The sequence below is a fragment of the Methylotenera sp. genome, assembly GCF_029945535.1.
Taxonomy (GTDB): domain Bacteria; phylum Pseudomonadota; class Gammaproteobacteria; order Burkholderiales; family Methylophilaceae; genus Methylotenera.
Genome location: NZ_JAQSCU010000013.1, coordinates 347,549 through 462,891, shown reverse-complemented (window position 1 = coordinate 462,891; position 115,343 = coordinate 347,549). Strand labels below are relative to the sequence as shown.

Below are 115,343 nucleotides of genomic sequence, written 5' to 3'. Positions count from 1 at the left end.
TTTGTCTGACAACCCGTCAAAACAAGCTAACAAGCTCACCAAACAGGCCGCACTGAATAGCCACGAGCTAGTTTTTGTGACTCATAATGGCCCCGCCACTTATTATCTCAATGGTGATAATGAATATGCTGGCATTGAATATGACTTAGCGACTTTGTTTGTAAAGAAGTACGCTCCAGAGTATCAAATCAAGTTTTTATTGGTCAACAGCATCAGTGAGGTCATCCCAACGCTACTTAAAGGTCAGGCAAACATTGCCGCAGCAAACCTGTCTGTGACACATCTTAGAAAAGAGCTTGTCCAGTTTGCCAAGCCCTATCAAGAAACGCAGCAACAACTCATTTACGACAATGAATCAAATGATAAGCCACGAAACTTAGCCGCCATAGTCGACAAAACCATTGCAGTGCCAGCAGGTACAAGCTTTGCAGAGCGCCTGAGTGAGATTCAAAAAGAACAACCTAAATTAAGATGGCAAGCTTTACGCCAAACCAACTCGGAACTACTGTTAGACCAAGTAGCCAATGGCGTTTTAGACTTCACAATAGCAGATAGTCATTTGGTTGCCATGATGCAAAATTATTACCCAAACTTGTCAGTGGGCATGGCTTTAGGCAAGCCAGAAAATATTGCATGGGCTTTGCCAAAAAATGCGGACCCGCAACTCGTAAAAAAGGTAAATAAATTCTTTGACCAGATTCGCAAAGATGGCACCTTGCGTAACTTGTTAGACCGTTACTACGGCAGCAGTAACCGATTGAATACACAAGACATTACAGCGTTCCTTAAGCTATCAAATAGCTTGTTACCTAAATACCAACATCTATTCAAACAAGCGCAAGAAACTACAGGTATTGATTGGCGCTTACTAGCAGCGGTGAGTTATCGTGAATCGCATTGGGATACATTTAACACTTCACCCACTGGCGTGCGGGGTTTAATGATGCTTACAGAAAGTACCGCTGACTTAATGGGCGTGACTGACAGGCTGGATCCAAAACAAAGCGTTCCAGCAGGCGCCAAATACATTGTAAAGATGATAGAAACGGTACCAGATCGCATTCCAGAGCCAGACCGCACCTATATGGCTTTAGCGGCCTATAACATTGGCTATGCCCATGTTGAAGATGCCAGAGTGCTGGCAAAACGTTTGAATTTGAACCCAGACCGTTGGGCAGACATTAAAAAGACGCTGGTCATGCTAAATGACCCTGAATATTACACCACACTCAAATACGGCTACGCTAGTGGTGGCGCACCCGTGATTTTTGTTGAATCCATCCGTAGCTATCAGCGTATTTTAGAACGCTACCAACCTAGCCATACACCTAATAGCAATACATTTAAAATTGCGCAGGCTGATTAAGTTTATTTAGTAATAGTCAGTTTTTCCAAACCGTTCATGTATGGTCTTAATACTTCCGGCACAGTCACACTACCATCTGCATTTTGATAATTCTCTAGCACTGCCACCAAGGTGCGCCCTACTGCCAAACCAGAACCATTCAGCGTATGCACTAATTCAGGTTTGCCACTTTCATTTCTGAAGCGCGCCTGTAAACGGCGCGCTTGAAATGCCTCGCAGTTTGAAACAGATGAAATCTCACGATAAGTATTTTGTGCAGGCAACCATACTTCTAAATCGTAAGTCTTAGCTGCGCCAAAACCCATATCGCCTGTGCAGAGTGAAACCACACGATATGGCAGACCTAAAGCTTTTAAGATGTTTTCCGCATGCCCTACCATCTCTTCAAGGGCGGCATAACTGGTATCAGGGTGTACTATTTGCACCATCTCGACTTTATCGAATTGATGCTGACGTATCATGCCTTTGGTATCTCTACCATAAGAACCCGCTTCAGAGCGGAAGCAAGGCGTATGCGCGGTAAGTTTGATAGGCAATGACTCTAAAGGCACGATTTCATCGCGCACTGTGTTGGTAAGCGTGACTTCTGATGTGGGGATTAAATAAAGCTTGCTATCATTGTGCTGTAAACTAAACAAATCTTCTTCAAATTTTGGTAATTGACCAGTAGCAGTAAGCGTTTCCGCATTTACTAAATACGGCGTATAGCACTCTTCGTAGCCATGTTGTTCAGTTTGAGTATTCAACATAAATTGAGCTAAAGCACGATGCATCTTTGCAATTTGACCACGCATTAAGGTAAAGCGTGTACCGGAAAGCTTAGTGCCTGTATCAAAATCTAAACCTAATGGCGTACCGACATCTGCATGATCTTTCACTTCGAAATCAAATGTACGCGGCGTTCCAATTTTACGCACTTCTACATTATCGGCTTCTGATTTGCCTTGTGGCACACTTGAATGCGGTATATTTGGTACATTTAATAGTAAGTTCTGCAAGCTAGCTTGCAACTCAATCAGTCGCGCTTCATCGGCTTTTAGTTGGTCGCCCAAGCCCGCAACCTCTGCCATGATGGCGCTAACGTCTTCACCTTTAGACTTAGCAATGCCGATTTGTTTGGACGTATTATTACGTTTAGCTTGTAATTCTTGCGTGCGAGTTTGTACGGTTTTACGCTCGTTTTCAAATGTTGTGAAACTTGCTGAATCAAATTCAAAACCACGCACTTTCAATTGGCTAACAACACCGTCTAAATCAGTTCTTAACGCTTGTATGTCTAACATTTAATTTCCTAATATCCGCTAACTTTATTATCAATATATTCTATTCGTCATTCCCGCGAAGGCGGGAATCTAGGCGAGTCAACTACCTTAACTGGATTCCCGCCTTCGCGGGAATGACAAATAAAATAGTGTTTTTATACAAGCCTGCAGCCAATTACTTTTTGGTTTTGTTGCTTAATGCTGCTTTTCTATCTAATTCTTTTAAGTGCGCCAATTTTTCCGTAATTTTACCTTCTAAGCCACGCGGTGTGGGCATATAAAATTGCGGCACAGTATTTTTATCGTGCAAATCATCTGGGAAATAGTCTACGCCGGCTGCATAAGCTTCTGGCTCATGATGAGCGTAACGGTATTCTTTGCCATAATCCAAGGCTTTCATTAGCTTGGTTGGCGCATTTCTTAAGTGCAATGGTACTGGGCGTGATTTGTCATTCGCGACAAAAGCCTTAGCCTGATTGTAAGCATTATAAGCAGCGTTGCTTTTAGGTGCAACGGCCAAGTAAATCACCACATTAGATAATGCTAACTCACCTTCTGGTGAACCAAGTCGCTCATAGATTTGGCAAGCTTCAATAGCCATGCCTTGCGCGCGAGGATCCGCTAAGCCAATATCTTCAATGGCCATACGCACGATGCGGCGTCCTAAATATAAGGGGTCAGCGCCGCCATCTATCATGCGTAAGAACCAATACAAAGCTGCGTCTGGGTTAGAGCCACGCACAGATTTATGTAAAGCTGAGATTTGATCGTAAAACGCTTCGCCACCTTTATCAAACCTGCGTAACTTGCTCGCCATGGTGGTTTGCAAAAACGCTTCATCAATGTCAGTGACGCCTGCACCTTCGGCTGCATTGAATAAACCTTCAACAAAGTTCAGTAAGCGCCTTGCATCACCATCTGCATAGGCTAATACTTGCTCGCGAACGTCATCAGCGAGTTTGACATTTTCAGCTACTAATTGCTGAGCGCGATCTAGCAACAACGATAACTCAGCTTCAGATAAAGCATTGAGTACAAACACCTGCGCACGGCTTAATAAAGCGCTGTTTACTTCAAATGAAGGGTTTTCAGTGGTCGCACCGATAAAGGTGATTAAGCCACTTTCTACAAAAGGCAAAAATGCATCTTGCTGACCTTTATTAAAGCGATGTACTTCATCCACAAACAATATCGTTTTACGACCATGTTGCTGCAAGGTAAGCTCAGCACGTTCAACAGCCTCACGGATATCTTTAATGCCCGATAACACGGCAGAAATAGGGATGAAATCAGCCTCTGCGGTATTAGCAATTAATCGGGCTAAAGTTGTTTTACCGACACCAGGCGGTCCCCACAAAATCATGGAGGGCAGCTTGCCCGATTGAAATGCTAGCCTCAGTGGCTTGTTAGCTGCCAATAAGTGCGATTGTCCGACCACTTCATCTAAGGTTTTCGGGCGTAAGCGCTCGGCAAGTGGCGCTTCTGGCTGGTTTGGGGTGAATAAGTTAGTCAAAATGCAAAGAGCCTATTCCGAACGCAGTATTCATTTGATTGCAACACGGAACTACTCACCAACAACATCAACCCCTTTAGGCGGTTGAAATAAAAAAGTTTTAGGTTCAATCACCGGATTATGCACAACGTTGCTAAACAAGATTTTTGTTTGATGGCCAAAGCTATCTATCATGTCCATCTCTTGCAGCACATCATTTTTAAACGCTAATGATATTTTGTTAAAGCCCGTATCAGAATCTTTAGGATTAGTACTCACCCAATCAAGACCATCTTTGCGATATGCATTCACTAATTTAAAGTTTTTATCTAGACTATCGTCACCTGCTAAGAGTGCCGCTGGACTGGAGCCTAGCGCTTTACTTAACTCACGCACTGAAACTTGCGCTAGCTCTGTGTCGTATAGCCACACTTGCTTGCCGTCACTGATAATTTGCTGTTCAAATGGCTTATGGTAATCCCATCTAAATTTATTTGGGCGTTTTAACTGCATTTCACCATAGACTTCTTGGATTTTTTGCCCTTGTTTATCCGTGACGATTTGATGAAAATCTGCTTTCACCGCATGTGTTTCATCATAAAACTTTTTAAGGCTAGACACGCCATCCGCTTGGGCGGCTAACGGCACTATTAGCAGACAGCTCAGTAATGCAGCTTTTAATTGATTCATTTAATTCCTTGTAATTCTTTAATTAGCTTTTTGGATGTCAGGAGTCGTGATGCGGCACTAATACTTCACGATTACCGTTGCTTTGCATGGCTGAAACTAGGCCTGCACGCTCCATATCTTCTATCAATCGCGCTGCGCGGTTATAACCGATGCGCAATTGACGCTGTACGCCTGAAATACTAGCGCGGCGAGTTTTAAGCACGATGCCAACAGCTTCATCATAGAGAGGATCAACCTCTGAACCGCCGCTTGAACTGGAGCCGCTTTCAGCAAAATCTGCACCGCCCTCTTCAGCCTCATTACTTAAGATGCCTTCAATGTAGTTTGGTTCGCCTTGCGCTTTGAGGTAATTCACGACCTTATGCACTTCTTGGTCTGACACAAACGCGCCGTGAATACGCACAGGGTAACCAGTGCCAGGTGGCATATACAACATATCACCCTGCCCCAATAAGGCTTCCGCGCCCATTTGGTCTAATATTGTGCGCGAGTCAATCTTGCTGGATACCTGAAAAGAAATTCGTGTAGGCACGTTAGCTTTAATCAAACCTGTAATCACGTCCACAGACGGCCGTTGCGTGGCAAGTACTAAGTGTATGCCTGATGCACGGGCCTTTTGCGCTAGACGGGCAATCAGCTCTTCTACCTTTTTGCCGACCACCATCATCAAGTCGGCCAACTCATCAATTACTACCACAATTAATGGCATTTCCATTAATGGTTCAGGATCATCAGGCGTTAAGCTAAATGGATGTGGTATTTTTTCACCCGCTTTTTCAGCATCTCTAATTTTTTGATTGTAGCCAGCTAGATTTCGTACACCTAAGCTAGACATCAATTTATAACGGCGCTCCATCTCGGCCACACACCAATTCAGCGCATTCGCCGCTTGGCGCATATCGGTAACCACAGGGGCTAATAAGTGCGGAATACCTTCATAGACTGAAAGCTCAAGCATTTTTGGGTCGATTAAAATCATACGCACTTGGCTAGCATCAGCCTTGTACAACCAACTCAAAATAAGCGCGTTAATTGCCACGGACTTACCTGAACCTGTAGTACCCGCAACCAACACGTGAGGCATTTTAGCCAAATCAGCCACCACAGGCTTGCCCGAAATATCTTTACCAAGTGAAATTGCCAATGGTGACTTCACATCGGCATAAGCTTGGCTGCCCATAATTTCAGATAAATAGACAATTTGGCGTTTAGGATTAGGAATCTCTAAACCCATGCAGGTTTTGCCCGGTATCGTTTCAACTAGACGCACACTCACTACAGAAAGTGCACGTGCTAAATCTTTAATTAAATTAGTGACTTGACTACCTTTTACACCAGCGGCAGGTTCTAGCTCAAATCGAGTAATCACGGGGCCAGGCTGTGCGGTGAGCACTTTAACCTCAATGCCGAAATCCATTAACTTGCGTTCAATTAAACGTGATGTAAAGTCCAGCGTTTCAGCTGATGGCAGCTCCACCATGCCAGAAGGATCATCCAGCAAATGCAAAGGTGGCAACGCGGAATCTGGCATAGATTCAAATAGTGGAGCTTGCTTCTCTTTTAGCACACGCTCACTTTTTGCGACTTCTAATACTGGCGGCTCAATAAATACGGGCTCACGGGCTTCAACACGTTTGCGCTCGGTTTGTACAAACTCAGCGCGCTCCTGCTCAACCACTTTTCCAGCTTGCCTATCTTGTCTATCTTGCCATTTGAATTTTAGGTATTCATAGCTTGAAATAATTGCGCCGCCCAATTTCTCAGTGATCATAATCCACGACCAGCCAGTAAATAAGCTAAAGCCCACTACAAACATCACCAGCAGCAACATACTAGAACCAGTGTAGCCAAACAGGCTACGCAAACCAGCATCTAAGGCGTTGCCCAGCATGCCACCGCGCGCGTCTGGCAACATGGCTGGCAGACTGATAATATGCCCAGCCTCCAAGGCGCATGAAGCTACAAACAGCAAAGTAAAGCCAATAAAATTGAATAGTAAAAATGGCCTTTCGCTTCTGGCGACCACTTCTAACTTTAAATATACCAACCACATAGCATAAAACGCTAATACCGCCCACCACCATGCCGAAAAACCAAATAGATACAACATCATGTCAGAAAGCCATGCACCAGCACTGCCACCTGCGTTTTGAATAGGCGCGTTATCTGCCGCCATGTGCGACCAAGATTGATCTTCACGATGATAAGTAAATAGAATCACCGTAATAAAAAGCCCGGCTAATACTAAAATTAGCCACCAAGCCTCTTTAATAAGCGTTGCGCCTATCACATGCGACTGGCTCACTTCTGCCTCACGGCGAGCATTGACAGGAGTTGATTTTTTGAAAAACAAGATAGTCGAACCTTACAAATTTTTAGCATCAAATTTAATTATAGCAGTATCAAAGTCGCTTGGTAGCTAATACAATACTAATCTAACTCTAAACCTACCTACACATACATTTCTACTAAGGAAACCATCATGGATATCGGCATTAAAGAAAAAGATAGAAAAGCTATTGCTAAAGGTTTATCACACCTTTTGGCAGATACCTATACCTTGTATTTAAAAACGCACTATTTTCACTGGAATGTGACAGGGCCTATGTTTAACACCCTGCATTTGATGTTTGAAGCGCAATATACCGAGCTTGCATTGGCTGTAGATTTAGTCGCTGAACGCATACGCGCATTAGACGTTTACGCACCTGGTACGTACCGCGATTTTGCAAAATTATCGTCTATTAAAGAGTCTGAATCAGTGCCAAAAGCACAAGACATGATTGCAGAATTAGTTGCAGGCCATGAGGCAGTTTGTCGCACAGCACGCAGCGTATTCCCAGCGGCAGATGCAGCTTCTGATGAAGCAACCAAGGATTTATTAACTCAACGTCTACAGTTGCATGAAAAAACAGGTTGGATGCTACGCAGCTTGCTTGAAAAATAAGCCAACAAACCCAATATAGCTCAAACAACACTTATTAAAGAAAGCAATACAACATGGCAACACGTCACGTCAAACTACTCATTTTAGGTTCTGGCCCTGCCGGTTACTCTGCAGCGGTATATGCCGCACGCGCGAATCTTAAACCTGTACTTATCACTGGTATTGCGCAAGGTGGTCAATTGATGACGACCACTGAGGTCGACAACTGGCCTGCAGATGCCGATGGCGTGCAAGGTCCTGAATTGATGGAGCGCTTTCAAAAACATGCAGAACGCTTTAACACTGAAATGATTTTTGACCATATCCACACGACGCATTTGACTGAAAAGCCAATTCGTTTAGTGGGTGATAGTGGCGAATATACTTGCGATGCACTGATTATCGCAACTGGCGCCTCAGCTAAGTATTTAGGTTTACCAAGTGAAGAGGCATTCTCTGGTAAAGGTGTTTCAGCCTGTGCGACTTGTGATGGCTTCTTCTATCGCAATCAAGAAGTTGCAGTGATTGGTGGCGGAAATACAGCTGTTGAAGAAGCTTTGTATTTGGCTAACATCGCAAGCAAAGTCACCTTGGTACATCGTCGCGATAAATTCAAAGCAGAAGCGATTCTGGTTGATAAATTAATGGCACGTGTGGCTGAAGGCAAAATCGTTCTTGAAACATTCAATACGCTAGATGAAGTGCTAGGCGACAACACTGGCGTGACTGGAATGCGCATCAAAAACGTGAATGACGGCACCACTAAAGACATCGCGCTACAAGGCGTATTTATTGCGATTGGTCACAAGCCAAACACCGACATTTTCGAAGGTCAACTCGATATGGAAGGCGGCTACATCATCACGCAAATGGGTCGCGCTGGCAATGCCACTGCAACTAGTGTTCCTGGTGTGTTTGCCGCAGGTGATGTGCAAGACCATATTTATCGCCAAGCGGTTACCAGCGCTGGTTCAGGTTGTATGGCTGCGCTAGATGCTGAACGATACCTCGACAAGTAAGCTTTTAAGCGCAAAAAAGCGTTTAAAGCAAGCAGAGGCAGCACAGAAACTCGCTGAACAAAATGCTGCAAAAAAAGTCAGCGAGCCACAAGCTAACAATCCAGCAGCTGATGAAGCCTCACTTTTTCGTGACGCGGTAAAAGACGTCAAACCTTTTACCGCGCCACCAAAAGATGAGTACAAACTAAAACCAAAGCCCATCCCACTGCAATTTATCCGCGATGAGCAACAAGCCCTTGTTGATTCATTGTCGGATCACTACATTCCAGCTCATGAAATTGAAACAGGTGAAGAGCTACTTTACCTGCGTGATGGTCACTCGCCTGACATTTTAAGTAAGCTACGCCGCGGACACTGGGTGATTCAAGCCAAAATTGACCTACATGGCTTAATTAGCGACGAAGCAAGACTTTATGTTTCCACCTTTATCAGCGATTGCAAAAAACGCGGCATCCGTTGCGTACGCATCGTCCATGGCAAAGGTTTAGGCTCTCGCAACCGCGAACCTGTGCTAAAACACAAACTACGCGGCTGGCTGATGCAAAAAGATGAAGTCATTGCCTACGCCGAAGCTAAAAAACAAGATGGCGGCAGCGGCGCGGTAATTGTGCTGCTAAAAGCTTAAACGATTACATCATGACGGCTCAAGGCGACAATTTAGACGATGAAGTTATGTGCACTTGCAGCGGCACCACGCGCGCCAAAATCAAAAAACTATTCAATGAAGGCATGGATATGGAAGCTATTTCCAATTGGTCTGGCGCCCTTTCAGGCTGTGGCGGCTGCGAATGGGATGTTGAGCAGTATTTGAAAGAACTGGCTGAACAACCAAAAGGGTGAATTGGACTTTACGTTTATTCTTTTATCAGCCAAGTAGGGTGGGTTCTTGAACCCACGCGTAGCGGAATTAGCAACACTCACCGCGCGGGGTTACAACCCTACCCTACCAAGTAACCCATCAGGATGGGTAACTGCTTGTCCATCCTGTCGTATTAATCTTCAACGGCGGTGAGCTTATCTACCAATGTATGCAAAAAGCATAGCCTAGATTGCACAGTGCTTAAAGCCACTGGATTCCGACTTTCGTCGGAATGACGGAGTTTGATAGATTTAAATACCAAATAAGCACTCGTAAAACTTCTGCGCCTTTCCATCCCCTGCTACCGCGCCTGTTCTGCTCAGTTTCATGGGAGCTTTTGGCAAGCGGCTGTTTGAACCCAAGTGATTTTATTGGGTGAGTTTCCGATTGCCGCCCATTAAACTGAGCAGAACAGGAAATAAGCGGGAGGGGGGCTCTTTTCTTTGGTTACTTTCTTTTGAGCACGCAAAAGAAAGTAACTCGCCTAGAGGCGAAAAGGAATGGTGCGTAATTCAGATTCTTCCGCGTGGGCAACAAGTTGCCCACCCTACTTCATTTACAGGCCAAGCTCACTCAAACTCGCATACTCATCTGGTCTGCGCCCTAATGGCCAAAAGAACTTACGGTCAGTTTCTTTAATCGGCAAATCGTTAATGCTGGCGTAGCGTAACTCCATTAAACCATTGGCATCAAATTGCCAGTTTTCGTTGCCGTATGAACGAAACCAATTGCCTGCATCATCATGCCACTCGTAAGCAAAGCGCACAGCAATCCGGTTCCCATCGAAAGCCCAAAGCTCTTTAATCAGTCTGTAGTCATGCTCTTTTGCCCATTTTTGAGTTAAAAACTCGACGATTTCAGCACGCCCTTTTGGAAATTCAGCACGGTTACGCCATTGCGAATCAACGGTATAGACCATTGACACACGTTGTGGATCACGGCTATTCCAGCCGTCTTCCGCCATGCGCACTTTTTGAATGGCGGTTTCACGGGTGTATGGAGGGATTGGTGGACGAGTTTCTATAGTCATTTATGGCTCCTTAATTCTGATAAAACTTCCTTAATGCTTAAATAACAACTCAACGCCTACTCGTCATTCCAGCATACGCTGGAATCCAGTGACTTTAACTACGCTGGATACCGACTTTCGTCGGCATGACGAAGTGGAGAGAATGTGTTTATATAGCCATCACTGCTCGCCTAAGAAACCACCACTCTGATGTGCCCATAGACTTGCGTAAAGACCGCCTTGCTTGAGCAGTGCTTGGTGATTGCCCTCTTCTACGATTTTGCCTTCATCTAAAACGATGAGTCTATCCATCGCTGCAATAGTTGATAGGCGGTGCGCAATCGCCACGACTGTTTTACCTTGCATCAAATTATATAGGCTGGCTTGAATCGCTTGCTCAACCTCTGAATCCAAGGCGCTGGTAGCTTCATCTAACAATAAAATCGGCGCATCTTTTAACATGACTCGCGCAATGGCAATACGCTGACGCTGGCCGCCAGAGAGTTTCACTCCACGCTCGCCAACATGCGCATCATAAGCCGTGCGCCCTTTTGAATCTTGTAGCGACAAAATAAAATCATGTGCTTCAGCACGTTTAGCAGCGCTAATCATCTCGGCTTCTGTAGCATCGGGACGGCCGTATAAAATATTGTCGCGCACGCTTCTATGTAAAAGCGACGTATCTTGCGTGACCATACCAATGTTCTCACGCAGACTATTTTGAGTGACACGATTTACATTTTGGCCATCAATCAAAATACTGCCACTTTCTACTTCATAAAAACGCAATAGTAAATTAACAATGGTAGATTTACCTGCGCCAGAACGACCGACTAGCCCCACCTTTTCGCCTGGTTTGATGTTTAAGTTAAGGTTTTTAAGCACAACTTTGCTACCACCATAGCTAAAATCCACTGAGTCGAACTTAATTTCGCCATGCTTAACTTGTATCGGTTTTGCATCAGCGGCATCGTTAATATTATTGTGCATCGTTAGTGTGTTCATGCCATCTTGCACTGTGCCGACCTGCTCATATAAAGACGTCATCTCCCACATTACCCAGTGCGAAATACCGTTTAGGCGCAGTGACATAGCGGTTGCAGCAGCTACGCCGCCTACTGAAACTTGGCCTTTGCTCCATAAATACAGCGCACTTAAACTGGTTGCAATAATCAACAACATATTCAATGCATGGTTGATGATTTCTACCATGCTCACCAGTTGCATTTGCGCATGCACGGTGCCTATAAACTCTTGCATAGCATCTTTTGCATAAGCGCCTTCGCGTCCTGCATGGCTAAACAACTTGACTGTGCTGATGTTGGTGTAGGCATCTGTAATTCGCCCTGTCATTAAGCTACGTGCATCGGCTTGCATGCGCGATGTTTTGCTTAAACGTGGCACGAAGTAACTTAAAGAAGCGACGTAAGCGACTAACCAAACTAAGAATGGAATGGCAATGAGCGAGTTAAAGTACGCCACTATGCCCACCATACTGCCAAAGTACACGACAACATACACCATAATATCTGCCACAATAAACCACACATCACGCACTGCCAGCGCAGTTTGCATGACTTTTGCAGAGACACGGCCGGCAAATTCATCTTGGTAAAAACTCATGCTTTGATTCAGCATTAAACGGTGGAAATTCCAACGCATGCGCATAGGAAAATTAGCTGCCAATGTTTGATGCTTAAACATAGTCTGCATGACGATAAAAAACGTACTCAAGATTAATACAATGGCCAAAACGCCTAAATCTGTAGTGTAGTTTTGCCATAACAAATCTTTTGGTACGTTGCTTAGCCAATCGACAATTTTGCCCATCATGGCAAACAAAGCGGCCTCAAACGCGGCGATTAAGCCTGTAAAAATTGTCATGCCCAACAGGTATGGGCGTAGACCTTGCGTACAGCTCCATGCAAACGTCCAAAAGTTTTTGGATGGCGTGGTGATGAGTGTATCGGGGAAAGGTGAAGCTAGGTTTTGAAACCATTTAAACATGTGTGTTCAATTCAAGTAAATTTGTTTCATTCATCTAAATATCTGTTTACATACTCTAACTAAAAAAGAGTAATGATAATTAAAAGCAGGTTTAGTTCTTAATAATAGTGCAAACTGCCTCAGCAGCAATACCTTCGCCACGGCCAGTAAAACCTAGTTTCTCTGTAGTAGTGGCTTTCACATTAACTTGTGTCACGTCTACAGCACAATCTGCCGCGATATTGGCGCACATTTGTGCCGTGTGGGGGGATAACTTTGGCGCTTCGCAAATAACAGTCGCGTCAATATTGTTCACCACATAGCTTTTAACTTTTAATAAGGCAACGACATGGCGCAATAATTCCCGCGAATCTATGCCTTTAAACTTATTATCACTTGGTGGAAAGTGTTTGCCTATGTCACCTAGCCCCGCTGCACCAAGCAAGGCATCGCATATTGCATGCAGCAAAACGTCAGCATCAGAATGCCCATCCAAGCCTTTTTCAAAAGGAATCTCTACCCCGCCAATAATGCACTTTCTGCCAACCACTAGTTGGTGTACATCAAACCCATGACCGATACGCATATTCATGTTCTCATTAACTCATCTATTAAAACCGTGTTCAAGACTGACCCTCTAGCAATGCTGTCAATACCACTAAATCTTGCGGGTAAGTCACTTTAAGATTCCGCAATTCACCTGTCACCAATTTAGGTTTTAAACCCAAAGCCTCAATCGCTTCCGCCTCATCTGTTGGCGTGCCGTTAAACTCAGCAAGTGCTTTCTTTAGTGTGGCATAGCGAAACATTTGCGGCGTTTGCGCCTGCCATAAATCATTGCGCGGAATAGTGGCTAAAACTCGCTGATCATCACCCGCTCGCTTCAAGGTATCCGCCAAAGGCATTGCCAATAAGCCGCCTACAGCATCATTTTCTAACGTATTTAACAAATGATTCAGCAGAAGATTACTTAAACCTGGTCGCGCGGCATCATGTACCAAAATCCAATCGTCATCTTCCACTTGGTTCTGAATAGCCTCTAAACCATTTAAAACCGTTCCTGCGCGGGTATCTGCACCGCAATAATGCACTTGCAGCTTGCTGCTGGAATGTAAATAAGTGCTACGCCAATGCTCATCTTCCTGATTAATTAGAATATGTATGGTGCTAACTCTAATTGATTGATCAAACACGTTGATGACATGCTGAATTAATGTCTTACCATGCAAATTTAAATACTGCTTAGGTGCATCTGCCCCCATGCGACTGCCATTGCCAGCCGCAGGAATAATCACATGAAAACGCGCCATATTTAAAGCTGAGATAGTTGAATTGTCATACCTAAATTTTAACATAGTGAACCCGCGTTAGACTGAAACATAATGCTAGGTGAGCAGAAGAAAAAATCGAATTTTCAACAGCAACGCTTTTAAGGCACAAATTTTGCATAGCTATTATTAATAACACTAACTTTGAGTCAATTTAAAATGTTCATGAACGCAAAAACGTCAGTCGACCACTCACTGCAACATATTAAAAATGATAATAAATATAAAAAAAATCAAAAACCTGTAACACCTAATTTATCTGAAAAAATACTTTCGATTATCGCTTCCTCATACAGCGTTAATAAACATATTGATTTTTACAACTGGCTACAAACCAATGTGGCTGAGGTTTTGCCGCATAATATGCTACTGGCTTGCTGGGGTAATTTTGACAGAAACTCGCAAAAATTTAACTTTAATTATGATGTTGCTTCCAATTTGGCGAACATCAATACACAAGCTTTATTTGATTCCCCAGAAAAAACTGAAGCTCTTATGCGGCAGTTGTACAAGACTTGGTCGGCCAATAATAACCGTTGGCTGACTGTCAATAATATTGACAAGGTCGACGAAAACGACGAAATAAAATCAAAACTACCCGACATATTTAACGAATTTAAATCGTTACTCGTCTATGGTTTAAGTGACTTGCGTGCAAGTAACGATTGTCTATACGTTTTCTTTAGTACCGATTCCACGTTTATGGTGCAAGACTCATTAATGGGGCTGCTCATGCCACATATTGATAACGTACTTAGAAAAATTCAACATATTGAACCCGTAGACATTTCAGAAGCTGAAAGAGTTTCTGCGATTAAATCGTACAATCTAAGCATGCGCGAATTAGAGATTATTGATTGGGTAAAACTAGGTAAGACCGATAGCGAAATCGCAATGATTTTGTATATCAGCCAAAATACGGTAAAAAGTCATCTAAAGCATGTTTTTGAAAAGCTGAATGTGACTAGAAGAGCGCAAGCTGTGGCTAAATTAAGCTACAGTTAAGATTACCTGTAGTCTGTAAGAATTACGGGGAAGTTCGGTGATCAAAAGTAAAATTATCCCCGTATGGCATACGGACTACGCTGGCTGATATTGATAAATACGAAGCCGCGCATCACCTAATAACCTAGGTTCAAGCCAAATCCCAATATAAAGCAATCTCAGTCAAGACACGCGTCTTGCGACACCGTATAGTTCTGTCTCATTCAGACATATGCGGTAAAAGATATGGCAAGTGCAAATACTTACACAGCTCGGTTCAATAAGGTATTAGATTATATCGAACATCACCTAGGTGAAACACTCACCGTGGAAATATTGAGTCAAGTGGCAAACTTCTCGCCATATCACTTTCATCGTCAATTTTCTGAATATGCCGGAATCAGCGTTTTTAGATATATACAGTTAATGCGACTCAAACGAGCTTCCTACCGACTTGCATTTAATAAGTTGGAAAAGATAACAGATATTGGGTTGGATGCTGGTTTCGAAAATCCTGAGTCATTTTCTCGTGCTTTTAAGCATACATTTGGGCAAACGCCCTCTGGATTTCGCCGAAAACCGGCATGGGAACCATGGAGTCAACGATACGAATTGCCAAAAAAAGAAAGGAAACAGCTGATGGAAGTACAGATTGTAAAATTTGAGGAGATCAAGGTGGCGGCGCTTGAGCATAGAGGTGCTCCCTCATTGGTTAATAACTCAGTGGGAATATTTATCGATTGGCGCAAAACTAGTGGTTTATCCCCCGTAAAAACAAGCCAGACTTATGGGGTTGCTTATGACAACCCCGATACGACAGATCCGTCACAGTTTCGATTTGATATTTGCGGATCAGTCTTAGAAAACGTGCCAGAAAACCCACAGCGTGTGATCACCAAGATGATTCCTCATGGGCGATGTGCAGTAATCCGACATTATGGCTCGCATGATAGGTTAGGTGCCTGCGCATACTATTTATATAGGGAATGGCTACCCGATAGTAGAGAGGAGCTACGTGATTTTCCGCTATATTTTCATTATTTAAACTTACTGCCAGAAACCCCAGAACATGAGCTGATTACTGATGTTTACTTGCCTCTCAAGTAAGTTTTGTGTGCTAATGATCGCCTTGGGCCGATCTTTACCCATTCATTTGAAATTGACGATAAGCGGCCCAAAGTAGCCAGTCAAGTTAATCTATTAAGATGCCCGTAAAGAATATAAGACACCTACTGTAATCGATAGCTGAAATGAATACATCAGCTATCGATTAGTCTGGACTAACCTTGCAAAGCTATTTTAATTGAAGTGCTGTATGGCTGAGTAGAGTATCCGATCAACTTACTCAGTTGATGGCTGTCATCAAACAGTGCGCCTTTAGATACCCCTACATCGGAGTCTGCAATTAACGCTGCAAATGGTTTTGGTAACCCCGCACCTTCTAGCGCTGCTGCAAACTCATCTTGAGATAGGTTGACATAGCTCACAGCCTTGCCTGATTGCTTTGCAATTTCATTTACAAATTCTGCTAAGGTATAGGTATCGTCACCTGCAAGCTCATAAATCGACCCTGATATAACGGGGTTTAATAATACTGTTGCTGCCGCGGCGGCATAATCTTTCCGCGCAGCTGAAGCAATCTTGCCATCTCCCGCACTACCTAAGAACGCGTTATGTGCCAATGCAGCAGGAATACTTGCAGTATAGTTTTCTGTATACCAGCCATTACGTAATATGACAAATGGCACACCAGAAGCTTTCAATGCTTGTTCCGTTTCCAAATGCTCACCCGCTAAAGCCAGTGGAGACGTGTCTGCCTTAAGCACGCTGGTATATGCAATAACCTTAACCTCGGCTTGTTTTGCTGCCGCAATCACCGCACTATGCTGCGCAGTTCTTTGGCCAATTTCATTAGATGAAATTAACAATATCTTTTCAGCGCCTTTAAAAGCCTGATTTAACGACGCGGGGTCATTGTAATCAGCCTGCCTGACTTGTACGCCAAGCTCTGCTAACTCTTTAGATTTTTCTGGGTTGCGTACCGCTGCGATGATTTCAGATGCAGGGATTTTTTCTAATAAAAACTGAATGACAAGTTTACCTAATTGACCTGAAGCACCTGTGACAACAATCATTTTTATCTCCTTAAATTAAATAGAAGTGATAAGATAACGCACTAACTAACAAATAGTAAGTACGTACAAAAAGGTAAGTATGAAAATAACTGACAACATTGAAAAATCTACTGCGTTATTGCCATTAACCTTGCGATTACAACGTGGTGAATTATTAGCTGCAGAATGTCCATCCAGAAGTGTGCTCAAGCATGTAACAAGTCAGTGGGGAGTACTTGTACTCATGGTGTTGCTTGAAGGCACAGCACGCTTTAGTCAGATTCGCAAAAAAGTGAACGGCGTCAGTGAGAAAATGTTAGCCCAAACTTTACAAAGCTTAGAGTCGGATGGTTTTTTAAACCGAAAATCTTTTCCGGTGGTGCCGCCACATGTTGAGTATAGCTTGACACCACTAGGTGAAGAGGTGGCTGCTCACATCAGCACACTGGCAGACTGGATTGAAAGCAACTTACCAAGAATTATGGATGCAAGAAACAGTACGGACTAAATTTAGACTAAATCAGCATATATAAAAGGCATACTAAAGACATCTTTATGCATTTCAACTGTAGATTTAACAAAGGTTTCTTTAAAAACTGAATGACTGCAATGGGCCGAATCGGACATTAGTTTTTTAATTCTTGCTATTAAAGTTTATGTTTGCATATATTAAATATACTGATATTCCAGAAATATCCAATATCCATTAATAGGATTGCGACTAAATTTTCCTAGTAGTATCAAAAAAGGCTCTCAGTAAGAGCCTTTTAGTTTCAATTTTCGACAGACTTTATTCTTTTTAATCACCTTAAGTCATGAACGTTTAATCCTCTGCACTAGATGCAATTTTGTGTATGCTCAAATCAGCGCCATCAAACTCTTCTTCCTGACTTAAGCGGATTCCAGTAATTTTTTTAAGTGTGCCGTAAACAATCACACCGCCAATCAGCGCAATCACAATACCCAAGCTCGTACCTAAAAGTTGTGATATGAAGCTGATGCCATCGGCGCCACCCCCTGTACCACCAAGCGCTTTAGCACCAAAGATACCAGCAGCAAGGCCACCCCAAGCACCACATAAGCCATGCAACGGCCACACACCTAATACATCATCAATTTTTAAACGGTTTTGCGTCAGTGTAAACGCCCAAACAAACAACATACCAGCAACGCAACCGGTCACTAATGCGCCTAGAGGATGCATGACATCTGAACCTGCGCACACCGCAACCAAGCCAGCTAACGGGCCATTATGTACAAAGCCAGGGTCATTTTTACCCATCACTAAAGCCGCCAACGTGCCACCAACCAGTGCCATGAGTGAATTAACTGCAACTAAACCAGAAATACCTTGAATGGATTGTGCTGACATCACATTAAAACCAAACCAACCAACAGTAAGTATCCAAGCGCCTAGAGCTAGAAATGGAATATTTGAAGGTGGATGTGCATGTAAACGACCGTCTTTGCTATAGCGACCTTGGCGAGCACCCAATAAAACTACAGCGGCAAGTGCAATCCAGCCACCCATCGCGTGAACAACCACTGAACCTGCGAAATCATGAAACTTAGCGCCAAATGTAATGAGAAACCAATGCTGAATGCCAAAATGGTTATTCCAAGCGATGCCCTCAAAAAACGGGTAAATAAAACCTACAATTAAAAAAGTGGCTGCAAGTTGTGGGTTGAATTTTGCGCGTTCTGCAATGCCACCAGACACAATGGCAGGAATCGCTGCAGCAAAGGTCAAAAGGAAAAAGAATTTAACTAATCCGTACCCATTTTTTGCGGCTAGCACCTCTGCACCACTGAAAAAATTGACGCCGTATGCGATGCTGTAACCAATAAAGAAGTAAGCAATGGTCGATACGGAAAAGTCCACCATGATTTTAACTAGCGCATTAACCTGATTTTTCTTACGAACGGTACCGACTTCTAAAAATGCAAAACCCGCATGCATAGCAAGCACCATAATGGCGCCTAATAATACAAACAATACGTCATTTGACGAAACTAATGCTTCCATTTTTCAATTTCCCCTAGAGTTTTCTAAAAAAATATCTAGGAAAATAAAGCAAATAGCGCGCCAATACTTAAACTGTTGATTTTAAGAGCTTATTAGTTTTAAAGGTATGGTAGTTAGCACTTAAATAGTGCCCGCATTGGTGCATTGCACTATTTAAGTGCAATATTGATAATATCGATTGATATTTACTTAGAGCAGAATGTTTCCTGAGCCATCTTTAAGCACCATACTGCTTGCATCCGGATTGCCAATCCAAAAGTGATAGAACTCGCGCACTACTACTAAAAACAAGCGCCTATTATTTTTAATGTTGAATAGTGGCAATGTCAGATCAACTGCGGTGCGATAAGATTTATGATTTTTGACAGGTGCATTTTTCAAACGTACCAAGATGATTTTTGCCAGTTTAACGCGCGTATCAACCAATGATTGCTCTGAACCCTCTTGGCGAAGCGCTTGTGCGTAGGCTTTTAATGGCCAATTTTCTGACGCATCAAATTTTTCAGTCACTAAGCTTTCCATCAACAACTTTAATGACGTTGGTAACGGCTTCCATTGTAGTGGTGTGACATCAAAACCCGGATTGATATTTAAAGCTGCAATGGCTTTAATATCTTCTTTCCAGAACGGATAAAACTCACGTGCCGCAGTCAGACAGTCATGCCAATCATCAGTAGGCACGGTTTCCATCAGCGGCTCCACCGCTTCGCGGTATTCATTCCCATCTAACTCTTTGCCTGCAAGACTCACAATGAGCTTTTCTAAAAACTGTGAGCGCCTAAGAAGTGCTGCACTGACAGCACCCTTAGTCTGCAATAGCTTTAAATAAGCCCTAACGGCTTCATTCTCACGCGTTTGATCCATTAGATTATTATTTTTCATATTGACTTCATAAAACTATATCTGATATGCGGTAGCTTTAGCTTACAATTCAACATAATAATCGACTTTATTTTAAGTACAAATAATTTAAATCATCAATAACGACTTCAGTGACTTGTAAAAAGAAAATCTTAGAAAGAACACCGCATGGAAATTGCATTATTAGCCATACTCATTAGCATGGCTTGGTTCTGGCTTGATAGCATGGACAAGCGAGAACGCGCTATTTTATTAGGCCAAGAACTCGCTTCTCGTTTTAACTTACAGCTACTTGATGAAACTGTGGCGTGTAGCAAATTGTGGCTTGGGCGTAACGGCCGCGGTCACGTACGTTTTTTACGCACATATGAGTTTGATGTTAGCGCGAACGGAGCTGATCGCTTGCATTGCCACTTGATACTGCTGGGAAATCAGTTACTAAGCTGGGACATTCCACCTTATCAGCAATAACTTAACAGCCCTATGTTAAAATAGCGGCATGAAAACACACCAAGACACACTGCAACGATTCGTATTTGAAAACACGCCCGTCCGTGGCAACCTAGTTAATCTAACGCAAACATTACAACAAGCACTGAATAAACAGCATCTACCTACAGGTTTGCGAAAAGCACTTGGCGAGCTAATGGCAGCAAGCGCTCTACTTGCAGCCACACTGAAGATGGATGGCTCTTTGGTGATGCAGATTCAAAGTAAAGGCGCGTTAAAACTCTTAGTGGTCGAATGCAACTCAGATGTTGGCAGCACTATAAAAATGCGCGCCACGGCAAAATGGGCTGACGAAGTGACCGATAATCAGAATTTGTTTGAGCTAATCGAACAAGGTCAATTTATGATTACGCTAGACCCAAAAGATGGGCAGGCGTATCAAGGCATCGTGCCAATAGAAGGTGACAGCATTAGCGCAGTATTGGAAAACTACATGATGCGCTCTGAGCAAATTGATACCAAAATATGGTTAAGTTGCGACGGTGATTCTGCTGCAGGCATGCTGATACAGAAATTACCAGAGACCATGAATCAAGAAACACAGATACATGATGAAGACATTTGGAATCGTGTAGGTTATTTAGCTGGCACCGTGACCGATGATGAGCTACTTAATTTGCCGACTGAAACACTGATCACTCGATTATTTCACGAAGAAGATGTGCGCCTATTTGAATCTAGCATCACACAATTCTTTTGTAGTTGCACGCGCGAAAGTGTCTCTAATATGTTGCGCATGCTGGGCGATGAAGAAATCAATAGCATTATTGAAGAGCAAGGGAAAATCGAAGTGAACTGTGACTTTTGTAATGCGCATTATGCTTTTGACAAGGTAGACGCAGTGCAACTCATGGTAACTGAAGCCGCCGTAATCACTAGCCCTAAAATCCATTAAACAATTAGAGGGCTGCCTACGCCGTAGCTAGTTTCACGGAGCTTATCTACACATCATAGGCAGAAACTCTGGGGCCACATTAGTTTTATTCTCGCCTTTGAGCGTCATTTTATCAGGCGCCTTCGCGTTGCCACACACCCATGTCACTGGTACGATTTGAGATTCTTCAATCACTGCAGGTCGCAGTGACAATACTTTGCCTGTAATTTTTGAATGGGCTTTATTGCCAAAAGTCATGTGAATGGCACCGTTTTTTACTTCAACTGAGCTAATCAAATTACTCACAATTTTATCTGCATCAGGCAATCCAGCTTCTTTATTATCATTGGGTAATGTTTTAGTCAACTTCCATGCAGCCGCAATAGGCTCTTTCACAATATCAGCCAATGGCAGCGCCGCGTTGACCTGCTCTTTCACAATACGGCCCAAACTTGAAGGAATGGCAATCATAGCTAGGATTGCAATAATCGCAACCACTACCATCATTTCTATAGCAGAAAAACCAGCTTGCTTAGACTTTAATTGATTACTCACAATACCTGCCTTTTGCGTTCAAATAGACAAATAGCCGCAGCAGCGCCTGCATTAAGCGACTCCACAGAACCAAACCGGCTCTCCGTCATAGGAATAGTAATGCTTTTATCCGCCGCAGCTATCGTTTGCTTTCTCAACCCGGCACCTTCATTACCAATTATGAATGCTGTTGCTTGCGTTAAATCTTGCGCATACAACGACTCGCCGTGCATGGCGGTTGCATAACTATTGCCATTAAAATTATCCAACTCAGCAATTAAATTAGCACGTTCCACAATCGGTAATACAAATTGCGCACCCTGCCCACCACGTAAGGCTTTGGGTGACCATGCGTCAGTACAACCAGCGCTTAAATAAACCGCTTCCACCCCTGCCGCTGCTGCCGTGCGCAACATGCTGCCCAAATTACCAGGGTCTTGAATATCTTCTAACATCAACGCAAATTTTGGCTGCTCTGGCGCAGCTAATTGCGGAATTTTGACCAGCGCCAAGATACCCGCTGCACTTGCTACTGGTGTCAGTTCAGCAAACATCAACGTTGGTAACATGATGGTTGAGATTTCAGTCAATGTTTGAATCAACCCAGTCGCTTCTATGCTGCTTTTGCCTTCTGGAATAATGATCATCACTGGCTCACCAAAGGTAGCCATATACGCTTCTATTAAATGCACGCCATCTAATAAGGTTTGCCCTTCATTACGGCGCTCACGTGAGTTATCAGCTAACTTTTTAAGCTGCTTAAAAACTGGGTTGTCGCGTGAAATGATGTGTTTAAATGACATTGAACAATTGTTTACATATTAAAAATGACAGTTTAACTGAAACTCACTTGTGAGCGCATAAGGATTACAGTAAATTAGCTAAGTAGCTAGGGGTTAAAATAATTATTAAGCTACATTTTAAACACTTATAAATTTCAGGAGGAAATATGTCATTAACTAAGCGCTCTGTTGCAGAATTAATTGGTACTTTTTGGTTGGTGTTAGGCGGTTGTGGCAGCGCTGTATTAGCGGCTGGCATTCCAGGTTTAGGTTTAGGTTATCTAGGTGTGTCATTCGCTTTTGGTTTAACAGTAGTGACGATGGCATATGCGATAGGTCATATTTCAGGTTGCCATCTTAACCCTGCTGTTTCAATTGGCTTGGTGGCTGGTGGAAGATTTAAAGCCAGCGAATTACCCCACTACATTATCGCGCAAGTGCTTGGTGCTATTCTGGCTGCATTGCTAATTCGCACCATTGCTAGCGGTGCTGAAGGCTTTACTGGCGGTTTAGCTTCGAACGGTTTTGGCACGCACTCACCGCATGGCTACAGCATGATGGCAGCGCTAGTGACAGAAATCGCAATGACAGCGATGTTCTTGTTCATTATTATGGGTGCAACTGACAAACGCGCACCAGCAGGTTTAGCACCACTAGCCATTGGTTTTACACTGACGCTTATCCACATGATTAGTATTCCTGTGACTAACACTTCAGTAAACCCAGCGCGAAGTACTGGCCCGGCTTTGTTAGAAGGCGGCATCGCGTTAGATCAGCTTTGGTTATTTTGGTTTGCGCCTATTATTGGTGGGGTGATTGGGGCTTTGCTATATAACTTTGTAAGCAAAGAGGATTAATTAAAAAACTATCTAATTAACATCATTCAAATACAGCCATTAAAAAGCCCACAACACGTGGGCTTTTTAATGGCTGACGTTATAATGCACGTATGGCTAAAAAATTAAAATCAAAACTTCCGCTTGAACGCATTATCTGCAACCAAGGCTTTGGCGCACGTAAGCTGTGCCGCATTCTAATTCTCAATCAAGAAGTCACCGTTAATGGTGAAATTTGCGATGACCCTGATGCAGTTTTTGATACTGAAAATCTGCAATACACAGTAAAAGACGTAGCGTGGGATTACCGCGAAAAATCTTACTTAATGCTACATAAACCTAGCGATTATGAGTGTTCACACAAAACCCAGCATCACCCTACTATCTACAGTTTATTGCCACATCCACTGGTGGTGCGCGATGTGCAATGCATAGGCAGATTAGATGAAGACACTACTGGGTTAATTCTCATTTCAGACGATGGTCAGTTTATTCATCGTATGAGTTCGCCTAAACATAAAGTGCCTAAAGTTTACGAAGTGACTTGTAAGCACCCGATGAGCGATGAGCAAATCGCCCATATTTTAAAAGGCGTGCAGTTAATCGATGAAGATGCGCCGATTGCTGCCTTGGCTTGCACACGCATTACTGAAAACATTATTCATATGACGCTAGCTGAAGGTAAATATCACCAGGTTAAACGCATGGTGGCCGCCATTAGTAACCGAGTGGAAGGCTTGAAGCGCATACAAATAGGCGAAGTAAAGTTGCCTGACGACCTAGCTGTTGGCGAATGGCGTTGGTTGACTGAGTCAGAATTAACTTCTCTGAACAACGCAGAAAAGGCTTAGACTTTCCACGTGATTATACGGACAAGGTTCAAACTTTTATGCGCTCGCTTGGATTATCACTGCAATCTCGCACATTTGAAGCTAAACTTAAAATATTTATGAAAAAACTTTTTACTTGGCTAGCAGCACTTGCACTCACTGCATGCATGGGCGCACCTGAAAATGTAAAGGTGGTTGATAGTGTTGATGCAAATCAGTACCTTGGCACTTGGTATGAAATTGCCAGACTAGACCATTCATTTGAACGTGATTTAGAAAAGGTTACAGCAACTTATAGCTTGCGTGATGATGGCGGCATTAAAGTCATCAACCGCGGCTTTAATCCCAAAACCAATGAGTGGAAAGAAGCAGAAGGCAAAGCTTATTTTGTTGACCCACCCAATGCCGATAAAACCAATACAGGCAAGCTTAAGGTATCGTTTTTTGGACCATTTTACGGCGCTTATAACATCATGGTGTTAGATAAACCATACTATAACTATGTCATGGTTTGTGGACCAGATAAATCATACTTATGGATACTTTCCAGAACTCCACAACTGACCTACCCGATTAAACAACACCTGATTGCGCAGGCCAAAGAGCTTGGGTTTGATACAGAACAGTTAATTCACGTGGTACAAAGCTCTGAAATCATCAATTACAAGGCAGGACCGCATGTGAATAAATGAGACGTAACCTATAATCACTTTCATGACTAAATGATTGTTTATTAAGCTAAGAATTACTAAGCTGGTTTTGAAGTAAGGCTTCAAACTCAATTGCAGGTATAGGTTTACTGAAGTAATAACCTTGCAGCTCATCACAACCAATCGATTGTAGATAATCATGCTGGAAACGCGTTTCTACGCCTTCTGCAATCACCTTCATGCCTAAGCTTTGTCCAAGCACTATAATGGCTTTAAGGATGGCAGTGTTCGCTGGATCATTCTCAAGATTGCTGACAAAAGCTTTATCAATTTTTAGTCTATCAATTGGAAAATCCTTTAGATAAGCCAAACTTGAATAGCCTGTGCCAAAATCATCGATGGCAAGCTTAACACCTATGGTTTTTAGGGCATGAAGTGTTTGTATAAATTTTGCAGCATCATCAATCAATGTGCTTTCAGTAATTTCCAGTTCAAGACAATCTGGATCCAGGTTGGTAAGCTCTAAAGTATTTTTGATAATCTGCGCAAGATTAGGCTGTTTAAATTGTCGAGGTGATACATTGACCGCAATGGGAATAGGTCGCCCCATTTTTTCTTTTAACTCTTTGGCTTTTTTACAAGCCTCAATAAGCACCCATTCACCGATACTCTCAATGAGTCCAGTTTCTTCCGCAATATGAATGAATTTAACAGGCGGAATCAGTTCACCTTCAGGAGTTTGCCAGCGGATTAAAGCCTCGGCACCACTAATAAGGCCGGTTGCAAAATCTACCTTAGGTTGATAATGCAGTAAGAGCTCACCGTTTTCAATTGCAAGCCTTAAGCGATACTCCATCGTCACGCGCTCAGTTACCGCTTCATTCAGTTCTTGCGTGTAAATCTGATAGTTATTACGCCCAGCCTTCTTAGCTTTATACATCGCAGAATCAGCATTTTTAAGCAGCGTATTCGGCTCGATACCATCATCCGGATAAATACTGATGCCTATGCTAGAGGTAACAACGTAATCCAGCTCATTAATGACGCAAGGCGCGGCAACGGCAGTCAGTACGCGCTGCATACTGATTAGGACGTCATTCACATTTTCGATATTAGTCAGCAGTATTACAAACTCATCGCCACCCAATCTTACTACAGTATCTATTTCACGAATACAGCTAGAGAGTCGTTTAGACATAATCAATAGCAACTGATCACCTACCTCATGCCCCATACTGTCGTTGATGAGCTTGAACTGATCGAGATCAACAAAGGCCACAGCCATTTTATTTTTGTAACGATCTGCGAAGTTGATAGATTGCTGGAGCCTATCATTTAGCATATAGCGATTAGGTAGACCAGTCAGGCTATCGTGCTTGGCTTGATGTTCTATTTTATGGTCGTAGTTTTTACGCGCGGTAATATCTTCAACCGTACCTTCGTAATAGAGCAAGTTTCCTGCTTTGTCATGCACCATGCGGGCATTTTCAGAAATCCAGATCGTACTATTATCTTTTGTATACACTAATGATTCGAAGTTATGCACACTTTGATTGGCTAACATAGCTTGCACAAACTCTTCACGACGACCAGGTGTCACATAAAGCTGTTGCTGAATATTGTTAAGAACACTAATCAGTTCTTCAGGAGAGCTGTAGCCATATATCTTGGCTAATGCAGGATTAACAATCAGATAGTGCCCGTTTGGCGATGTCTGAAAGATCCCTTCAATCGCATTCTCAAAAATAGAGCGATAGCGAAATTCTGCATCATGTAATGACTGTTCAGCAGCCTTACGCTGGGTAATGTTCTGGATAAAGCCTTCTATCGCATGAACCTTACCCTTTGCATTGTAAATCGGGTTACCTCGTTCACATACCCATATAATGTCAGTGTTTGCATGACGTATACGATACTCAACTTCGAAGCGTTTACCTTGCTTAACGGCTTCATCAATAGCATATCTAACTAACGCTCGGTCATCCTTAAAGATAATTTCTTCATAGGAAACTAGGTTATTGAAAATTAAATCATCAGGAAAGTAACCCGTTAAATCTTTGCATCCATCACTTACATAAATCATGGTCCAGTGCTGATCATAAAGATTGCAATAAACTAAACCTTCCAGATTATCCACAAGCGTATCGAGCATGCGCTGACGATCATGAACAAATGCATCAATGGAGATAAGAGATTTAGTTGTTTGTGATGGCAATTTCATTTTTTGTAGATTAGTACCATATAGAATCCATAAACTTTTACTTTAAAAAGCAATATTTATGCCACACATGATGATGAATGTAAGTGATGTCTTTATTGTTGTAACCTAAAGGTATGGCGCCAATACCTAGAGCATTCGAATTAATCAGCAAGTCAACATTTAGCGATTAAGTTCACATTAAAGGTGCGCCTATATAGCAATATGCACCAAAGTTAAGTGATTAGAATCGATTAACAATACCTGCCAATAGCCAAAACTATAGCCAATCTGCAACAACACTGCATTTTTTGTGCTGGCGTGCATTTTGCTTATCTGTATTTAAGAAATTCTATTTGTATTTACCACTACAATAATTTTACGGGTATGCGCATGAGCCAAATTACTACGATTCAGCTTGATAATTTTCTCCCTTACATGAGAGATGTCATTCGTTGTGAACAATCATTGCATGAGTTAAATCTGATGTGGCGGATGATTGAGTCTTCGGCAAAAATGAACTGTCCAACCGAAGCTAAAAGTATTCTACCTACGATGGCAGCAACTCGCGCTGGCTTTAATCGGCTAGAAAAAGAACTTGTCTTAAGCCTAGTGCAAGAAAAAGTTGCTACTGTGTTGAGTGAAATAGGAACCAAAGCGCAATATGTCATTGATATTTTGGTACGAAATCTTTATGAGCGCACTGCCGATGTAGGATTTCTAGCTACTGATAACGAGTTATGTGAGTTTGTTGCAGGTATATCAGGCAATGATGAACTTATTCGAGCACGCTTACGTGCCTACAGAAAAAAATACACCGTCTACGATGAAATCATTTTACTGGATGTCAATGGTAATGTTTTAGTACAAATTAATGATGAAACCCCTATTGAAGGCAGTTTAGACCCTCTCATTAAAGAAACATTAGCTTCAGATCAATATGTCGAAACCTATCGTGCTTCTGACCTACGCCCTAGCAAAAATAAAGCGCTGATTTACTCTAAACGTATGCGACATCCTCACACCGGCGAAGTTATTGGCGTGTTATGCCTATGCTTCGATTTTGTTGAAGAAATGGCGAGTATTTTTAAATCACATGGCGACCCTTCTGAGCGATCTGTCATGCTGCTACTTGATAGCGATAATTGCGTCATAGAATCTAGCGATAAGATATGGGTTCCTGTCGGCGCTGTAGTACCAGTCAATGATGATATGCAATCAAACTTAAAAGTATTTAGTGGTCGTAAATACTTGGTGAGCACCTTCACTTCCGATGGTTATCAAGGCTATATGGGGCCAAAAGGTTGGCAAGGCCAAGTGATGATTCCCGTAGACATTGCTTTTACTGGAAAGGAAACCAATACTTTAAAGACCTTAGACCCCGTCGTAGCTGAAGGCCTGCTTTCACATGCGCAATCTTTCTGCCCACCACTCTTTGAAGTGATGAATGCTGCCTCGACCATACGACGCGTGGTGTGGAATGGGCAGGTAATGACGGCAGGACAAAGCGGTGAGTTACTGAAATTAAAAACTGTTTTAGATCAAATTAGTGAAACGGGTACCCGTAGCAATGAACTGTTCGCTCAATCTATTAATGATCTATACGAAACCGTGCTTGCTTCAAGATTGCAAGACTCAGAATTTGTTTCCCATCTACTGGTTGATTTACTTGACCGCAATCTATATGAGCGCTCAGATGACTGCCGTTGGTGGGCTGTTACGCCAGAATTAAGGGCGGCGCTTGCTTCACAAACAATCGATAGCAAAACGGTCACTCAGATTACCGATATTCTCGAATATATCAATTCGCTATACACCGTCTATAGCCGAATATTTGTGTATGACCATACTGGTTGCATTATTGCCAGTACAAACCCAACGGAAGCTAGTGGCTCAATCCTAGGCACAAGAGTAGACGATACTACACTGGCACAAGTGATGTCACTGCGCACAGAGCAACAATATTATGTATCACCTTTTGCAACAGACGCCCTCTATGGCAACGCTCCGACATACATCTATCATGCGGCCATCATGGCGCCAAACGGTAACTCAGTGGTTGGTGGCATTGGAATTGTGTTTGACTCATCTACTGAATTTTTTGCCATGTTGCAGGGTGGTATTGCAGAAAAAGACTCTGTAAAAGCTTTTTATATCGATAGACAAGGTCAAATCATTTCAAGCACTGACCCAAATCGCCCAGTAGGTAGCATGCTGGAGATTGATACTGACTTACTTGCATTGCCTAATGGCAAAAGCACTTCTCGTATTGTGATACATGATGGACACTACTCAATACTAGGATGCAGTGCATCTAATGGATATCGCGAATTTAAAGTGAGTGACGGGTACAAAGAAGATGTTATCGCTGTCGTTTTTGATTCGTTTGGGGAAGTTAGAGGCAGTTATAGCTCTGGTAACAACTCAGCATCGATTATTGAAGCTTCGATGACTCAAACAGCAGATCCTGAATTCGCGACATTCTTTATTGATGGCGGGCTATTTGCAGTAGAAGCTGAATATATACTTGAAGCACTACCCGCATCCCAAGTCTCGCGCGTTTCTATTGGTAGCGGTTCAGAACGCGTCGGCGTGCTGGCTATACAGCATGAAAATGAAGGCAAAACCTATGCTTGGGTATTTGATCTTGGATTTTTACTAAGTGGGAAACTTACCGTAGTCGATAGCAACAGCCAAGTCATTGTGATTGAGTACTTGCAACACAAGATTGGATTGCTAGTTGGTTCATTACACTCAGTAGCTCAGTTTAATGAAAGCCAAGTAACGCCCACTCCGCTTGCAGTCAATAGAGATGGTGTATTAATCAAACAAATTATTAAAGCGAATAGTGGAAGACTTCTGATTCAAGGGATTGATATTAAATATCTACTCAACATGCTTAGCCATCCATTTGAAGCAGTCGGTGATGATAAAAAAGTTGCGTTAAGAATAGTTAACGGAAACTAGGTAATATTGAAGACAAGATAAACGCCTGTGCTGCAGATGTTCATCTTATTCTGTATCGAGAGCAAAACACATTTAAAAAATGGACACGTCGAAGGTTGGTACAGACCTTGCTTAATAAAACTATCATCAGTATTTTAAGCTCATCACAATGACCAACAATCAGAACTCCCAATCCACCACTATTCAAAATTCAAAACAAAACTCAATTTATCTAGGCTTGCAAAGCGTATTAACTGAAGCAGAAGCTAATGAGGTCATTGAAAAGTGGTCGAGCTATTTTAACGGAACAGGATCAATATTTAATGGACTTAATAGTTTTGCGAAAGAAGTTTGCCAAAGCTATGGCATAGCTGACCAACAACGAGATTTACTAAGAGCTCTACACCGTGCATTGCTCCACGGAGACAATGATGCGAATGCAAAAGGATTCAAAGACAATGCACATAACAAAACACCCATCGAATCAGCGATTGAATTCACAATTGAACCAAGCAACGAACTAGACCAAAGTGACTACACAACGATATTTACTCAACAAGCGATCAACTCTCCGGAATTTCTAACATTTCAAAGTTTACTTCTTAAAATTTTAGATTCATTAGAGAGATTTGAAAGTGGAATAAGTGAAAAGTTAACGCCCTTCTTAATAGAGTTGATTCAAAGTATGCCTTGGTCTGAAAGTCAGCAGAATCAGCTTCTATCGCTAGTTAATACTGGTAAAACCATCCAAGTACGCACTTATAAGCCCGATCAACTTAAATCATTTCTAAAACATTTACGCTCATGGGTAGAAACCGAAATAGGTAATGCTCAAGCTACACAGCTAATGAATGAGGCTATTGAGGCTGTTAAAAATCAGCCGGAAAACCTCAACTACAATGTTAAAAAGTTTCTATAAGATAATATTTAATAAGGCATATTTTTTGCTTATATTAAGCTAAATAACAATATCTAAAACTAATCTTATAGTTCAAATTGTTAATTTGAATCCAATAAAAATAGTTAATACTAAGGAATTAAAACTTATGCACTCTAAAAATAGAAGTCTATGGATATGGCTTTTTGTTTTAGCAATCAATATGCTGGCTGTGTCAGCATATTCTGAAACAACTGCTTCTGAAATAAACGCTAACCCAGAACCTATGGCTGCAAGCCCTGCTTTACCAGCGCCAACATTAGATACTCCTGAATTAGTACCTCCACCATCTTACATATCAGAGCAGACTGCTCAACCAGTCACTCCCGCAGCAGAAGTAATTCCTGTAGCCCCTGCTGCTGTAGTTTATACAAAACCTTACTTAGTTGGTTTTGATAAAATCAACTCGGGTGACACGGCATGGATGTTATCTTCCACAGCACTGGTTTTGTTAATGACAATTCCAGGACTAGTCTTGTTTTACGCAGGGATGGTGCGTAAGAGAAATGTGCTTTCTACAGCTTTGCAAAGCTTTGCAATTTGCTGCCTAGTGAGCATCATTTGGATAGTCATTGGCTACACCATTGCATTTACACCTGGAACAACGCCATTTCTCGGCGGCTTAGATCGCCTAATGTTATCTGGTCTAGGCTACATTAAAGCGACTAGCCAACTCACAGTCAGTCATTTAGCCCCGACTATTCCTGAATCGGTATTTGTCATGTTTCAGATGACATTTGCGATTATTACACCGGCGCTAATTGTTGGCGCTTTTGCCGAGCGCATGCGCTTTACAGCAATGCTACTGTTCATGACACTTTGGTCTATATTTGTTTATGCACCAGTGGCTCACTGGGTGTGGGAACCATCAGGCTTGTTTGCATCCATGGGTGTATTGGACTTTGCTGGCGGAACAGTCGTACATATTAATGCAGGCGCAGCAGGCCTTGTTTGCGCCTATGTGTTAGGCCCTAGAGTAGGTTATGGCAAAGTACCTTTCATTCCGTATAACCTAGTCTACACTCTGGTTGGCGCATCACTGCTATGGGTTGGTTGGTTTGGCTTTAATGCAGGCTCCGCATTAGCTGCGGATGGTCGTGCAGGCATGGCTATGCTGGTGACACAAGTAGCGGCAGCTATGGCGGCTTTAACCTGGATATTGATTGAATGGTTAGTCAAATCAAGAATCACTATGCTGGGGTTCGCCTCAGGGGCAGTGGCTGGTCTTGTTGCAATTACCCCAGCTTCTGGATTTGTAAATGTGAGCGGAGCTTTAGCTATTGGTGTTGCCAGCGGTGCACTTTGTTACATAGGTGCTACTAGCCTCAAACGCTTGTTAGGGGCCGATGATGCATTAGATGTATTTGGTATTCATGGTGTGGGCGGCTTAGTTGGCGCAGTCTTAACTGGCGTCTTTGCAGATAAAGCGATAAGTGGTCTGGACGCGAATGTCGCATTACAAGCCGTAGCGGCATTTAGCACCTTGGCATACAGTGCAATAGTCACTCTGATTATTTTAAAAATTGTAAATCTGTTAGTTGGGTTACGTGTTGATGCTGAAGATGAACACGATGGACTTGACCTAACACAGCATGCAGAGAGGATAATGTAATGGCAGACACTTTGCATAGCACTGAAAAAGTTTCAGTAGCCGCGCTGATTAGCGTGATACTCAGGCGTAAAATAAGTCGAACCATTGATATTAAATGGCTCGTTGAAAACGAAGCTTATGCCAAAAATATTATTGCGCTTTCACGCGATCAAGGATTAAACGACCTGAATGAATATGTCGATCATTTTGAAATCCTGATGTTCGGAAAGTTATCTACTTCGCTGGCAACAGTAGAAAACTCAAACGCCACTAAAAATGAATCGACCGCTTTCAAAAAAACACAAACGCCATCTTTCGAAGAAGACGAAGAATCGAGTGAAGTCATAGATCCGCATAAATACGTAGGCGGCATAAGGTAGAGTTTTACTGAGAAAAAACTAGTGTTAAAAAAACTGGTTTAACCAGTCAATTTTGGCAAACTAACAAGCAATTTATTGGTGCAAGCGTTATATGTTGGTGCAATTGCGATGCGCAACTTGCTCACTTTTTCGCTGCCTCAGCGGCACAAAGCGAATACCTCAAGACAACTAAGCCTTAAATACAGCATACGAAGCTTAATTGATTGGGCTTAGTTTATAACCCGCTTCTTTTAACCTAGCAATTAAACCGCCCTTACCTGCCAAGTGTGAGGCGCCAACTGCAACGAATACACTTTTGCTATTAGCCTCTTCCGCAATACGCTGCGCCATCACCACATTGCGCTCATCCAATAGCTTAGCGCGCATTTTTGCCCACAACGCGGGTGGAAGCATGCCACCTGTAATTTTTTCGTCTAGAGCGGCTACTTTATTGCTATCGCCTGCTAAATAAGCCGCTATCAGCGATTCAAAATCACGCTCTTTTTGCTCTGGGGTGCGCTTTAATACCGCGCGCAACATAGTTAGTTGCTCATCGCGACTAAAACTATCCATTACACCAAAATGTTCTTTTGTACTTTCAATCCCAATCACCTCTTTACCAACGTCTTCAGACTTAGTCATCAGTAGATTATCTTGCGCGAAGGGTGTGAGGGGTTTGGGTGAATCAAAGACTACAGCAAGTAACCATGGCTTCATGTGGATTGCAGCGTTGCGGTGCATCACGTGAAACTCAGCTAAGTCATAGACTTTATCCAGCTCAACCTCGGTTAGCATGCTTTTCAAATCACTATCCTGCATCATAAATACGCTGGGGTCATTAGGCGCTAGCGTTTCCATCATAAAGGCATCTACGGATTTTAGTGCGTTATCAACAGCAGGTGAAAAGTTAGTCACCCGATTATCATCGGTATGCATGGTGCCGAAAAGGTAATTAGTTTTACCGGCAGGCGATTCTACTTTCCAGAATAACCCCTGTTCAGCGTAAACATTAGTGATAGTAAGCGCTAAAAAACCAAACGTGACAATTGCACTGAACAGTCGTTTAAATTGCAAAATCATAAAGCCACCTTAAAGTATTAGGAGTATGAGCAATACAAATACGCCTAATACTTTAACTTAGCTAGTAAGACCGATTAGGAATATTTGCGTTTGACTTCTGACACTCGCCTTGGTCGAATGGTTCGCTCAAGCTTTTCACCACGCACGGTAGTAATTGGCTTGTTTGAAAGCGGCTGCCAAGCTGGTATCAAATGCTGCTTGCCATTACCAATTAAATCTTCACGGCCCATTTTGATTAAGGCTTCACGCAGCATAGGCCAGTTATTAGGGTCATGGTAGCGAATAAATGCTTTATGCAATTTACGCACATTACCGGCTTTTGGAATCGGCACATCGTCAGAATCTGCTGTGACTTTACGCAATGGATTTTTGCCTGAATGGTACATGGCCGTGGCCATTGCCATAGGTGTGGGCGTAAAGGTTTGTACTTGATCTAACTTAAAGTCATATTTTTTCAACCAAAGCGCTAAATTGAGCATATCCAGTTCAGTAGTGCCCGGATGAGCCGCAATAAAATATGGAATCAAATACTGCTTCTTACCTGCTTCAGCACTAAATTTTTCAAACATGGCTTTAAATTCATCATACGCATCCATGCCCGGCTTCATCATTTTGCTGAGTACATTCTCTTCAGAATGCTCAGGGGCGATTTTTAAATAGCCGCCGACGTGATGTTGCACTAACTCTTTGACGTATTCAGGCGACTTCACAGCAAGGTCATATCGCACACCACTACCGATTAAAATCTTCTTAACGCCTTTAATGGCACGTGCTTTACGATACAACTGAATTAAGGCTGTATGGTCAGTATTCAAGTTTTCACAAACACCGGGATACACACAACTCAACTTACGACAATTTTTCTCAATTGTTTCGCTCTTACAAGCAATACGATACATATTAGCTGTTGGACCGCCAAGGTCAGAAATCACACCAGTGAAACCATCAACTTTGTCGCGAATCTCTTCAACTTCTTTCAAAATTGATGCTTCACTACGGCTTTGAATAATGCGGCCTTCATGTTCAGTAATACTACAGAAAGTACAGCCGCCAAAGCAGCCGCGCATAATATTCACACTAAAACGAATCATTTCCCATGCAGGAATTTTTGCGTTGCCATAGGCTGGATGCGGCTTACGCGCATACGGCATATCGTAAACGTAGTCCATTTCTTTGGTGGTCAGTGGAATTGGCGGTGGGTTTAACCACACTTCCCTATCGCCATGTTTTTGCACCAAAGCGCGCGCGTTGCCGGGGTTGGCTTCCAAGTGCAACACACGTGAAGCATGCGCATATAACACGGGGTCTTGGGCAACAGCTTCATAATCTGGCAAACGCACCACTTGTTTAGCGCGATCGGCTTTGGGCTTACGTACTATTTCAATCGCTTTCGTACCTTCAGGTAGAGTTGGCTTGGCATTGTTTTCGTCTGTTGCACAACTTGCATCCGCCTTGCCCATTTTCATTTCATAGGGGTCAACGTGCTTTTCAACGGTACCCGGACGGTCTAGCTTTGTGCTTTCAATTTCACTCCAACCTTCTGGAATCTTTTTACGCAAAAAAGCGGTACCGCGAATATCTTGAATATCCGCGACTTTTTCGCCTTTAGCGATACGATGGCTTAATTCAATTAAAGCGCGTTCTGCATTGCCATAAAGCAAAATATCAGCTTTTGAATCGATCAATACGCTGCGACGAACTTTATCACTCCAGTAGTCGTAATGCGCAATACGGCGCAAACTGGCTTCAATACTGCCAATGACCAATGGCACATCTGAATATGCTTCGCGACAGCGTTGCGAATAAACTAGCACAGCCCTATCAGGACGCTTATTTGGCGCAGCATCTGGCGTGTAAGCATCATCACTACGGATTTTTCTATCGGCCGTGTAACGATTCACCATGCTATCCATATTGCCAGCAGTCACGCCGAAATATAGATTAGGCTTACCTAGTGACTTAAAAGCATTAGCGTTTTGCCAATCAGGTTGGGAGATAATTCCCACGCGAAAACCTTGAGCCTCTAGCAAACGTCCGACTAAAGCAATACCAAAACTTGGATGATCAATATAAGCGTCACCAGAAATCAAAATAATGTCGCAGCTATCCCAGCCAAGTTCGTCCATCTCGGCACGAGACATAGGTAAAATCGGCGCAGCACCAAACCGCTTCGCCCAATAAGGGCGGTAGCTGTGAATGGGTTTTGCGAGCATTGTGGTGTATTGTTCCAAGGTATTCGCTACAAATTTTTAAGTTCGGGCATTTTACGCGCTAATCGTATGATTAAGAAGCTTTTTTTATAACAACCTTGTTGAAATTAACCCTATCTAAATTAGGTCTATACCAAACTGTTTTACCAACAAGGCAAATAGTAAAAAAGTGACGATAGTAAATATCACGCAAGATACCAACGTCAGCACAAAACCCCATTTAGGCAGCAAGTAAGGGAAAAGTAAAAACATAGGTAAAGTTGGCAATACATACCAAAAAGTATAGTAGGCATGATTAGCAATTTTACTAGCTGGTTGATGCTCTACATACAGCCAAATCAGCGTGAGCACCGTTACTAAAGGCAGCGCAGCAATCAGACCGCCAAGCTTATCACTGCGCTTGGCAAATTCTGAAACCACGACCACTACGCCTGCAGTGATTAAATATTTAAAAATAATATATTGCATAAAAGCTCCTGATTAATGTCCAGTATGACCTGTAGGTTTGCGCACTTGTACTTCTACTTCAGCTTTTTCATCGGTCGCGGATTGCCTTGGCGGCTCTGGCGCATCGCCTACAAACTCATAAGCCAGTGAACCTTTTGGAAATTGATAATGTCCGGGGTCTTTGTAATCACCTTTTGCCAAGCCTTCACGAACTTTTAATACGGAAAACATACCGCCCATATTCACATCACCAAATTGCCCTTTACCCGTCATCATCGGCAAGGTATTTTCTGGTAATGGCATCGGCATCATAGCCGCCATGTCGCTCATTTCAGACATGCCAGTTTCGCCCATTGCCATATAATCTGGTACTAAATTACTTATTTTATCAACCAAATCTCCTTGCTGAACACCTAACAAGGTCGGTACCTGATGCCCCATCGCGTTCATGGTGTGGTGACTTTTATGACAATGGAATGCCCAATCACCCGGATTATTTGCCACAAACTCAATCGCGCGCATTTGCCCTACGCCAATATCTGTAGTCACTTCCGGCCATCTTGCTGTAGGCGGCACCCAGCCGCCATCGGTACCTGTCACTTGAAACTCGTGACCATGCAAATGAATGGGATGATTGGTCATGGTAAGATTGCCCACACGGATACGCACTCGGTCATTCTTACGCACCACAAGTGGATCTATACCTGGAAATGCACGGCTATTCCATGTCCATAAATTAAAATCTAACATCGTGTTGATTTTTGGGGTGTAACTTCCAGGGTCAATATCGTAAGCATTCAGCAAGAAGATAAAATCTCTATCTACAGGCATGAATTTAGGATTTTTAGGGTGCGTAACCCAGCTACCCATCAGCCCCATCGCCATTTGTGTCATTTCATCGGCGTGTGGGTGATACATAAAGCTGCCAGCACGTTTAGCTTCAAATTCATACACAAAAGTTTTACTGGGCGCTATTGCAGGTTGTGTTAAACCACTTACGCCGTCCATGCCATTGGGTACAGGTTGCCCATGCCAATGCACACTGGTGACTTCGGGCAATCTATTCGTCACAAAGATACGTACCCTATCGCCCTCCACCACTTCAATAGTTGGACCTGGGCTTTGGCCGTTGTAGCCCCATAAGTGCGCTTTCATGCCAGGTGCAATTTCACGCACAACTGGCTCCGCCACTAAGTGAAACTCTTTAACACCATTATTCATACGCCAAGGTAAACTCCAGCCATTCAGTGTTACAACAGGGTTATAAGGCCTCCCCGTATTAGGATGTAGCTGCGTTTGTGTATTTGCAGTTTCAGCTGAAACAATCTCCGGCAAAGCCGCCATTGCAACTTTGCTAACGGTAGATGCGGCGATACCAGCACCGGCTAATTTAAAAAAGTTACGTCTACTCAAAAAGTCGTTCATGTTCATTTTCCTTCTTTGCTGGCACTGCCAATAAGTGACATCTGCAATGCAGTTTCTGCCAACCAAAATTCATTCAATGTTGCGATATAGCTATTCACACTTGCAACTTGCGCACGGGCATTGGTAAACAGCTCAAACGGGCTGATTAACATGCCGTTATAGCGCAACTGATTCTCTTGTAATACTTTTTTACGCAGCGGCACAATTTCGTCGCGATAATGTTTAGCTACTTCATAATTTGTCTGATAGCGACTATACGCTTCACGAATTTCTGATTGCGCATTAACCGCCAATTGCGCGGTGCGATTCACAGCCTGCATGTACGTTGCCTCAGCACGAGCGACTTTTGCCCCACCCCAGTCAAACAAAGGCAACTCGAATGATATATCCACGCCTTTTTTATAAGGATCGCCACGTCTGCCTTCTAAGACTCGCGCAGGACCAATTTCTAAGACATTAATGAAACGTGTGGTTCTAGTAAGCCCTAGTTGCTTGGCTAAAGCTTGCGTTTCTAGGCGCATCGCCTGTAAATCCAACCGTTGCTCAAATGCCATTTTTTCGTAAGCATGCAATTCCTCTATATGTTGAGGCAGGTCTGGCAGACGTTTTTCTAAACTTAGCTGGTCTACAGGTAGCGCAAGCAAGCGCGACAATGCTTCATGCGCGCTGGTTTGTTGATTCTTTGCATTGGCATATTCCACAATGGCCTCGGCATAAAAACTTTGCTCTGTCGCCTGCTCAAGCGCATTCCAATTACCGGCTTTCACCATGCGACTTGCCAGCTCTGCACTGGCTTCTGCAGACTCTTTGACTTGTTCGCTATAACTCAAACGCTCATTTGCGGCTACAGCATTAAAATAAGCAAGCCGCGTTTCATTCGCTAAATTTAGAACATCAAGTGCGACGGATTGCTTGGTCTTTTCAAAGTTGCTACGCTCAATTTCCAACATTTTTGGCATGGTGACCAGCGAAAAAATGTTAAAAGTCAGCGCTTGTTCTATTTTGTAATCACCGTTATTTCTGGCATACAACATAGAAAACTTTGGATTTGGTAAGCGACCTGCTTGCACAACATCCGCTTCAGAAATACCTAGTTGGTAAAACGAAGCCTGTAAATCTTTATTATTGAGCAAAGCGAACTGCACAGCAGTATCGGCATTCAAAGGTGTTTTTAATAGCTCAGCTACTCTATCGGCTACAGCTTTGTGTTCTACCTCAGTTTTTGGCCAAACGATTTCTTGCTTAATATGCTCTGCGCTTGCTTTTTTCACCCCACCAAAACCGCCGTCTTGGGAAAATGTTGCGCAGCCGCCGAGAGCCAAGCTGGCTAATACGCAAGTGAGCATTATTCGGAAAAATCTCATATACATCCCATCTATAGAATCAGGTCTTACTGTGTAAGATCTACAATAAAACTAAAATTGATGACCTGCTCATCGCTTACAAATGCGCAAACGACGGGCAGGAAAAAGCTTATGAGCTAAGCGATGGGTGGTTTTTGAGGTTGGGCAGTGCTAGGAGAATGATAAATTTCAACAAAGAGTGCTGTTGCAATCACCGTTTTTTGTAAAGCAGGTGTACTCAAAGGCGCTTGCACCATCATTGAAAAGCATGCAAAACAATGACTGCAATCTTTACAGCTTGCATGCGCGTGTTGCTTTTTATGAGCTTGCTGAACAAGCTGCTCGTCATGGCAAGGCTCAGCCTGCATTTCTACATGGCTGGGAGTAACTTCTACAGATGCCATCATGCCGCTTGCATAGACAGTTTCACTAATAAAAACTGTCAACAAAAGCAACACGAATAATCTTAAAAGTTTATGTGATGACAAAGACATAGGATTCATTTAATCATAAAGGCTAAACAAGGTAAACTAACATTTAACTTCAATCAAATCGACCGTTAAATTCACACGAAATTTATGAGCTACGCCTATTATCAATTGCCCAGCGGACGTGTCGCTAGCCTAGAGGATGACTGCGAGTTTCCGTCTTTATCTATGGCACTCAAAGAGCCAAATGGTTTAATTGCGATTGGGGGCGATTTATCTGCAACACGTCTGCTAGAAGCTTATCAGCAAGGAATATTTCCATGGTTTAACGAGAACGAACCTGTGATGTGGTGGAGCCCAAGCCCACGCATGGTCCTTTTTCCAGATGAGCTAAAAATATCGAATTCACTAAGAAAAACACTCAAAAAACAGCCTTTCGAGGTGCGTTTTAATACAAGTTTTAGTGCAGTCATGACCGCCTGTAGCAATACACCTAGATTAGACAAAAACAATAACCCGGCAGGTACTTGGATTAGCCATGAAATGATAGCCGCTTATTGTGAACTTAACCGTTTAGGCTATGCCATAAGTATGGAAAGCTGGCTTGATAATCAATTAGTCGGCGGCTGTTATGGCATTAAGATTGGGCACATGTTTTATGGAGAAAGTATGTTTCATCATGTGACAGATGCTTCAAAAGTAGCCTTTGTACATCTGGTAAGATACTTACAAAAACAAAATGTTGGCCTGATAGATTGCCAGATGAAAACACCGTTACTCGCCAGCTTTGGTGGACGTGAGATTGAGCGAGATCTTTTTATTCAACATCTAAAATTTTTGGTAAGTGCTTAGTATGACAATTCCATCAGAACCACCCCTAAGTAAATTGCAGTTTTACGTCACTACTGGCTACACTTGCGGTTATCTGCCGAATAAACTCGCTCAAAGTTTAATTGCCACACCGCAACATTTAATTGACGCACACATATACAGTGGCCTGATTCAGCAAGGCTTTAGACGTAGTGGTAAGTTTGCCTACAGACCGCATTGCGAAAGCTGCCGAGAATGCATACCAGTAAGAGTTATGCTAAGTGATTTTGTGCCAACCCGCAGTCAGAAACGCGCGTTCAAGCAACACCAAAATCTCACTACAACCATTCTGCCGATTGCATATCATGAAGAGCATTACGAACTATACGCAGCTTATCAAGCAGCACGTCATGCGGAATCTGAACAAAATTCTGAACTAGATGCAGAACGAATTACAGAAATTGAAAAGATTGAGCAATACCAGAGTTTTTTATGCCAAACCAACGTAGAAAGCGTGATGGTAGAATTTAGAGAAAACGATCAGCTTAAAATGGTCAGCGTGATTGATATCGTGCTAGATGGCATCTCAGCTGTGTACACTTTTTACGACACCAGCGACCCGCGCGCAAGCTTAGGTACTTACAACATCCTATGGCAGGTTGAATGGGCTAAAACGCTCAACTTTCCTTACTTATACTTAGGATATTGGATTAGAGAAAGCAAAAAAATGGCTTATAAACAAAATTATAAGCCACTTGAAATGCTGATTGATGGAGAATGGCAGCTCACTTAACCGATTGATTAAATGCCTCTAATCACTTTTAGCTTTCCTAGCTCTAATTGCATGTAAGGCAAATTCAAGTAATCGCGCTCCGCCTTCACGCCCACCTCAATCGGGTTACGTCCAAGTAGTATAGGCAGCATATTTTTCGCAGGCACGTTATAGCCTTGCATTAACTCAAAGTGACCAAATGACAATGGCGTCCACACCAACAAGTCAAAAATATGGCTAAATAGTCGCACCGCAATTTTAGGCATTGCAATCTGTAAGGCGCGTGTTTTATTGGTTTGTATGCGCAACTTAGTTAAGTATTGCTCAATAGCAAAAATTTCATTCCCACCAAGCTCTATTACTTTTGGTAAGGTATCAAATTCCATTTGACATAGATTTGCCACAGCCTCACCCAAATCGGTTACTTGCAATGGTGCAATCAAACCCTTTGACTTCATCACAAACTGCACAGGCCATGTTGCCACCCTTCTGAACCATTTTGCACCATAGCCGCCAGCGTCATCCAATAATGACGGACGAACTAAAATCGCTTGCGCACCACTACTTATAATGCCTTGTTCGCCTGCAAATTTTGAACGTATAAAACGACTTTTTGCGAGATTTGTTAGTCCAATCACAGAAATATGAATTAATCGCACATTAAGCTTGGCACAAGCCTGCGCTAAGGCCGTTGGCGCTAAATTATGCACCTTGTCATAAGTTTCACGTTTTGATTGAACACGTGACAGAAGATTTCTTTCACGCAAAATTCCCACAGAGTTTACGACAATATCAATGCCTTTCAATACTGGCAGCCAATCATCCACAAGCAACATTTCTTGCATGCGTAGGTTCACCATATCGACATTCTCAGTTGGATTACGGCTACCGATTAACACATGAACGCCCTGCTGCTTAAGCTTTGCCACGATGCTGCTTCCTATAAAACCATTACCTCCCAACACGAGTACTTTCATTTTTTCACCTTATAAAACACAAACCAATAATTTCTTTAATTTCTGTATTGACAGAAATATATGACGAATGAGATACTGTGTCAAATAGTATTTTTAGAGGAGATAAAAATGAACACTGAAGCCAATATTGAATCAAACGAAAAAATACAGTTAAGTGAACTGGGCAATCAATTTATTTTGCATTGGGGTGAAATGGGCGCTCGCTGGGGAATCAACCGCACAGTGTCACAAATTCATGCATTTCTATACTTTATTGGCAAACCAGCGAATGCAGAACAAATTGCCGACACCTTACAAGTAGCGCGCTCTAACGTAAGTAACAGCCTAAAGGAATTGCAAAACTGGCACTTGGTTCGCATTACTCACATGATGGGCGATAGACGAGATTACTTTGAAACCTCGCTCGATATTTGGGAGTTATTTCGCACGGTGATTACAGAACGTAAAGCACGTGAGTTTGATCCAACCGTACAGTTTTTAGAGCGTTATTTGTCAGAAAATACATTTAATAACAATGAATTGGAAGCTAAAAAGCGTGTTCAAGATATGTTGGAGCTAATGAAAACATTATCAATTTGGGGCGACGAAATGATTAAACTTAAACCTGAAACGCTAACAAAAATCATGAAATATGGTGCAAAAATTCAGATGTTAATACGCGGTAACAGCGTATAAAAAAAACGTATAAAACATTGCATAAAGGAAGACAAAATGACACAAAGCATAAAATTTCCACTCACCATTTATTACGATGCCTCGTGCCCACTTTGCGCCAGCGAAATGCACACAATTAAAGAAACTGATTTTGAAAACAAGTTAATCTTAGTCGATTGCTCAAACCAAGCATTCAATGAACCTGAGTTTTGCCCCACCACCAAAGAGGCGATGATGGAGCGCATTCACGCGCAAGATGCTACAGGCAACTGGATTAAAGGTGTAGATGTATTTGCAGCCGCTTATGGCGCTGGTGGATTTAGCAGCCTTGCCAAAATTTGGGGAAGTAAAACACTCAGGCCCATACTTAGCCGCGCCTACCCGCTGATTGCAGACAATCGTCATTGGTTGTCAAAAACACCGCTTCCATATTTATTAAATGGTGTTTTACGGTTCTGCGCACCTTCACGCTAAGTAACTGTCGGTAAGCAAAAATGCTACAATTCAGTTTTTTAACTTGCAGCATTTCTTCTGAAAACTTTTAACTTTTGAAAAAAATCGTCATTTTTGGTGTGGGTTTGATTGGTGGTTCTTTTGCGTTGGCGCTTAAGAAAGCCAACGCAACACATATTACAGGCATTGGCCGCAGTCAGGAAAGCCTGCAAGAAGCCCTAAATCTAAGTGTGATTGATGCGTTTTCTGATACACAAGAAGTCAACATCCATGCAGCTCTTAAAGATGCTGACTTGGTAATGATTGCCGCACCAGTCGCACAAACAGCCAGCATTTTACAAAGCATAAAACCGCATTTAAGCAGCAACACCGTCATTACTGATGCGGGCAGCACAAAGAGTGATGTTTTAGCGAGCGCAAAAGAAGTATTAGGCGATCAATTTAATCAGTTTGTCGGTGGTCACCCCATCGCTGGCGCAGAGAAGAGTGGCGTAACCGCTGCTATGGCTGATTTATATGTAGGCAAAAACGTTGTTTTAACGCCCACTTCAGAAACTAATAATGATGCCATTGCCATAGTCGCTGAATTTTGGCGCACTTGCGGTGCTAATGTAAGTGAAATGTCCGCTGAAACGCACGATGGTATTTTTGCAGCAGTAAGCCATTTACCGCATTTACTGGCGTTTGCATTAGTCGATGACATCGCCTCTCGACCAAATGCCGCACAGCTATTTAGCTTCGCCGCCAGTGGATTTAGAGATTTCACTCGAATCGCAGGCAGTCACCCCGAAATGTGGCGTGACATTAGCTTGGCTAACAAAACGGCTTTATTAAGTGAATTAGAAGCTTATCAAAACGAGTTATCTCAACTCAAAAAATTACTCACCAACGAAGACGGTGCTGGCTTACAAGCACTCTTTGACCGCGCAAGCACAGCTCGAAACGCTTGGGCAAAAAATAAACAATAAAGACATAAATATGGAACAAATCACCCTACCCGCCAGCCATCAAGCTCAAGGCACTATGACGCTACCAGGCTCAAAAAGCATTTCAAATCGCACTTTATTACTAGCGGCTTTAGCCGAAAATGATACCGATATATATGAACTTTTAGTGTCAGATGACACCGAGCGAATGTTAGATGCTTTACGAATTTTGGGTATTGTGACTGAAAAAAGCCATACGCACATACATGTAAAAGGATGTAATGGAAACTTTCCCAACAAAAATGCAGATTTATTTCTAGGCAATGCTGGAACCGCATTTAGACCACTTACGGCAGCCCTAGCTTTATCCAAAGGGCATTATCATTTGCATGGTGTGCCACGCATGCACGAGCGCCCGATTGGTGATTTAGTGGATGCGCTTATACAAATTGGCGCAGATATAGAATACCTAGGTAATCAAGGTTTTCCGCCGCTAAGAATTTCACCATGTATACCTGACGTAAGCAAACCCATTAAAATTCGTGGCAATGTCTCAAGCCAATTCCTAACGGCAATGTTAATGGCGTTACCGTTAACAGGAAAGGAATCCACAGTCGAAGTTGTAGGTGATTTAATTTCTAAACCTTACATTGATATCACGTTAAACCTAATGAGAAAATTTAACGTAGAAGTTAAATGTGATAGCTATCAACGATTTATCGTCCCAGCCAATAGCAGATACTATTCACCCAAAGATGTATTCGTCGAGGGCGATGCTTCCAGTGCTTCTTATTTTCTAGCAGCGGGCGCAATTGCAGCCAAGAATGGATCGAGTGTAACGATTTATGGCGTAGATCTAGATAGCATTCAAGGTGATATAAAATTTGTTTACGAAATTGAGAAAATGGGTGCAATCCTCAATAAACAAGTTGCCGAAATCGGCCACATATCAATTTCAGCACCAACAAAACTAAAGGCCATTGATTTAGACTGCAACCACATTCCCGATGCTGCAATGACCTTGGCCATCTTAGCTCTATTCGCGGACGGCACTACAACCCTACGCAACATCGCCAGTTGGCGCGTAAAGGAAACCGACCGTATCGCAGCGATGGCAACTGAACTACGTAAAGTCGGTGCGATTGTAGAAGAAGGCGCTGACTATATTAAAATCACGCCACCTGCTCAACTAACACCAAATGCTGTGATTGATACTTATGATGACCATCGCATGGCGATGTGCTTCTCTCTTGTATCGCTGGGCGGAGTGCCGATTACGATTAATGACCCTAAATGCGTGAATAAAACATTCCCTGATTACTTTGCGCAATTTGCGAGCATCGTTAAATGAGTATAGCCAAATAAATGAATCATTCCCCTGTCATCGCTATCGATGGTCCATCTGCCTCTGGTAAAGGCACCGTAGCGCAACTCGTCGCGACCAAGCTTGGCTTTCATTACTTAGATTCTGGTGCGTTATATCGCATCGTTGCTTTTGCTGCACAACAAAGCAATATCGCCTGGAGTGACGCCTTAGCCGTTACCGCATGCGCTAAAACACTCAAGATAGAATTTAACAATGAGCAAGTGTTACTTAATAATCAAGATATTTCCAACGAGATACGTACTGAAGAAATGGGTAAAGGCGCCTCGCAAGTTGCGGTACATGCGCCATTACGTGCAGCTTTAGTCGACATGCAACATAGTTTTTGTAAAGCGCCAGGCCTAGTTGCGGATGGTCGAGACATGGGAACCGTGATATTCCCAGAGGCAGTGTTAAAAGTATTTCTCACTGCCAGCACTGAAACTCGCGCCCTGCGCCGTTACAAACAGCTACTAGGCAAGAATCAACCTGCCAATTATGAAAATATCTTACAAGACTTAACAGAACGTGACGCTAGAGATAAAAACCGCGCTAGCGCTCCATTACTCATGGCTGACGATGCTATTTTACTTGAAACAGATAATGTAGGTATTTCGGACGCAGTGGACTATATTTTGCAAAAATATCAAATTCTGCCAAATACTTAAATTTTTATACGGTTTTTAGTAGGAAATTACGAATAAATTTAGCGAATAGTCTTTTATTTTTCAATGTTTTAGTTATAATTCTATTCTTTGCAATTTTAAAGAATTTTTCGTCTGCGTTTCACATTGATTCGCAGGTTTTTTAATCACCCCACTGCTAGGTGGGATTATTTTTTAGGTAATTTTATTTAATGGCTTCTACTTCTAACTCTACTGCTTCACCGATGGAATCTTTTGCTGCGCTTTTTGAAGAAAGCTTAGCTCACCAAGAAATGCGTTCTGGTGAAGTGATTACAGCTGAGGTTATCTCAGTTGACCAAGATCACGTGATTGTTAATGCTGGTCTAAAATCAGAAAGCGTTATCGCTGCTGAAGAATTCAAAAACGCTCAAGGCGAAATCGAAGTGCAAGTTGGTGACTTCGTAAAAGTGTTAATCGAAAAATTGGAAGATGGTTTCGGTTCAACATTGCTTTCACGCGAAAAAGCAAAACGCATGGAAACATGGTTAGATTTAGAAGACGCAATGAACGAAGGCCGCATCATTAAAGGTTTCGTAAGCGGTAAAGTTAAAGGTGGTTTACGCGTTTCTGTAAACGGCATTATGGCATTCTTGCCAGGTTCATTGGTTGATGTACGTCCTGTAAAAGACACTACTCCTTTTGAAAACAAAGAATGTGACCTAAAAGTAATCAAAATCGATCGTAAACGTAACAACATCGTTGTTTCTCGTCGTGCGGTAATGGAAGTTAGCGCTGGTGCAGACCGTGATGCCTTAATGGGTACATTGGCTGAAGGCGCAGTGGTTAAAGGTATCGTTAAAAATATTACAGACTACGGTGCATTCGTTGATTTAGGCGGAATCGATGGCTTACTACACATTACTGACTTAGCATGGCGTCGTGTAAAACACCCATCTGAAGTGTTAACAGTAGGTGAAGAAGTTGAAGCAAAAATCTTGAAATTCGATCAAGAGAAAAACCGTGTTTCACTAGGTATCAAACAATTGGGCGACGATCCATGGGTTGCATTAACTCGTCGTTACCCAGTTTCAACGCGTCTATTCGGTAAAGTTTCAAACTTGACTGACTACGGTGCGTTCGTTGAAATCGAACCAGGTATCGAAGGTTTAGTTCACGTTTCAGAAATGGATTGGACTAACAAAAATATTCACCCAGGCAAAATCGCTCAATTAGGCGACGAAGTTGAAGTGATGATTCTTGAAATTGACGAAGCACGTCGTCGTCTATCATTGGGTATGAAACAATGTAAAGCTAACCCATGGGATGATTTCTCTGCAACGCATCACAAAGGTGATATCGTTTCAGGTCAAATCAAATCTATCACTGACTTTGGCGTGTTCATTGGCTTGCCAGGCGGTATCGATGGTTTAGTTCACTTGTCAGACCTATCATGGTCACAAACTGGCGAAGAAGCTATCCGCAACTTCAAAAAAGGTGACGAGTTACAAGCAGTTATCTTAGCAATCGATGTAGAAAAAGAGCGTATTTCATTAGGTGTTAAACAACTTTCTGCTGATCCTTCAGGCGCTACTGCTTCAACTGAAGAAAAAACAGATGCTAAACCTAAAGCTAAACCTAAAGCTAAAGATGCTGCACCACAAGTACCAAATGACGCAGCTTCTGCTGGTACAACCAACCTTGGTGCTTTATTAAAAGCTAAATTAGACAGCAAGAAATAAACTAAATAGTTAAGATAAAGGCACATAAAGCATGACTAAATCTGAACTAATCACCTTGCTTGCTGAGCGTTTTCCGCAGTTAGTAGTTAAAGATGCGGAACTCTCAGTGAAGGCGATTTTAGATGCAATGTCCGATAACCTCGCTACTGGCGAGCGCATCGAGATACGTGGCTTTGGTAGCTTTAGCTTAAATTATCGTCCACCACGTTTAGGTCGTAATCCTAAAACCGGCAGCAAAGTGCAAGTACCTGAAAAACACGTACCTCACTTTAAGGCTGGTAAAGAGTTACGTGAACGTGTGGACTTAGGTTAAACACCTAGCTTAAGTATCTGAATTAACTTCTAGTTTAAAGTATTAGTGTTTAAATAAAAACGGCAGCCTTTAGCTGCCGTTTTTATTGTCCATCAATTTACTGCCTGCCTGTAAACAGGCTTGAGTTAAAGCAAACCATATTCAACTATTTAAGCTAAAATTACACCTATGCAACATTAGGCAAAGCAAGCAGCATGAATCAATCAAACAACTTATATAACCAAGTACATGTAAAAGCGAAACCTCATGGAATTTGAATTTTGGTGGTTATTAGCACTTCCCCTGTTTTTTAGCTTAGGTTGGCTAGCCGCTCGCGTAGACTTGAAACAACTACTTGCTGAATCTACCGCGTTACCTGCCGCCTACTTTAAAGGCTTAAATTTTCTTATTACCAATCAACACGATAAAGCTATTGAAGCTTTTTCTGAGGCTGTACAAGCCAACACAGACTCATTAGAGCTGCACTTTGCCTTAGGAAGCCTGTTTAGGAAACGCGGTGAAGTCGACCGTGCAATTCACTTGCATTTAAGCTTGTTAGATAAAAAGGATCTAGAACCTCAACAGAAATTAGCCGTTACTGCTGAGCTTGCCCAAGATTACTTAAAAGCTGGCTTACTGGACCGTGCGGAAGAGCTTTTTGAATCACTTGATGATGACAGATACCGCCAACCTGCTCTACGTGCTTTACTAGAAATTTATGTGAGAGAACGCGAATGGGAACGCGCGATCAAAGCCGCAACTGAGCTAGAACGCTTATCTGGCGTACCATTCCGCGTTGAGGTCGCTCATTATTACTGCGAAATGGCGGTTAAATCCAAATTAGCAAATGACTTGCATACCGCCAGATTTGAATTAGAACAAGCGCTGAATGCGAATAAAAACTGTGTGCGAGCAAATGTATTATTAGGCGATATGGAAGCTGAAGCCGATGCACATAAAGAAGCGATTTCAACATGGCGTAGAATCGAATTTCAGCAACCAGAATATTTAGGCTTAATTGCCCCTAAATTACTGAGTAGCTATCGCGCGCTTAATCAAACCGCCGATGGCTTAGCACTGCTGCAAACCTACTTGCAAAACTATAAATTAGCTTCACTGATTAATGTGTTGTACGAAGCTACTTTAGCTGAAAAAGGGCCTGAAAGCGCAGCCATACTTGCACGCACCGAGTTAATTAAAATGCCTAGCTTAAGCGTGCTAGATCAACTATTGCAAGCTAGAACCATTGCCCTAAAGCAGCATAACAACAATTCAGAAAATACTACATTTAACGATATTCAGCTCATGCAGCAAACTGTGCGCCATGCCATAGGTAACAAAACAGCTTATCATTGCGTGCAATGCGGCTTTAAAGCTAAATATCACCACTGGCAATGCCCAGCATGCAATGCATGGGAAGCACTTCCAGCAGAACCAACCACCATTTAATGCAAAACTGACCCATGAATAACGACCCTAAAATTATCGTTGCGCTTGACTATCAAGACGCTGCTAGCGCACTAAAACTAGTCGAACAGTTAGATGCATCACTTTGCCGATTAAAAGTCGGTAAAGAGTTATTTACTGCGGCGGGTCCGCAATTTGTTGAGCAACTAACACGTTCGAATTTTGGAGTTTTTTTAGACCTAAAATTTCATGATATTCCTAATACAGTAGCTAAAGCATGTACTGCGGCTAGTAATTTAGGCGTATGGATGCTCAATGTGCATGCCAGTGGCGGGCTAGAAATGATGCAGGCCGCTCAGCAAGCTGTTCAACAAACTGAGTCCAAACCCCTACTAATAGCGGTTACTGTACTGACTAGCATGAACCAAGCCAGCTTAAATCAAGTCGGTATTCAAACTGACTTAGCTACGCATGTCATGAATCTAGCAACATTAACTCAGCAAGCTGGTTTAGATGGCGTTGTTTGCTCTGCGCTAGAGGCGCCAATGTTACGTGCCAAGTTAGGTGTTAAATTCTGCCTAGTAACCCCTGGTATCCGTCCAGTTAATGTCAACCAAGATGACCAATCACGCGTTGTTACGCCTGCAGATGCGCTAAAGAATGGATCTAGCTATTTAGTTATAGGTCGCCCGATTACTAAGGCTGAAAACCCTCGCAAAGCGTTAGAAGCGATTCATCAAGAATGTAGCTTGGCTTTGTAAGCTTGGCGTAAGCATCACTGTGGCATGATATATTTCATCTTGTAACTATTTGTATCATTGATAGCTTTTAAGTTATGATTGACCAAGTAATTCAATTTTTTTTGAGTAATACTTTTTACTATTAGTTTTAAACCGTGCTTTTCAAACCTTGGAGAATCAAAAATGAAAAAAATGTTATTAGCATTAGTTACCTTTTTAAGCTTTAGCCTTAGTGCGATAGCTGGCGTAAATATTAACACAGCCACTCAAGCTGAACTTGAAAGCCTAGATGGCATTGGCCCAGTAAAAGCCCAAGCGATTATTGATTACCGCAAAAAAAATGGTGGCTTCAAATCTGTTGATGAACTTGAAAAAGTTGATGGCGTAGGTCCTGTTACATTACAAAATGTGCGAAAAGAAGTTTCTGTGAGCGGCGCAACTACTGCTGTTGCAAAACCAGCTGACACAAAAGCTGCTCCAGCTAAAGAAGCAAAACCCGTGAAAGAATCAAAACCTGCGAAAGAAGCAGAAAAAGCGACTCCAGCAGCGACAGTTAAAGTAGAAGATAAAGCAGCGACTAAGAAAGCAGATAAAGCTGAGAAACCAGTTAAAGCAGATGATAAAGAAGTTGCAAAAAAAGCAAAAGCTGATGATGCTAAAGCAGCAAAAGAAGCTAAAGCAGAAGCTGCTAAAAAAGCTAAAGCTGACGAAAAAGCCGCTAAAAAAGCAGCCGCAGATGAAAAGAAAGCAGCTAAAAAAGCTGAAGCTGAGAAAAAAGCAGCTGATGCGAAAGCAAAAGCTAAGTAATTCTTAACTCTATAGGTAAGCAATTATTTAATCGTGTTAAGTTATTGCTGTTTACTTATGTGATACTGCCTAATAAAAAGCCCCGAAATTCGGGGCTTTTTATTATCTTATATTTTGATTAATCATCATGATGCTTGTTATGTCCATAAGCATGACCTTTACGATTTTTATGATGTTTTTTATACTGACGATCATGCTTAGCTGATGAACTCCCTGGCTCAGTAATCACTTTACCTACTGCTGCACCACCAGCACCGCCTAGACCTGCTCCAACAACTGCTCCAGTACCGCTACCACTAACTTTACGACCTACATAAGCGCCACCAGCGCCACCAGCAGCTCCGCCAACAATAGCGCCAGTTTGACCTTCACCTTTAGTAGTCACTCCAGCGCCAACACCGCCACCTACAGCGCCACCTAACACCTCGCCTGTGCTACCACCAACAACGCCTCCAAGCGCCGTGCCTACTGCAGCACCTAAACCGCCACCAACTGCTGTTTTAGCTGTACTGTCTGCAGCCATTGCTTGACCTGATAATAACAAAACCACCAATAAAGGTATTTTAATAAAATTCACTTTTACTCCTCCAGTTATTTAAACAAAACGCTTTCTTATACCAACAAATCATAGCAAATTACATAATAAAAAATCTGTAGATTTGTGTGCATAGATTCCCACAAAATTAATACCGACAGTTACTTAACGCGCATACCTAGCTTTGCGCCTACATCCGGACTTAAAATAAATGGGCCACCGTTTTCATCGCTTGCCGCTAATACCATACCTTCACTCATGCCGAACTTCATTTTGCGCGGCGCTAAGTTTGCTACCATCACCGTCAAGCGCCCAACTAAAGTCGCAGGGTCATAAGCAGACTTAATGCCTGCAAATACTTGGCGTGGTCTTTCTTCGCCTATATCAAGTAATAGTTTAAGTAGCTTTTCTGCCCCTTCAACATGTTCAGCATTAACGATTTTAGCGATGCGCAAATCCACTTTAGTGAAGTCATCTATGCTGATATATTCAGCTTCTGGTAAAGCTGCTGTCACTGGTGCAGCCTTACTTACAGCTGCTGCACTTACTTGCGGTGTAGCGGTTAAGTTTTCTTTATTAGCTTCAGTCATAGCGTCAATTGCCTTAGGGTCGATACGTGTAATTAAATGTTCATAGTTATTAATTTGATGCCCTGTAATGAAAGAGCTATCTACAGACGCCCATGTTAAGGGGACAATGTTTAAGAACTTCTCAACTTCACCAACTAGCTTAGGTAAAACTGGTTTAAGATACAAAGATAATAATCGGAACATTTCTAACGCAGCAGAACAGTCTAAATGTAAATCTTGTTTTGCTTCATCACCTTCCAATTTCGCCTTAACCCAAGGTGCAGCCTCAGCAACATCTGCGTTAGCATGATCTGCTAATCGCATAATTTCTCTTAGCGCTTTACCATATTCGCGCGACTCGTAACACTCAGCTATAAGTTTGGCTGAGCTTTTAATCTCCTGCACGGCGGACGGCAAAGTATTTGATATCTGTAGTTTCCCATCAAAACGTTTATTAATAAAGCCAGCCGTGCGACTCGCTATATTAATATATTTACCAACTAAGTCACTGTTCACGCGCGCGACAAAGTCATCTAAGCTCAAATCAATATCTTCCATCGTGCTGTTGATTTTTGCCGCGTAGTAATAACGCAAGTATTCTGGATTTTTAATATGCTCTAAGTAACTGCGCGCAGTAATAAATGTACCGCGTGACTTACTCATCTTCTCACCGTTAACAGTTAAAAAACCATGGGCGAAAATTTGTGTAGGCTTACGGTGTCCGCTGAACTCTAGCGTTGCAGGCCAGAATAATGCATGGAAATACAGAATATCTTTACCAATAAAATGATAAAGCTCAGTTTTACTGTCTTTAGACCAATACTCATCAAAATCCAGACCTTTGGCTTGGCAAAGGTTTTTGAAACTCGCCATATAGCCTATAGGCGCATCTAGCCACACATAGAAGTATTTACCCGGTGCATCTGGAATTTCAAAACCAAAATACGGCGCATCACGGGAGATATCCCAATCATTCAAGCCATTTTCAAACCACTCGCCCATTTTGTTCGCAGCTTCACCTTGCAGCGTGCCAGAACGTGTCCAATCTTTTAAAAACTGTTCACATTCTGAGAGTTTAAAAAAGTAATGCTCTGTTTCTTTACGAATGGGCGCTGCACCTGAAACTGCAGAATATGCATTAATCAATTCAGTTGGGTTGTAAGTCGCACCACAGACTTCACATGAATCGCCGTATTGGTCTTTTGCATGGCACTTTGGGCACTCGCCTTTAATGAAACGGTCTGGCAAGAACATGTTTTTAACTGGATCGTAAAACTGCTCGATGGTTTTAGTAGATATCTTGCCATTTGCTTTTAGTTTTTTATAAATGCTTTGTGCAAGCTCTTTATTTTCAGGTGCATTGGTTGAATAGTAATTATCAAACTCAACTAAAAACTCACTAAAATCTGCAGTATGTTCTTTGTGAACACCTTCAATCAAGGCTTCTGGTGTGATGCCTTCTTTTTCTGCACGCAACATAATCGGTGTGCCATGAGTGTCATCTGCACACACATAATGCACGGTATGCCCTTGCATTTTTTGAAAACGTACCCAAATATCAGTTTGGATATATTCCACCAAATGTCCAAGGTGAATGCTGCCATTGGCGTACGGAAGTGCTGAAGTTACAAGAATTTTACGAGGGGTGTTTGCAGTTGCCATGAGATAAATGGATCTATTAAGCTAAATCGCTATTCTAGCAAATGACGCGGGCTTCACCCAGCGCTGATTAGCTATTTTATTGAACAAAGCACACCCATGACTTAGCTATCAAACAGACATTCAATCAAACTATCAGTTAAAATACCTTATCTTTTTACTCAAGTTATTAACCCTAACTCTACAATCAGGAATTTACGCAATGGCAATTTCAGAATTACTTATCCAAAGCACCTTAAAAGTTTGCATAGATCCGAATACTGGCAAAGATTTTATCACCAGCAAATCTGCTAAAAATATCCAAATCAATGGCAATGATATTAGTGTAGACATTGTGCTTGGTTACCCATCAAAGTCAGTGATGGCAGAGGTGCAATCACTGGTAAGTAATGCGCTCAAAGCCTTACCTGATGTTGGTAATGTGAATGTGAATATAGGTAGCCGTATCGTGGCGCATAAAGCCCAGCAAGGTGTGACATTATTACCTAACGTGAAAAACATCATTGCGGTGGCTTCTGGAAAAGGTGGCGTAGGTAAATCAACCACCTCTGTGAACTTGGCTTTAGCGTTAGCCGCAGAAGGTGCTACTGTTGGCTTGCTAGACGCAGACATCTACGGCCCAAGTCAGCCACAAATGTTAGGAATTAGCGGTCGCCCTGAAAGTAAAGATGGCAAAACGATGGACCCGATGGAAGCGCACGGCATACAAGCGATGTCGATTGGATTTCTGATTGATGCAGATACACCTATGGTGTGGCGCGGTCCAATGGTAACAGGTGCGTTGGAGCAATTATTACGTGAGACAAAATGGCGTGATTTAGATTACCTTATTGTTGATTTACCACCGGGCACTGGCGACATTCAACTGACACTTGCGCAAAAAATTCCTGTCACTGGTGCAATTATCGTCACTACGCCACAAGACATTGCGTTACTTGATGCTCGCAAAGGCTTGAAGATGTTTGAAAAAGTCGGCATCCCAATTTTAGGTATTGTCGAAAATATGAGTACGCATATCTGTACAAACTGCGGTCATGAGGAGCATATTTTTGGCGCAGGCGGCGGCGCTCTAATGTGCAAAGATTACAACGTAGATTTGCTAGGCAGCTTACCTTTAGATATCACGATTCGCGAACAAGCTGATAGTGGAAAACCTACAGTAGTCGCCACACCAGACTCTAACATTGCCACTATCTACAAAGAGATTGCGCGTAAAGCCGCTATAAAAATCGCTAATACAAGTTTAGATCACAGCGGGAAATTTCCGAATATTGTCATTCAAAACTCTTAACACTTTACATGCGCTATCAAGGCAAAATCACCACATGGAAAGATGAGCAAGGCTTTGGTTTTATCACACCCAATGGTGGCGGCAAGCAAGTCTATTTGCATATAAAAGCATTTACTGGCTATCGTAAACGACCTAAAGGAGATGAGTTGGTAACATACCAACTCATCATTGACGCCAAAGGTAGAGACGCTGCCAGCGAGGTGCTTTATGTTAACAACCGTAAGCAAAAGCCACTCGGCTTAGATCAAAGCATGATACCCGTTTATTTAACTTTAGCTTATCTAAGCATTTTATGTACTGCAGTTGCTGTGAATCGCTTATCGCCAATTGTTTTACTGATTTATGCGGCTGCTAGCCTAGTTACATTGATCTTTTATTGGTTAGACAAGCGTGCTGCTAAAGGTGATTCGCAAAGAACGCCAGAAGCTACTCTACAACTGCTGAGCCTAATTGGGGGTTGGCCTGGCGCACTGCTTGCGCAAAGATTATTTAGACACAAAACTTCTAAAAAATCATTTCAGGTAATTTTTTGGATTCAGGTGTTCTTAAATATTGCTGGACTAGTTATTTTTACATCGACAACAATAAATACAATTATTGGTTTCGCATAAAGTCAGCCACTCCATATAACTGATTGGCTAACTTTTTCATGAGGTCATCTTCAAAGTTCAACTGATGCATGGCTTTAATCATGCAATACATCCATTGATCGCGCGCAGATTCATCCACTTGAAATGGCATATGACGCGCACGCAGCATAGGGTGACCATAACGCTCAATATAAAGCTGTGGGCCGCCAGTCCATCCAGTAAGGAACATAAAGAGCTTCTCGCGCGCTGAAGTTAAATCAGGCTGGTGCATCGCACGAAGAGGGGCGACTTTAGGGTCGCTATCCATAATATCGTAAAAGGTTTCTACTAAATTACGGATGCTTTCAGTGCCATTCGCTTCTCCACCCAGCAGTTCAAAAAACGTACTTTTATTGCTACCCACTTCATCAATTTTATCTAACATTTGAATTTAGCCAACCTATATTACTTTAGGTGCGATTTTAGGTTTAACTAGACTAGCCGCCAATTTTGCACGGCCTCTTGCCTCATCAGTATCTTTGCCTGTAGCAAGCGCCACACCCATACGTCTTTTAATAAAAGATTCTGGCTTACCAAATAGACGTAGATCACTACTAGGTACGGCTAATGCGGCTTCAACGCCATCGAACACTAAATTATCAGTCTCGTGTTGACCATAAATAACGGCGCTAGCTGCGGCATCACGTAAACTCACATCTACAGGTAAACCTAAAATAGCACGTGCATGCAAGTCAAACTCGCTAAAGCGCTGGCTGGCCATGGTGACCATGCCAGTGTCGTGCGGACGCGGACTGACCTCGCTGAACCACACTTTATCGCCTTTAATGAATAGCTCTACGCCAAATAAGCCAAGACCACCTAAGCTATCAGTCACAGCCTTTGCAATGCGTTTAGACTCTTGCAATGCACCTGCTGTCATTGCTTGTGGTTGCCAGCTTTCAACGTAGTCGCCCTTTTCTTGCACATGACCAATAGGTTCGCAGAAGTAAGTTTGAATTTCACCCGCTGCATTTTTAGCGCGTACCGTCAGCAAGGTAATTTCATAATCAAAATCAATTTGACCTTCAACAATCACCACACCTTGATTCACGCGACCACCTGAAGCCGCATAATCCCATGCAGTTTTCACTTCGCTCTCATTGGTAATACGTGACTGACCTTTGCCTGAAGATGACATGGTTGGTTTGATAAAGCATGGATAACCTATGCCTGCATCAATCGCGGCTTGTAACTCAGCTTCACTTCTAGCAAAAGCATAAGGTGATGTTGGCAAGCTAAGCTCTTCCGCAGCTAATCTGCGTATACCCTCACGGTTCATTGTGAGTTGCACGGCTTTAACAGTAGGAATCACAGTCGCAATCCCAGCAGACTCAATATCTGCAAGTGTATTGGTGTTTAGTGCTTCAATTTCAGGCACGATTAAATGTGGCCTCTCTTGGGCGATTAAGTCACGCAAGGCTTTATCATCAGTCATGTCGATGGTGTAAGCACGGTGTGCCACTTGATGACCAGGTGCGTTTTTATAGCGATCAACGGCAATCACTTCTACACCTAATCGCTGCAATGCAATAATCACTTCCTTACCTAATTCACCACTACCGAGCAACATTACACGAGTGGCATTAAGGCTTAATGGCGTTCCAATTTGCATGACATTTTTCCAGTTTTGATTTGCTCAAATCATACCATGCAGCGGCTTTGCCGTCATTTGAGAATGTGGCGTTATGGATAAATCTTATTGAGAAATTGCTGGGGAATCTTATGAGGAATTAATAAAAGAAGCACTTCACAATGAATAAAGTTACTCTTCTGTTTTAATGTTTAATTGATGTTTTTCTAGTCGGTAACGCATCGTCATACGGGTAATACCAAGCTTACGCGCCGCTCTAGAAACGTTGTTATCTGACTCAGCCATCACTTTTAATAAGACAGCTCGCTCAACCTCATCCAATGTGGCCTGTGAGTTAAGCATCGCGTTTGTCGCATGCTGATTAGCATCCAACAGCGCTCTATTCATGGGAAGTGCTAAATCAAGCTCAGTAATATTGCCTTGATGTGACAACAACATGGCACGACTCACCTGATGGCGCAGTTCACGCACATTACCTGGCCAGTCGTAGCTTTTAATCATGGCAATCGCATCTGTAGAAAATACTGGCGCAGCTAAACCATAACGCCTTGAAGTCTGCATGGCAAAATGTTTAGCCAACATCAGAATATCAGCAGCTCTTTCACGCAACGGTGGCATGGCAATACTCATGACGTTTAAACGGTAGTACAAATCTTGTCTAAAGCTACCTGTGAGCGACATTTCGTGCAAATCGCGATTAGTCGCGGCAATAAAGCGTGCAGGCACAGCACGTTCTTTGGTGGAACCTATCCTACGCACCATTCTGCGCTCTAGCACATTAAGCAACTTAGCTTGCAGCGCCAAAGGTAACTCACCAATTTCATCTAAAAAAAGCGTGCCATCTTCTGCGGCTTCAATCAAACCAGGGCGTGTTGCAGATGCCCCAGTAAAAGCACCCTTCTCGTGCCCAAACAGTTCGCTTTCCATTAGGTCTGGCGGCAGTGAAGCACAATCAATATGGACAAACGGCTTATCGTTATTTTGACCTTTGTCCTGACAAGATAAATGTAAAAGACGTGCAGCAACATCTTTACCAGTGCCTGTTTCACCGCTGATTAGCACTGTAGGTGGCACGGTATCAACAGCGACTAACTGAGCAATGCGCTGAATTTGTAATTTCACACTTTGCATCGCAGGGCTATCACCCAACAGCTCAACACCATCGATTGCATGCGCATTGCGTTGACGGGAGTAATCCAAACTATTGCTTTGAATGGCCGAAGCTTCAGCCTTTTGAACAGATAACAATAACTCTTCTAAATCAATTGGTTTTTTAAGGTAGTCGATTGCGCCCTGTTTAATTGCATTGACCGCATCACTAATCTCACCGTGCGCAGTCATTACAATCACAGCAACATTTTTAGCCACTAAATCAGCTAGCAAGTCTAAACCATTGCCATCGGGCAAGCGCATATCAAGCAATACAATATCTGGCGAAAACTGTTTGAATATGGTGCGCGCATCTTGCAAGCTCTCAACATGCGCACACTCATAGCCAGCTTTTTGCAATCGACGCATCACAGCCCTAGCGAACAACACTTCATCTTCAACAATCAGTAATTTAGATTGCTGCTTTAAAATGACAGAAGCTTGACCAGAGATAAGATGGGCTAATTGCAATTCAATGACCCCGATTAATCTACATCAACTGCTGATGTGCTTGATTTTGGTTTACCAAAATCATAGCGCACACCGACCCATCCAGCGCGAGGAGCGCCTGGAGCTAAAAATGTTTCATTAGCACCACTGCCTGAGGCAAACGCGCCGTTTGCATCAAACCCACTCTGGCCTAGCAAAGCACTGGTGTAGTATTCACGATCAAACACGTTGTTCACCTTAGCAAAGACCTGCCAGCCAGTGTTAGGTAATGTATAGCGTGTATCTAAATTCAGCACGCCGTAACCACCAACTTTACCTGAACCAAAGTAGTTAACGCCATCAGCTTGGTGTTGATTATTTTCATTACCACGCGCATATTGGTCTGAGAAGAACACCGCACTAGCACCAATTGTCCAAGTAGGTAAGGCACGCCATTCACCACGAAGTTTCAACTGGTGTTTTGGAATACCTGGAATATTGTCACCTGGATTAATTGTCATCACACCGCCAACATTTGATGAGTTAACATCGCTAGCAATATCGAAGCTACTTTCATAGGTTGCCTTAATGTAGCTATAACCAGCTGACCAGCGGAAATCTCCAGCCTCGCCGTTTAAACCTAAATCAATACCTTGACGGCGAGTCTTTCCTACATTATCAAAGTAACCTGCACCAGCTGTAGTTGCTGCAATAAACTGTAAATCATCATAGTTTGTTGCACGATATGCGGACAAGCTCCACTTCGCTACATCACTAAACTTACCACGAACGCCACCTTCAAAAGTTTTAGCTACGACTTGCTTCAATGGCGGGTCGCCAGCCAAGGCATTAGGCAAAAGACATGGAACGTTCGGATCTGCACAACCTAGCTCGATAATTGATGGTGCTCGGTTACCTTCATTATAGCCAGCATATACATTTAGCTCAGGCGCCATGCTATAAGTTAAACCCACAGCAGGATTAAAACGGCTATAAGTATCTGACCCAGTTAATGAACCAGTACCAGCGCCACCTACAGGAATAAGCAAGTCGTCATTATTAATACGAGTATTGTTGTAGCGACCAGAGGCAGTTAATGTCAACTTTGATGTGGCATTATAAGTATCAGTAGCAAATACACTCCATGTGCGACTGCGGCCTTTTAGCGAAACATTCAGCTCTTCATCATCAAGCGTACCGCCAACACCACGAGCGTCACTAAAGGTACTAAACTCTTGGCTAGTTTGATTAAAGCTGATGCGGGATAAATCTGCGCTCACACCGCCCGTTAACTGGTTCTTATCAGTCACCCAAGTGAGCTGAGTACCAAGACCGTAACCCTTTTGATTAACATGTCCTTGATTAATAACGCCTTCATTAAGATTAGTGGCTCCATCATAATCATCATTCAAGTCACCGTTGTAAGAACTAGTACGATTCTTTCTGTAATACGCATTAGTCGTTAACAAAAATTCATCAGACAACCACGTGCTCACTTTTGCATTAACAAAAATCAACTTATTTTTAGTAATATCTGGTTTGGTATAAATTGAATCATAACCAAAAGTTTTCATTAGGCTCTGAGCTTGATAACCATTTCCCGTCAACTCATTATCCGCACCAGTAAAGCTAATATCAACGTCTGTTTTCTCGTTGCTCCAACCTAGCTTACCAAAACCTTGTAACACATCAGATGGCGAGCTATCGCGCCAGCCACTTTCTTCAAATTTATTACCTGCAAAGAAGTAACTTACGCCGTTATCTAACTTGCCGCCGTATTCACCTTCAATTGCCCAACGACCCCACGAGCCACCGGACACTTGCACGCCTCCGCCTGGATTATGCTCACCACTTTTGGTTTGTACTGAAACTGCACCACCTAAGGTATTTAAACCAAATAATGGATTAGAGCCTGGCATCAACGCGATGCTTGAGATAGCATTTTGTGGAATCAAATCCCAGTTCACCGTATCACCAAATGGTTCATTTATGCGAACCCCATCTTGATAAACTGACAAGCCTTGAGGAGTACCCACTAAAGGTGAAGCGGTAAAACCACGGAAGTTAACATCAGGTTGATATGGGTTATTTTGAGCTTCATTAATATTCACGCCCACCATATTTTGGCTCATATAATCAGCAATACTCAAACCTTGCTGATTCTGAATGTCCTTACCTTTAGCAACCTGAACATTTGAAGGTATTTGGTCAATAGGCACACCAAGACTTGATAACGGAGTAACACCCACCACTTCAACTTTGCCAAGCTCTATCGTTTCGGCTTTATTTTCAGCCATCACCATTTGAGGCATTGCATAAGCAGCTAGAATTGCGACCAATATTAGTTTTGGCTTCATGTTTTTTTGTTGTAACGAAATTTGCATGTTATCCCCTAGGTTAGATGTATTTCACCGCGTTAAATAAGCAAAATACATTCCTAGACTCTAATTTATAAAAATATCCAATATAATCAAATAGTAAAGATTAATACTGAGATACATTAAAAATTGTACACACAAAAAGTGGTTGTATACAGCCAATTTATGGTTATTTACAGCCGATTAATGGTTGTATACAACCACATCCATTAAATACTGTTGAGCAGCTGCCTTGCAGGAACATTCAAAAATCCGCGCAAACCTAGCCAAGCAGCCAGTGGAATAATAAATGCAGCAATCAGCGTGATGCCAAATGCAAGCGTTGCATTAAACTGAAACGGAATATTTAATATCTGGGCACTGATGTAATACGCCAAAAGATTAGCGGCAATAGTGGCAATCAATGCGGACACCAAGCCAATACAGGCAAACTCAGCTACATAAGCAACGCTTACTTGACGGCGAGATGTACCGAACACACGCATGAGTGTGGCTTCGGCGATACGTTCTTCGCGCGTGGCGATTAAAGCAGCGTAAAGCACTGCTAAACCTGCAAGCAGACTAAAGGCGAACACGTACTCGATGGTACTGCTCATTTTTTGCATAATGCCACGTACTTGCTGCATAAGCGCGGCGACGTCAATTACCGTCAGATTTGAGTAGTTTCGTATCAGTTGATTCATGGCCGCATCTGCGCCGATTGGCAGGTGAAAACTGCTAATGTAATTTGCGGAATAGTTATCAAGTACACCCGGTGGCGTCACTGCAAAAAAGTTTGCACGCATCGTGTCCCAATCTACTTTTCTAAGACTAGTGACAGTGAGCGTGAGTGGATCACCTGCAACATCAAACAGCAATTTATCGCCTAACTGAATACCCAATGTTTTTGCCAAGTCCTGCTCTATCGATAAATATGGCTTGCCGTATTCTTTTGGCGTCCACCAGCGTCCTGACAGTAATTGATTATCACTTTGCATCTGCGCAGCCCATGACAAATTAAACTCACGCTCGGCAAGATGCTTGGCACGCTCATCTTGCCATTGTGTCGCGCTAATGTCTTTACCGTTTTTGCTAATCAAACGACCACGCACCATAGGGAAAATGCTTCCGCCTTTGATGTCCTGTTTCTCAAAAAACTGCTTAACGCCATTGATTTGGCTAGGCTGAATATTAATAATAAAGCGATTAGGCGCATCAATCGGCAATGATGCCTGCCAGTTGCGAATTAAATCGCCACGTATTAAGGCCAACAACATCAGTACCATTAAGCCCATGCTGAAACCTATCATTTGCACGGTAGATAAGCCAAATCGTCGCTTAAGCCCGAGTACGCCAAGTTTCATATCGTTTAATACCTGACTTTTTGGTGACAGCATAAATAAACGATTTGCCAAAGTGACCAGCACATAAGATAAGCCAACAATCGCCACACACAGCAACACTAAAGCCACTATAGTTGAAGTAGCCAATTTTACGTCGCCCGCTTGCCAAAAAATCATCGCGCACATGACTAGCGCTGCGGGTAGAAACTTGGCTTGCGCTGAAATTGGCTGAGCCAGGGTCTCGCGACGTAAAATATTCATTGCAGTTAGGTTTCGCATTTGCCAAGCATGCGGCAACACAACTGCAAACATCATGGCAATACTGGCTGCCAAGCCGATAAAGACTGGGGTGCTAGAAGCCGGCGGTAGCGTTTCTAAAAACAAACTACCTGCTAATTTAGCTAAGCCAAACTGCGCAATGAATCCCAACAAAATGCCAAGTAAGGCACTAAAAAATGCAATTAAAATGGTTTGTATGGCTAACACTTGCAACACTGTGCTTTTTGAAGCGCCAAAACAACGCATCAAGGCAAAAGTATCTAAACTCTGCTTGATATAAGGCAAGCTGGAAAGCAGCATGGCGACCATCGCCAAGATCACGCTGACCATGGCTGATAAGCCTAAAAACTGTTGCGCTTTATCTAAGGCTGATTTAATTTCTGGGCGAGCGTTTCGCACATCTTGTATTTTCTCGCCACGACTTAATGTTGGCTTAGTTTGTGCATAATACTGATTGATTTTTTGAGGGCTAGCGGCGAGTAACAACTGATACTTCACACGGCTTCCATATTGAATTAACTTGGTTGAAGGCAAATCTGCGGCATTCATCATCAAGCGCGGAGCAAAGCCAAACATATCGCCGCCACGTGATGGCTCACGTACTAATATTGCACCAACGTGCAATTTACGCTCACCCACTTCAACCACATCACCGACTTTGATATTCAGTAAATTTGCCAGTCTTGGCTCCACCCAAACTGCGCCAGATTTAGGAGCATTTTTGACTACTTTACCTTGATCAAATGTATTCTTACCTAAAGTTAAGTCACCTCTTAGTGGAAAAGCCTGCTCAACTGCTTTAATTTCAGCCAGCTGACTGGCTTCGCCAAATACCACCATGCTAGAAAACTCATAAGTTTTAGCCGTCGCTAAGCCTTGTTCTGCTGCGCGATTAAGCAAAGCATCAGGAATAGCGTGGTCAGCAATCACAGCAAGGTCGCCGCCAAGCAATAAGCCGCCTTGCTGATTTAATGCGGTTTCTACACGTTGCGTAAAAAACCCAATCGCGGAAATGGCGGTTACCGCTAACACCAATGAAAAAACCAGTACACGTAACGCACCAGAGCGCCACAAACTGATAGTTTGCGTCCAAGCTAAGCCAACACTTAAATTCATGCTGCAACCAAATCTGTTTGCTCAGTCAAAACACCATTCTCAAGTTTCAGCTGGCGCTGGCATCGGTTAGCCAAATGCACATCATGTGTGACTAAAACCAAAGTCGTACCCGCTTGCATATTCATTTTAAATAACAGCTCAATGATGATTTGCCCAGTGGCTTTGTCTAAATTACCTGTGGGTTCATCTGCAAACAAAATGGCTGGCTGTGTTGCAAATGCGCGTGCTATGGCTACACGCTGCTGCTCGCCGCCTGAAAGCTGCTTCGGATAGTGTTGCACACGTTGACTCAAACCCACTTTATTCAACGCCTCCAAGCTCAGTTCCTTTGCATTTGGGTGACTTTTTAATTGCAAAGGCAGCATGACATTTTCTAAAGCAGTCAGCGAAGGTAGCAACTGAAATGACTGAAATATAAACCCCATGCTTTTAGCGCGTACTGCCGCCCTGCCATCTTCATCTAAGCTGCTAAACGCATTGTTTTGAATTTGAACGCTACCGCTACTTGGTATGTCCAACCCTGCAAGCAAGCTCAAGAGCGTAGACTTTCCCGAGCCTGAACTACCAATAATGGCGATTTGCTCGCCTTGTAAAATAGATAAATTTAAATCCCGTAAAACCTGAATATGGTTATCATGACTGATGAATTCGTAAGTTAAGTTTTGTGCTTGGATTATTGTCGCTTGGCTTATTTTTTTTTGCATAGCAGGAGGTTGTTGCATCAATGTTTTTCCACTTATTGTTAATTCTTAAACAGCTAAATTCTAAACTTAATCGCTCAAAACTACTGCAATCTAAATTATGGTTACGGAAGTTACTTTGCATTAGTCTACTGAGTTTCAGTTTCGTTGCATGCATTTCACACGCAAATGCGGCAAATCCAAAAATATTGATTTATGGTGATAGCCTATCTGCTGCATACGGCGTTGCAAAATCACAAGGCTGGGTGGCATTTTTACAAAAGAAGCTTGCAGATCAGCATTTTCAATACGATGTCATTAATGCCAGTATTAGCGGTGAAACCACCAGCGGCGGCTTGACCAGACTAGCAACCACGCTAGCGAAAACAAAACCTAACATCATCATTTTAGAGCTGGGTGCTAACGATGGTTTACGCGGCCTACCAGTGAAAGAGATGTCAGCTAACCTTAACAATATGATTACACTAAGCAAGAAAGCCAATGCAAAAATACTGTTAATCGGCATGAAAATACCGCCGAATTATGGCCCTAAATATAGCGAGTCTTTCAGCAATACCTACCCTCAATTAAGTCAACAACATAAAGTTTCATTGGTACCATTTATGCTAGAAAATATTGCCGCCAAACCAAAGTTAATTCAAGATGATGGTCTACATCCTAACGCATTAGGGCAACCAATGATGTTGGATAACATTTGGCCTAAGCTGCAATCACTTCTTAAAAAATGAGACTACTCACTCTATATGTCTTGCCAAAGAATTTCTAAACCTTCTTCATTCTTAGTAGCCTGTAGCTCGTGCGCAATGCCAATATTAGGCACTAACGCTAAGGTATCGTGCCAATAAATCAGTGGTAAATGTTCACGTTGCCAAGGTGGAATATTCGCTTCTTGCAGTAGGTGTTTGAGCGTTCGAGTTGGTCTTAGTACATCGGGCTTAAAGCGCTCACCGCCATCTCGGTTGGTGATTCGTAGCTTAGTCACACCATGCTTTAGCGCTAACCCGGAGCCTACCACTTGCTTGAAATGTAACTGACCGCCGTTTGGTAAATTTAAATATGCCTCACCATTCCAAGTCATATCAAAAGATTCGGCAAGGCACTCTGCAAATAAGTAAGCGCGTTGTTGATAGCGTTTTAGGCTTAAATGTTGTAGCTGGATATTGATATTGGCATCTGCCTTAGCATTGAACAACTGCTGAATAATTTCATTCAAATGCTCAGAAGTAGGCATTGCGAGTTGGTTCTGTGAAAACCACCAACGCAGTAGGTTTTTAGCTCGCGGAAGGTCTAATGCTGTTAAACCTTGCAAACATAGGCTGTTGTTTTGCAATAATTTATCAGCGTCAATTTTCGCTAAAGTATCCAGTAAATCATTCGCTTCAGCTAAGTGTGAGGCTGTTCTGGCTAATACTGATTTAACAGATGGATAACGAGTTGTTAACACGGGCATCACATCATGCCGCACAAAATTGCGCTCGTATTGTGTATTGTCGTTGCTCTCGTCATTACACCACGGAATATTTTGCTGCTCTGCGTACTCTTGTAGCGTTTGGCGCGATACATCAAGCAAAGGGCGCATTAAGCGTCTAGATTCGTCTACGCCCCCCATAGAAGCCAAGCCTTTCACGCCTGCCCCTCTAAACAATTGTAGAAACAGGGTTTCTGCTTGGTCGTCTTGATGATGAGCTGTGACTATAAAATCAGGTGCGATTCCATTAAGTTTATAATCAAACAAAGCTGCATAACGCAACTGCCTAGCCGCGGCTTCTATGCCTTGTTTGGAATTTTTATCGAGCTGAACATACACGACTTCAATCGGCACATTCAAAAGCTGACATTGCTGCGTGCAAAAGTCGGCCCAAGCATCGGCATTCGGGCTTAGACCATGATGCACATGCATGGCAAGTAATTCAAAAGGGATAGTTTGTTTGGCTGCAGCAAGCAGATGCAGCAACACTGAAGAATCTAAACCGCCACTTAACGCCAACAGCACATGCTGATTTGGCTTTAAGTAGCAACTTAAAAAGTGATTGAGTTGTGAAATTAAAGGATGAGTTACAAGCTCTGTAACGTTCTTGCTATTTCTCAGCGACTTCTTTGTATTTGCCATAGCCCATTAAGCGCTCATAACGGCTAACCAGTAAAGTTTTAATTGATTTAGGCTTTAATTTGGCAAGCTCTTCTTTTAGTGCAAGGCGTAAAGTTTCCATCACTACTTCTGGCGCACGATGTGAGCCGCCTAATGGTTCAGGCACGATGCGGTCTATCAAACCTAATGTTTTAAGACGCGGTGCGGTAATGGCAAGAGATTCTGCTGCGATTGAAGCTTTATCCGCACTCTTATAGAGAATAGAAGCACAACCTTCAGGTGAAATGACTGAGTAAGTACCGTATTGCAACATCAACAACTGGTCAACCACACCCAATGCCAACGCACCGCCTGAACCGCCTTCGCCGATAATCACGCCGATAATAGGTGTTTCAAGCTCAGCCATCACATAAAGATTACGTGCAATCGCTTCTGATTGACCGCGTTCTTCTGCGCCAATACCAGGATACGCGCCGGGAGTATCAATCAAAGTAATAATAGGAATATGGAATTTCTCAGCCAAGCGGAATAAACGTAGCGCTTTGCGGTAACCCTCTGGGCGCGGCATGCCGAAGTTACGGTATTGACGCTCTTTTACATCACGACCTTTTTGGTGGCCAATCACCATCACCGGCTGACCTTCAAACCGTGCCAAACCACCTACAATCGCAGGATCGTCAGCATAAGCTCTATCGCCATGCAGTTCTTCAAAGTCAGTAAATATGCCCTTGATATAGTCTAAAGTGTAAGGGCGTTGCGGATGACGCGCCAACTGCGAAATTTGCCAAGCAGTTAAATTACCATAAATATCTTCAGATAGTTTTTTATTTTTCTTTTCTAATGCAATAAGCTCTTTAGAAATATCTAAAGCGTCATTGTCATCATGCGCAGACTGTAAACCTTCAATTCTGGCTTCAAGTTCTGCGATAGGTTGTTCAAAATCTAAATAACTTATTTTCATGCGATTAGCTTTTTCTCAAAAATCATTAGTTTAATTATATAGGATTTTTACGTTTTCACGACTCAACCAAGCAGTTAAACCTGCAATCAGCTCATCATGCAAATCCACTCGCCAGTCATTGCCTAGCATTAACTCCACTTTACTGGTTTTATTGTGATATTCAACTTTAACCGCACAACCACGCACTTCATCAGATGAGTTTTTACAATATGGCTTCAGTAAGGCTTTTAGCTTGACGGCATCAGCTTGACCATTACAAGATATTTTCAAAAAGCTGGCTTTGCTATTTCTCAAGGTAGGTAAATCGAAAATCTTTCTAGCGTTGACTCTGACGCCGCCAGAAAACTCATCATTCCTTACAGTGCCCTCTATGATGATAAGTTGATCATCTTTCAACAAGGCTTGTTGCTGATTGAGTAGCTCACTACCCACCACCACTTCTAGTCGTGTAGTGCCGTCATCTAAACCAACAATGGCCATTTTGCCACGGCCAGTCATGCGAATACGCACGCCTGAAACAATACCTGCCAATAGTTGCGGTTGCTCTTTGGGGGCTAAATTTGCCAACGTAGTCGAAATGAACTGACTTAAATCTTTTTGGTATGCCCAATAAGGATGCCCACTGAAATAAAAACCTAAGGCTGCTTTCTCCTCTTGTAAGCGCTGTTGTTCAGTCCAATCTGGCACGGTAGGCAAAATATTTGCCGCTTTATCTGCCACTTCGCCAAACAAACTATTCTGGTTACTGTTGGCGCTATTCTGTTCAGCAGCAGCCATTGCCATGGCAACGCCTGCTAACAGTGCATTACGGCTTGGCGATAGTTTATCAAACGCACCTGCACGAATTAACGATTCCACCACACGACGATTCACTTTGCGTAAATCAAGGCGATTACAAAAGTCGAACAGGTCTTTAAATGGGCCATCTTTGCGACGTGCCTGCAAAATCACTTCAATCGCAGCTTGCCCTGTACCTTTGACGGCACCTAAACCGTACAACACTTGATTTTTGCTAATCGGCGTAAACTTATACTCACTTTGATTCACATCTGGCGACAATATTTCCACCTGATTAGGCGCACAATCTTCATAGAAAATACGCACACTGTCCGTATTGTTCATATCAGCAGACATGGTTGAAGCCAAAAATGCCGCAGGATAATGCGCCTTCAAATATGCGGTTTGATACGCGACCAACGCATAGGCGGCAGCGTGAGATTTATTAAAACCATAGCCCGCAAATTTTTCGAGCAAATCAAACAACTCAGTTGCTTGACGCTCCGTCATATTGTTTTTTACAGCACCTTCAGTAAAGGTTTTACGCTGCGCATCCATTTCTTCTTGTTTTTTCTTACCCATCGCACGGCGCAGTAAATCCGCACCGCCGAGGCTGTAACCAGCAACCACTTGGGCAATCTGCATCACCTGCTCTTGATACACGGCAATACCGTAAGTCTCTTTTAAGATAGGCTCTGTGAGTGGGTGTGGGTATTCTACGCGCTGCTTACCGTGTTTGCGTCGACAGAAATCTGGAATCAAATCCATAGGACCAGGTCGATACAAGGCAACCAGCGCGATAATATCCTCAAAGCAATCAGGCAATGCTTGTTTTAGCATGTCCTTCATACCTTTGGACTCTAACTGGAACACTGCCGTTGTATTGGCGGTTTTCAGCAACTGAAACGTTGGCTTATCATTAAGCGGTAATGTTTCGAATGATAAAGGTGCTAAACCCTCAGTCGCACGCTGTTTATTCGCGTTGACCAAAGCTAACTCCAATATAGTCAGCGTACGTAAACCCAAAAAGTCAAACTTAACCAACCCTACTGCTTCAACATCATCTTTATCATATTGGCTGACTAAACTTGCGCCATCTGCCTGACAATAAACAGGTGAGAAATCAGAAATCTTACCTGGTGAAATCAGCACACCACCCGCGTGCATACCAATGTTACGCACCAATCCTTCAAGTCGTAACGCAAGCTCTAGCAGCTCTTTCAGCTCCTCTTCATTTTCACGACGTTCAGCTAATTGCGGCTCTTTTACCAAAGCGTCAGATAAAGTAATGCCTAACTCAAGCGGAATGAGTTTGCTGATGCCATCAACAAAATAAAACGGCAAATCTAGTACTCGACCCACATCGCGAATCACGGCCTTTGCCGCCATGGTACCGAAGGTGGCGATTTGTGAAACCGCATCTAAACCATATTTTTGCTTCACGTAATCAATGACGCGGTCTCGCCCTTCTTGGCAGAAGTCAATATCGAAGTCGGGCATTGAAACGCGGTCAGGATTTAGAAAACGCTCAAACAATAAATTGTATTCCAGCGGATCTAAATCAGTAATCTTTAAACTATATGCAACAACAGAACCAGCACCAGAACCACGTCCAGGACCTACTGGCACGCCATTACCTTTAGCCCATTGAATAAAGTCAGCCACAATCAAGAAGTAACCCGCGAACCCCATCTGATTAATGACTTTCGTTTCAAAGTCTAAACGCGCCTCGTAATCAGGCTTTTTCGCAGCACGTACATCTTCATTTGGGTAAAGCACTTCTAGGCGTTGAAGCAAGCCCCTATGCGCTTCTGCGATTAAATACTCATTCAAACTTTCATTGTTAGGCGTTGGAAAGTTAGGTAAATAGTTTTTACCTAAAGTCAGCATCAAATTACAGCGCTTAGCAATTTCAACGCTATTGGTCAGCGCTTCAGGAATATCTTCAAACAACGCAGCCATATCCGCTTGAGGTTTAAAGTACTGCTCAGTAGTAAAGTTTTTTGGGCGGCGAGTATCCGCTAACACATAGCCTTCAGAAATACAGGTACGTGCTTCATGAGCTCTAAAGTCATCAGGCGTAATAAACTGTATAGGGTGTGTTGCCACGATGGGCAAATTAAGACTGTGAGCGATTGAACGCACTTGCTGAATATAATGTTCTTGCTGATGTTGCAAGGCATTATTCTCTGGTGTGCTATTTTCCGAGGCAATGGCGGTGCGCTGCACTTCTAAATAAAATCGGTCTGGAAATAGGCTTTCCCAAGATTGAGCGAGTTTGGTTGCTAGCGTCAGATTATCTTGCGTACACGCCTGACCTACATCGCCAGCGATTGCACCAGAGAGCATGATAAGCCCTTCTGTTCCGCATTCAACAAACCACTCACGCTTAAACTCTGCCCGTCCGCGATATTGATTACTCAAATAGGCGCGGCTAAGTAACTGACATAACAGCAAATAACCAGCATGTGACTGGCATAGCAAAAGTAAACGTGTTGGCTGGTCACGATTGGCGGTATTTTCCAGCCAAATATCGCAGCCTAAAACTGGCTTAATACCTTTACCACGAGCGGCTTTATAGAACTTAATTGCTCCAAATAAATTGCTTAAGTCTGTTAATGCCAACGCTGGCATTTTATCGTTCAACGCCTGCTTCACATAGTCATCAATACGCACGATGCCATCGACAATAGAGTACTCACTATGGCAACGCAAGTGTACGAATGTGGGTTGTTTTATATCTGTTTGACTGGTTTGCAACATAAGGTAAATTTTACCTTATTGAGGAAGTTTTAGAGAGTAAAACTTAGTGGGATTTACTACAAAAAGTTGATGCTAACTGCATTATTATTCTTGACAATAATGCAGTTAGTTTTTTATTTTTTAAGTAAAGCGTTTACCTGTTCAATAAGTTCATCGTCCTGCACTGGTTTTCCCAAGAACGCATCAACACCCAACTCTTTAGCAACGTTACGATGTTTTTCAGCAGTACGCGAGCTGACGATGATTAATGGAATGTTAGTGGTTTTGTCGTTATCTCGCACATGGCGTGAAAACTCAAAACCATCCATGCGAGGCATCTCAATATCAGTCAAAATAATATCCGGTGTGATGAGCTGTAGCTTTTGAATCGCATCCATACCATCATTGGCGGTAATTACTTCAAAGTCTTCACGCTCAAGCACGCGAGAAAGCACTTTACGCATCGTCAGTGAATCATCTACTACCAATGCTACTTTCTTCACCGCTTCAACAATTGGCGCAAACGTCGTTACTTTAATTGCACCAATTGAAAGCGCTTCACGGTTAGCCAGTTGCACTGGGTTAATCACCAACACAATCACACCATCACCTAGTACCGTGGCGCCAATCATCCCTGGCACGCGCGCTAGCTGCGTACCAATCTGCTTCATCACAACTTCTTGGTTGCCGATAATTTCATCTACATGCAACGCAGTGCGATAGGTACCACTGCGTAACAAGACAACTGGCGTGTAAGCATGTTGTTGCGCTACATGGTCAACATCACCAATGAGCTTAGATAAATAATGTAAAGGATAGTCACGACCAGCCCAGTTCACATTGCGCGCTTGGTATGCGCTCAGCAAGTCGCCCTGTTTGAGTTTTTGTAATTGTTCCACCATCACGGATGGAATCGCAAACATCTTATTACCTACGCGCGCCATAATCACTTGCGCAACTGAAAGCGTGACTGGCAAGTAAACATTGAACATCGCGCCCATACCAGTGACATTACTTACATCAATACGACCACTTAAAGCAGCAATATCACTACGTACCGCATCTAAACCAACGCCACGACCCGCAATTTGCGAGACGCTGTCAGCGGTTGAGAATCCTGGTTCAAAAATGACCGCCATTAAGGCTTGGTCTGACACTTCTTGGTCAGCACTTAACAATCCTTTTTCAATGGCTTTTTGTTTTACTTTGGCCAGATTAACACCCGCGCCATCATCGGTCACAACGAGTGTGATTTCATCGTTCTCTAGGCTTACTTTTAATTTGATTTGACCTGCTTCTGGTTTGCCGAGCTTCTTACGCTCCTCTGTAGACTCAAGACCATGCGCCACAGCATTGCGTAACAAATGCTCTAAGGGTGCGCCCATCTTATCTAGCACGCCGCGATCTAGCTCGATATTCTCGCCCTCGATGACCATTTCAACACGTTTATTCAACTCTCTTGCTGTTTGTCGAACAATACGTTGTAAACGTTCCGATATAGTGGCGAATGGCAACATACGAACGCCCATCAAGCCTTGTTGTAGCTCACGATTCATACGGTTTTGCTGTTGCAGTGCCGCATCAGTCTGGTCTAGGTTCAACACCAATCCGTGTTGAATTGTCGCAACGTCGTTGACGCTCTCGGCCATCATACGGGTGAGTTCTTGTAGGCGCGTAAATCGGTCAAACTCTAACGGGTCGAATGTTTCATTAGCCTCTTGCAACAAGCTCATACGGGACTGCATCTGCGTTTCAGCTTCAATTTCCAGCTCACGTAAGTAAGCACGCATTCTGCTGATACTATCAGTTAAATCTGATGAAGACTGCTTGAAGCTTTGCATTTCTCGATCCATTCGAGAACGCATAATTGAAACCTCGCCAGCTTCATTAATCAATCTATCTAGCACGTCAGCACGCATACGTAAGAATTGCGACTTACGTTCGACTGAACGCGTTGGCACGGTGACTGTTGCAGCCACGTCTTCATCTTGGGCAGAAACCTTCACGTCACCGGTAATGTCTTCCAGCATGTAGCCAATATGGTCGAATTCGACAAACATTTCATCAAAGTCATCAGCCGTGGCTTTATGGCGCAAGGCGTGAATCACGCGGTCTTCCATTTTATGTACACTATCGCCAATATTGCTTTGCCCAGCCATACGCGCACTACCTTTTAAGGTGTGTAAAGCGCGTTGTAATGAGTCTGGATATTCGGCCTCATGTGGATTTGCTCGCCAGCCACGTAGATCTCTACCGACTTGCGGTACTAGTTCACGCGCTTCTTCAACAAACAAACCTAGCAACTCTTGGTCTACAGCCAACTCTTTAAGCTGATTAGCTGGAATATCAGCTAACACTGCATCATTCACTAATGATGGAATAGCCTCAGTGTGTTGCTGTAGCTCCTGTATAGCTTCAGCGATTTCGTTTTCATTGTCCACTGGTACAACAGCAGATTCAATGGGTTTTTCATCAAGCAGGATTGCTTCTTGGGGTAGAGTTTCTTTAGCTTTACGTTTTTTAGCTGATTTACCAATAGCTTCTGCTTGGTGCTCAAGTACGGCAGCTTCAGCTTGTTGGGTGGCAACTGCTTGCATTGCTGCGGTTGATTCACTTAACGCAATAATCAATGCGCGTGTTGATTTCGGATTTTTAAGCGCTTTTGCTTTTTCCAAGCCATCTGCCAAAGCTTTAACTACATTGCCATACAAACCGATATGCTGCTCAGTCCAAACTCCAGCATGCTCATCTAACCAATGCTCTAAACCGCGCGCCAAATCACCCGTTGGATTAAAACCTGCTGTCAGCGCATTGCTGCCTAAGGTATGCGCTGCACGACAGCTATCATCTGTAGGTAACTCTGTTGAATTAACAACCAAAGCTTTTTGCGCTTCAATCAAGGTTTCCAAATGTTGCTGCGCTTCAGCTAAGAATATATTAAAGAACGCTTTGCTTAATGTTCTTGTGCCGCCGATGAGCACTTCTTCTTTTTGCGGTTTTGGCTTATGCATCGCTAAATCATGCTCAAGCTCTGATTCAAGTTCAGTAGCCCGCTGTTGGAACGGAGTAGGATCTAACGTAACCACTTGGCTCTTCTGTAACTCTGCAACCCAGCCAGCAAATTCTGCACTGACATTCTCAATAAACGCCAATTGCTTAACTGTTGGAAACGCTTTGCGCTCCATCACCAAATTGAGTAACTTTTCAACCGCCCAAGCCACATCACTCATGCCGACCAAGCCCACCGTGCGGCCACTACCTTTAAGTGTGTGGTAAGCACGACGCACTTCTACTAAGGCTTCGCTTTCTGTTGGATTAACTCGCAAAGCTTGTAGATGTTGCGCTAAACTCGCTAAAACTTCTTCAGCTTCAGTTAAGAATATAACTTGAAGCTCCTCATCAACTGCTTTGTCTGTTATAGATTCATGTGGCTTAGCCTCTGAATCGACCATAGCTATTTCAGCCGCCACATTAGCTGTTTCTGAAATTTCAACGATGTCAGTTGCAGGCGCTTCGTTTTCGGCTAGTTCATTGTTATCACCCAATGGATTAAACGCCTTTGCACCTTGTTCTAAACGTATTAAGGCACCAGATAGCGCAGACTCAGACTCCGCTCTAATATTGGGTAGCTCTTCCGCATACAGCCCTAGCATACTCAAACTTTCAGCCACCAACTCGAATTGTGAATTACGGTCATCGTCGACAGAATGAGCTTTAAAATGCTCAACATAGATTGAGGCAAGTTGCGCGATTGATTTTGGTACTGGCATTTCCAGCATATCGAACGCTGCTGCAACTTGCTGTAACGGTTTTGTGGTTTCGTCCAAAATCGCTACATTGTCGAGGTTCCTAAAGTAGGTATCAAAGGCTTTCTCAGCATGTTGTAACTCACTAATGATCTGTTTGGCAACAGCTTCGGTCACATTTGCATCTAGATGTTCACTTGCGAAAGCATCCACAGCTGGTGCAAGTGCCTTACCTTTAATAATGGATTGTAAACGTGATGTCTGCGTGGTGATCTTTTGATCAGCCTCAGCATCCAGTTGTTGGTAATACTCGCCTATGTATTCAAGCAAGTTAAGTGATGCTGCCACTTCAATAAATGCACTTTCATTGATTTTAGCTTTATCTTCTTGCAGCGCTTTTACCGTTGCCTGAATTGCGTTGATCAGCTTAAGTACTTTTTGATTGTTCAGGCTTAACAACACCATAGACAGATGATTTAACTTATCGGCAAAGCTGTCAAAATCTACAACAGAATTACTACCGCTAACACTTGCCCATAAATCTTTTAGTGCGGGTAAATCCGCATTGAGCTGAGCTAACGCAGCACGCTCTGCCGCGGTTGCGGCTGTTGCACCATGTCGATTACTTGCTGGCAAGAAGTCATCTAACTCAAACAACTCTTTTACACGACCAATTTCATCCGTGCTGTTATCGCTAACCGCCACGTAATAAAGCAGATTTCGCAACAGCTGAGATGGCGTTTTCAAATCACCTAGAGACATATTGCGCAGTTGCTGATCTAACCTACTGCATAGCTTTCTTGCACCAGCTTGCTCGGCTACTGGACCCTGAGCCAAAGCATCAGTAAATGCTGTCGCAGTCCACCAAAGTGTTTTTAAGGCATTTTTTTGTTGTACCTGTTGCACATTCGAGACCGCCAAGCGCATCTGATTGAGCGATTCTGCATCTTTGCTACGAAGCCAGTCTAATAATGCTTTTTGAAAAACTGGGCGCTGTTCGGAGACAAAAATTGGAATTGCCGATTCTTCAATCGGGTTGCTAGGCAGATCTTTGGGGGCGCTATAGCTAGTATCTGGATAAAACAAATCACTAATATCTAATGACTCGCCTTGCAGCTCAACGAGCGGGTTTAAGCTTTCATAAAGCCTTATCGGCGTATCTTGCATACCGTTTAACAAGTCTTGCAAGTATCTGGTAAGTGCATCTACAGCCTGCATAAGAGCAGTCATCACAGGCTGACTGACAGCTATCTGTAGCTTTTCTAGTTTACTAGTGAGTTTTTCAATTTCAGAACAATAACGCTTACAGCCCTCAAGGCCAACCATATCTAAAGCGCCGCTCACTTGGTATAAATGTGCGGTTGTAAAACGGAGAGTTGCCACTTCGCTAGGTTTGTCCATCACTACGATAAAACTGTCTTGCACCTTTTTTAGTGACTGATCAATTTCATCTTTTACCCAAGACAAAGGGCCAATATCAAATGCTTCAGCCATTATTTGCCCCGATTTTATTTTGCGTTATTCTCATGGAGTTTATTTATATTCCATTGCTCTATATTTCACAGCCAAGTAGATACGTACTTTTTATAAAGCCCGTAACGCTTAAAGTTTAAAACCAGCTACAGAAGAGCGTAACTCTTCAGCAAGTGAGGTTAATTGACCCACAGAGTCTGCAGTCAATTGCGTACCTTCTGTCGTTTGTGTCGTAATCTCTTGAATCAGTTGCATGTTGTTCGCAACCGTTGTTGCTGATTCAGTTTGCGCATTCGTTGCAGCAGAAATTGACTGAATTAATCGCGCCAAGTTATTGGTAACCGTTTCAATTTCCGTCAGTGCCTGACCCGCAGCATCGGCAACTCGCGCACCCTCAACCACACCCTCGGTACTCTTCTCCATCGCAACAACCGCACCATGCGTATCTGTTTGAATAGTTTTCACAATTGCACTAATTTGCTTAGTCGCTTCAGATGAACGTTCCGCCAAGCGCTGAACCTCTTCTGCAACCACCGTAAAGCCTCGCCCTGCTTCACCGGCAGACGCCGCTTGAATCGCCGCGTTCAACGCTAGAATGTTGGTTTGTTCAGTAATGTCAGAAATCAATTCCACGATTTCACTAATCTCTTGTGAGCTTTCACCCAAGCGTTTAATACGTTTTGAAGTTTCCTGAATTTGTGTACGAATTTCGTTCATTCCAGAAATTGTATTCTGTACCGCTTGTGAACCTTGCGAAGCCGCTTCTAATGAGCGCTGCGCCACCTGTGAAGCCTGTGCCGCGTTGCTGGAAACTTGTAGAATAGAACGCGTCATATCAGTAACCGCATCAGTTGTTTGCATAATTTGGTCTGATTGCGTTTCTGCAGCACTCAATAATTGTGATGATGTGCCTTGCGCGACTGAGGTCGCAGAAGTCACCTGCTCCGTTGCACGGTTAATCTCCGTAACCAAATCTCGCAAGCTATCAATCGTGTAGTTAATAGAGTCGGCAATCGCACCAGTAATACTATCTCGCACTTGCGCTTTAACGGTTAAGTCACCATCCGCCAAGTCACCCATTTCATCAAGCAGCTGCAGAACGGCCGCTTGGTTATCCTGACCTTCTTTAGCTAGCTGCTCAGTCAAACCAGATGATTGTTCTACTTGTTTTTTACCGAAAAAGTACATCAAAAGTACGATAACCAAACCGATCAACAACAGTAAAAACAACACTAATTTAATAAAGCTACTTTGTGATTCAACTAAGGCCTTGTTTTCACTTTGCACTTCAGTAGTAAACGTATTACCAGTTTGCTGCGCCACCTCAAAAGCCGCTGTTAAGTCTGATAATGGCGCAGATGCCGCCACCGTTCCTAATGGTAGAGATGGAATAAAGCGGGTATGCGCTACTTGGAAGAAGTTTTCACCTGCTTTAATTGTTGCTGTTAGGGAACCCTGCAGCTTTTCATTTTGAATATTTTTTTGCCAGTAGGCAGCACGCTCTTTAAATAAAGTTTCAAATTTCGCAGCATTAGCAATCGCCTTGTCACGCTTCTCATTATTAAAATTCGTTGAAGCTACGTAAGCTTGGTTGTAGAACGCAAACGCATCCACAGGGTAAAGTGGCGGAGGTAGCGCGTCTGCCGCCAAATCTTGGTACTGTTTCAGGTTGTTGTAAACTGGACCATTCACGCGAACCTGATTAACCACCCAAAAGCTCAAAGCAGCAAACAATATAAAAGCGACAATTTGAAGATACAACTGCCTAAAACTACCACTCATACCAGTAGCACTAGATGTGCTCGAGCCAGCGCTTTTATTTTTTAGGTTATTAAAGAAACCACCTATTTGTAAAGGCAGGTTTTTTACTACCGCAAGATTTAATGCCATTTTGAACCCCAGTTCACAGAATTATTCTGCTTTATAAAAATAATCATCATGCTTTAAATATTTACTCACTAACCGCTAACTTATTGTTGGTTGAATAAATGCTTTATCCTGAACCAGTGCTTCGACATTTAGCTCAAACCATTCATTTTTATCAACGTCTTCATATGAATTTTCACTCAAGAACATTTCTTTATTTTTGTTGTTTTTGCTGACTGGCTTGCGTTTCATCGCTTCCACACTTCGCAATCCCACCAAACTATCGATCACGACTGCCACCTGTGTGGTCACTTCTGAGTTGATCAGTACAATACGGTTATTGATGGATTTTGGGGTTGGGGGCAAACCCATAAATTGCGCCAAATCTGTAATGTTGTATAAATTACCACGCACGTTAGCTACCCCTAAAAACCATGGTAGTGTTAGTGGAACATGTTGCATTGGCGGTACTGGTAGAACTTCGCTGACTTCATGTAGATTTATAAGTATTCTTTTAGAACCTACAGCAACGCCTAAACGAGAGGTCGAAACAGCACCACCTTTTGCAGTTGCTTCTTTAAGTCGCAAGAGAATTGCTTCTTGAAACTCTCGTAAATTGGAGGTTTTAGCCATAATGATGTGTCAACTTAACAATAAAACTGCTTTTATTCTAAAGTTTTAATTAAAGATAACAAATCAGCACTCACCACAGGCTTAGTTACACAAGCTTTGGCGCCCATCTTTAAAGCCCAAGCTAAATCTGTCGCCTGTGACTTACCTGTACAAAGAATCACTGGAATATGTGCAGTAGCCGCATCTTTAGTCAATGTTCGCGTTACCTGAAAACCTGTTAAGCCCGGCATCACGACATCACATAAAATCAAATCTGGGTGTTTTGCAGCTACTTTAGTTAAACACTCTTCACCACTTTCCGCACCAATCACGGTGTAACCTGCCGTCTCTAATAACTCTGTTAAGAAAAATCTATCAGTTGCTGAATCATCAACTACTAAAATTGTTTGAATTGCCATATTTATTCTGCCTCTTTTGGGTTAGCTTTACTAATTGCAGCGTAAGTTTGCACTGCATCTAACAATGTTTCTTGTGTGAAAGGTTTGGTTAAGTATTGATCAGAACCTACCATACGACCGCGCGCACGATCGAACAATCCATCTTTACTTGAAAGCATGATGACAGGTGTACTTTTGTAGCGAGCGTTTCTTTTAATGAGCGAGCAGGTTTGATAGCCATCGAGCCTAGGCATCATGATGTCTACAAAAATAATATCTGGATGTTCGTTTGAGATTTTGGCTAATGCATCAAATCCATCTTCCGCCAAAATGACTGAGCAACCTGAATTTTTAAGGAATATTTCAGCGCTACGACGTATCGTATTACTGTCATCAATGACCATGACTTTGATTGCAGACAGCTGCTCTAAAGTCAGCTTTTGCTGCAACTCCTTACCTTGCTCTTCTTGACTTGGCTTTTTTTGGCTCACCAGCAAGCTCCCTTATTTGTGCGCAGTACTAAAGTTGACTATGTTCAATTGCGCTGATTATTTCTCATTGTATCTACAGAATCATCTAATAAGCAATAGGTTTAACAAACATATGCAATATATTAACTTATATAGGTATTATCAAGTTTTCGTAAAAACAGATATATATAATAAAATTATTACAATTACCCATATGGGTAGCATATAATAATTTGTTAACAATTGTTACAAATTATAACAACTATATTAAAAGTACCATAACAGGTACTTAAAGCTTGATGTTTAAGGCTAAAACTTAAGGGATGAGCATGATAGTAAAACAAGAATCTTTGACAGCTAAAATGACATTAAAAGATCTGCCTGCAGCCTCACCGCTGCCCATGGCAAACTTAGTATTAGTGTTTGGTTCAGTAAAGCGCTTTGGCGACTCGAAGTTGGAGAGCATACTAAAAACACGCTATCCTGCAGCGCAAATTATCGGCTGTTCAACTTCAGGCGAGATTTCAGCTGATGGTGTTTTTGATGACAGCTTGCAAATTACCGCTGTGTTGTGGGAGAAAACGATACAGCGCGTGACTCACACCAAGATGACTAGCATGCAAAACTCTTATGAAACAGCGGTCGAGCTAGCGCGCCAATTGAAATCTGACGATTTAAAAGCGGTATTGGTTTACTCTGATGGATTGAACGTTAATGGCTCTGAACTTTTAGAAGGTTTTAAAAGTGTGCTGGGTGATATTCCTCTTATGGGCGGCATGGCTGGTGATGGTTTTAATTTCAGCCAAACCGTGCAAATCTTTAACGAGACCATTTCAAATGGTTTAGTCATTGCCGTTGGCTTGTATGGCAAAAATTTAGTGGCTGCCGCAGGCGTAGGTCGAGGCTGGAAGCCATATGGTCCACCACGCAAAGTGACTCGATCAGAAAAGAACGTGGTTTTAGAGCTTGATGGCAAACCTGCCCTTCCAATCTACAATATGTACATAGGCGCGCAAACTGCAAAAGGCTTACCAGGAAGCGGATTAAAATTTCCATTTGCCATTATTGAAGAAGGCAAACGTGACATTGAGAAAATCCGCACACTGTTAGCGATTGATAGCGCTAAAAATAGCCTTACTTTTGCGGGTAACGTAGACGAAGGTGAAACCGTGCGTTTCTGCCAAGCAACCCATGACAGGTTAGTTGAAGGTGCTGGTGATGCGGCACACCTAGTTACCAACCAAACCAGCACAAATCAAACAGGTTTAGCAATCTGCGTGAGCTGCGTTGGCCGTAAAGGTGTGATGGCAGAATTAGTGGTTGACGAAGTTAAACTAGTCAAACAAATTCTAGGCTCTCAAACTGCGATCACGGGCTTCTACTCTTATGGTGAGTTTGCACCGCGTCCAGATACTAGTGATAGCGTATTGCATAACCAAACGATGACAATTGGTTATTTAAGTGAAGATCTATTTGCTTAACTCATCACTTACCAACACCAAAAGACCTTATTAAAACAAGGGATTATGCATGTGATAATTATCAAACGCTCAGTGCAAACTGGGCGTTTTTGTTTTATGATAGCGGGTCTAGCATTACTATTCAAAACCCATAAAAAGAGGAAAATCATCATGACAAATACAGTCACTTTAAAAGGCGGCCCCGTTGCAATCGGCGGTAACTTTCCACAAAAAGGCCAAACAGCCCCAGATTTTCAGCTTGCTGATGCGAAACGCAATTTAGTTGGACTTGATGCATTCACTGGTAAACGTAAAGTACTCAACATATTCCCAAGTGTTGATACACCGACTTGTGCAACATCAGTACGTACTTTCAACCAAAAAGCGAGCAGCATGAATAACACAGTTGTATTGTGCATTTCTGCCGACTTACCATTCGCACAAAGCCGTTTCTGCGGTGCAGAAGGTATTGAAAATGTTGTTAGTCTTTCCACTTTCCGTGACACAGCTAAATTTGCAAAAGATTACGGCGTGCAAATTTTAGATAGTAGCCTAGCAGGCTTAACAACACGTGCTGTTGTAGTATTAGATGAAAACAATAATGTTTTGCATAGTGAATTGGTAGCAGAAATTGCAGATGAGCCTAACTACGATGTTGCATTAGCTAGCTTGTAACGAATATTGATTAAACACTAAAAAGTATTTAATCATCTGCCCTGCTAGCCTTTATTGATAAGGTTTGCAGGGCAGAAACGTTTTAGAATCCTACAAGTATTCCGTATACCTAGCGTTACTGCCACGCGCCTTTTCTACAGGATATTTTTTGGCGTTCAGTTCGATTTTGGCATTCGCTGCTTCTATCAAATCAATTTTCAACACTTCAGCAATACGTAATAAATAAACAAAAGTATCGGCCAGTTCGTGGCTTACTGCCTCACGCTTTTCAGGTGTTAACTGCTGACTTTCCTGTGGCGTATCCCATTGAAATTGCTCAACTAATTCCGCAGCCTCCACTATCATCGCCATCGCTAAGTTTTTTGGTGTATGAAACTGCGCCCAATCACGCTCTTGCACAAAAGAATCAATACGCGCTCTTAAATCGTTTAATGAATCAGCCATGGTATAGATACTCTCTATGACGTTATAACTATGTAAGATTATTTACGGTTGCTGCCAGCTACCATCTTAATTTCAAACAGTCGACACTCTAATGAGCCGTTGAATAATGGCGTACGCTTACTTGGCGTCAAACGCATGAGCTTAGGCATAGTTAAATCATTGGTTAAGAAATAAGTATTCCAGCCTGCAAATTTACGCTTTAACACTTCACCCATTTTAGGATAAAGCAGAGCCAAATCATCACCTTCGCCAATACGCACGCCATACGGAGGGTTTGCCACCATCACGCCATTATCAGCTGGTGGAACAACGGCAATCATATCAACATGTGACAATTGAACAGCCTCTAACAAACCGGCATCTTCCAGATTTTGCTTACTAATACGCACTGCGCGCAAATCAATATCTGAGCCATAAATCTTTTGAAAAGTCACTTTCTTCACTTTGCTTAAGGCTTGGTTTTTAATCTTACTCCAAACTTCCGGCACGAAAGTATTCAGTTTTTCAAAACCAAAACTTCTTTTGTAGCCGGGCGCCATGTCTAGCGCAATCATTGCAGCTTCTAGTAAAAATGTACCGCTACCACACATTGGATCTAACAAAGGCTGCCCGACTTGCCAGCCAGATAGTTTTAAAATACCTGCCGCTAAGTTCTCACGCAGAGGCGCTTCAATACTAGCGCCGCGATTACCACGTTGATACAAAGCCGCCCCAGAAGTATCTAAATAGAACTGATATTCATCAGCTGCCAAGTAGGCATGAATACGTACTGCCGGCGTTTTAGTATCAATATAAGGACGGCTACCCACCGCCATTCTAAACTTGTCACACACTGCATCTTTGATTTTTAAGGTGGCAAACTCTAGGCTTTTCAAAGGACATTTCACGCCTGTCACTTTCACCATAAAGTCATTTTTTACATCAAACCATTGCGGCCAATCAAGTTTGTAGGCGCCTTCAAAAAGGTCTTCTTCGTTTAAATATTTACCACGTGCCACTTGCCACAAAATACGTGTAGCAATACGCGAATGCAGGTTTGCCGCATAGCACACCGCCCAGTCGCCATCAAAACTCACGCCACCATCAGTCAGCTTGATGGATTTGGCTTTAACTTCTTGTAACTCATCAGCAAGTAATTGCTCTAAACCACGTGGGCAAGTTGCGAAATAACGATTGGGTATCATAATAAATATTCTTAAATTTAAGTGTTTAAATACTGCTAAGTTAACTAGCCGTTTGTTAGCTGCCTATCGAGACTATGGTAATGCTTAATTGCTACCAGCATCGCCTCTGAGCATCAGCCTTTTTTGGTACACCTGATTATCGTTGCATAGTTTATCGATGAAATCAGAAAACTCTATTTGGTGCTGCGCTTCAAGCGCTTTTGCACGCTCTTGCAGACTGGCTACATTCAAGTTGCTTGGTACTTTGTTAAAGCCAAAAACGACAATATTACCAGGCTTGCCAGTACGCATCATCAGCACTTTTTGCTCAAAACTTTGCTCTATGCGCTGCAAATAAATATCAAAGTTCTTATCGCTGCCCCATAGATTGATTACAAATATCCCGTCACCTTTTAAAGTTGCTGAACATTGATCAAAAAAATCTTGGCTGCAAAAATCTGGTGGAATACCGTTGCTATCAAACGCGTCAATCAGCAATACATCAGTGCTATGAATATGCTCAGCCAAATACTGCAAGCCATCGCCCTCAATCACATCAAAATAGTCATCATTTTCTGGCACAGAAAATTGATTACGTGCCATTTGAATGACTTTAGGATTGATCTCAACAATAGTACTTTTAATACCTTGGCAATGTTTGTGCACATACTTTGCGACAGATCCTCCACCTAAGCCGATGGTAAGCATGTCTTTAACATTATTCCTAAACAGTAAAAAGCACATAATGCCACGTGTATAGGTGAGCTCCAGCGCAAACGGGTCACGTATGCGCATGGCGCTTTGTATGGTGACTGAGCCTAAATGCAATGAGCGCACGCCATCGGCTTCACTCACATAAACCGTTTCGTCTGCAGCACTAGTATTGGTGAAATTGCGCATTAAATGTTTAGCGACACGAAACATTAAGCAGCCTCAACTTCAACCGTATCATCTGGAGTAGCTTCGCTGTTATTTGAATCAGGAGTATTCATATCGAGAGTAGCTGAATCTAAACTATCCAAAGCTTCGATATCTGCATCATCAAAATCCACAGGCGCTGCGGCCTCTTCCAGCACTTTTATAAATTTAGTACGCAAATCCAACATCAACGTATCAACCTCTTGCACTTGCAAGCTTACACGTGTGCCGGGCTTAAGTTCAGGTAAACCATAAACTTTAGTCATGTAAGGCATATGATCTAAACGTACTAAGTTCTCACGCCAAACGGTGGCGTGAATCTCTTGCTTGTTTTCCTCTAAAAAGCCTTCCTGAATCAAATACTGCAAGCACCAATAGCGCTCCATACGCGTTTGGAACTCGCTATATGCCTTGTAAGTTAGCTCAAAATTACGCATATGTGTAGTGAGCGCATCACTGTTTTGCGGATAAACAGGCTGGTTGTTTTGCACGACACTGATAATCTGGCGTTGATTAATTAAATCCACCGCACGGCGCAAAGGCGACGTGCTCCAAGCATATTGCGCTACACCTAAGCCCTGATGCGGCTCGGCCTTGGTGGTCATATACACTCGACCGCCCATTTGCGCACGATACAAACCTGGCACTTCATGCGATGCCAATAAGGCGCCCCACTGATTGTTAGCCTCTATCATTAACTCAGCTACTAACTTGTCCATAGGCGAACCACGATGGCGGCCAACGATGCTGACTTTGTCATCTGTTACATAAAAGTTATAGTCAACTTGGGGTGGTTTTGTTGGGTCGTATTTACCGCGAGATTTTTCTAATGAAACTGCTAAGTCAAATAAATACAGCAACCTAGCCCAATAGGGATGTCCGCTGTCAGCCTCTAATGTGTTTTCATTAAAAAACGGCTCTAATGTATCGTGGCGTAGATTTTCAGCTACTTTAATCAACTCAACTTTGCTATCACGTTGAATAATTTCCAGCGCCTCATTTACATGCAAGTACAAAGATAAAACAGGTTTAACCTGTCCAGCATCTAAACTAAATGGTCGAATTGCCGTTTCTGGCAGCATGGTAATTTTATTGCCGGGCATGTACACGGTAGATAAACGCTGCATCACCTCTTTATCCAGCGCGCCATCAACAGCAATACCTAAAGCGGGCGCGGCGATATGAATACCGATGCGAGTGATACCATCGGTTAATTGTTTAATTGAAAACGCATCGTCAATTTCTGTTGTGGTGCTGTCATCAATACTAAAGGCCTCGGCATCTGCCAATGGCAAATCAAAAGTTATATCGCTAGCAATCTCTGCTATTTGTTCAGGAGTGAAATCTGTACCCTTAGCAAAGTATTCGCGTAAAAAAGCACCCAAGTGATAGTCGTGCACAGATGGAATTGCGCCACAGATATGCATTAACTTGAGATGACTTAAATGCAACGCGCTCGCAGCAGCATCTAATGTTTTGTACTCAAAAGCATTTTTGTCCGGCTCATAAAGCAACATATCGCGCTTCTGCATCAGCTCTTCGGGCATTTTGTGGGATTTTAAATCTTCAACAAAAGCTGCCATCTTTTCGGCTAATAAGCGCTTTTTCTCAAGCCCAGCCAGTGCAGCTTTTAGTATTTCGGCAGGTGCTGCTCTATAGAGCCCTTTACCTTTACGATTGAAATACACTGGCGCACTGTGCAGCTTAATCGCAATCGCCGCAGCCTCAACTGGCGTCGGTTTACGTCCATAATAATCAGCGGAAAACTCTTCAAAACCAAACTCAGTTTCGCCGCAACACTCCCATAAAAAATCTAACTCTAGCGTTTCAGCTTCTGTATTAGCAGCTTCCATAAAGCCAGCTAAAGGCGTTTCAAAACGCATCAATACATTACTGGCTTTCACTTTGGTGCGCTTGCCACTGACGGATTCCACCTGCAAAGCGCCTTGCGTTTCGGTCATGATGGAGGCAATTTTAAAACTGCCGTCTTCTTCAAAAAATACGTTCATAAATGCTTATATGCGTTGTTCTAACTAAATTAGTGACATTTTACCTTGTATTAGAGATTTCGCTTTATGTATTAGCTAATTCGCTTTGTTGCATTTAAAATATGGACATGGATAAACGCATACCCGTCACTCTACTCACTGGCTTTTTAGGCAGTGGCAAAACTACCTTACTGAATAAACTACTGCATCACCCTGATATGCGCGATACCGCGATTATCATCAATGAATTAGGTGACGCAGGGCTAGACCAGATTTTTGCCAACAGTAATCTAGCGCAGAATATTGAAAATGAGCATATTGCCGATAACACTGTACTGCTTAGCTCAGGCTGCCTATGCTGCACACTAAAAAACGAGTTAGCAGATACCATGCGCGACTTGTTTTTTAAGCGCGCTCTGCAAGCTATTCCGCAATTTAATCGGCTGATTATCGAAACCACAGGCATGGCCGATCCAGGTCCGATACTTGCCAACTTAATGAATGAACCTGTAATTGAGTCTGTGTATCGCCTAGATGCAGTCGTCGTGACCATAGACAGTATTTATGGCTTACAGCAAATTGAAGAAAATACCGAAGCCTTAAAGCAAGCCGCCGTGGCAGATGTGTTAGTGCTGACTAAAACAGATTTAGCTAGCGCCGAGCAAATCAACGCGCTTAAAGAAAAACTTATCACTATCAATCCCGGAGCAACACAACATAAAATTGCGCATGGCGAGCTAGACCCAGCTTTTGTAGTGGATGTGGGTTTATTCGACTTAGCGACTAAACATCCTGAACCACAGCGTTGGCTTCGCGCGCCAATTAAACAAGCGCAACCTAAAGGCACATTGCCACAAAAAACTCACAATGATGACATCACCAGTTTCACTGTCATCATGCCCAGCCCACTTAACTGGTCGCAACTCAAACCGCATTTATTATCTTTTTGCCAAAAATACGGTAAAAATTTATTACGCCTGAAAGGTATTATCCATGCGGCTGACCAATCTGCACCGCTAGCTATTCATGCCGTGCATTTCACCCCCTACCCACCCACCTTGCTTGAAGGCTGGACCGAAGACGAACCACTTTCACGAATTGTGATTATTGGTAAGGATTTAGACGAACTGGAAATTAGAAAAGCATTAATGCAGTTTTAAGCCATCGCCTAACCTTCCATAATGAAACTTTACGAACAACTAGCTAACTCTATTGCCCTGTCAATTCAAGAGGGCGTACTTTGTAAAGGCGACAAGCTGCCGTCTGTTAGACAAGCTAGCTCTAGTCGGAATGTTAGTCCGTCAACCGTGTTTCAGGCGTACTACCTCCTGGAAGCAAGAGGTTTAATTAGCGCGCGTGAACGTTCAGGATATTTTGTTACTGGTGGCTCTGGCGGAATTCCGGCATCGCCTGAACCTGTCATGGTTAAACATGAAGAACTAACTCAAGTGGATGTAAGTGAACTAGTATTTGAAGTGCTTGAATCAACTAGAATGAAAAAGGTTGTTCCGCTTGGTTCAGCCTTCCCAAGCCCATTATTATTTCCCTTAAGCAATCTAGCACGAACGATGGCTTCAAGCATACAAGTCATGGATCCTTGGAGTAGCGTAGACAACTTGAGTCCAGGCGACGCTGATCTGAGACGGCAGATTGCCTTGCGCTACATTGTTGATGGTTTGCATGTACCATCTGACGAGATTGTGATTACCAATGGCGCTCTTGAAGCCTTAAATCTTTGCCTGATGGCGGTGACGCGGCCGGGAGATACGGTGCTGATTGAGTCGCCTACTTTTTATGCGGCTTTACAGTCCATCGAGCGCATTGGACTTAAGGCGGTTGAGGTCCCTAGCCATCCAAAAGATGGAGTAGATCTTGATGCAATGGAATGGGCACTAGAGCGCCATAAACCTAAAGCATGCTGGTTAATGACGAATTTCCAGAACCCGTTGGGCAGCTTACTGGGTAATGAGAAAAAGAAAGCACTCGTCGAGTTGTTAACTCAACACCAAGTACCATTGATTGAGGACGATGTATATGGTGAATTGTATTTCGGCGATAAGCGCCCCATGCCTGCAAAAGCATTTGATACTGATGGCTTGGTGATGCATTGCTCCTCATTCTCAAAATGCTTGGCGCCCGGCTATCGCGTAGGTTGGGTCGCACCCGGTCGATACTCTAAAATAATAGAACGGCTAAAACTAACGACGACTTTATCGGCATCAGCACCAGCGCAGCTTGCCTTAGCAAAATATCTGCAGAAAGGCGGCTACGATAAGCATTTGCGTAACCTTCGTCACACTCTTTTAGTGAATCAAATCAAATTTATAGATGCTATTCAAAGATACTTTCCAGAAGGAACGCGCTTAACCAAACCTCAAGGTGGCTACTTTTTATGGGTAAAGTTACCTGATGCTGTAAACGCACTGGATGTTCATCGTGTCGCACTAGCAAACGGCATCAGCATCGCTCCGGGGCCTATATTTTCAGCCCAAAGAGGTTTTACTGATTACATTAGATTAAATTATGGACATATTTGGGATGAAAACATCGAGTCTTCCTTAGAGAAACTTGGTAAAATAGTCTCGGATTTAATGCGATAAAATAATGCCGCGCCAGCCTCTTTTTATATGGTCAAAACATGTGTTGACATCAACTGATATGCTTTTTATTTAGCTATCTGCTTCTGTTTTAATTTACCGCAATACCTTATTCTGTACTGTAACTAAACTGGCTTCATATAAAACCTGTTTAATTCAGATAATGCATTGTTTTATTGCAGTAAGTTTAGTTAGCCATTAAATACCCCAAATTGAAATAGTTTATTGCCAGTGAGATGTAAAAATGACGGTTAGTCAAAAGACACCAAAAAAAGTAATTCCTATTGCAGTGCACACTTCCATGTTTGCAGCACAGAACAAAATCTACCCAAGAGCCACTTCTGGTTACTTTACCAATTGGCGATGGATTATGGTGTGGATTACCCAGTTAATATTTTATGGCACGCCATGGCTTGAATTTGGGCAAAGACAAGCGGTTTTGCTCGATATTGATACCCATAAATTCTACATTTTCGGCTTGATACTTTATCCGCAAGATCTAATTTATCTTGCCGTTATTTTAATTATTTCTGCATTGGCGCTCTTTCTATTTACTACGGTTGCAGGCCGGCTTTGGTGTGGATTTTCGTGTCCGCAATCTGTCTATACCAAAATATTTCTCTGGATTGAATATAGAGTTGAAGGTGACCGTGCCACACGTATCAAGCTAGACAGCAAAAAAGTCACTGTAAAAACACATTATAAAAAATGGATTAAACACGCCATCTGGATTAGTTTTTCTATTTGGACAGGGTTTACTTTTTTAGGCTATTTCACGCCGATTCGTCATCTGTTTGATGGCATATTTAATTTCAGTTTGGGCCCTTGGGAAACTTTCTGGATAAGTTTTTATGGATTAGCCACTTACGGCAATGCAGGCTTCTTGCGTGAACAAGTTTGTTTACATATGTGCCCTTATGCGCGTTTTCAAGGTGTAATGTTTGATAAAGACACCTTAATCGTCACCTACGATGAAAAGCGTGGCGAGCCGCGCAGTGGCCGTTCGCGCAATGTAGATGCAAAAGAACAAGGTTTAGGCGACTGCATTGATTGTAGCTTCTGCGTGCAGGTTTGCCCAGTGGGAATTGATATACGCGATGGCTTGCAATATGAGTGTATTAGCTGTGGTTTGTGTATTGACGCATGCGATAGCGTCATGGATAAAATGGATTATCCACGCGGTTTAATTAAATTCTCCACACTCAACAGTGCAGGTTTAAGTGAGGTAACACTCAACGATAAACATGAAACTAGCGCAACGCATGAGGTTGCTCATAAAATTCTACGCCCTAGAGTCTTAATATACGGCGGCATATTATTATTGCTATGCGTGGGCTTTGTGGTATCACTGAGCTTACGCAGCTCATTTATGGTCGATGTGATTCGTGATCGCGGTGTGATGTCACGCATCACTTCGGATGGCTCTATTGAAAATGTCTACCGTTTACAGATTACCAACGCTACCGAAGACACTCAGACGTACCGCGTTTCAGTGGCGGGCTTAGATGGCTTATCTATCTCTTCCAGTAGCGTCTTTATGGTGAATCCTGCCAGTGAGCGCATGGTACCTATCAGCATACAAATACCTGATGGCTCAGTCAGTAGCGGCTCGCATAAAATCAAGTTTCAAATTGAAGCACTTGGTCTAGATGAACAAATATCAGAAAAATCAACATTTCTGATGCCGCGTTAGTATAACTAGCGTTTAAAGTACTAGCGTGCATTAAGTGTGGTTGCAATGCGGTTTAACGCCTCTGCAATCACACTGCGTGGCGATGCAATATTAAGTCGCATAAAGCCACTGCCGCCTTTGCCAAAGGACTTACCTAAATTAAGCCCGACTTTGGCTTCTTTCACAAAAAAAGCTTCTAGTTGTAAATCTGTCATTTTTAAATCACGACAATCTAGCCATAGCAGGTATGTACCCTGAGGCTGGATTAGTCGTATAGAGGGGATATTATTTTTGAGATAGTTACTCACAAAATCACGGTTATCACGCAGATAAATCAGTAGCGCATCTAACCAAGCTTCCCCACCACGGTATGCAGCCTCAAAAGCCGCAATACTGAATGGGTTAGTATTACTTAAATGCAGGCTATCAAACACTTTCTTTAAGGCAGTTCGCTGTGCGGGGTTTGGTACAATCATCGCGGATAAACCAAGCCCAGGAATATTAAATGTTTTACTTGGCGCTACAGCCGTGATGATTTTATCGCTCTTGCTCGCTAGCATTGCTAAGGTGGTGTGCTGTTCACCAATATAATTCTCTGTAGGATTCTCAGTATGCTTTAAATCTGGATAAATTAAGTCAGCATGAATTTCATCAGATAATATAGTTATATCGTAACGGCGTGTAATGGCTAATAGCTGCTCTAGCTCGGCTTTGCTCCACACACGCCCTACTGGATTGTGTGGTGAGCAAAATATCAACATTTTTGCACCATCAGCGGCACAGCGTTCTAGGTGCTCAAAGTCTATATAGTAAACATCATCCACTAACATCAATGGGTTTTCAATCAAGTGACGCTGGTTGGTCGTCACTGCCGAAAAAAACGGTGCATAGACTGGCGGCTGAACAATGACGCCATCGCCCTGCTCTGTGAATGCCATTACACTAGCAAATAATGAAGTCACAACACCCGGCGCCATCACAATCCAGTCACGCTCTACCGTCCACCCATGTCGACTTTTCAGCCAACTAATTAAGGCGTCATACATGCTTTCTGGATAAAAAGAATATCCATAAACTGGATGCTCAGCACGCTGCGTAAGCGCATTTATGACTGCTTCTGGCGCAGAAAAATCCATATCAGCCACCCATAACGGCAAGATATCTGACGTACCAAAGTAGCCCGCACGTCCGTCTTGCTTTACCGATGCAGTATCATCTCGCGCTATGATTTTAGCGAAATCAAAACTCAAGAGACTCGCTCCCAAAGCGTCACTTCCGAAAGCGAATGCTGGAATTTTCGTTTAGTTTCGCGAATCACAAAAGGTACGTCTACAGGCTCTGCAATCAGGCGAAAGTGTGCGCTAAGTTGCTCTTTCAAACCATCAAGCGTAGTGAAATTCTCGGCGTTCTGCTTAAATCCGCCTATCCATTCTTCACGCTTGGTATGCTCTTCTAACCAGGTATAGGGTGAGGCAATCAGCAGAATTCCGCCAATATTCAAACGTTCATGTACGTGCGAAAGGAATTTCTTTGGGCTATAAAGCCTATCAATCAAGTTTGCAGCCAATATCAAGTCGTAGTTAGTTAATATCGGCTTGAGATTACAGGCATCACCTTGCGAAAACTCTACTTTGCCTTTTAAGTTACCTAACCCTAAACTTGCCAAGGTACGAGTCTTGTAACTGACCAACTGACCTTCATCGACTAATGTATAGTGCAACTCACCTTTTTCAGCCATTTGCACACCAGACTCAATCAAGCGCACAGAAAAATCAACACCCGCGACATGTTCGAAATGTCGAGCCAATTCAAATGTAGCTCGTCCCGAAGCGCAGCCCACATCTAGGGCTTTGCGTGCTGGCTTATCTTTCATCACGCTAATCGCAATATCAGCAAGGCTTTTAGTGAAATTTGCCACCCCAAAAAAGTTATCACCATAGTGAAACTCCGCGTACTCTGAGATTAATTTATCAGTTTCATAATGTGAGGCTGGCACGCTGGCTAGTGCATCGGCAACCACGTATCGAAACCCAGCATGCTGAAAGAAATGGCGTCGGAATGCATAACGCGCACTGTGTAATGCCTCGTTGCCACAAGAAATCCAAGAGCCACCTTTGATAAGATTATGTCTGCCATCAAAAGTCGGTGTAGTGAAGTCGTCATACAAAGGATGTACTTTAAAACCACTGAATGGATAAATAGGCGTTTCTGTCCATTGCCAAACATTACCAGTCACATCAAAGAGTTCACCATGACGAAAATCTGTGACTGGGCATGGCGACGCGGCATGGTCTAGATGAATATTAGAAGCGGCAACTTCACCATTTTTTACTTCAGCAACGCCTGCAAAATCATACAAACGATACCACTCATCCTCGCTAGGTAGACGCACCTGTAAGCCAGTTTTCTGTGCTTTCCAGTTGCAGAATGCTTTGGCTTCGTGATAATTGACCTCTGCTGGCCAATCCCAATGCATAGCCACTTCTTCGGTCATCAGGCGCAGCCACCACACTTCGCCTTTGCGCACCCAGAAGGTAGGATGAGCCGCCAGTGTATAGCGTCTCCACTTTAACCCCTCTTCAGCCCAAAATGCCTCTTGCGCATAGCCACCCTCAGTGACAAACTCTAAAAATTCAGCATTACTCACCAAATATCGGCTCGCCTGAAACTCGGCAACATCCGCTTCATGTAAGCCATATTCGTTATCCCAGCCATATTCAGCAGCGCTCTCTTTTTTATCGAGAGCTACCTTACCAGCTGGGATCGTAACCAAATCGTTCTGCGGTGCATCGCCAGAGCGAGTGCAAGCTTGCCAAGCAGCATGTGGTTGCACTAACTCAAGCGCTTGCTGACGAATCAGCACAGACGAGGTTTCAAGGTGAATACGTTCATGCTCAATGCCCATTATAATCACCCACCAATGGTGATTCCAATCAATCGGCAAAGTAAGTGGCGCGGTTTGAATGAGGTTTACTATCGCATCTCGGACTTGGTGGCGGTAATACTTAACTTCTGCAGAGGTTGGCCAATCATAGTTGGCATCGTTTAAGTCATCCCAACTCATCTCGTCCACACCCACTGCGAACATTGACTCAAGCTTCGGATTAACACGCTCTTTCAACAATCCTGCTAAAAGCAATTTATTTAGGAAAAAAGTCGCTGTGTGACCAAAGTAAAAAATCAGTGGGTGACGCAGTGCTATAGGCTTATTCTGATAAGAATCTTCATTTACTAAGGTTTCAAAAAGCAGCTCGTAGCGATTGAACGTTGAGAGAAAATATTCAAGAAACTCTTTACGCGTAGCGGCAACATCACTGCCGTTTAAAACTGGTGTTCTTGCAAATAAGGGTTGGGTCATGTTTATTAAAGTGATCGTTTGTAGAGAAGTTTAGATTAATTTTAACTGAGTATGCAGCTAACTAAGTAGGCCACTATTCTGGTTAGCCGTTATTTTTACACAGGCTTAGGGCGCTTTGCGCTACAAAAGTTCAAATACTAACTAGCTAAAATCTCTAAAATACAGCCTATTTAGCTTCAAAACTCAACGATGCAGAGTTAATGCAATAACGTAAACCTGTAGGAGGAGGCCCATCGTTAAATACATGACCTAGATGAGCATCGCAAACATTACAAATCACTTCAGTGCGTATCATTCCATGAGTGCTATCTTTTAGCTCACGCACGTTTGCAGGGTTGAGCGCCTTAAAGTAACTAGGCCAGCCACAACCTGCATCAAATTTGGTATCAGATTCAAAAAGCGGCGTATTGCAGCATACACAGGTATAAATGCCAGCTTCGTTATGATCTGCGTATTCGCCATTGAACGGTCTCTCAGTCGCCGCATGGCGTGTTACTTCATATTGAAGTGGTGTAAGTTGGTCTTGCCATTCTGACTCTGTTTTGATGATTTTTTTCATATCTATCCAATCTAATTTTAACGTCTAAGCATACACTCAAATACGGCAGTGCGTTAGGCGTAAGGTTCAATATCAACCATGAATTAGCATTAAGTATGCGACTAAAGATCGCTCAAACTTTTAACATGCGTCATTACACATCGCCCTAGCGCATGCAAAGCATATCCGCCTTCAAGTGCAGAGACTATGCGATTACTCGCATGACGTTTAGCTACGTCTTTTAACGCTTCTGTTACCCATAAGTAATCTTTTTCGTGCAAGCTTATATCGCCCATATCATCTTCCCAGTGTGCGTCGAAACCGGCTGAAATAAAGAGTATTTGAGGCTGAAAACGCTCTAGCGCTGGTAGCCAATGCTCTGTAACAGCGTCACGAAACTGCTCACCTGTGCTGCCTGCCGCAAGCGGTATGTTAATCATATGCTCGCTACCGCTATCGGCGCCGCTATATGGATAATACGGATGCTGAAAGGTTGAGCACATCATCACGCGTGGATCATCATGAAAAATATCTTCGGTGCCGTCGCCGTGATGCACATCAAAATCGGCAATAGCTATGCGCTCTAAGCCATGATGCTCAAGCGCGTATGTAGCCGCCACCGCCACATTGTTAAAAATGCAGAATCCAGACGCGCCGCCACGTTTAGCATGGTGACCAGGCGGGCGAATATTGCAAAATGCATTATTAACCTTACCAGCCATGACTAAATCAACACCTTGAACCACTGCACCTGTGGCGTATAAAGCTGCGTCTAAGGTGTATGGATTCATCATCGTGTCGCCATCAAGATCTATCAGTCCTGAATCTGGCGACTGGCTAAACACCCAATCGATGTATTCTTCGGTATGTGCCAAGGCCAATATCGCTTTGCTGACTTTTGATGATTCATAATGAACAAGGTAATCATACAGACCCGATGCAATCAGCTGGTCTTGAATCGCATGAATACGCGCAGGACACTCGGGATGGTCTGGCCCCATGTCATGTTTAAGAAACTCTGGATGCGTGATGTAAGCAGTATGCATAATTTATAAATCTATATATACATTCTTAATGCTGCTATCGTCAGGGTTAACTGTGGCAGTAAAGCCCAAGCGCTTCATCAGTTTTAACATACTGGCGTTATTTTTTAGCACTTCACCTTCAATTCGACTTAAGCCTTTGTTGCGGGCAATATCCATTAATGCAGTCATCAATTTATGCCCTAAACCTGTGCCGCGCATACTATCAGCGACGACTAAAGCAAATTCGCAGCTTTCACCATCTGGATTAATGGCATAGCGCGTGACGCCTAGCTCGATTTCCTTGTCATTTTCATTTCTTACCGCAATTAACGCCATCTCACGACTGTAGTCGATTTGCGTAAATCGAACTAACAATGTCTCACTGAGCTGCTCTACGCTTTTCATAAACCTAAAGTACCGCGCCTCTTCCGATAGATTCTTCACGAAATCTTGCACTAGCCATACGTCTTCTGGGCGTATAGGACGAATCACCACGTCGGTGCCATCTGCAAGCTGCCAGTTGGTGACTAAATGAGTCGGGTAAGGATAAATCGCCATATGTGTATAACGATCGGCGCTTGGTGGACGGACTTCTACCATAATGCGAGCATCGGCAGCCAACACGCCATTTTCATCTAATATCAACGGATTGATGTCCATTTCCATTAACATTGGCAGCTCACACACCATTTCAGAAACGCGCAGCATCACGCTTTCAAGCGCCTCCATATTGACTGGTGGCATATTTCTGAATGCACCTAACATTTTTGCCACGTGCGTATTATTAATCAGGTCTTTCACCAAGAAGTTATTCAATGGCGGAAGCGCTACCGAGCGATCAGCAATAATCTCAACAGTCGTACCACCCGCGCCAAAGGTAATAATAGGGCCAAATACAGGGTCATTAGTCACACCGACCATCAGCTCACGACCATTTGGTTTGACGATCATAGGCTGAATGGAGATGCCGTTAATATGTGCATTTGGACGTTTACTTTTAACGCTCTCGATAATGGAGTGATAGGCAGAGCGAATTTCTTGCGCATTGGCCAAATTTAGCACCACCCCACCCACATCCGACTTATGCGTAATATCGGGCGAGTTGATTTTCATCGCCACAGGGAAACCTAATTGTTGCGCAATCAATAATGCTTCATTCGGCGAGCGCGCCACCATGGTATGCGCAACAGGAATATGAAATGCCGACAATAAGGCTTTAGATTCCATTTCACCCAGAATCTTACGTTTTTCTTGCAGAGCACCTTCAATAATCATGCGCGCACTCTCAACATCTGGCGCCAAATGGTGAGAGATTGGCCCTGGCATTTGCATTAAAAGCTTCTGGTTTTTATGGTAAGCAGAGAGAAAAGAGAATACATCTACGGCTGACTCAGGGTTACGGAAACTAGGCATCTTAGTGCGATTAAATGCAGCGCGCGACTCGCTCACCTGCGCTTCGCCCATCCACGACGCTAACAATGGTTTTTTATATTTGTGACTCAAGGCAATCATGGCATTCGCCACTTCTAGCGGCTTAGTCATGGCTTGCGGCGTCAAAATGGTGAGGACGCCATCCACATTCGGATCTTCTAAACAAGCTTTGACCGCACATTCATACCTATCGACTTGCGCATCACCAATAATATCAATCGGATTGCCGTGCGACCATGTTGTTGGCAGTGCCTGATTAAGCGCTTGAATGGTCACGTCTGATAACGCGGCAATCTCTAAGCCTAAATCAATTGCGTAATCGGTTGCCATCACGCCAGGGCCGCCGCCATTGGTGACAATTGCCAAGCGGTTACCTGTTGGATCAAAGCCGCATGAAAGTGCCTTAGCCGCGGCAAATAACTGTGTAATAGTTTGCACACGCACCACACCCGCGCGACGAACTGCCGCATCAAATGCATCATCAGAACCAACAATCGCAGAAGTATGTGAAATAGCTGCTTTGGAAGCTGCTGGGTGACGCCCTACTTTTACCAAAATCACCGGTTTAATACGTGCAGCAGCTCGAATCGAACTCATAAATCCGCGTGCATCGTGTATACCTTCGATATACAATAAAATGCTACGCGTTTTAGTATCTGAAATTAAATAATCGAGGATTTCGCCAAAATCCACATCAACTGAGGCGCCCATAGAAACTACGTTAGAAAAGCCAACATCATTTGCATTTGCCCAATCTAAAATCGCTGTACACAGCGCGCCAGATTGAGAGATAAAGGCGATATTACCTGCAATGGCGTTACCTTTATTAAAGGTCGCATTCAAGCCAATATCAGGGCACATCACACCAAGGCAATTTGGACCTATTAGACGAATACCATAGTAATGAGCCTTTTCGAGTACAGATTCTTCCAACTGCTTACCAGCTGCACCTGCTTCGCCAAATCCCGCACTAATAATAATGGCAACCTTCACCTTATTTAGGCCGCAAGCTTCGATAATATCTGGTACAGCATCTGCTGGAGTAGCAATCACTACCAATTCTACTGGCTCATTAATTTCAGTGATGGAGGCATAAGCCTTATAGCCCTGCACAGTGCTATGCTTGGGATTGATTGCGTAGAGCTTACCTTGGTAACCACTTTGCAACATATTCTGAAACACCACTTGCCCCACAGAATCAACGCGGTCACTAGCCCCAAACACGGCTACCGATTTAGGAGCAAACAAGGGCTTGAGATGATGCTGACTCATGGTTTTACTTTGCAGTTAATGGCTTGGTTATTATGTTAGCGCATTGCAAACAGTTTAATATGATATAGCTCAATAAACACTAGATGTAAAATATGTAACGCACCTTTATGTAAAAAGCGCTAATAAGGTGTGTTCTTGTAGTTAGTGCCAAAAAACTCCATCATCATAAACTCTTCCAGTTCTGCACTATCTTCTGGGCGAGCTGACTTCACTACCTCACGACCTAGTCGTTGAGACTCCCAGTTAAAATCGCCATCATAATGTCGGCGAATCAAAGAGATCATTTTCTTAATCATCACTAATCTAACGTCCTGCCCAGTGCCCGCTTCAACTTCAAATGATTCACGCTTTGCACTGCTGTAATCATTAGTCCAACCTTTAAATGCAAAGGCTGCATGCCGCCCACTTAAGTTAGTAATTTCAAAAATGCCATTCGTACCAACTTTTAAATTACTTTTAATTCTGTCGTCTCTAACCTTTTCTTGGCTAGGGCCAACTTCACGCGCGACGGCTTCTGCATTTTGTCTTGCCGCGTCCGCTTCCATAGCGTTACGCTTGGCTTGCTGCGCCTTAACGTAAGAAGCCATATCAGTTGGCGCGTCATTTGGCTTAACCTCTTTAGGTGGCGTTGGTTCTGGCGTTGGTTGTTTTGTCGCAATCACGTCTGGCACGGAGAACGTGGATGGTTTTGTATTTTTACTGGGTTTTCGTGTAATGACTTTTGGTAGCGGCTTTGTGACTTCAGGCTCTGGTTTTACAGGAGTTGGTTCAGGAATTTCAACTTTAGGCGGAGTTGGTGGCGCCAAACTCACTTCCAATGCCGTTGGCTGTGGAGAAGCCGCGTTATCAAAATCAATTTTTGGCAACATAACGATTAAAAGCAGCCCATGCACCAGTAGCGAAAAGATAATCGCAATCAGCGTGTTACGACTAATATTGATACGAATCAGCTTATCGCCACGCGGCTTAAGCAAGAATTCGTCAAACTGATTTACAGCTTTATCGAGTGGAGTAGTTTGATTAATTTCCATGGTTGACTACAGGCAAACGCTAATTAGCGCATGTCCGCCCATGTTTTTTCTAAGCGCTTAATCGACACTGGAAATGGCGTTTTAAGTTCTTGCGCAAATAAGGAAACGCGTAATTCTTCAATCAACCAGCGGTAATCCTGCAAGTCTTGTGGAATATCCTGATTAGCCTGATGCAGCGCACTGACTTTATCTTGCCATTTCTGCCACAAAATACCCACGCTTCCTGCATTTTTGCCATCTCGATCTGGATTCGCAGGATGCTTTTCAATGCGCAACCTTAAAGCCTTCAAATAACGTGGCACATGCTGCAAGTGCTCCCACGGCGTTTGACTAAAACAACCTTTATAAACCAGCTGCCCAACTTGTTGATCCAAGTCGCGTTTTAATCGATTGGCTGTTGTTGCCATTTGACCTTGCTTCACTGTGAGCAGTTGATATTCAGTGGCAATCGCTTGCGCTTGCCTTGCAATCGCTTCGCTAACGGCTGGCAGACGTGTTCTGGCGCGTTGTTTCAACTTCATAAATTCAGCATTAGTACGTGGCAAATCGTCCTCACCAATAAAGGCGCGATCGGCAATGGCAGTAATCATATCTTCACGTAAATCTTCTGGCGACATTATGTTTCTGAGCGTTAAGGCGTATTGATTAAAATTTGGCAGGCTTTTTTCCAACTGCTTCATTTGTTCTTTTAACTCAAATCGAATTAATCGGCAAATACCTTTACGTAGATTTACAGCCGCCTCGCGCTCGGTATCAAAAAGCTTCACAGAAACGCTATCGATTTCATCTTCTAATGCAGGATAACCCACCACTTTTAAGCCATCGCGCTCAAAACTCAAGGTTTGCGGTAAATCACCAAAATTCCATTGTTTTAGACCCGTCTTTTCAATATCTGGCGAGGTGTTTCTAAAGGTGAGTTGCGCGGCTGAACCTAATTGTTTTTTAAGTGCATTCCAATCGCGCCCCATGGCAAGCTCACGGCCTGCATCATCAAGAACGCTAAAGTTCATCAGCAAGTGAGCTGGCGTTTCTTCAGTCCAATCTTCAACTGAGATTTTTAGCGTAGTCACACGTTGAATATGCGCTGCAAGAACCTGTTTAATTACACCTTCACCCACCTTATTTTGATCTAAAAAAACCGTGACAAACTCAGGCACAGGCACGCAAACGCGGCGGAAAGTTTTAGGCAATGCTTTAATTAAATAAGTCAGCTTTTCACGTAGCATGCCGGGGACTAACCATTCGGTTTGTGTTGGATTAAGCTGATTCAATAAGGCCAACGGAATAGTCGCCGTGACGCCATCCAAAACATGGCCTGGCTCGAAGCGATATTTCAGATGCGTTTCAACGCCATCCAACATAATCATTTCTGGAAACTGCACGGCAGTAATGGCATCTGCACCATGACGCATCAAGTCATCACGAGTCAGATACAGCAACCTTGGGTTTTCTTTTTCAGCGGTTTCACGCCACTTTTCAAAAGTTGCTGCCTGGAAAATATCAGCAGGAATCTTTGCGTCATAAAAGGCAAACAACTGATGTTCATCTACTAGCACATCTTGCCGACGCGCCTTATGTTCCAACTCTTCAACTTCGGCAATTAAGCGTTCATTTGCAGTGAAAAATGCAGCTCGGGTATCGAACTCACCGCTAGCTAACGCCTCACGTATGAATATCTCGCGAGCTTCTTTAGGGTTGATTGGCCCATAATGCACACGACGCTTAGGAATAATAGTTAAGCCATAGAGAGAAACACGCTCCCACGCATTGACCATACCCATTTTCCTATCCCAACGCGGGTCAGAATATTGGCTTTCTGTTAAACCTCGCGCTAACGGCTCAATCCAATCAGGCTCTATCTTTGCCACGCAACGCGCATAAAGCTTAGAGGTATCGACCAACTCCGCAGCAATCACCCATTTTGGACGAGTCTTTTTGAGGCATGAACCTGGTGCCACATAAAAACGAATACCACGTGCACCTGAATAAGCGTCGTTATCACCATCTTTAAAACCAATATTACCCAGTAAACCAGCTAATAATGCTTTATGGATTTGCTCAAAAGTAGCTTCTTTTTCGTTGTATTTAAATTCCATTTCATCGGTAATTTGCTTGATTTGGCTATGCAACTCACGCCATTCTTTTAAGCGCAAAAATGATAAGAAGTTGCTATGGCACTGATTCAGCAAATCTTTGTTCGATTTTTTGGTTTTAAGTGCGTTATCAAAAAAGTCCCAAAGCTTGAGGTAGCTCATGAAATCTGAACCCTCTCCTGCAAATTTTGCATGTGCATTATCTGCCGCCTCGCGCTTGTCCATTGGGCGTTCACGTGGGTCTTGTATGCTCAACACGCTGGCGATAATCAATATCTCGTTTAAACAGCCTTCACGCTTAGCCGCTAAAATCATGCGACCTACTCGCGGGTCTAAAGGCAAGCGTGCAAGCTGCAAGCCAATTTCAGTAATTTGGCGCTTAGCATCCACCGCGCCTAATTCTTGTAGCAACAAATAACCATCGCTTACCAACCGAGATGATGGCGCTTCGATAAACGGAAACTCTGTTACATCACCCAATCGCAATGCCGCCATGCGCAAAATCACGCTGGCTAGCGAACTGCGCAGAATTTCAGGTTCGGTAAATTCTGGACGACCGTTAAAATCTTCCTCTGAATACAAACGTACACATATACCACTTGAAACACGTCCACAACGACCTGCCCGCTGTTTGGCTGCGGCTTGGCTAATCTTTTCTATCTGCAATTGCTCAACTTTGGCACGTGTGCTGTAACGGTTCATCCGCGCTAGCCCAGCATCAATCACATACTTAATACCTGGAACAGTAAGCGACGTTTCTGCCACGTTAGTCGCCAACACAATGCGACGTGAACTATGGCTTTTGAATATTTTTTGCTGATCTTCTATGCTTAAACGTGCAAATAAAGGCAGCACTTCAATATGCTTTAACTTCGCCGAACGTCCTTGATATTTGCGTAAATGGTCAGCAACATCGCGAATTTCGCGTTCGCCGGGCAGAAACACTAAAATATCACCATCGCCTTGACGTAGCAAGTCATCCGCGGCGTCTAAAATCGCTTCTTCTATGGCTTCCTCTTCGTCATCTTCTTCCAGCCAACGTGCTTCTGTTTTGGCTTTTCTAGCGATACCAAAGATAGTTTCATCTTCTAAATCAAACTGAGAATTTTCAGTTTCCGCAATTTCTCTAGCGCGAAATCCAGCTTTACCTAATGGGCGATAACGAATCTCAACAGGGTAAGTACGACCTGACACCTCAATGATAGGCGCGCCTACAAAGTGATTTGAAAAACGCTCTGCATCAATCGTTGCTGAAGTCACAATGATTTTTAAATCTGGACGCTTTGGCAGTAACTGCTTGAGGTAGCCCAGCAAAAAGTCGATGTTCAAGCTACGCTCATGCGCCTCATCAATAATGATAGTGTCATAAGCATTAAGGAATTTATCGCCCTGCGTTTCCGCCAGCAAAATACCATCAGTCATCAACTTGATATAGCTGGATTCTGACAACTTATCGTTAAAGCGCACCTTATAACCAACCACTTCACCCAACGGACTTTGCAGCTCCTGCGCAATACGCGAAGCCACTGAACGCGCAGCAATACGGCGTGGCTGCGTATGTCCAATCAAACCCGCCACACCACGACCAAGCTCAAGACATATTTTAGGTATTTGTGTTGTTTTACCAGAACCTGTTTCACCGCAGATAATCACCACTTGGTTATTGGTAATGGCCGCCGCGATTTCATCTTTTTTGCCGCTGACTGGTAGCTCAAGTGGGTATTCTGGCTTAGGCAAACTAGCTAATCGAGAAGCAAACTTCTGCTGAGATGTACGAACTTTTTGCGCAACCTCACCTAACAAGCGCTGTGCTTTAGCAGCAGATTTTTCATCTTTTAGCTTTTGTAAATCGGCCGCATCACGCAACTTACGACGCAATGCATGGCGATCAGCCAACATGCAGCTTTGCAAAGCAGTCGCTAAGCTGGCTGAGTTTGATATAGCAGGAATTGGGCTTGCAGGTTTGTTCACATTCATAGACCGATATTTTAACACGCTAGCGATATAGCTTTGCTCTCGAATTACTTTTTGATATTGCCCGCCATCACTACCATTGGATTTTGAAATTTTGTAAGGAGGGCAGCCAGCTGCCCTCCTTACTTGGTTAGTTGAGCAACCGTCGAATTTCAAGTTAAATCAATTATTATAACGGTATCATTTTTTAAAAGGGCTGTAGACTGTATGACAACTTTTTCCATCTTCACTTCGAACGAAAGATAATGCTTCACGACCTTCAATTTCGCAAGCGCGTGGATCAAGCTCAAGTAACGATGTAGGATTTTTGAATAAAGGAGCTGGCCAACCACCTTCAAAAACCATAGTCAATGCTGGATATATCAATGAAACATATGAAGGTCCATCGTTTGAAGCCGTTTCTATAGATGATGACAACAACCCTATTAATCTACCCTCATGATTAAAAACTGGACCACCACTCATTCCACCCCATGACGGACAGTCAACTTCAATTACGGGCCATGGCATTAAAAAGCTATCGCGTTGTGTCAGAAAGTGCTGAGTTACCTTGCCTTGAGAAAATAAAAGCATATTTTCAATAGGTTTACTCATGGGTTCATAAGGCTTACATATAGACTCTCGTTGAAATCTATTATCCGCTGCTTTGAATCCATAAATTATAACGTTCTCACCAATTTCAGGAACCTTAGTTGTTATGATGGACTGATTTAGAGTATCCCCTTCATCTATCGCAGATATAAGCTCTAGGCCAAGCATTGCAAGGTCATTCTCTAAACAATATGTTACTTTTTTTACTGCCCACATTTGAAGGCCAAGCGACGTTATTCCAATACAATGCATATTTTCTAAACCTTCAGCTATACCGCTGAATCGAGCTTCTATAACGTGTTTAGCTGTAATTGCGATACTTGGCCCTACCATTACAGCGGAGCCTTCCAGATATAGCCACTCAGCATCACTAAATACAACCCCTAGCAATACCCCTTCGAAAACATTCCAATTTTTAATCCATGAATTAGCTTCCTGAATCTGGAAAGGAAATAATAATTTTGCAAAAGTAATCACACCTCCAATTGGTATTCGCTCGGCAGAATCATCGACAACCGTCCCAGTTAATTTAATTAATTCATGCATATTTTTTCTTTCTAGCAAGCTTTATATAAGGCGGATTAGAGAAACAACCTGCCTTACTTTTCAAAAGTTATGTCGAATACGTTTTCCCATCAACTCCGCTGAGCCAATACCAATAAGGATCATAGGGTCTGCATTTTTAACTTAAAAGTACTTAATCTACAAAAACTTTTTTCCATAAAACTTTCACCGCAGCTGCATGCTCACTCACTGTTGATAACTCCACCCTCAAATGCGCCGCGCCTTGTAGCTTGAGCATGTGCTGAGTATGGCGATAATCTCGATATGCCGATACGACTTTATCCGCTAAATCTTGGGCGATGATATTGAGCGATGCCAATAGCCTTAACAAGCCGATGTTGCCGATATTGCCTGTGAGTTCTGGGTATTGCTTCGCCTGCGCCAGCACTAAATATTGCACTAGAAATTCCACGTCTATAATGCCGCCTATGCTGTGTTTAATGTCAAACATATTGGCTTCAATATGTTGTGCAGAGCGCATTTTCTCGCGCATCGATTGAACCTCTAGCTTTAACGCATCATTATCTCGCGGCTGCATCATCACTTCAATGCGAATTTTCTCAAACGCCGCACCTATTTGTTTGTCACCTGCTACAAAACGGGCGCGAGTAATGGCTTGGTGCTCCCATACCCACGCTTTTTGCATTTGGTATTCTTTGAAAGCAGCAACGCTACTCACTAGCAAACCACTGTTACCATCTGGACGCAATTGCATATCCGTTTCATAGAGCAAACCTGCTGAGGTCAAGCTGTTGAACCAGTTATTAATGCGTTGTGCAAAGCGCGCGTAGATTTCACCCGCTTCGGATGCATCGTCGTCATACAAAAAGATAATATCTAAATCAGACGCGTAGCCCAGCTCTTTGCCACCTAATTTGCCGTAGCCAATCACGGCGAATTTCGGCACCTCTAAATGCTTTCCGCGCACATTTGGCCAAATGACTTCCAAGCTCACACTGAGTATTAGCTGAGCAAGCTCACTCAAATAATCAGATAGTTTCTCTGGGCTTAGTTCGCCGTTAATATCTTGCGCGGCAAAGCGGAAAATATTGGCATGCTTAAAATGACGGAATACGTCCATTTCGCGCTCTACATCGCCTTTAACTTCAGCTAAACGTGCGAGTAAGTCTGCACGTAAGATAGAAAAATCAGGTGCGGCATACAGCGTGCGCGTATCTAAAAGCTCATCTAAAAGGATTGGGTGTTGCACCAAATAATTCGTAAGCCACGGGCTACTGCTACATAATTTAATCAATAGTTGCATGGCCTGCGGATGCTCGGCTAATAAAGCCAAATAACTCGCGCGACGACAAATGCTCTCCAACAAATCGATAATGCGCATCAGCGTGGTATCAGCATTTTGCATCTCGGCTACTTGAGATATAACCAACGGCATCAAGGCATCAAAGCGTTGCCGACTTAACTCTGGCAACTGACGGTAACGGCTACTCTGATGCAGAGTATTGAGTCGACGTAATGTTTCTGCGGCTTCAATGAAGCCCATTTTCTGCAGGGCTGGAACTGACTCTTGCTCGACAATGGCACCGTTCCATATGGATTTCTCTACCTCCAGTGTGCTTTCATCTACATTCTGACTCGCGCTAGCATCGCTAAACGTAGCATCAAAATGTTGCTGCACTTGCTGGCGGTAAGCATTTAATTTCGCCAAAAACTCCTCCCAATCGTCAAACCACATCGCTTTAGCTATACGTGCTTTAGCTTCATCACTTTTCGGCAGTTCCTGCGTTTGTGCGTCATCGACATACATCAATCGATGTTCTAAATTACGCAAAAATACATAAGCCTCGCTAAGCTCAGCCACAGTTTTTTCTGGCAATAAGCCTTTATTTTTCAATAGCTCTAAGACTGAAAGTGTAGGTTTCACTTGCAAACTTGCATCTTGCCCACCGCGAATGAGTTGAAAAACTTGTGCAATAAACTCAATCTCGCGTATGCCACCGCGACCAAGCTTGATATTGTCGTGCATGCCTTTGCTGTTTACATCACGCTGGATTTGGATTTTCAAATCACGCATGCTGGCAAACGCACCAAAATCTAAATATTTACGAAAGACAAATGGTTTAAGCAATTTAGATACTTGTTTGCCACCAGTCACTTCACGGCCTTTTATCCAAGCATAGCGCTCCCATTCGCGGCCGTTATTTTGGTAATACTCTTCAAGTGCGTCTAAATTAGAAACCAGCGCGCCTTCGCCACCAAATGGGCGCAAACGCATATCAACCCTAAACACAAAGCCGTCTTCGGTGATTTCATCAATTGCTGCGATAAGCTTTTTCGCCAAACGTGTAAAAAAGTCTTGGTTACTGATGGATTTTTCGCCAGTTGTTTCACCTTCTGATCCATAAGCAAAAATCAAATCAATATCAGAAGAAACATTGAGTTCGCCTCCACCAAGCTTTCCCATGCCAATCACAATAAAACTTTGCGGGTAACCTTGCGCGTCTACAGGTTGACCAAAAGCATCTACTAGCCAAGTATTCCAATAGTCTATCGAGGCATTAATTGCACACTCAGCTAGGCTAGATGTCGTACGCATCACTTCTGTTAAATCTGCCAAACCATTCAAATCACGCACGATGATTCTCGCCATCACATGCTGACGCAAACGTCTCAAAGCCTGCTTTAATGATGTTTCATCAAAAATATTTTGGTTTGATAAAAAATTCTGCATGTCACTTAACTGATATTCTTGATGCAGGTTTACTAGCAAATCAGTCAGCAAACCACCATCCTTTGTAAACAATTTTGTAACAAATGGGCTGCAAGCAACAGCATGCTGCACATAGGCTTCATCGCTAGATTTCATGCGGTTTTCTGATAGAATCATATCAAGTGTTATCATAGGTTTTTTAAGGTAATATGGCGTTTTAATGTCGTAACAATACAGAATGTGGTCAAACTAAAATATTGTCAAAAAGTATCTAGTGAAGACAAAAATTCTAGCTAAAACCAATTATAAATAGTCCAATTTAATATACCAATTATAAATAGATCAAATTATAAATAGATCAAAGTAATTTAAAGGGAGTTTTAAGCATGTCAATCGAGTCAGTTCTTCATGAAAACCGCGTATTTGAACCTAGCGCAGATTTTGTAAAAAATGCCAATGTCTCTAGCATGTCAGCCTACAACGCTTTATGCAAAGAGGCAACCGACGATTATCAAGGCTTTTGGGCGAAATTGGCGCGCGAGCTTTTAGTTTGGAACAAACCGTTCACTAAAACGCTTAATGAAGATAACGCACCGTTTTACAAATGGTTTGAAGATGGTGAACTGAATGTTTCAGCAAACTGCTTAGATAAACATCTTAATACTATCCCCAACAAAGTTGCGATTATTTTTGAGGCCGATGATGGCAGCGTGACTAACGTTACGTTTAAAGAGCTGTATCACCGCGTTTGCCAGTTTGCTAATGGATTAAAAAAACTAAACCTCACCGTGGGTGATCGCGTGATTATTTACTTACCAATGGGTATTGATGCAGTAGTAGCGATGCAAGCTTGCGCACGTTTAGGTTTAACACACTCAGTGGTGTTCGGCGGCTTTTCAGCTAAAAGCCTGAATGAACGCATTATTGATGCTGGTGCTGTTGCCGTGATTACCTCTGATGGTCAATTTCGTGGCGGTAAAGCACTACCACTAAAACCTGCGGTAGATGAAGGCATCGCAATGGGTGGCTGTGAGTCGATTAAAAATGTAGTGGTTCTGAAAAAAACTGGTCAAGAGATTGCCTGGAATGACAATAACATCTGGTGGCACGACTTAATTGCTGGGCAAGCAGACACATGTGAACCAGTCATGTTGAGTGCAGAGCATCCGCTATTCTTACTTTACACCTCAGGCAGTACAGGCAAACCAAAAGGCGTGCAGCACTCTTCTGCTGGCTATTTATTACATGCCATGAACAGCATGCGTTGGACATTCGACGTAAAAAACCATGACGTATTTTGGTGTACGGCTGACGTAGGTTGGATTACAGGCCATACTTATGTGGCTTATGGTCCACTCGCCATGGGCGTGACGCAAGTTGTATTTGAAGGCATCCCGACTTATCCAGATGCGGGTCGCTTCTGGCAAATGATACAAAAACATAAAGTGTCGATTTTTTACACTGCACCAACGGCAATTCGCTCGCTCATTAAGGCTGCTGAAACAACCGTAAGCACCCATCCTAAGAGCTATGATTTAAGCAGCTTGCGTTTGCTTGGTTCTGTAGGCGAGCCTATTAACCCAGAAGCTTGGATGTGGTATTACGAAAACGTGGGTGGAAGCCATTGCCCGATTGTGGATACCTTCTGGCAAACAGAAACTGGCGGTCACGTGATTACACCGCTACCTGGCGCAACAGCATTAGTGCCTGGCTCTTGCACACTACCATTCCCAGGTATCGACATTGATGTGGTAGATGAAACGGGTAAAGACGTGCCTTGGGGTACAGGTGGCTTATTAGTCATTAAAAAACCTTGGCCTTCAATGATACGTTCTATTTATAACGACCCTGAGCGTTATAAATCTAGCTATTACCCAGTGGACCTGGGCGGCAAAATTTACCTAGCTGGTGATGGTGCAGTTCGCGATGCGAAAACTGGTAATTTCACTATCATGGGTCGTATCGATGATGTATTGAACGTTTCAGGCCACCGCTTAGGCACGATGGAAATTGAATCAGCCTTGGTTTCAAACCCATTGGTTGCTGAAGCCGCCGTAGTTGGTAAACCGCATGACATTAAAGGCGAATCTGTCGTTGCTTATGTAGTGCTAAAAGGTCAACGTCCAGAAGGCGAAGAACTGAAAAAAATCGTCGCACAACTACGTGATTGGGTAGGCAAAGAAATTGGTCCGATCGCTAAACCAGATGAAATTCGTTTTGGTGATAACTTACCAAAAACGCGCTCTGGAAAAATCATGCGTAGACTGTTACGTAGCTTAGCCAAAGGTGAAGAAATCACTTCGGATATTTCTACACTGGATAACCCAGCGATTTTGGATCAACTGAAAGAAGTGGTGAAATAAAGTATAAAATAGTGCTTTAATCATTAGGCATTAACATTTATGGAAGGCTTGCTAGTATTGATTGCACTCATACTGGCGGCCTTCTTTTTAATGCGCAAATAGAAGTCAAATCACATGCCGCCATTCCCACGCCATTATCTAACTATTTTAGGTTTATGTAGCCTTTTCACTACACCGGCTTATGCAAGTGATGACTTACGAACGCACCTGCAAAATGACAAGGAATGGACGCATCCACGTAAAGATTACGCCAATACAGGCTACAGCGGCTTAAATCAAATCCAAGCAAAAAATATTAACAAGCTTAAACTCGCTTGGACTTTTTCTACAGGTGTGAATCGAGGCCATGAAGGTTCGCCGATTGTGGTGGGTAGCACAATGTATGTGCATACGGCATTTCCTAACAATATCTACGCACTGGACTTAAATAACAATCAAAAAATACTGTGGTCATACTTTCCTAAGCAAGACCCGCAAACGCAAGCTTTGTTGTGTTGCGACACTGTGAATCGTGGCTTAGGTTATGGCGATGGCAAGATTTTTTTGCAGCAGAATGATGGCATATTAGTTGCGCTAGATGCAAAAACTGGCAAGCTCATTTGGCAAACCAAAGTCAATGATATTAAAACTGGCGCGAGCAATACCAACGCACCACATGTGATGAAGGACAAAGTAATCACCGGTTGTAGTGGTGGTGAGTATGGCGTGCGTTGCTTTATTGCCGCTTACAACATTAAAGATGGCACATTGGCTTGGAAAGCTTATAGCACAGGGCCTGATAGTGAAGCACTCATCGGCGCAGGCTTTAACGAAGCTAATCCGCACTACTCTGCTTTATCCACTTACCAAGATGTCAATGGTGGCAACAAAGAAGATGGCTCATTTAAGGCGCTAACAAAAGAACAACTGAAATTTCCAGAGACTGATTTAGGTGTTAGAACTTGGCTGAAACCGCAAGCGAATCAAGATGGCTGGCAACATGGCGGCGGCCCTGTGTGGGGCTATTTCTCGTATGACCCTAAACTGAATCTCATGTATTACGGCACAGGCAATCCATCGGTTTGGAATGCAGATGTGCGGCCTGGTGACAATAAATGGGCTATGACGATTTTCGCACGTGACCTCGATACCGGCATGGCGAAATGGGGCTACCAAATGACACCACATGACGAGTGGGATTACGATGGCATTAATGAAGTAATTTTATGGGATGCAAACAATAAAAAATTAGCAACCCATTTTGACCGCAACGGCTTTGGCTATACGTTTGACCGCACCAATGGCAGTCTGTTAGTGGCAGCAAAAATGCATCCTTTTGTGAACTGGGCAACTAGTGTAGATTTAAGCACAGGAATCCCGCAAAAAGATCCAAAATATTCTGCGCATCAAGACACTACGACCAAAAACGTCTGCCCTGCCGCACTCGGCGTGAAAGATCAACAACCAGCAGCTTATTCGCCAAAAACCAAGTTATTTTATGTGCCGCTAAACCACTTATGTATGGATTACGATGTAGTTGAAGCTAAATATACGGCAGGTCAACCTTGGGTAGGCGCAGGGTTAACTATGCATCCAGGTCCAGATGGCGTGACTGGTGGTTTTATGGCTTGGAATGGTCTAACTGGTAAAAGCGCATGGTATAACAAAGAGCCCTACTCTATTTGGAGTGGCGCAATGGTCACAGGTGCAGATTTGGTGTTTTACGGCACGTTAGATAGATGGTTTAAGGCAGTGGATGCGAAGTCTGGTAAAAATCTATGGCAGTTTCAAGTAGGTTCTGGCGTCATTGGCAACCCATTTACTTATGCAAATAAAGGCAAGCAATATGTAGGCGTCATGTCTGGCATTGGTGGCTGGGCAGGTATTGCCATTAACTTAGGACTCACTGAAAATTCAGACGGTGCAGGTGCGGCTGGTGCTTACCGAGAACTCACAAAATGGAACGCCGCACCGGGTGGCGGAGCAGTGAATATATTTAGTCTATAGCGAGTTTTAAGAGGCTGCTAAGTCTTGAGAAATTGGTCGAAGTATCAAACGCAAACAATGGCGTCCGAAATTCTCAACTTCGTTAAAAAACAATGCGCATACAAAATGCACACCACTCAAACCAATGACTTCAAAGCCGTAACCAATGTGTGAAAGAAAACGTAAGTTAGGGTTAATTTTTTCGCCCTGCATTAAAGTGTCTTCCGTTAATTCCGGCATGATAGTCGAGATATGTTGCCAAGTAAGTTTGCTTGGAATGCAATCTAACAACTCAGCAGCCGCTTGGTTGCAGTCGAGTATGGTGCCATTATCATAAAGCATTAACACTGCAGTTTCTTGCTCGCTACGGCATAAGCAGGCACTTTCCCTAGCGGCTTTGGAAAAGTCTATATATTCAACTTGAGCTGTGTTGTTCATTGTGTCACCTCAGCTTCTGCTGCAAGCCAATCTTCTAACTCATGGCCTGATTCAAATCCTCTTGCCTCCGCTTTATAATAAGCTGACTCAGCCACTAAGCATTGTCTATCTTCACCACTTAACTCTTTGATGCTAATACTGGATTCTTTTTTAGATTTAGCATCGCTTTTAGACTTAGCTTTAGATTCAATACCAAATACAGGAATATGGTTTTTTGTAAGCAATTGAGTTACCGTTGAAAGTTCCATAATTCCTCCATCAAATAATGTAAAAGGGATCGACGGTACAGATCTTAAAACAGAGATTATGCAACCATTAGTTGCTTGGGGTGTACCGCCGAAGTGGGTAATCTACAGTAGCTACTTTAGTAAGTAAATTAGTGCTAACACGTAAGGGCTAACCCTTATATGCACTCAGATTGATGGACATTGATTCATCTTTTATCGTAGACTGAAGCGGTTCGTGTAGCACTTTTAATATAGAGGATATTTGTTGAACCGCTTATTTAAAGACTCGCCATTATGAAAGACTCACTTTTAACAAACTTGAGCGTACAAACACTATTTGATGTGGCTGCTGATGCGATGTTACTGGTAGATGATACTGGTCACGTGCAGCAAGCCAACCCAGTTGCGCTTGAGCTACTCGGCTATACATTTGAACAAATAAATGACCTCGAAATTGAGGCGTTAATACCCGAAAGTTATCGCAGCCAGCATCATCAGCACAGAAACACTTACGCTAAAAATCCAGAAAAACGCCCGATGGGTAAAGGCCGTGATTTAGTCGCGCTGCGCAGAGATGGTAGTGAGCTAGCGGTTGATATTAGCCTAAGTCCACTAGACATAGGTCATCAGCATTTTGTTTTAGCAACATTACACATTGCAGATAAACGTCGGAAGGTAGAAGAAGCATTAAAAATTAGTGAAGAGCGGCTACGACTAGCCAAAGAAGCCGCTGGATTAGGTGTATTTGATTTCGACTATCGCCACAACATCATTCATTGGGATGAACGTATGCGAGATATTTGGGGAGAAGAATCTGAAGAAACCGTTTCTTATAAAAAGTTCGTGGCTGCGATACATCCCGATGACCGGGTAGCAAGGCAAGCCGTGATTGATCGTGCCATTGACCCCGCTAGTAATGGCGAATACAGTGTAGATTATCGTGTAAGAAATCCCAACGATGGCGTTGAGCGCTGGATAGCCACTATGGGACGCATTCACTTTACGAATGGGCATGCGACTCGTCTGCTAGGGGTTGCCAGAGACATTACCGACCAAAAAATTCTAGAGAAAACACTGCAAGAACAACGTGCAGAAATGGAAGCACTGTTCAAACAACAAGTGGCGTCTCAAACAGTGTCTGCCATTGCACATGAACTCAACCAGCCACTTGCAGCTATTTCTGCATATAGTGAAGTGGCTTTACATGCACTTAATAGCGGCACGTTTAACCCCGAAAATCTCAAACATGCGCTTGAAGGCGCAGTTTCACAAGCGCAGCGAGCTGGTAAAAGTTTGCATGAATTACTGGCTTTTATGCAAAAAGGTGAGCTGGTAACAGAGCGATTTGAGCTGAATCATGTATTGAAAGAGGCACTGAACATTGCTAAAGGTGATGGTTATGGCGATTTTAGTCCACTGCTATCTTTAGAACCTGCAATGCCAGAAGTACTTGGTAACGTAACTCAAGTACGAAAAATATTAGTTAACTTGCTAAGAAATGCCGTAGAAGCCATGCGTGGCGCAGGTGCACCCTCTTCAGCCATCTCAATTACAGTACGCACTAATCAAAGAATTAATATGGCGCACGTAACCATACAAGATAGCGGCCCAGGTTTAGATGCAGATACCGCCAAACGTATTTTTGAGCCATTTTTTACTACAAAGCCAACCGGCATTGGCATGGGGCTTGCCATTAGCCGCGCGTTGACTGAGGCGAATGGTGGCGAACTTTGGTTAGAACAAAACAACAAACCTGGCGCTACGTTTCACTTTACTCTACCTTTTGCGACTTTAGCTTTTTCAACTTGAAAATAACTCATGAACACTGAAGCCACTATTTTCATTATTGATGACGACCCAGCAATACGCGACTCGCTAACGCTGATGGTGGTGCAGGAAGGCTTTACCGTGAGCACCTTTGAGAGCGCCGAATCTTTTCTTGAAAGCTTTCAAGCTGAACGTTTTGGCTGTGCCATCGTTGATCTTCGTATGAGTGGCATGGATGGTATGCAGTTACAAGAAATGCTCACAAAGCATCATATTCAGCTGCCCATCATTTTCCTCACTGGGCATGGCGATATTCCAATGAGCGTACGTGCAATAAGAGCTGGTGCAATCGATTTTTTAACTAAACCTGTCACCCGTGAAAAACTCATGACATCGGTACGATTCGCCCTTATAGAGTCTGAAAGAATACTCACCGAGCGTGCCAACCTTCAAAGCGTGCAATCGCATTTAGCTGAACTCACCGAGCGTGAGCGTGACGTGATGGCACTTGCTGTGCAAGGCCATTCAAACAAAGAGATTGCAAGGCAGTTGGGCATTAGTCACCGAACTGTTGAAATACACAAATCAAAAGTCATGCATAAAACTGGCGCGACTAACCTGTTGGATTTAGCGCGTATTGCCCATGAAGGCGATTTATAAATCAATCTTCCCATCCCAAAATCTCGATAAGCCAAACGCCAAAGTAGCTAGCTGTAAGTTAAAAACCTAATTTAAGGTAAAATGTCGTTTTAGCATTTTTCAAAGATTAAAGTTCACCATGTCATCGCCCGCAACCCCTTTACAGCTCGAAATCAAACGCCGCCGCACATTTGCCATTATTTCGCACCCAGATGCGGGTAAAACGACGC

General features: G+C 43.0%; 94 protein-coding genes (2 of these 94 running past the window's edge). 42 read left to right on the top strand and 52 right to left on the bottom strand.

The genetic code is table 11. The features are described from left to right. On the top strand, positions 1–1,366 hold the 3' portion of the coding sequence (gene mltF, locus PSU72_RS09890) for a membrane-bound lytic murein transglycosylase MltF (protein ID WP_367186085.1). 95 nt of this gene lie to the left of the window's left edge; 1,366 of the gene's 1,461 nt are visible here — the last part of the coding sequence; its start codon lies off the left edge, out of view; it ends in the stop codon at positions 1,364–1,366. A 2-nt stretch (positions 1,367–1,368) separates the two neighbouring features. Here mltF and serS read toward each other — a convergent pair whose 3' ends face one another. From serS to PSU72_RS09870, 4 genes are all read right to left on the bottom strand, one after another. Next, complete coding sequence (gene serS, locus PSU72_RS09885) at positions 1,369–2,649, bottom strand: serine--tRNA ligase (protein WP_300432227.1); 1,281 nt, start codon at positions 2,647–2,649, stop codon at positions 1,369–1,371. 154 nt (positions 2,650–2,803) lie between these two features. Continuing rightward, on the bottom strand, positions 2,804–4,141 hold the full coding sequence (locus PSU72_RS09880) for a replication-associated recombination protein A (RefSeq protein WP_300432225.1): 1,338 nt from the start codon (positions 4,139–4,141) through the stop codon (positions 2,804–2,806). 51 nt (positions 4,142–4,192) lie between these two features. Next, positions 4,193–4,810: an outer membrane lipoprotein chaperone LolA gene (gene lolA, locus PSU72_RS09875; protein ID WP_300432224.1), complete on the bottom strand. Its 618-nt coding sequence runs from the start codon at positions 4,808–4,810 to the stop codon at positions 4,193–4,195. Positions 4,811–4,847: 37 nt separating this feature from the next. Then, positions 4,848–7,163 (bottom strand): DNA translocase FtsK, encoded by a 2,316-nt coding sequence (locus PSU72_RS09870; protein ID WP_300432223.1) that lies wholly within the window; start codon positions 7,161–7,163, stop codon positions 4,848–4,850. Between the two features lie 129 nt (positions 7,164–7,292). Between PSU72_RS09870 and PSU72_RS09865 the strand changes: the two genes are divergently transcribed. Genes PSU72_RS09865 through PSU72_RS09850 form a run of 4 tightly spaced genes read left to right on the top strand, consistent with a single transcriptional unit; the run spans position 7,293 to position 9,595 of the window. Continuing rightward, positions 7,293–7,757, top strand: coding sequence for a Dps family protein (locus tag PSU72_RS09865; RefSeq protein ID WP_013148264.1), 465 nt, complete (start codon positions 7,293–7,295; stop codon positions 7,755–7,757). Between the two features lie 53 nt (positions 7,758–7,810). Then, complete coding sequence (gene trxB / locus PSU72_RS09860; protein WP_300432221.1) at positions 7,811–8,755, top strand: thioredoxin-disulfide reductase; 945 nt, start codon at positions 7,811–7,813, stop codon at positions 8,753–8,755. Continuing rightward, positions 8,730–9,380 (top strand): Smr/MutS family protein, encoded by a 651-nt coding sequence (locus PSU72_RS09855; protein WP_300432220.1) that lies wholly within the window; start codon positions 8,730–8,732, stop codon positions 9,378–9,380. Before trxB ends, PSU72_RS09855 begins: the two co-directional genes overlap by 26 nt. Positions 9,381–9,391: 11 nt before the next feature. Beyond that, positions 9,392–9,595, top strand: coding sequence for a (2Fe-2S)-binding protein (locus tag PSU72_RS09850; protein ID WP_300432219.1), 204 nt, complete (start codon positions 9,392–9,394; stop codon positions 9,593–9,595). A gap of 575 nt (positions 9,596–10,170) precedes the next feature. Here the strand turns inward: PSU72_RS09850 and PSU72_RS09845 are convergent. From PSU72_RS09845 to ispD, 4 genes are all read right to left on the bottom strand, one after another. After that, on the bottom strand, positions 10,171–10,644 hold the full coding sequence (locus PSU72_RS09845; RefSeq protein WP_300432218.1) for a nuclear transport factor 2 family protein: 474 nt from the start codon (positions 10,642–10,644) through the stop codon (positions 10,171–10,173). Between the two features lie 159 nt (positions 10,645–10,803). Continuing rightward, on the bottom strand, positions 10,804–12,630 hold the full coding sequence (locus PSU72_RS09840) for an ABC transporter ATP-binding protein (protein ID WP_300432216.1): 1,827 nt from the start codon (positions 12,628–12,630) through the stop codon (positions 10,804–10,806). Positions 12,631–12,721: 91 nt separating this feature from the next. Next, positions 12,722–13,195: a 2-C-methyl-D-erythritol 2,4-cyclodiphosphate synthase gene (gene ispF / locus PSU72_RS09835; protein WP_300432520.1), complete on the bottom strand. Its 474-nt coding sequence runs from the start codon at positions 13,193–13,195 to the stop codon at positions 12,722–12,724. A gap of 37 nt (positions 13,196–13,232) precedes the next feature. After that, entirely contained in the window at positions 13,233–13,919 is a 687-nt protein-coding gene (gene ispD / locus PSU72_RS09830) for a 2-C-methyl-D-erythritol 4-phosphate cytidylyltransferase (protein WP_300432215.1), read from the bottom strand. 183 nt (positions 13,920–14,102) lie between these two features. Between ispD and epsA the strand changes: the two genes are divergently transcribed. After that, on the top strand, positions 14,103–14,942 hold the full coding sequence (gene epsA / locus PSU72_RS09825; protein ID WP_300432214.1) for an XrtB/PEP-CTERM-associated transcriptional regulator EpsA: 840 nt from the start codon (positions 14,103–14,105) through the stop codon (positions 14,940–14,942). A 225-nt stretch (positions 14,943–15,167) separates the two neighbouring features. Beyond that, positions 15,168–16,028, top strand: a complete 861-nt coding sequence (locus PSU72_RS09820) for an AraC family transcriptional regulator (RefSeq protein WP_300432212.1) — start codon at positions 15,168–15,170, stop codon at positions 16,026–16,028. A gap of 173 nt (positions 16,029–16,201) precedes the next feature. Here PSU72_RS09820 and PSU72_RS09815 read toward each other — a convergent pair whose 3' ends face one another. Continuing rightward, positions 16,202–17,056, bottom strand: a complete 855-nt coding sequence (locus tag PSU72_RS09815; RefSeq protein ID WP_300432211.1) for an SDR family oxidoreductase — start codon at positions 17,054–17,056, stop codon at positions 16,202–16,204. Between the two features lie 79 nt (positions 17,057–17,135). Here PSU72_RS09815 and PSU72_RS09810 point away from each other — a divergent pair, with 79 nt between their 5' ends. Continuing rightward, positions 17,136–17,543, top strand: a complete 408-nt coding sequence (locus PSU72_RS09810; protein ID WP_300432209.1) for a helix-turn-helix domain-containing protein — start codon at positions 17,136–17,138, stop codon at positions 17,541–17,543. A gap of 315 nt (positions 17,544–17,858) precedes the next feature. Here PSU72_RS09810 and PSU72_RS09805 read toward each other — a convergent pair whose 3' ends face one another. Together PSU72_RS09805 and PSU72_RS09800 are read right to left on the bottom strand one after the other, a co-directional pair. After that, complete coding sequence (locus PSU72_RS09805) at positions 17,859–19,061, bottom strand: ammonium transporter (protein ID WP_300432208.1); 1,203 nt, start codon at positions 19,059–19,061, stop codon at positions 17,859–17,861. 189 nt (positions 19,062–19,250) lie between these two features. Beyond that, positions 19,251–19,925, bottom strand: coding sequence for a hypothetical protein (locus PSU72_RS09800; protein WP_300432519.1), 675 nt, complete (start codon positions 19,923–19,925; stop codon positions 19,251–19,253). 165 nt (positions 19,926–20,090) lie between these two features. On the opposite strand from PSU72_RS09800, the gene PSU72_RS09795 reads away from it, so the two are divergent. Then, on the top strand, positions 20,091–20,393 hold the full coding sequence (locus PSU72_RS09795; protein ID WP_300432207.1) for a DUF3301 domain-containing protein: 303 nt from the start codon (positions 20,091–20,093) through the stop codon (positions 20,391–20,393). A 28-nt stretch (positions 20,394–20,421) separates the two neighbouring features. Then, on the top strand, positions 20,422–21,327 hold the full coding sequence (gene hslO, locus PSU72_RS09790) for an Hsp33 family molecular chaperone HslO (RefSeq protein ID WP_300432206.1): 906 nt from the start codon (positions 20,422–20,424) through the stop codon (positions 21,325–21,327). Between the two features lie 42 nt (positions 21,328–21,369). Here the strand turns inward: hslO and PSU72_RS09785 are convergent, their stop codons facing one another. Then, a complete protein-coding gene (locus tag PSU72_RS09785) occupies positions 21,370–21,861 on the bottom strand; it encodes a pilin (RefSeq protein WP_300432205.1) in 492 nt (163 codons plus the stop codon). Continuing rightward, complete coding sequence (locus PSU72_RS09780) at positions 21,858–22,643, bottom strand: RNA methyltransferase (RefSeq protein ID WP_300432203.1); 786 nt, start codon at positions 22,641–22,643, stop codon at positions 21,858–21,860. The genes PSU72_RS09785 and PSU72_RS09780 overlap by 4 nt, the downstream gene beginning before the upstream one ends. A gap of 146 nt (positions 22,644–22,789) precedes the next feature. Between PSU72_RS09780 and aqpZ the strand changes: the two genes are divergently transcribed. From aqpZ to PSU72_RS09765, 3 genes are all read left to right on the top strand, one after another. Continuing rightward, the gene (gene aqpZ / locus PSU72_RS09775; protein ID WP_300432201.1) at positions 22,790–23,479 is read left to right on the top strand and encodes an aquaporin Z; all 690 of its coding nucleotides are present in this window, start codon (positions 22,790–22,792) and stop codon (positions 23,477–23,479) included. Between the two features lie 92 nt (positions 23,480–23,571). After that, entirely contained in the window at positions 23,572–24,309 is a 738-nt protein-coding gene (locus PSU72_RS09770) for a 16S rRNA pseudouridine(516) synthase (RefSeq protein WP_300432199.1), read from the top strand. A gap of 98 nt (positions 24,310–24,407) precedes the next feature. Beyond that, positions 24,408–24,980, top strand: coding sequence for a lipocalin family protein (locus PSU72_RS09765; RefSeq protein WP_300432517.1), 573 nt, complete (start codon positions 24,408–24,410; stop codon positions 24,978–24,980). Positions 24,981–25,026: 46 nt separating this feature from the next. Here the strand turns inward: PSU72_RS09765 and PSU72_RS09760 are convergent, their stop codons facing one another. Continuing rightward, the gene (locus PSU72_RS09760; RefSeq protein ID WP_300432197.1) at positions 25,027–27,159 is read right to left on the bottom strand and encodes a bifunctional diguanylate cyclase/phosphodiesterase; all 2,133 of its coding nucleotides are present in this window, start codon (positions 27,157–27,159) and stop codon (positions 25,027–25,029) included. Between the two features lie 369 nt (positions 27,160–27,528). Here PSU72_RS09760 and PSU72_RS09755 point away from each other — a divergent pair, with 369 nt between their 5' ends. The 4 genes from PSU72_RS09755 (at position 27,529) to PSU72_RS09740 (ending at position 32,989) form a co-directional block, all read left to right on the top strand. After that, the gene (locus PSU72_RS09755; protein WP_300432195.1) at positions 27,529–30,102 is read left to right on the top strand and encodes a chemotaxis protein CheW; all 2,574 of its coding nucleotides are present in this window, start codon (positions 27,529–27,531) and stop codon (positions 30,100–30,102) included. A gap of 148 nt (positions 30,103–30,250) precedes the next feature. Then, positions 30,251–31,000, top strand: a complete 750-nt coding sequence (locus tag PSU72_RS09750; protein ID WP_300432194.1) for a hypothetical protein — start codon at positions 30,251–30,253, stop codon at positions 30,998–31,000. Positions 31,001–31,127: 127 nt separating this feature from the next. Then, positions 31,128–32,630: an ammonium transporter gene (locus tag PSU72_RS09745; protein WP_300432193.1), complete on the top strand. Its 1,503-nt coding sequence runs from the start codon at positions 31,128–31,130 to the stop codon at positions 32,628–32,630. Beyond that, positions 32,630–32,989, top strand: a complete 360-nt coding sequence (locus PSU72_RS09740; RefSeq protein ID WP_300432191.1) for a hypothetical protein — start codon at positions 32,630–32,632, stop codon at positions 32,987–32,989. The genes PSU72_RS09745 and PSU72_RS09740 overlap by 1 nt, the downstream gene beginning before the upstream one ends. Before the next feature lie 195 nt (positions 32,990–33,184). On the opposite strand, the gene PSU72_RS09735 is transcribed toward PSU72_RS09740, so the two are convergent. The 6 genes from PSU72_RS09735 to PSU72_RS09710 all read right to left on the bottom strand — a co-directional run bounded on the left by PSU72_RS09735 (position 33,185) and on the right by PSU72_RS09710 (position 39,880). Then, entirely contained in the window at positions 33,185–34,048 is an 864-nt protein-coding gene (locus PSU72_RS09735) for a TraB/GumN family protein (protein WP_300432190.1), read from the bottom strand. Between the two features lie 74 nt (positions 34,049–34,122). Further along, positions 34,123–36,261 (bottom strand): YgiQ family radical SAM protein, encoded by a 2,139-nt coding sequence (locus PSU72_RS09730; RefSeq protein ID WP_300432189.1) that lies wholly within the window; start codon positions 36,259–36,261, stop codon positions 34,123–34,125. A 114-nt stretch (positions 36,262–36,375) separates the two neighbouring features. After that, positions 36,376–36,726: a DUF3147 family protein gene (locus tag PSU72_RS09725; protein ID WP_300432188.1), complete on the bottom strand. Its 351-nt coding sequence runs from the start codon at positions 36,724–36,726 to the stop codon at positions 36,376–36,378. 12 nt (positions 36,727–36,738) lie between these two features. Next, positions 36,739–38,130, bottom strand: coding sequence for a copper oxidase (locus PSU72_RS09720; protein WP_300432187.1), 1,392 nt, complete (start codon positions 38,128–38,130; stop codon positions 36,739–36,741). 2 nt (positions 38,131–38,132) lie between these two features. Beyond that, positions 38,133–39,476, bottom strand: coding sequence for a TolC family protein (locus PSU72_RS09715; RefSeq protein ID WP_300432186.1), 1,344 nt, complete (start codon positions 39,474–39,476; stop codon positions 38,133–38,135). A 134-nt stretch (positions 39,477–39,610) separates the two neighbouring features. Further along, positions 39,611–39,880: a hypothetical protein gene (locus PSU72_RS09710; protein ID WP_300432185.1), complete on the bottom strand. Its 270-nt coding sequence runs from the start codon at positions 39,878–39,880 to the stop codon at positions 39,611–39,613. 171 nt (positions 39,881–40,051) lie between these two features. Between PSU72_RS09710 and aat the strand changes: the two genes are divergently transcribed. Both aat and PSU72_RS09700 read left to right on the top strand, forming a co-directional pair. Continuing rightward, the gene (aat, locus tag PSU72_RS09705) at positions 40,052–40,753 is read left to right on the top strand and encodes a leucyl/phenylalanyl-tRNA--protein transferase (RefSeq protein ID WP_300432184.1); all 702 of its coding nucleotides are present in this window, start codon (positions 40,052–40,054) and stop codon (positions 40,751–40,753) included. Between the two features lies 1 nt (position 40,754). Further along, the gene (locus tag PSU72_RS09700; RefSeq protein ID WP_300432182.1) at positions 40,755–41,504 is read left to right on the top strand and encodes an arginyltransferase; all 750 of its coding nucleotides are present in this window, start codon (positions 40,755–40,757) and stop codon (positions 41,502–41,504) included. Between the two features lie 8 nt (positions 41,505–41,512). Here the strand turns inward: PSU72_RS09700 and PSU72_RS09695 are convergent, their stop codons facing one another. Further along, complete coding sequence (locus PSU72_RS09695; RefSeq protein WP_300432181.1) at positions 41,513–42,460, bottom strand: sugar nucleotide-binding protein; 948 nt, start codon at positions 42,458–42,460, stop codon at positions 41,513–41,515. A 108-nt stretch (positions 42,461–42,568) separates the two neighbouring features. Here PSU72_RS09695 and PSU72_RS09690 point away from each other — a divergent pair, with 108 nt between their 5' ends. From PSU72_RS09690 to PSU72_RS09645, 10 genes are all read left to right on the top strand, one after another. Continuing rightward, on the top strand, positions 42,569–43,135 hold the full coding sequence (locus tag PSU72_RS09690; protein WP_300432180.1) for a MarR family transcriptional regulator: 567 nt from the start codon (positions 42,569–42,571) through the stop codon (positions 43,133–43,135). Positions 43,136–43,171: 36 nt separating this feature from the next. Then, a complete protein-coding gene (locus tag PSU72_RS09685; RefSeq protein ID WP_300432179.1) occupies positions 43,172–43,588 on the top strand; it encodes a DUF393 domain-containing protein in 417 nt (138 codons plus the stop codon). A gap of 74 nt (positions 43,589–43,662) precedes the next feature. Continuing rightward, on the top strand, positions 43,663–44,535 hold the full coding sequence (locus tag PSU72_RS09680) for a prephenate dehydrogenase/arogenate dehydrogenase family protein (protein ID WP_300432177.1): 873 nt from the start codon (positions 43,663–43,665) through the stop codon (positions 44,533–44,535). Positions 44,536–44,545: 10 nt separating this feature from the next. Further along, entirely contained in the window at positions 44,546–45,844 is a 1,299-nt protein-coding gene (gene aroA, locus PSU72_RS09675) for a 3-phosphoshikimate 1-carboxyvinyltransferase (RefSeq protein ID WP_300432176.1), read from the top strand. Positions 45,845–45,858: 14 nt separating this feature from the next. Continuing rightward, on the top strand, positions 45,859–46,524 hold the full coding sequence (gene cmk / locus PSU72_RS09670; protein ID WP_300432174.1) for a (d)CMP kinase: 666 nt from the start codon (positions 45,859–45,861) through the stop codon (positions 46,522–46,524). A gap of 188 nt (positions 46,525–46,712) precedes the next feature. Next, on the top strand, positions 46,713–48,221 hold the full coding sequence (rpsA, locus tag PSU72_RS09665) for a 30S ribosomal protein S1 (RefSeq protein WP_300432173.1): 1,509 nt from the start codon (positions 46,713–46,715) through the stop codon (positions 48,219–48,221). Positions 48,222–48,252: 31 nt separating this feature from the next. Next, positions 48,253–48,534, top strand: a complete 282-nt coding sequence (locus tag PSU72_RS09660; RefSeq protein WP_013148307.1) for an integration host factor subunit beta — start codon at positions 48,253–48,255, stop codon at positions 48,532–48,534. Positions 48,535–48,780: 246 nt separating this feature from the next. Beyond that, on the top strand, positions 48,781–49,962 hold the full coding sequence (gene lapB, locus PSU72_RS09655) for a lipopolysaccharide assembly protein LapB (RefSeq protein ID WP_300432172.1): 1,182 nt from the start codon (positions 48,781–48,783) through the stop codon (positions 49,960–49,962). Positions 49,963–49,976: 14 nt separating this feature from the next. Next, positions 49,977–50,681 (top strand): orotidine-5'-phosphate decarboxylase, encoded by a 705-nt coding sequence (gene pyrF / locus PSU72_RS09650; RefSeq protein ID WP_300432171.1) that lies wholly within the window; start codon positions 49,977–49,979, stop codon positions 50,679–50,681. 162 nt (positions 50,682–50,843) lie between these two features. After that, on the top strand, positions 50,844–51,467 hold the full coding sequence (locus PSU72_RS09645; protein ID WP_300432169.1) for a helix-hairpin-helix domain-containing protein: 624 nt from the start codon (positions 50,844–50,846) through the stop codon (positions 51,465–51,467). A 118-nt stretch (positions 51,468–51,585) separates the two neighbouring features. Here the strand turns inward: PSU72_RS09645 and PSU72_RS09640 are convergent, their stop codons facing one another. Next, entirely contained in the window at positions 51,586–52,044 is a 459-nt protein-coding gene (locus tag PSU72_RS09640; RefSeq protein WP_300432168.1) for a hypothetical protein, read from the bottom strand. 119 nt (positions 52,045–52,163) lie between these two features. Then, positions 52,164–54,233, bottom strand: coding sequence for a methionine--tRNA ligase (metG, locus tag PSU72_RS09635; RefSeq protein WP_300432167.1), 2,070 nt, complete (start codon positions 54,231–54,233; stop codon positions 52,164–52,166). A 199-nt stretch (positions 54,234–54,432) separates the two neighbouring features. Between metG and apbC the strand changes: the two genes are divergently transcribed. Further along, positions 54,433–55,521 carry an iron-sulfur cluster carrier protein ApbC gene (apbC, locus tag PSU72_RS09630; RefSeq protein WP_300432166.1) on the top strand — a complete coding sequence of 363 codons (1,089 nt, stop codon included), beginning with the start codon at positions 54,433–54,435 and terminating at the stop codon, positions 55,519–55,521. An 8-nt stretch (positions 55,522–55,529) separates the two neighbouring features. Further along, the gene (locus tag PSU72_RS09625; RefSeq protein WP_300432165.1) at positions 55,530–56,132 is read left to right on the top strand and encodes a DUF1294 domain-containing protein; all 603 of its coding nucleotides are present in this window, start codon (positions 55,530–55,532) and stop codon (positions 56,130–56,132) included. Here PSU72_RS09625 and PSU72_RS09620 read toward each other — a convergent pair. The 6 genes from PSU72_RS09620 to PSU72_RS09595 form a co-directional block, all read right to left on the bottom strand. Next, positions 56,116–56,535, bottom strand: a complete 420-nt coding sequence (locus PSU72_RS09620; RefSeq protein WP_300432164.1) for a group II truncated hemoglobin — start codon at positions 56,533–56,535, stop codon at positions 56,116–56,118. The two genes, PSU72_RS09625 and PSU72_RS09620, sit on opposite strands and share 17 nt — an antisense overlap. Positions 56,536–56,550: 15 nt before the next feature. Then, positions 56,551–57,762: a formate-dependent phosphoribosylglycinamide formyltransferase gene (gene purT, locus PSU72_RS09615; RefSeq protein WP_300432163.1), complete on the bottom strand. Its 1,212-nt coding sequence runs from the start codon at positions 57,760–57,762 to the stop codon at positions 56,551–56,553. A gap of 150 nt (positions 57,763–57,912) precedes the next feature. Continuing rightward, a complete protein-coding gene (locus PSU72_RS09610; RefSeq protein WP_300432162.1) occupies positions 57,913–59,361 on the bottom strand; it encodes a sigma-54 dependent transcriptional regulator in 1,449 nt (482 codons plus the stop codon). 14 nt (positions 59,362–59,375) lie between these two features. Beyond that, positions 59,376–61,703, bottom strand: coding sequence for a TonB-dependent receptor (locus tag PSU72_RS09605; RefSeq protein ID WP_300432161.1), 2,328 nt, complete (start codon positions 61,701–61,703; stop codon positions 59,376–59,378). 203 nt (positions 61,704–61,906) lie between these two features. Beyond that, positions 61,907–64,414, bottom strand: a complete 2,508-nt coding sequence (locus tag PSU72_RS09600) for an FtsX-like permease family protein (RefSeq protein ID WP_300432160.1) — start codon at positions 64,412–64,414, stop codon at positions 61,907–61,909. Further along, entirely contained in the window at positions 64,411–65,136 is a 726-nt protein-coding gene (locus tag PSU72_RS09595) for an ABC transporter ATP-binding protein (RefSeq protein ID WP_300432159.1), read from the bottom strand. Before PSU72_RS09595 ends, PSU72_RS09600 begins: the two co-directional genes overlap by 4 nt. A gap of 2 nt (positions 65,137–65,138) precedes the next feature. Between PSU72_RS09595 and PSU72_RS09590 the strand changes: the two genes are divergently transcribed. After that, complete coding sequence (locus PSU72_RS09590) at positions 65,139–65,843, top strand: arylesterase (RefSeq protein ID WP_300432158.1); 705 nt, start codon at positions 65,139–65,141, stop codon at positions 65,841–65,843. Positions 65,844–65,854: 11 nt separating this feature from the next. Here PSU72_RS09590 and tilS read toward each other — a convergent pair whose 3' ends face one another. The 8 genes from tilS to PSU72_RS09550 form a co-directional block, all read right to left on the bottom strand. Further along, entirely contained in the window at positions 65,855–67,225 is a 1,371-nt protein-coding gene (gene tilS, locus PSU72_RS09585; protein ID WP_300432156.1) for a tRNA lysidine(34) synthetase TilS, read from the bottom strand. After that, positions 67,194–68,165 carry an acetyl-CoA carboxylase carboxyltransferase subunit alpha gene (locus tag PSU72_RS09580; protein ID WP_013148324.1) on the bottom strand — a complete coding sequence of 324 codons (972 nt, stop codon included), beginning with the start codon at positions 68,163–68,165 and terminating at the stop codon, positions 67,194–67,196. The genes tilS and PSU72_RS09580 overlap by 32 nt, the downstream gene beginning before the upstream one ends. Before the next feature lie 30 nt (positions 68,166–68,195). Continuing rightward, positions 68,196–71,705, bottom strand: a complete 3,510-nt coding sequence (gene dnaE, locus PSU72_RS09575) for a DNA polymerase III subunit alpha (RefSeq protein WP_300432155.1) — start codon at positions 71,703–71,705, stop codon at positions 68,196–68,198. A gap of 113 nt (positions 71,706–71,818) precedes the next feature. Continuing rightward, complete coding sequence (locus tag PSU72_RS09570; RefSeq protein WP_300432154.1) at positions 71,819–76,924, bottom strand: Hpt domain-containing protein; 5,106 nt, start codon at positions 76,922–76,924, stop codon at positions 71,819–71,821. A gap of 108 nt (positions 76,925–77,032) precedes the next feature. Next, positions 77,033–78,793 carry a methyl-accepting chemotaxis protein gene (locus PSU72_RS09565; protein ID WP_300432152.1) on the bottom strand — a complete coding sequence of 587 codons (1,761 nt, stop codon included), beginning with the start codon at positions 78,791–78,793 and terminating at the stop codon, positions 77,033–77,035. A gap of 75 nt (positions 78,794–78,868) precedes the next feature. Then, complete coding sequence (locus PSU72_RS09560; RefSeq protein ID WP_300432151.1) at positions 78,869–79,402, bottom strand: chemotaxis protein CheW; 534 nt, start codon at positions 79,400–79,402, stop codon at positions 78,869–78,871. A gap of 32 nt (positions 79,403–79,434) precedes the next feature. Continuing rightward, a complete protein-coding gene (locus tag PSU72_RS09555) occupies positions 79,435–79,800 on the bottom strand; it encodes a response regulator (RefSeq protein ID WP_300432149.1) in 366 nt (121 codons plus the stop codon). 2 nt (positions 79,801–79,802) lie between these two features. After that, entirely contained in the window at positions 79,803–80,183 is a 381-nt protein-coding gene (locus PSU72_RS09550) for a response regulator (protein ID WP_300432516.1), read from the bottom strand. Positions 80,184–80,578: 395 nt separating this feature from the next. Here PSU72_RS09550 and PSU72_RS09545 point away from each other — a divergent pair, with 395 nt between their 5' ends. Both PSU72_RS09545 and tpx read left to right on the top strand, forming a co-directional pair. After that, positions 80,579–81,730 (top strand): FIST N-terminal domain-containing protein, encoded by a 1,152-nt coding sequence (locus PSU72_RS09545; RefSeq protein WP_300432147.1) that lies wholly within the window; start codon positions 80,579–80,581, stop codon positions 81,728–81,730. Between the two features lie 150 nt (positions 81,731–81,880). Further along, entirely contained in the window at positions 81,881–82,384 is a 504-nt protein-coding gene (gene tpx, locus PSU72_RS09540; protein WP_300432146.1) for a thiol peroxidase, read from the top strand. A 90-nt stretch (positions 82,385–82,474) separates the two neighbouring features. Here the strand turns inward: tpx and PSU72_RS09535 are convergent, their stop codons facing one another. The 4 genes from PSU72_RS09535 to PSU72_RS09520 all read right to left on the bottom strand — a co-directional run bounded on the left by PSU72_RS09535 (position 82,475) and on the right by PSU72_RS09520 (position 86,918). Further along, entirely contained in the window at positions 82,475–82,828 is a 354-nt protein-coding gene (locus tag PSU72_RS09535) for a nucleotide pyrophosphohydrolase (RefSeq protein WP_300432145.1), read from the bottom strand. 38 nt (positions 82,829–82,866) lie between these two features. Then, on the bottom strand, positions 82,867–84,012 hold the full coding sequence (locus tag PSU72_RS09530) for a class I SAM-dependent RNA methyltransferase (RefSeq protein ID WP_300432144.1): 1,146 nt from the start codon (positions 84,010–84,012) through the stop codon (positions 82,867–82,869). A gap of 84 nt (positions 84,013–84,096) precedes the next feature. Continuing rightward, entirely contained in the window at positions 84,097–84,915 is an 819-nt protein-coding gene (locus PSU72_RS09525) for a polyamine aminopropyltransferase (protein WP_300432142.1), read from the bottom strand. Then, positions 84,915–86,918, bottom strand: a complete 2,004-nt coding sequence (locus PSU72_RS09520) for an RNB domain-containing ribonuclease (RefSeq protein ID WP_300432141.1) — start codon at positions 86,916–86,918, stop codon at positions 84,915–84,917. The genes PSU72_RS09525 and PSU72_RS09520 overlap by 1 nt, the downstream gene beginning before the upstream one ends. A 107-nt stretch (positions 86,919–87,025) precedes the next feature. Here PSU72_RS09520 and PSU72_RS09515 point away from each other — a divergent pair, with 107 nt between their 5' ends. From PSU72_RS09515 to ccoG, 3 genes are all read left to right on the top strand, one after another. After that, positions 87,026–88,057 carry a GTP-binding protein gene (locus PSU72_RS09515; RefSeq protein ID WP_300432140.1) on the top strand — a complete coding sequence of 344 codons (1,032 nt, stop codon included), beginning with the start codon at positions 87,026–87,028 and terminating at the stop codon, positions 88,055–88,057. 21 nt (positions 88,058–88,078) lie between these two features. Next, the gene (locus PSU72_RS09510) at positions 88,079–89,497 is read left to right on the top strand and encodes a PLP-dependent aminotransferase family protein (protein WP_300432139.1); all 1,419 of its coding nucleotides are present in this window, start codon (positions 88,079–88,081) and stop codon (positions 89,495–89,497) included. Between the two features lie 241 nt (positions 89,498–89,738). Then, a complete protein-coding gene (gene ccoG / locus PSU72_RS09505) occupies positions 89,739–91,187 on the top strand; it encodes a cytochrome c oxidase accessory protein CcoG (protein WP_300432138.1) in 1,449 nt (482 codons plus the stop codon). Between the two features lie 20 nt (positions 91,188–91,207). Here the strand turns inward: ccoG and PSU72_RS09500 are convergent, their stop codons facing one another. The 9 genes from PSU72_RS09500 to glnE form a co-directional block, all read right to left on the bottom strand. Then, positions 91,208–92,416: a PatB family C-S lyase gene (locus tag PSU72_RS09500; RefSeq protein WP_300432136.1), complete on the bottom strand. Its 1,209-nt coding sequence runs from the start codon at positions 92,414–92,416 to the stop codon at positions 91,208–91,210. Then, positions 92,413–94,524: a 5-histidylcysteine sulfoxide synthase gene (gene ovoA, locus PSU72_RS09495; RefSeq protein WP_300432135.1), complete on the bottom strand. Its 2,112-nt coding sequence runs from the start codon at positions 94,522–94,524 to the stop codon at positions 92,413–92,415. The genes PSU72_RS09500 and ovoA overlap by 4 nt, the downstream gene beginning before the upstream one ends. A 166-nt stretch (positions 94,525–94,690) precedes the next feature. Continuing rightward, the gene (gene msrB / locus PSU72_RS09490) at positions 94,691–95,083 is read right to left on the bottom strand and encodes a peptide-methionine (R)-S-oxide reductase MsrB (RefSeq protein ID WP_300432134.1); all 393 of its coding nucleotides are present in this window, start codon (positions 95,081–95,083) and stop codon (positions 94,691–94,693) included. Positions 95,084–95,184: 101 nt separating this feature from the next. Continuing rightward, the gene (locus tag PSU72_RS09485) at positions 95,185–96,108 is read right to left on the bottom strand and encodes a histone deacetylase family protein (protein ID WP_300432133.1); all 924 of its coding nucleotides are present in this window, start codon (positions 96,106–96,108) and stop codon (positions 95,185–95,187) included. Between the two features lie 3 nt (positions 96,109–96,111). Beyond that, on the bottom strand, positions 96,112–98,790 hold the full coding sequence (locus PSU72_RS09480; RefSeq protein ID WP_300432131.1) for a bifunctional acetate--CoA ligase family protein/GNAT family N-acetyltransferase: 2,679 nt from the start codon (positions 98,788–98,790) through the stop codon (positions 96,112–96,114). Between the two features lie 119 nt (positions 98,791–98,909). Then, entirely contained in the window at positions 98,910–99,821 is a 912-nt protein-coding gene (locus PSU72_RS09475; protein WP_300432130.1) for a hypothetical protein, read from the bottom strand. A gap of 23 nt (positions 99,822–99,844) precedes the next feature. Beyond that, positions 99,845–103,813, bottom strand: a complete 3,969-nt coding sequence (gene hrpA / locus PSU72_RS09470; protein WP_300432515.1) for an ATP-dependent RNA helicase HrpA — start codon at positions 103,811–103,813, stop codon at positions 99,845–99,847. 255 nt (positions 103,814–104,068) lie between these two features. Beyond that, positions 104,069–105,025 (bottom strand): serine protease, encoded by a 957-nt coding sequence (locus PSU72_RS09465; RefSeq protein ID WP_300432128.1) that lies wholly within the window; start codon positions 105,023–105,025, stop codon positions 104,069–104,071. Between the two features lie 151 nt (positions 105,026–105,176). Further along, a complete protein-coding gene (glnE, locus tag PSU72_RS09460) occupies positions 105,177–107,906 on the bottom strand; it encodes a bifunctional [glutamate--ammonia ligase]-adenylyl-L-tyrosine phosphorylase/[glutamate--ammonia-ligase] adenylyltransferase (RefSeq protein WP_300432126.1) in 2,730 nt (909 codons plus the stop codon). Positions 107,907–108,100: 194 nt separating this feature from the next. On the opposite strand from glnE, the gene acs reads away from it, so the two are divergent. Both acs and PSU72_RS09450 read left to right on the top strand, forming a co-directional pair. Further along, a complete protein-coding gene (acs, locus tag PSU72_RS09455; protein ID WP_300432124.1) occupies positions 108,101–110,077 on the top strand; it encodes an acetate--CoA ligase in 1,977 nt (658 codons plus the stop codon). A 114-nt stretch (positions 110,078–110,191) separates the two neighbouring features. Further along, positions 110,192–112,063 carry a methanol/ethanol family PQQ-dependent dehydrogenase gene (locus tag PSU72_RS09450; RefSeq protein WP_300432122.1) on the top strand — a complete coding sequence of 624 codons (1,872 nt, stop codon included), beginning with the start codon at positions 110,192–110,194 and terminating at the stop codon, positions 112,061–112,063. Between the two features lie 6 nt (positions 112,064–112,069). Here the strand turns inward: PSU72_RS09450 and PSU72_RS09445 are convergent, their stop codons facing one another. Both PSU72_RS09445 and PSU72_RS09440 read right to left on the bottom strand, forming a co-directional pair. Beyond that, a complete protein-coding gene (locus PSU72_RS09445) occupies positions 112,070–112,480 on the bottom strand; it encodes a hypothetical protein (RefSeq protein ID WP_300432120.1) in 411 nt (136 codons plus the stop codon). After that, on the bottom strand, positions 112,477–112,728 hold the full coding sequence (locus PSU72_RS09440; protein WP_300432119.1) for a DUF2934 domain-containing protein: 252 nt from the start codon (positions 112,726–112,728) through the stop codon (positions 112,477–112,479). Before PSU72_RS09440 ends, PSU72_RS09445 begins: the two co-directional genes overlap by 4 nt. A 273-nt stretch (positions 112,729–113,001) precedes the next feature. Between PSU72_RS09440 and PSU72_RS09435 the strand changes: the two genes are divergently transcribed. The 3 genes from PSU72_RS09435 to PSU72_RS09425 form a co-directional block, all read left to right on the top strand. Next, positions 113,002–114,516 carry a PAS domain S-box protein gene (locus tag PSU72_RS09435; RefSeq protein WP_300432118.1) on the top strand — a complete coding sequence of 505 codons (1,515 nt, stop codon included), beginning with the start codon at positions 113,002–113,004 and terminating at the stop codon, positions 114,514–114,516. A 9-nt stretch (positions 114,517–114,525) separates the two neighbouring features. Beyond that, positions 114,526–115,134, top strand: a complete 609-nt coding sequence (locus PSU72_RS09430) for a response regulator (protein WP_300432117.1) — start codon at positions 114,526–114,528, stop codon at positions 115,132–115,134. 118 nt (positions 115,135–115,252) lie between these two features. Further along, positions 115,253–115,343, top strand: the beginning of a protein-coding gene (locus tag PSU72_RS09425) for a peptide chain release factor 3 (RefSeq protein WP_300432116.1). 1,496 nt of this gene lie beyond the right edge of the window; only the first 91 of its 1,587 coding nucleotides appear in the window; it begins with the start codon at positions 115,253–115,255; its stop codon lies off the right edge, out of view.

Coding starts and splice junctions, on each gene's coding strand:
- serS (WP_300432227.1), bottom strand. CDS start 2,649: ATGTTAGACATACAAGCGTTAAGAACTGATTTAGACGGTGTTGTTAGC.
- lolA (WP_300432224.1), bottom strand. CDS start 4,810: ATGAATCAATTAAAAGCTGCATTACTGAGCTGTCTGCTAATAGTGCCG.
- PSU72_RS09865 (WP_013148264.1), top strand. CDS start 7,293: ATGGATATCGGCATTAAAGAAAAAGATAGAAAAGCTATTGCTAAAGGT.
- trxB (WP_300432221.1), top strand. CDS start 7,811: ATGGCAACACGTCACGTCAAACTACTCATTTTAGGTTCTGGCCCTGCC.
- PSU72_RS09855 (WP_300432220.1), top strand. CDS start 8,730: ATGCTGAACGATACCTCGACAAGTAAGCTTTTAAGCGCAAAAAAGCGT.
- PSU72_RS09850 (WP_300432219.1), top strand. CDS start 9,392: ATGACGGCTCAAGGCGACAATTTAGACGATGAAGTTATGTGCACTTGC.
- PSU72_RS09845 (WP_300432218.1), bottom strand. CDS start 10,644: ATGACTATAGAAACTCGTCCACCAATCCCTCCATACACCCGTGAAACC.
- PSU72_RS09840 (WP_300432216.1), bottom strand. CDS start 12,630: ATGTTTAAATGGTTTCAAAACCTAGCTTCACCTTTCCCCGATACACTC.
- ispF (WP_300432520.1), bottom strand. CDS start 13,195: ATGCGTATCGGTCATGGGTTTGATGTACACCAACTAGTGGTTGGCAGA.
- ispD (WP_300432215.1), bottom strand. CDS start 13,919: ATGGCGCGTTTTCATGTGATTATTCCTGCGGCTGGCAATGGCAGTCGC.
- epsA (WP_300432214.1), top strand. CDS start 14,103: ATGAACGCAAAAACGTCAGTCGACCACTCACTGCAACATATTAAAAAT.
- PSU72_RS09820 (WP_300432212.1), top strand. CDS start 15,168: ATGGCAAGTGCAAATACTTACACAGCTCGGTTCAATAAGGTATTAGAT.
- PSU72_RS09815 (WP_300432211.1), bottom strand. CDS start 17,056: ATGATTGTTGTCACAGGTGCTTCAGGTCAATTAGGTAAACTTGTCATT.
- PSU72_RS09810 (WP_300432209.1), top strand. CDS start 17,136: ATGAAAATAACTGACAACATTGAAAAATCTACTGCGTTATTGCCATTA.
- PSU72_RS09805 (WP_300432208.1), bottom strand. CDS start 19,061: ATGGAAGCATTAGTTTCGTCAAATGACGTATTGTTTGTATTATTAGGC.
- PSU72_RS09800 (WP_300432519.1), bottom strand. CDS start 19,925: ATGGATCAAACGCGTGAGAATGAAGCCGTTAGGGCTTATTTAAAGCTA.
- PSU72_RS09795 (WP_300432207.1), top strand. CDS start 20,091: ATGGAAATTGCATTATTAGCCATACTCATTAGCATGGCTTGGTTCTGG.
- hslO (WP_300432206.1), top strand. CDS start 20,422: ATGAAAACACACCAAGACACACTGCAACGATTCGTATTTGAAAACACG.
- PSU72_RS09780 (WP_300432203.1), bottom strand. CDS start 22,643: ATGTCATTTAAACACATCATTTCACGCGACAACCCAGTTTTTAAGCAG.
- aqpZ (WP_300432201.1), top strand. CDS start 22,790: ATGTCATTAACTAAGCGCTCTGTTGCAGAATTAATTGGTACTTTTTGG.
- PSU72_RS09770 (WP_300432199.1), top strand. CDS start 23,572: ATGGCTAAAAAATTAAAATCAAAACTTCCGCTTGAACGCATTATCTGC.
- PSU72_RS09765 (WP_300432517.1), top strand. CDS start 24,408: ATGAAAAAACTTTTTACTTGGCTAGCAGCACTTGCACTCACTGCATGC.
- PSU72_RS09760 (WP_300432197.1), bottom strand. CDS start 27,159: ATGAAATTGCCATCACAAACAACTAAATCTCTTATCTCCATTGATGCA.
- PSU72_RS09755 (WP_300432195.1), top strand. CDS start 27,529: ATGAGCCAAATTACTACGATTCAGCTTGATAATTTTCTCCCTTACATG.
- PSU72_RS09750 (WP_300432194.1), top strand. CDS start 30,251: ATGACCAACAATCAGAACTCCCAATCCACCACTATTCAAAATTCAAAA.
- PSU72_RS09745 (WP_300432193.1), top strand. CDS start 31,128: ATGCACTCTAAAAATAGAAGTCTATGGATATGGCTTTTTGTTTTAGCA.
- PSU72_RS09740 (WP_300432191.1), top strand. CDS start 32,630: ATGGCAGACACTTTGCATAGCACTGAAAAAGTTTCAGTAGCCGCGCTG.
- PSU72_RS09735 (WP_300432190.1), bottom strand. CDS start 34,048: ATGATTTTGCAATTTAAACGACTGTTCAGTGCAATTGTCACGTTTGGT.
- PSU72_RS09730 (WP_300432189.1), bottom strand. CDS start 36,261: ATGCTCGCAAAACCCATTCACAGCTACCGCCCTTATTGGGCGAAGCGG.
- PSU72_RS09725 (WP_300432188.1), bottom strand. CDS start 36,726: ATGCAATATATTATTTTTAAATATTTAATCACTGCAGGCGTAGTGGTC.
- PSU72_RS09720 (WP_300432187.1), bottom strand. CDS start 38,130: ATGAACGACTTTTTGAGTAGACGTAACTTTTTTAAATTAGCCGGTGCT.
- PSU72_RS09715 (WP_300432186.1), bottom strand. CDS start 39,476: ATGCTCACTTGCGTATTAGCCAGCTTGGCTCTCGGCGGCTGCGCAACA.
- PSU72_RS09710 (WP_300432185.1), bottom strand. CDS start 39,880: ATGATGGCATCTGTAGAAGTTACTCCCAGCCATGTAGAAATGCAGGCT.
- aat (WP_300432184.1), top strand. CDS start 40,052: ATGAGCTACGCCTATTATCAATTGCCCAGCGGACGTGTCGCTAGCCTA.
- PSU72_RS09700 (WP_300432182.1), top strand. CDS start 40,755: ATGACAATTCCATCAGAACCACCCCTAAGTAAATTGCAGTTTTACGTC.
- PSU72_RS09695 (WP_300432181.1), bottom strand. CDS start 42,460: ATGAAAGTACTCGTGTTGGGAGGTAATGGTTTTATAGGAAGCAGCATC.
- PSU72_RS09690 (WP_300432180.1), top strand. CDS start 42,569: ATGAACACTGAAGCCAATATTGAATCAAACGAAAAAATACAGTTAAGT.
- PSU72_RS09685 (WP_300432179.1), top strand. CDS start 43,172: ATGACACAAAGCATAAAATTTCCACTCACCATTTATTACGATGCCTCG.
- aroA (WP_300432176.1), top strand. CDS start 44,546: ATGGAACAAATCACCCTACCCGCCAGCCATCAAGCTCAAGGCACTATG.
- cmk (WP_300432174.1), top strand. CDS start 45,859: ATGAATCATTCCCCTGTCATCGCTATCGATGGTCCATCTGCCTCTGGT.
- rpsA (WP_300432173.1), top strand. CDS start 46,713: ATGGCTTCTACTTCTAACTCTACTGCTTCACCGATGGAATCTTTTGCT.
- PSU72_RS09660 (WP_013148307.1), top strand. CDS start 48,253: ATGACTAAATCTGAACTAATCACCTTGCTTGCTGAGCGTTTTCCGCAG.
- lapB (WP_300432172.1), top strand. CDS start 48,781: ATGGAATTTGAATTTTGGTGGTTATTAGCACTTCCCCTGTTTTTTAGC.
- pyrF (WP_300432171.1), top strand. CDS start 49,977: ATGAATAACGACCCTAAAATTATCGTTGCGCTTGACTATCAAGACGCT.
- PSU72_RS09645 (WP_300432169.1), top strand. CDS start 50,844: ATGAAAAAAATGTTATTAGCATTAGTTACCTTTTTAAGCTTTAGCCTT.
- metG (WP_300432167.1), bottom strand. CDS start 54,233: ATGGCAACTGCAAACACCCCTCGTAAAATTCTTGTAACTTCAGCACTT.
- apbC (WP_300432166.1), top strand. CDS start 54,433: ATGGCAATTTCAGAATTACTTATCCAAAGCACCTTAAAAGTTTGCATA.
- PSU72_RS09625 (WP_300432165.1), top strand. CDS start 55,530: ATGCGCTATCAAGGCAAAATCACCACATGGAAAGATGAGCAAGGCTTT.
- PSU72_RS09620 (WP_300432164.1), bottom strand. CDS start 56,535: ATGTTAGATAAAATTGATGAAGTGGGTAGCAATAAAAGTACGTTTTTT.
- purT (WP_300432163.1), bottom strand. CDS start 57,762: ATGCAAATTGGAACGCCATTAAGCCTTAATGCCACTCGTGTAATGTTG.
- PSU72_RS09605 (WP_300432161.1), bottom strand. CDS start 61,703: ATGCAAATTTCGTTACAACAAAAAAACATGAAGCCAAAACTAATATTG.
- PSU72_RS09600 (WP_300432160.1), bottom strand. CDS start 64,414: ATGAATTTAAGTGTTGGCTTAGCTTGGACGCAAACTATCAGTTTGTGG.
- PSU72_RS09595 (WP_300432159.1), bottom strand. CDS start 65,136: ATGCAACAACCTCCTGCTATGCAAAAAAAAATAAGCCAAGCGACAATA.
- PSU72_RS09590 (WP_300432158.1), top strand. CDS start 65,139: ATGTTTTTCCACTTATTGTTAATTCTTAAACAGCTAAATTCTAAACTT.
- tilS (WP_300432156.1), bottom strand. CDS start 67,225: ATGGCAAATACAAAGAAGTCGCTGAGAAATAGCAAGAACGTTACAGAG.
- PSU72_RS09580 (WP_013148324.1), bottom strand. CDS start 68,165: ATGAAAATAAGTTATTTAGATTTTGAACAACCTATCGCAGAACTTGAA.
- dnaE (WP_300432155.1), bottom strand. CDS start 71,705: ATGTTGCAAACCAGTCAAACAGATATAAAACAACCCACATTCGTACAC.
- PSU72_RS09570 (WP_300432154.1), bottom strand. CDS start 76,924: ATGGCTGAAGCATTTGATATTGGCCCTTTGTCTTGGGTAAAAGATGAA.
- PSU72_RS09565 (WP_300432152.1), bottom strand. CDS start 78,793: ATGGCATTAAATCTTGCGGTAGTAAAAAACCTGCCTTTACAAATAGGT.
- PSU72_RS09560 (WP_300432151.1), bottom strand. CDS start 79,402: ATGGCTAAAACCTCCAATTTACGAGAGTTTCAAGAAGCAATTCTCTTG.
- PSU72_RS09555 (WP_300432149.1), bottom strand. CDS start 79,800: ATGGCAATTCAAACAATTTTAGTAGTTGATGATTCAGCAACTGATAGA.
- PSU72_RS09550 (WP_300432516.1), bottom strand. CDS start 80,183: ATGGTCATTGATGACAGTAATACGATACGTCGTAGCGCTGAAATATTC.
- PSU72_RS09545 (WP_300432147.1), top strand. CDS start 80,579: ATGATAGTAAAACAAGAATCTTTGACAGCTAAAATGACATTAAAAGAT.
- tpx (WP_300432146.1), top strand. CDS start 81,881: ATGACAAATACAGTCACTTTAAAAGGCGGCCCCGTTGCAATCGGCGGT.
- PSU72_RS09535 (WP_300432145.1), bottom strand. CDS start 82,828: ATGGCTGATTCATTAAACGATTTAAGAGCGCGTATTGATTCTTTTGTG.
- PSU72_RS09530 (WP_300432144.1), bottom strand. CDS start 84,012: ATGATACCCAATCGTTATTTCGCAACTTGCCCACGTGGTTTAGAGCAA.
- PSU72_RS09525 (WP_300432142.1), bottom strand. CDS start 84,915: ATGTTTCGTGTCGCTAAACATTTAATGCGCAATTTCACCAATACTAGT.
- PSU72_RS09520 (WP_300432141.1), bottom strand. CDS start 86,918: ATGAACGTATTTTTTGAAGAAGACGGCAGTTTTAAAATTGCCTCCATC.
- PSU72_RS09515 (WP_300432140.1), top strand. CDS start 87,026: ATGGATAAACGCATACCCGTCACTCTACTCACTGGCTTTTTAGGCAGT.
- PSU72_RS09510 (WP_300432139.1), top strand. CDS start 88,079: ATGAAACTTTACGAACAACTAGCTAACTCTATTGCCCTGTCAATTCAA.
- ccoG (WP_300432138.1), top strand. CDS start 89,739: ATGACGGTTAGTCAAAAGACACCAAAAAAAGTAATTCCTATTGCAGTG.
- ovoA (WP_300432135.1), bottom strand. CDS start 94,524: ATGACCCAACCCTTATTTGCAAGAACACCAGTTTTAAACGGCAGTGAT.
- msrB (WP_300432134.1), bottom strand. CDS start 95,083: ATGAAAAAAATCATCAAAACAGAGTCAGAATGGCAAGACCAACTTACA.
- PSU72_RS09485 (WP_300432133.1), bottom strand. CDS start 96,108: ATGCATACTGCTTACATCACGCATCCAGAGTTTCTTAAACATGACATG.
- PSU72_RS09480 (WP_300432131.1), bottom strand. CDS start 98,790: ATGAGTCAGCATCATCTCAAGCCCTTGTTTGCTCCTAAATCGGTAGCC.
- PSU72_RS09475 (WP_300432130.1), bottom strand. CDS start 99,821: ATGGAAATTAATCAAACTACTCCACTCGATAAAGCTGTAAATCAGTTT.
- hrpA (WP_300432515.1), bottom strand. CDS start 103,813: ATGTTGGCTGATCGCCATGCATTGCGTCGTAAGTTGCGTGATGCGGCC.
- PSU72_RS09465 (WP_300432128.1), bottom strand. CDS start 105,025: ATGCATGAATTAATTAAATTAACTGGGACGGTTGTCGATGATTCTGCC.
- glnE (WP_300432126.1), bottom strand. CDS start 107,906: ATGATAACACTTGATATGATTCTATCAGAAAACCGCATGAAATCTAGC.
- acs (WP_300432124.1), top strand. CDS start 108,101: ATGTCAATCGAGTCAGTTCTTCATGAAAACCGCGTATTTGAACCTAGC.
- PSU72_RS09450 (WP_300432122.1), top strand. CDS start 110,192: ATGCCGCCATTCCCACGCCATTATCTAACTATTTTAGGTTTATGTAGC.
- PSU72_RS09445 (WP_300432120.1), bottom strand. CDS start 112,480: ATGAACAACACAGCTCAAGTTGAATATATAGACTTTTCCAAAGCCGCT.
- PSU72_RS09440 (WP_300432119.1), bottom strand. CDS start 112,728: ATGGAACTTTCAACGGTAACTCAATTGCTTACAAAAAACCATATTCCT.
- PSU72_RS09435 (WP_300432118.1), top strand. CDS start 113,002: ATGAAAGACTCACTTTTAACAAACTTGAGCGTACAAACACTATTTGAT.
- PSU72_RS09430 (WP_300432117.1), top strand. CDS start 114,526: ATGAACACTGAAGCCACTATTTTCATTATTGATGACGACCCAGCAATA.